The organism is Wohlfahrtiimonas sp. G9077 (assembly GCF_002252155.1).
Taxonomy (GTDB): domain Bacteria; phylum Pseudomonadota; class Gammaproteobacteria; order Cardiobacteriales; family Wohlfahrtiimonadaceae; genus Wohlfahrtiimonas.
Map to the genome: position 1 here is coordinate 1 of NZ_NEFD01000002.1, position 115,343 is coordinate 115,343.

Annotated in this window: 106 protein-coding genes, 5 tRNA genes, 1 pseudogene and 1 riboswitch (1 of these 113 running past the window's edge); of the genes and pseudogenes, 74 read left to right on the forward strand and 38 right to left on the reverse strand. The window is 43.6% G+C overall.

The window, feature by feature from the left end:
• The first annotated feature begins 281 nt into the window (after positions 1-281).
• From B9T20_RS03265 to yegQ, 4 genes are all read left to right on the forward strand, one after another.
• Positions 282-1,268: an HlyD family secretion protein gene (locus tag B9T20_RS03265; protein WP_094489811.1), complete on the forward strand. Its 987-nt coding sequence runs from the start codon at positions 282-284 to the stop codon at positions 1,266-1,268.
• Positions 1,269-1,278: 10 nt separating this feature from the next.
• Entirely contained in the window at positions 1,279-2,475 is a 1,197-nt protein-coding gene (locus tag B9T20_RS03270; RefSeq protein ID WP_094489812.1) for an ABC transporter permease, read from the forward strand.
• A complete protein-coding gene (locus B9T20_RS03275) occupies positions 2,468-3,652 on the forward strand; it encodes an ABC transporter permease (protein ID WP_094489813.1) in 1,185 nt (394 codons plus the stop codon). The genes B9T20_RS03270 and B9T20_RS03275 overlap by 8 nt, the downstream gene beginning before the upstream one ends.
• A gap of 121 nt (positions 3,653-3,773) precedes the next feature.
• Positions 3,774-5,201, forward strand: coding sequence for a tRNA 5-hydroxyuridine modification protein YegQ (gene yegQ, locus B9T20_RS03280; RefSeq protein ID WP_094489814.1), 1,428 nt, complete (start codon positions 3,774-3,776; stop codon positions 5,199-5,201).
• Positions 5,202-5,359: 158 nt separating this feature from the next.
• Here yegQ and B9T20_RS03285 read toward each other — a convergent pair whose 3' ends face one another.
• On the reverse strand, positions 5,360-6,070 hold the full coding sequence (locus B9T20_RS03285; protein WP_094489815.1) for a GntR family transcriptional regulator: 711 nt from the start codon (positions 6,068-6,070) through the stop codon (positions 5,360-5,362).
• A gap of 32 nt (positions 6,071-6,102) precedes the next feature.
• Between B9T20_RS03285 and lhgO the strand changes: the two genes are divergently transcribed.
• Positions 6,103-7,317, forward strand: coding sequence for an L-2-hydroxyglutarate oxidase (gene lhgO, locus B9T20_RS03290; protein ID WP_094489816.1), 1,215 nt, complete (start codon positions 6,103-6,105; stop codon positions 7,315-7,317).
• 175 nt (positions 7,318-7,492) lie between these two features.
• On the opposite strand, the gene B9T20_RS03295 is transcribed toward lhgO, so the two are convergent.
• The 6 genes from B9T20_RS03295 to B9T20_RS03320 form a co-directional block, all read right to left on the reverse strand.
• Positions 7,493-8,881 carry an NAD-dependent succinate-semialdehyde dehydrogenase gene (locus tag B9T20_RS03295; RefSeq protein WP_094489817.1) on the reverse strand — a complete coding sequence of 463 codons (1,389 nt, stop codon included), beginning with the start codon at positions 8,879-8,881 and terminating at the stop codon, positions 7,493-7,495.
• A 15-nt stretch (positions 8,882-8,896) separates the two neighbouring features.
• On the reverse strand, positions 8,897-10,201 hold the full coding sequence (gabT, locus tag B9T20_RS03300; protein ID WP_094489818.1) for a 4-aminobutyrate--2-oxoglutarate transaminase: 1,305 nt from the start codon (positions 10,199-10,201) through the stop codon (positions 8,897-8,899).
• A gap of 105 nt (positions 10,202-10,306) precedes the next feature.
• Positions 10,307-11,665, reverse strand: a complete 1,359-nt coding sequence (locus tag B9T20_RS03305; RefSeq protein WP_094489819.1) for an APC family permease — start codon at positions 11,663-11,665, stop codon at positions 10,307-10,309.
• Positions 11,666-12,018: 353 nt separating this feature from the next.
• Positions 12,019-13,659 (reverse strand): chaperonin GroEL, encoded by a 1,641-nt coding sequence (groL, locus tag B9T20_RS03310; protein WP_018122872.1) that lies wholly within the window; start codon positions 13,657-13,659, stop codon positions 12,019-12,021.
• Positions 13,660-13,711: 52 nt separating this feature from the next.
• On the reverse strand, positions 13,712-14,002 hold the full coding sequence (groES, locus tag B9T20_RS03315) for a co-chaperone GroES (protein WP_008316614.1): 291 nt from the start codon (positions 14,000-14,002) through the stop codon (positions 13,712-13,714).
• Positions 14,003-14,173: 171 nt separating this feature from the next.
• Positions 14,174-16,351: a cation-translocating P-type ATPase gene (locus B9T20_RS03320; RefSeq protein ID WP_094489820.1), complete on the reverse strand. Its 2,178-nt coding sequence runs from the start codon at positions 16,349-16,351 to the stop codon at positions 14,174-14,176.
• 86 nt (positions 16,352-16,437) lie between these two features.
• On the opposite strand from B9T20_RS03320, the gene B9T20_RS03325 reads away from it, so the two are divergent.
• On the forward strand, positions 16,438-16,914 hold the full coding sequence (locus tag B9T20_RS03325) for a Cd(II)/Pb(II)-responsive transcriptional regulator (RefSeq protein ID WP_094489821.1): 477 nt from the start codon (positions 16,438-16,440) through the stop codon (positions 16,912-16,914).
• 17 nt (positions 16,915-16,931) lie between these two features.
• Here B9T20_RS03325 and glaH read toward each other — a convergent pair whose 3' ends face one another.
• On the reverse strand, positions 16,932-17,849 hold the full coding sequence (gene glaH, locus B9T20_RS03330) for a glutarate dioxygenase GlaH (protein ID WP_094489822.1): 918 nt from the start codon (positions 17,847-17,849) through the stop codon (positions 16,932-16,934).
• 276 nt (positions 17,850-18,125) lie between these two features.
• On the reverse strand, positions 18,126-18,446 hold the full coding sequence (locus B9T20_RS03335) for a DUF3870 domain-containing protein (protein WP_094489823.1): 321 nt from the start codon (positions 18,444-18,446) through the stop codon (positions 18,126-18,128).
• A 146-nt stretch (positions 18,447-18,592) separates the two neighbouring features.
• Here B9T20_RS03335 and B9T20_RS03340 point away from each other — a divergent pair, with 146 nt between their 5' ends.
• The 9 genes from B9T20_RS03340 to B9T20_RS03380 all read left to right on the forward strand — a co-directional run bounded on the left by B9T20_RS03340 (position 18,593) and on the right by B9T20_RS03380 (position 27,679).
• Complete coding sequence (locus B9T20_RS03340) at positions 18,593-20,347, forward strand: ATP-binding protein (protein ID WP_158520523.1); 1,755 nt, start codon at positions 18,593-18,595, stop codon at positions 20,345-20,347.
• 9 nt (positions 20,348-20,356) lie between these two features.
• The gene (locus B9T20_RS03345; protein WP_094489825.1) at positions 20,357-21,268 is read left to right on the forward strand and encodes a response regulator; all 912 of its coding nucleotides are present in this window, start codon (positions 20,357-20,359) and stop codon (positions 21,266-21,268) included.
• A gap of 42 nt (positions 21,269-21,310) precedes the next feature.
• The gene (gene lolA, locus B9T20_RS03350) at positions 21,311-21,928 is read left to right on the forward strand and encodes an outer membrane lipoprotein chaperone LolA (RefSeq protein WP_094489826.1); all 618 of its coding nucleotides are present in this window, start codon (positions 21,311-21,313) and stop codon (positions 21,926-21,928) included.
• A complete protein-coding gene (locus B9T20_RS03355; RefSeq protein WP_094489827.1) occupies positions 21,915-23,231 on the forward strand; it encodes a replication-associated recombination protein A in 1,317 nt (438 codons plus the stop codon). The genes lolA and B9T20_RS03355 overlap by 14 nt, the downstream gene beginning before the upstream one ends.
• Before the next feature lie 40 nt (positions 23,232-23,271).
• A riboswitch (TPP riboswitch) is annotated at positions 23,272-23,379 on the forward strand.
• Between the two features lie 21 nt (positions 23,380-23,400).
• Positions 23,401-24,033 (forward strand): thiamine phosphate synthase, encoded by a 633-nt coding sequence (locus B9T20_RS03360; protein WP_094489828.1) that lies wholly within the window; start codon positions 23,401-23,403, stop codon positions 24,031-24,033.
• Positions 24,023-24,229, forward strand: a complete 207-nt coding sequence (gene thiS, locus B9T20_RS03365; RefSeq protein ID WP_094489829.1) for a sulfur carrier protein ThiS — start codon at positions 24,023-24,025, stop codon at positions 24,227-24,229. The genes B9T20_RS03360 and thiS overlap by 11 nt, the downstream gene beginning before the upstream one ends.
• Before the next feature lie 2 nt (positions 24,230-24,231).
• The gene (locus B9T20_RS03370; protein WP_094489830.1) at positions 24,232-24,999 is read left to right on the forward strand and encodes a thiazole synthase; all 768 of its coding nucleotides are present in this window, start codon (positions 24,232-24,234) and stop codon (positions 24,997-24,999) included.
• Complete coding sequence (locus B9T20_RS03375) at positions 24,999-26,027, forward strand: ThiF family adenylyltransferase (RefSeq protein WP_094489831.1); 1,029 nt, start codon at positions 24,999-25,001, stop codon at positions 26,025-26,027. Before B9T20_RS03370 ends, B9T20_RS03375 begins: the two co-directional genes overlap by 1 nt.
• A gap of 173 nt (positions 26,028-26,200) precedes the next feature.
• Complete coding sequence (locus B9T20_RS03380; RefSeq protein ID WP_094489832.1) at positions 26,201-27,679, forward strand: DASS family sodium-coupled anion symporter; 1,479 nt, start codon at positions 26,201-26,203, stop codon at positions 27,677-27,679.
• Between the two features lie 44 nt (positions 27,680-27,723).
• On the opposite strand, the gene prpR is transcribed toward B9T20_RS03380, so the two are convergent.
• Entirely contained in the window at positions 27,724-29,340 is a 1,617-nt protein-coding gene (prpR, locus tag B9T20_RS03385; protein ID WP_233491541.1) for a propionate catabolism operon regulatory protein PrpR, read from the reverse strand.
• A 241-nt stretch (positions 29,341-29,581) separates the two neighbouring features.
• Here prpR and prpB point away from each other — a divergent pair, with 241 nt between their 5' ends.
• The 5 genes from prpB to B9T20_RS03410 all read left to right on the forward strand — a co-directional run bounded on the left by prpB (position 29,582) and on the right by B9T20_RS03410 (position 35,446).
• On the forward strand, positions 29,582-30,469 hold the full coding sequence (gene prpB, locus B9T20_RS03390) for a methylisocitrate lyase (protein WP_094489833.1): 888 nt from the start codon (positions 29,582-29,584) through the stop codon (positions 30,467-30,469).
• Positions 30,470-30,503: 34 nt separating this feature from the next.
• The gene (gene prpC, locus B9T20_RS03395) at positions 30,504-31,664 is read left to right on the forward strand and encodes a 2-methylcitrate synthase (protein WP_094489834.1); all 1,161 of its coding nucleotides are present in this window, start codon (positions 30,504-30,506) and stop codon (positions 31,662-31,664) included.
• 51 nt (positions 31,665-31,715) lie between these two features.
• Positions 31,716-33,143 (forward strand): bifunctional 2-methylcitrate dehydratase/aconitate hydratase, encoded by a 1,428-nt coding sequence (locus B9T20_RS03400; protein ID WP_094489835.1) that lies wholly within the window; start codon positions 31,716-31,718, stop codon positions 33,141-33,143.
• A 100-nt stretch (positions 33,144-33,243) separates the two neighbouring features.
• Positions 33,244-34,260: a mechanosensitive ion channel family protein gene (locus B9T20_RS03405; RefSeq protein ID WP_094489836.1), complete on the forward strand. Its 1,017-nt coding sequence runs from the start codon at positions 33,244-33,246 to the stop codon at positions 34,258-34,260.
• Positions 34,261-34,429: 169 nt separating this feature from the next.
• Positions 34,430-35,446, forward strand: coding sequence for a PTS transporter subunit IIC (locus B9T20_RS03410; RefSeq protein WP_094489837.1), 1,017 nt, complete (start codon positions 34,430-34,432; stop codon positions 35,444-35,446).
• Here the strand turns inward: B9T20_RS03410 and B9T20_RS03415 are convergent.
• A complete protein-coding gene (locus tag B9T20_RS03415) occupies positions 35,426-36,097 on the reverse strand; it encodes an alpha/beta hydrolase (protein WP_094489838.1) in 672 nt (223 codons plus the stop codon). The two genes, B9T20_RS03410 and B9T20_RS03415, sit on opposite strands and share 21 nt — an antisense overlap.
• 75 nt (positions 36,098-36,172) lie before the next feature.
• On the reverse strand, positions 36,173-36,469 hold the full coding sequence (locus tag B9T20_RS03420) for a hypothetical protein (protein WP_094489839.1): 297 nt from the start codon (positions 36,467-36,469) through the stop codon (positions 36,173-36,175).
• A gap of 197 nt (positions 36,470-36,666) precedes the next feature.
• Between B9T20_RS03420 and B9T20_RS03425 the strand changes: the two genes are divergently transcribed.
• The gene (locus B9T20_RS03425; RefSeq protein WP_094489840.1) at positions 36,667-37,368 is read left to right on the forward strand and encodes a fumarylacetoacetate hydrolase family protein; all 702 of its coding nucleotides are present in this window, start codon (positions 36,667-36,669) and stop codon (positions 37,366-37,368) included.
• 63 nt (positions 37,369-37,431) lie between these two features.
• Here B9T20_RS03425 and B9T20_RS03430 read toward each other — a convergent pair whose 3' ends face one another.
• The 4 genes from B9T20_RS03430 to B9T20_RS03445 form a co-directional block, all read right to left on the reverse strand.
• Entirely contained in the window at positions 37,432-37,743 is a 312-nt protein-coding gene (locus B9T20_RS03430; RefSeq protein ID WP_008316645.1) for a hypothetical protein, read from the reverse strand.
• A 166-nt stretch (positions 37,744-37,909) separates the two neighbouring features.
• Positions 37,910-39,334, reverse strand: a complete 1,425-nt coding sequence (locus tag B9T20_RS03435; RefSeq protein ID WP_094489841.1) for a hypothetical protein — start codon at positions 39,332-39,334, stop codon at positions 37,910-37,912.
• Between the two features lie 28 nt (positions 39,335-39,362).
• The gene (locus B9T20_RS03440; RefSeq protein WP_094489842.1) at positions 39,363-40,217 is read right to left on the reverse strand and encodes a hypothetical protein; all 855 of its coding nucleotides are present in this window, start codon (positions 40,215-40,217) and stop codon (positions 39,363-39,365) included.
• Positions 40,218-40,435: 218 nt separating this feature from the next.
• A complete protein-coding gene (locus tag B9T20_RS03445; protein WP_094489843.1) occupies positions 40,436-41,017 on the reverse strand; it encodes a bifunctional 2-polyprenyl-6-hydroxyphenol methylase/3-demethylubiquinol 3-O-methyltransferase UbiG in 582 nt (193 codons plus the stop codon).
• A gap of 86 nt (positions 41,018-41,103) precedes the next feature.
• On the opposite strand from B9T20_RS03445, the gene B9T20_RS03450 reads away from it, so the two are divergent.
• A complete protein-coding gene (locus B9T20_RS03450; RefSeq protein WP_094489844.1) occupies positions 41,104-42,159 on the forward strand; it encodes an HNH endonuclease in 1,056 nt (351 codons plus the stop codon).
• Positions 42,160-42,946: 787 nt separating this feature from the next.
• Here B9T20_RS03450 and B9T20_RS10320 read toward each other — a convergent pair.
• From B9T20_RS10320 to B9T20_RS03490, 8 genes and pseudogenes are all read right to left on the reverse strand, one after another.
• Positions 42,947-43,222: a YkgJ family cysteine cluster protein gene (locus tag B9T20_RS10320; RefSeq protein WP_081600436.1), complete on the reverse strand. Its 276-nt coding sequence runs from the start codon at positions 43,220-43,222 to the stop codon at positions 42,947-42,949.
• A complete protein-coding gene (locus tag B9T20_RS03460; protein ID WP_094489845.1) occupies positions 43,222-44,865 on the reverse strand; it encodes a GTPase in 1,644 nt (547 codons plus the stop codon). The genes B9T20_RS10320 and B9T20_RS03460 overlap by 1 nt, the downstream gene beginning before the upstream one ends.
• 9 nt (positions 44,866-44,874) lie before the next feature.
• Complete coding sequence (locus B9T20_RS03465) at positions 44,875-46,710, reverse strand: dynamin family protein (protein ID WP_094489846.1); 1,836 nt, start codon at positions 46,708-46,710, stop codon at positions 44,875-44,877.
• Positions 46,711-46,741: 31 nt separating this feature from the next.
• Positions 46,742-47,266, reverse strand: coding sequence for a hypothetical protein (locus tag B9T20_RS03470; protein ID WP_063503166.1), 525 nt, complete (start codon positions 47,264-47,266; stop codon positions 46,742-46,744).
• Positions 47,267-47,286: 20 nt separating this feature from the next.
• The gene (locus tag B9T20_RS03475) at positions 47,287-48,117 is read right to left on the reverse strand and encodes a GTPase (protein ID WP_008316675.1); all 831 of its coding nucleotides are present in this window, start codon (positions 48,115-48,117) and stop codon (positions 47,287-47,289) included.
• Positions 48,118-48,325: 208 nt separating this feature from the next.
• Positions 48,326-49,331 (reverse strand): annotated as a pseudogene (locus B9T20_RS03480) (IS3 family transposase).
• 495 nt (positions 49,332-49,826) lie between these two features.
• Positions 49,827-49,912: transfer RNA gene (locus B9T20_RS03485), tRNA-Leu, on the reverse strand.
• A gap of 50 nt (positions 49,913-49,962) precedes the next feature.
• Positions 49,963-51,594 (reverse strand): amidohydrolase, encoded by a 1,632-nt coding sequence (locus tag B9T20_RS03490; protein ID WP_094489847.1) that lies wholly within the window; start codon positions 51,592-51,594, stop codon positions 49,963-49,965.
• 77 nt (positions 51,595-51,671) lie between these two features.
• On the opposite strand from B9T20_RS03490, the gene pdxY reads away from it, so the two are divergent.
• Positions 51,672-52,550 (forward strand): pyridoxal kinase PdxY, encoded by an 879-nt coding sequence (pdxY, locus tag B9T20_RS03495; RefSeq protein ID WP_094489848.1) that lies wholly within the window; start codon positions 51,672-51,674, stop codon positions 52,548-52,550.
• Here pdxY and B9T20_RS03500 read toward each other — a convergent pair.
• From B9T20_RS03500 to B9T20_RS03510, 3 genes are all read right to left on the reverse strand, one after another.
• A complete protein-coding gene (locus B9T20_RS03500) occupies positions 52,524-52,832 on the reverse strand; it encodes a hypothetical protein (RefSeq protein WP_094489849.1) in 309 nt (102 codons plus the stop codon). The genes pdxY and B9T20_RS03500 overlap by 27 nt on opposite strands.
• A gap of 123 nt (positions 52,833-52,955) precedes the next feature.
• Entirely contained in the window at positions 52,956-53,570 is a 615-nt protein-coding gene (locus tag B9T20_RS03505; protein ID WP_094489850.1) for a superoxide dismutase, read from the reverse strand.
• A gap of 101 nt (positions 53,571-53,671) precedes the next feature.
• On the reverse strand, positions 53,672-54,193 hold the full coding sequence (locus B9T20_RS03510; RefSeq protein ID WP_094489851.1) for an RDD family protein: 522 nt from the start codon (positions 54,191-54,193) through the stop codon (positions 53,672-53,674).
• An 87-nt stretch (positions 54,194-54,280) separates the two neighbouring features.
• Here B9T20_RS03510 and B9T20_RS03515 point away from each other — a divergent pair, with 87 nt between their 5' ends.
• From B9T20_RS03515 to B9T20_RS03595, 17 genes are all read left to right on the forward strand, one after another.
• On the forward strand, positions 54,281-55,915 hold the full coding sequence (locus tag B9T20_RS03515; RefSeq protein ID WP_094489852.1) for a murein L,D-transpeptidase: 1,635 nt from the start codon (positions 54,281-54,283) through the stop codon (positions 55,913-55,915).
• Between the two features lie 48 nt (positions 55,916-55,963).
• Positions 55,964-56,048 (forward strand) — tRNA-Tyr (locus B9T20_RS03520).
• Between the two features lie 19 nt (positions 56,049-56,067).
• Positions 56,068-56,141 (forward strand) — tRNA-Gly (locus B9T20_RS03525).
• Between the two features lie 11 nt (positions 56,142-56,152).
• Positions 56,153-56,228, forward strand: a tRNA-Thr gene (locus B9T20_RS03530).
• Between the two features lie 33 nt (positions 56,229-56,261).
• Positions 56,262-57,452, forward strand: a complete 1,191-nt coding sequence (tuf, locus tag B9T20_RS03535; protein ID WP_094489853.1) for an elongation factor Tu — start codon at positions 56,262-56,264, stop codon at positions 57,450-57,452.
• A gap of 12 nt (positions 57,453-57,464) precedes the next feature.
• Positions 57,465-57,540 (forward strand) — tRNA-Trp (locus B9T20_RS03540).
• Between the two features lie 82 nt (positions 57,541-57,622).
• Positions 57,623-58,015 carry a preprotein translocase subunit SecE gene (secE, locus tag B9T20_RS03545; RefSeq protein ID WP_008315634.1) on the forward strand — a complete coding sequence of 131 codons (393 nt, stop codon included), beginning with the start codon at positions 57,623-57,625 and terminating at the stop codon, positions 58,013-58,015.
• A 2-nt stretch (positions 58,016-58,017) separates the two neighbouring features.
• Positions 58,018-58,545, forward strand: coding sequence for a transcription termination/antitermination protein NusG (gene nusG / locus B9T20_RS03550; protein ID WP_008315633.1), 528 nt, complete (start codon positions 58,018-58,020; stop codon positions 58,543-58,545).
• Between the two features lie 105 nt (positions 58,546-58,650).
• Entirely contained in the window at positions 58,651-59,082 is a 432-nt protein-coding gene (gene rplK / locus B9T20_RS03555; RefSeq protein ID WP_008315632.1) for a 50S ribosomal protein L11, read from the forward strand.
• Entirely contained in the window at positions 59,082-59,774 is a 693-nt protein-coding gene (gene rplA / locus B9T20_RS03560) for a 50S ribosomal protein L1 (RefSeq protein WP_008315631.1), read from the forward strand. The genes rplK and rplA overlap by 1 nt, the downstream gene beginning before the upstream one ends.
• Positions 59,775-59,920: 146 nt before the next feature.
• Positions 59,921-60,424, forward strand: coding sequence for a 50S ribosomal protein L10 (gene rplJ, locus B9T20_RS03565; protein ID WP_094489854.1), 504 nt, complete (start codon positions 59,921-59,923; stop codon positions 60,422-60,424).
• Positions 60,425-60,481: 57 nt separating this feature from the next.
• On the forward strand, positions 60,482-60,850 hold the full coding sequence (rplL, locus tag B9T20_RS03570; protein ID WP_008315629.1) for a 50S ribosomal protein L7/L12: 369 nt from the start codon (positions 60,482-60,484) through the stop codon (positions 60,848-60,850).
• Between the two features lie 215 nt (positions 60,851-61,065).
• Positions 61,066-65,187 carry a DNA-directed RNA polymerase subunit beta gene (gene rpoB, locus B9T20_RS03575; RefSeq protein WP_199415220.1) on the forward strand — a complete coding sequence of 1,374 codons (4,122 nt, stop codon included), beginning with the start codon at positions 61,066-61,068 and terminating at the stop codon, positions 65,185-65,187.
• Positions 65,188-65,237: 50 nt separating this feature from the next.
• Positions 65,238-69,395, forward strand: a complete 4,158-nt coding sequence (rpoC, locus tag B9T20_RS03580; protein ID WP_094489856.1) for a DNA-directed RNA polymerase subunit beta' — start codon at positions 65,238-65,240, stop codon at positions 69,393-69,395.
• 69 nt (positions 69,396-69,464) lie between these two features.
• Positions 69,465-69,896 carry a transcription antitermination factor NusB gene (nusB, locus tag B9T20_RS03585; protein ID WP_094489857.1) on the forward strand — a complete coding sequence of 144 codons (432 nt, stop codon included), beginning with the start codon at positions 69,465-69,467 and terminating at the stop codon, positions 69,894-69,896.
• Between the two features lie 35 nt (positions 69,897-69,931).
• Positions 69,932-71,050 (forward strand): PilT/PilU family type 4a pilus ATPase, encoded by a 1,119-nt coding sequence (locus tag B9T20_RS03590; RefSeq protein WP_018122845.1) that lies wholly within the window; start codon positions 69,932-69,934, stop codon positions 71,048-71,050.
• A 62-nt stretch (positions 71,051-71,112) separates the two neighbouring features.
• The gene (locus B9T20_RS03595; RefSeq protein WP_094489858.1) at positions 71,113-71,853 is read left to right on the forward strand and encodes a ThiF family adenylyltransferase; all 741 of its coding nucleotides are present in this window, start codon (positions 71,113-71,115) and stop codon (positions 71,851-71,853) included.
• A gap of 46 nt (positions 71,854-71,899) precedes the next feature.
• Here B9T20_RS03595 and B9T20_RS03600 read toward each other — a convergent pair whose 3' ends face one another.
• On the reverse strand, positions 71,900-72,541 hold the full coding sequence (locus B9T20_RS03600; protein ID WP_094489859.1) for an invasion associated locus B family protein: 642 nt from the start codon (positions 72,539-72,541) through the stop codon (positions 71,900-71,902).
• Positions 72,542-72,722: 181 nt separating this feature from the next.
• Between B9T20_RS03600 and gmk the strand changes: the two genes are divergently transcribed.
• From gmk to B9T20_RS10175, 9 genes are all read left to right on the forward strand, one after another.
• The gene (gene gmk / locus B9T20_RS03605; protein WP_008315618.1) at positions 72,723-73,355 is read left to right on the forward strand and encodes a guanylate kinase; all 633 of its coding nucleotides are present in this window, start codon (positions 72,723-72,725) and stop codon (positions 73,353-73,355) included.
• A 77-nt stretch (positions 73,356-73,432) separates the two neighbouring features.
• Positions 73,433-73,693, forward strand: coding sequence for a DNA-directed RNA polymerase subunit omega (rpoZ, locus tag B9T20_RS03610; protein WP_008315617.1), 261 nt, complete (start codon positions 73,433-73,435; stop codon positions 73,691-73,693).
• Between the two features lie 18 nt (positions 73,694-73,711).
• Complete coding sequence (locus B9T20_RS03615; RefSeq protein WP_094489860.1) at positions 73,712-75,910, forward strand: bifunctional (p)ppGpp synthetase/guanosine-3',5'-bis(diphosphate) 3'-pyrophosphohydrolase; 2,199 nt, start codon at positions 73,712-73,714, stop codon at positions 75,908-75,910.
• Positions 75,885-78,242, forward strand: coding sequence for a CHASE2 domain-containing protein (locus B9T20_RS03620; RefSeq protein WP_233491545.1), 2,358 nt, complete (start codon positions 75,885-75,887; stop codon positions 78,240-78,242). Before B9T20_RS03615 ends, B9T20_RS03620 begins: the two co-directional genes overlap by 26 nt.
• A complete protein-coding gene (locus B9T20_RS03625) occupies positions 78,239-79,453 on the forward strand; it encodes a cupin domain-containing protein (RefSeq protein WP_094489862.1) in 1,215 nt (404 codons plus the stop codon). The genes B9T20_RS03620 and B9T20_RS03625 overlap by 4 nt, the downstream gene beginning before the upstream one ends.
• A complete protein-coding gene (locus B9T20_RS03630) occupies positions 79,446-79,928 on the forward strand; it encodes a DUF192 domain-containing protein (RefSeq protein WP_233491547.1) in 483 nt (160 codons plus the stop codon). Before B9T20_RS03625 ends, B9T20_RS03630 begins: the two co-directional genes overlap by 8 nt.
• Positions 79,929-80,022: 94 nt before the next feature.
• Positions 80,023-80,289, forward strand: a complete 267-nt coding sequence (gene rpsO / locus B9T20_RS03635; RefSeq protein WP_077925807.1) for a 30S ribosomal protein S15 — start codon at positions 80,023-80,025, stop codon at positions 80,287-80,289.
• A 181-nt stretch (positions 80,290-80,470) separates the two neighbouring features.
• Complete coding sequence (gene pnp, locus B9T20_RS03640; RefSeq protein ID WP_094489864.1) at positions 80,471-82,570, forward strand: polyribonucleotide nucleotidyltransferase; 2,100 nt, start codon at positions 80,471-80,473, stop codon at positions 82,568-82,570.
• A 120-nt stretch (positions 82,571-82,690) separates the two neighbouring features.
• Entirely contained in the window at positions 82,691-82,864 is a 174-nt protein-coding gene (locus B9T20_RS10175) for a hypothetical protein (RefSeq protein ID WP_008315608.1), read from the forward strand.
• A gap of 50 nt (positions 82,865-82,914) precedes the next feature.
• On the opposite strand, the gene B9T20_RS03645 is transcribed toward B9T20_RS10175, so the two are convergent.
• The 9 genes from B9T20_RS03645 to B9T20_RS03685 all read right to left on the reverse strand — a co-directional run bounded on the left by B9T20_RS03645 (position 82,915) and on the right by B9T20_RS03685 (position 91,043).
• Positions 82,915-83,898: an MDR family oxidoreductase gene (locus tag B9T20_RS03645; protein ID WP_094489865.1), complete on the reverse strand. Its 984-nt coding sequence runs from the start codon at positions 83,896-83,898 to the stop codon at positions 82,915-82,917.
• Between the two features lie 107 nt (positions 83,899-84,005).
• On the reverse strand, positions 84,006-84,581 hold the full coding sequence (locus tag B9T20_RS03650) for an RNA pyrophosphohydrolase (protein ID WP_018122837.1): 576 nt from the start codon (positions 84,579-84,581) through the stop codon (positions 84,006-84,008).
• A gap of 62 nt (positions 84,582-84,643) precedes the next feature.
• Positions 84,644-85,402: a sulfate transporter CysZ gene (gene cysZ / locus B9T20_RS03655; protein WP_094489866.1), complete on the reverse strand. Its 759-nt coding sequence runs from the start codon at positions 85,400-85,402 to the stop codon at positions 84,644-84,646.
• A 9-nt stretch (positions 85,403-85,411) separates the two neighbouring features.
• Complete coding sequence (locus tag B9T20_RS03660; protein WP_018122835.1) at positions 85,412-86,149, reverse strand: MipA/OmpV family protein; 738 nt, start codon at positions 86,147-86,149, stop codon at positions 85,412-85,414.
• 127 nt (positions 86,150-86,276) lie between these two features.
• Positions 86,277-86,741 carry a bacterioferritin gene (gene bfr, locus B9T20_RS03665; RefSeq protein WP_008315601.1) on the reverse strand — a complete coding sequence of 155 codons (465 nt, stop codon included), beginning with the start codon at positions 86,739-86,741 and terminating at the stop codon, positions 86,277-86,279.
• A gap of 9 nt (positions 86,742-86,750) precedes the next feature.
• A complete protein-coding gene (bfr, locus tag B9T20_RS03670; protein WP_063455337.1) occupies positions 86,751-87,221 on the reverse strand; it encodes a bacterioferritin in 471 nt (156 codons plus the stop codon).
• A gap of 596 nt (positions 87,222-87,817) precedes the next feature.
• Positions 87,818-88,684 (reverse strand): tetratricopeptide repeat protein, encoded by an 867-nt coding sequence (locus tag B9T20_RS03675; protein ID WP_094489867.1) that lies wholly within the window; start codon positions 88,682-88,684, stop codon positions 87,818-87,820.
• A gap of 95 nt (positions 88,685-88,779) precedes the next feature.
• Positions 88,780-89,682: a c-type cytochrome gene (locus B9T20_RS03680; protein WP_094489868.1), complete on the reverse strand. Its 903-nt coding sequence runs from the start codon at positions 89,680-89,682 to the stop codon at positions 88,780-88,782.
• Positions 89,682-91,043: a cytochrome c gene (locus tag B9T20_RS03685; protein ID WP_094489039.1), complete on the reverse strand. Its 1,362-nt coding sequence runs from the start codon at positions 91,041-91,043 to the stop codon at positions 89,682-89,684. Before B9T20_RS03685 ends, B9T20_RS03680 begins: the two co-directional genes overlap by 1 nt.
• A gap of 305 nt (positions 91,044-91,348) precedes the next feature.
• Here B9T20_RS03685 and B9T20_RS03690 point away from each other — a divergent pair, with 305 nt between their 5' ends.
• The 9 genes from B9T20_RS03690 to tsaE all read left to right on the forward strand — a co-directional run bounded on the left by B9T20_RS03690 (position 91,349) and on the right by tsaE (position 103,243).
• Complete coding sequence (locus B9T20_RS03690) at positions 91,349-93,592, forward strand: TonB-dependent hemoglobin/transferrin/lactoferrin family receptor (RefSeq protein ID WP_094489869.1); 2,244 nt, start codon at positions 91,349-91,351, stop codon at positions 93,590-93,592.
• 14 nt (positions 93,593-93,606) lie between these two features.
• A complete protein-coding gene (locus B9T20_RS03695; RefSeq protein WP_233491548.1) occupies positions 93,607-94,473 on the forward strand; it encodes a hemin ABC transporter substrate-binding protein in 867 nt (288 codons plus the stop codon).
• Positions 94,474-94,475: 2 nt separating this feature from the next.
• Positions 94,476-95,480, forward strand: coding sequence for an iron ABC transporter permease (locus tag B9T20_RS03700; RefSeq protein WP_233491550.1), 1,005 nt, complete (start codon positions 94,476-94,478; stop codon positions 95,478-95,480).
• Positions 95,477-96,289, forward strand: a complete 813-nt coding sequence (locus tag B9T20_RS03705; protein WP_094489871.1) for an ATP-binding cassette domain-containing protein — start codon at positions 95,477-95,479, stop codon at positions 96,287-96,289. The genes B9T20_RS03700 and B9T20_RS03705 overlap by 4 nt, the downstream gene beginning before the upstream one ends.
• Positions 96,290-96,397: 108 nt before the next feature.
• A complete protein-coding gene (gene gyrA, locus B9T20_RS03710) occupies positions 96,398-98,998 on the forward strand; it encodes a DNA gyrase subunit A (protein ID WP_094489872.1) in 2,601 nt (866 codons plus the stop codon).
• 67 nt (positions 98,999-99,065) lie between these two features.
• A complete protein-coding gene (locus B9T20_RS03715) occupies positions 99,066-99,731 on the forward strand; it encodes a MarC family NAAT transporter (RefSeq protein ID WP_094489873.1) in 666 nt (221 codons plus the stop codon).
• 27 nt (positions 99,732-99,758) lie between these two features.
• Positions 99,759-101,117, forward strand: a complete 1,359-nt coding sequence (locus B9T20_RS03720) for an MATE family efflux transporter (protein WP_094489874.1) — start codon at positions 99,759-99,761, stop codon at positions 101,115-101,117.
• Positions 101,118-101,275: 158 nt separating this feature from the next.
• Entirely contained in the window at positions 101,276-102,778 is a 1,503-nt protein-coding gene (locus B9T20_RS03725; protein ID WP_094489875.1) for an NAD(P)H-hydrate dehydratase, read from the forward strand.
• Between the two features lie 3 nt (positions 102,779-102,781).
• On the forward strand, positions 102,782-103,243 hold the full coding sequence (gene tsaE, locus B9T20_RS03730) for a tRNA (adenosine(37)-N6)-threonylcarbamoyltransferase complex ATPase subunit type 1 TsaE (RefSeq protein ID WP_094489876.1): 462 nt from the start codon (positions 102,782-102,784) through the stop codon (positions 103,241-103,243).
• On the opposite strand, the gene B9T20_RS03735 is transcribed toward tsaE, so the two are convergent.
• Positions 103,232-103,888 carry a hypothetical protein gene (locus B9T20_RS03735; RefSeq protein WP_233491552.1) on the reverse strand — a complete coding sequence of 219 codons (657 nt, stop codon included), beginning with the start codon at positions 103,886-103,888 and terminating at the stop codon, positions 103,232-103,234. The two genes, tsaE and B9T20_RS03735, sit on opposite strands and share 12 nt — an antisense overlap.
• Before the next feature lie 224 nt (positions 103,889-104,112).
• On the opposite strand from B9T20_RS03735, the gene apbC reads away from it, so the two are divergent.
• The 16 genes from apbC to fabD all read left to right on the forward strand — a co-directional run.
• Positions 104,113-105,195 carry an iron-sulfur cluster carrier protein ApbC gene (apbC, locus tag B9T20_RS03740; RefSeq protein ID WP_094489878.1) on the forward strand — a complete coding sequence of 361 codons (1,083 nt, stop codon included), beginning with the start codon at positions 104,113-104,115 and terminating at the stop codon, positions 105,193-105,195.
• A 3-nt stretch (positions 105,196-105,198) separates the two neighbouring features.
• Positions 105,199-105,768, forward strand: a complete 570-nt coding sequence (gene dcd / locus B9T20_RS03745; protein ID WP_008315579.1) for a dCTP deaminase — start codon at positions 105,199-105,201, stop codon at positions 105,766-105,768.
• Positions 105,769-105,782: 14 nt separating this feature from the next.
• Positions 105,783-106,550, forward strand: coding sequence for a type I methionyl aminopeptidase (map, locus tag B9T20_RS03750; protein WP_008315578.1), 768 nt, complete (start codon positions 105,783-105,785; stop codon positions 106,548-106,550).
• A gap of 2 nt (positions 106,551-106,552) precedes the next feature.
• Positions 106,553-107,722: an FAD-dependent monooxygenase gene (locus B9T20_RS03755; protein ID WP_094489879.1), complete on the forward strand. Its 1,170-nt coding sequence runs from the start codon at positions 106,553-106,555 to the stop codon at positions 107,720-107,722.
• A gap of 8 nt (positions 107,723-107,730) precedes the next feature.
• On the forward strand, positions 107,731-108,939 hold the full coding sequence (locus tag B9T20_RS03760; protein ID WP_094489880.1) for a UbiH/UbiF/VisC/COQ6 family ubiquinone biosynthesis hydroxylase: 1,209 nt from the start codon (positions 107,731-107,733) through the stop codon (positions 108,937-108,939).
• 17 nt (positions 108,940-108,956) lie between these two features.
• Positions 108,957-109,295 (forward strand): hypothetical protein, encoded by a 339-nt coding sequence (locus tag B9T20_RS03765; RefSeq protein WP_094489881.1) that lies wholly within the window; start codon positions 108,957-108,959, stop codon positions 109,293-109,295.
• 9 nt (positions 109,296-109,304) lie between these two features.
• A complete protein-coding gene (locus tag B9T20_RS03770; protein WP_094489882.1) occupies positions 109,305-109,598 on the forward strand; it encodes a cell division protein ZapA in 294 nt (97 codons plus the stop codon).
• Positions 109,595-110,005 (forward strand): HIT domain-containing protein, encoded by a 411-nt coding sequence (locus tag B9T20_RS03775; protein WP_094489883.1) that lies wholly within the window; start codon positions 109,595-109,597, stop codon positions 110,003-110,005. Before B9T20_RS03770 ends, B9T20_RS03775 begins: the two co-directional genes overlap by 4 nt.
• A complete protein-coding gene (locus B9T20_RS03780; RefSeq protein WP_094489884.1) occupies positions 110,002-110,991 on the forward strand; it encodes a YihY/virulence factor BrkB family protein in 990 nt (329 codons plus the stop codon). The genes B9T20_RS03775 and B9T20_RS03780 overlap by 4 nt, the downstream gene beginning before the upstream one ends.
• Positions 110,984-111,433 carry a YcgN family cysteine cluster protein gene (locus B9T20_RS03785; RefSeq protein ID WP_094489885.1) on the forward strand — a complete coding sequence of 150 codons (450 nt, stop codon included), beginning with the start codon at positions 110,984-110,986 and terminating at the stop codon, positions 111,431-111,433. Before B9T20_RS03780 ends, B9T20_RS03785 begins: the two co-directional genes overlap by 8 nt.
• Positions 111,423-111,908 (forward strand): cyclic pyranopterin monophosphate synthase MoaC, encoded by a 486-nt coding sequence (gene moaC, locus B9T20_RS03790; protein WP_094489886.1) that lies wholly within the window; start codon positions 111,423-111,425, stop codon positions 111,906-111,908. Before B9T20_RS03785 ends, moaC begins: the two co-directional genes overlap by 11 nt.
• 73 nt (positions 111,909-111,981) lie before the next feature.
• A complete protein-coding gene (locus B9T20_RS03795) occupies positions 111,982-112,482 on the forward strand; it encodes a DUF177 domain-containing protein (RefSeq protein ID WP_233491555.1) in 501 nt (166 codons plus the stop codon).
• A gap of 33 nt (positions 112,483-112,515) precedes the next feature.
• On the forward strand, positions 112,516-112,710 hold the full coding sequence (rpmF, locus tag B9T20_RS03800) for a 50S ribosomal protein L32 (protein WP_008315565.1): 195 nt from the start codon (positions 112,516-112,518) through the stop codon (positions 112,708-112,710).
• A gap of 86 nt (positions 112,711-112,796) precedes the next feature.
• Positions 112,797-113,852: a phosphate acyltransferase PlsX gene (gene plsX, locus B9T20_RS03805; RefSeq protein WP_008315563.1), complete on the forward strand. Its 1,056-nt coding sequence runs from the start codon at positions 112,797-112,799 to the stop codon at positions 113,850-113,852.
• 3 nt (positions 113,853-113,855) lie between these two features.
• Positions 113,856-114,809, forward strand: coding sequence for a beta-ketoacyl-ACP synthase III (locus B9T20_RS03810; protein WP_094489887.1), 954 nt, complete (start codon positions 113,856-113,858; stop codon positions 114,807-114,809).
• 14 nt (positions 114,810-114,823) lie between these two features.
• Positions 114,824-115,343 carry the 5' portion of an ACP S-malonyltransferase gene (gene fabD, locus B9T20_RS03815; protein WP_094489888.1) on the forward strand. 425 nt of this gene lie beyond the right edge of the window, so the window shows 520 of its 945 coding nt (coding positions 1-520); the start codon lies at positions 114,824-114,826; its stop codon lies off the right edge, out of view.

The following is a 115,343-nucleotide window of genomic DNA, read 5'->3' on the forward strand; positions in this document are numbered from 1 at the left end:
CCATTCCGAACTCAGAAGTGAAACGTAGCTGCGCCGATGATAGTGTGGGGCCTCCCCATGTGAAAGTAGGTCATCTCCAGGGCCTAACATGAATAGCCCTCTTCAAGCGAAGAGGGCTTTTTCATTTGTCTAAAAAAAATAACCATCATCCAATGCATTCACCGGATGCATGCTGCAATGCAGTGCAATTGCCTTGAAGTTAATAAATATCAGTCGATAACTTGTTCGGCTATACTATAATAACTAAATCAAACGATTAAATATAACTTTAGGAAAATACTATGCAGAAAATGACGCGTACATTATTGGGCTTAGGTGCACTGTTTATTGCCCTCATTGTGGTGCTATATTTAGTGGCCACACAACAAAAAGAGTTTGTGCTTCAAGGTGAGGTTGAGGCGAATCGTGTGGACATCTCCGTGCGTGTACAAGGGCGTGCGAAAGAGGTTTTTTATGATCTTGGGGATAATGTTAAAGAAGGCGATACGCTCGTCATTTTAGAAAATCCTGCAATGATTGCCCAGCAAATTACAGCCGAAGCACAATATAATGTGGCCAAAGCGAATCGTGATGTGGCCTACAGTACGCGTCCTGAACAAATTGAAATCCAAAAAGCATTACTTGCTTCTGCTGAAGATGGCGTGACATTGGCAAAACAGAGTTTTGACCGCGTACAAAAAGCCATTCAAAAGGGCGGTGTCTCTCAACAAGTGTTTGATGAAGCCAAAACCTCTTATGAAGTGGCATTGAAAGATAAATTGGCCGCTGAAGCCAGCTTGCAATTGGCAGAAAATGGCGCGAGCATTGAAACGAAGCATTTAGCGGATGCACAAGTGGCGCAAGCAAAAGCAGCTTTGAATCAAGTCAATACAGATGTGGATACGTTAATTGTTAAAGCCACCGCCAATGGTCAAGTGACAGCTAAAGTGGCAGAAGTGGGGCAGTTATACAATCCGGGTACGCCGCTGTATTCATTGATTGATTTAACAGACATGTGGGTGACGTTTAACATTCGTGAAGATTTTTTACGCGCTGCGAAAATTGGTGATGTGTTTGAGGTGGAAATTCCTGCCCTCAAAGAGACAGTGGAAGTGAAAATCACGGCATTGAATGCTTTAGGGCAATATGCCAACTGGCGTGCGACCAAAGCCACTGGTGAATTTGATTTACGTACGTTTGAAGTGCGTGCCAAACCCATTAAAAATATCGAGGCATTGCGCCCGGGTATGAGTGTGATTGCGAAGTGGAACACACGCAAAGCTCAATAGGGCGGTCATTATGAAAACTCCAATCACTAAAACACAGGCGCAAAACAGCTTTTTCTTTGGCTTTTGGCGAGAGTGGAAGATCATTGGCCGATCAAAACCGCTGTTTGCCTCTGTGTTTCTTTATCCGCTGATTGTCATTTTTGGCATGATGTACATGTTCAATGCCGAGGTCATTAATCGGGTGCCCATTACGGTGGTGGATCTTGACAATACATCAACCTCACGCAGTCTCATTCAACATGTGTCAGCATCTCCATCGATTTCGGTTGCGATGCGCAATGACAATTTAAGCGATGCAAAAACGGCACTTCTTAAAGGCGATATTTTTGGGATTTTATTGATCCCGAATGATTTTGAAAAACGCATGCTCGGCAACCTTCAGCCAGAGATTACGGGCTTTTCGAATCTGCAATATATGGCACTTGGCAATGTATTGAAGGTAGGATTCACACAAGCATTTGGCTCAAGTTTAATGGCAATGCAGGCTGAGCGCTTGACGACGCAAGGGGTGACTGCACAATTGGCGATGAAGGAATTATCACCTGTTGCCGCAGACATGCACCCTGTTTTTAACCCCACGCTCAACTATGTGTATACCTTAGTCAATGGCATCGTGCCGACGATCTTACAGATCATTGTGATGCTCTCCATTGCTTATACCACGGTGCAAGATAAATATGGGCAGCTCGGTGTACTTGGCATTTTACGCATGAACAACAATAGCGTATTTCAGTTTGTGGTCAATAAGATTGCGCCGTATACCTTGATCTTTTTGATGTCGCTGTTCACGCTCGACATAGGGTTGATGTTCTTTTTTCAATTGCCTCTTCGTGGTTCTTTGTTGTGGGAGATTTTGGCATCCTTTACTTTCATCACCAGCGCATCTTTGTGTGCCATTGTGCTGACTTTATGGTTGCCACAGCGCTCTTTAAACTATGGTTCGGTGAGTATTTTTGCGTCCCCAGCCTTCGGGTTTACAGGGTTATTTTATCCACGCATGTCGATGGATTTATTTGCCCAAATTTGGGGCTCAATTCTGCCAATCACTTGGTACATTGAGGCGCGCTTAGATCAAACATTGCGTGATGCAGGTTTGCTCACTTCTCTTAAATCCATCATTGCGATGATGCTGATTGGCATCGTGGCTTATGGTTTGATTGTGCTGCGTGTGGCATTACTGAAAAAAGCGGAGGCAAAACATGCTTAAGTTGATATTTGCCGTGATGATCAATGAGCTCAAGCGATTGCTGCGCGTCAAAGAGGTTTCCTCTGTTTTGATCATTGGCTTGGTGACCTATTTTTTCTTCTATCCATTGCCTTACAACAATGAAGAGGTGCGCGATGTGCCCATTGCAGTGATGGATCAGAACAAAACCACCATGAGCCGTGAATTGCTGCGCATGTTAGATGCCACCGATTCATTAAAAATTGTGGATCATGTGGAAAATTTAGGCGAGGCAAAAGAGCTTCTGAAACAACGTAAAATTTATGGGATTGTGGTGATTCCATTTGAGTTTGAGCAAAACATTCTCAAAGGCCGTAGAGATGCCGTCGTATTTTATGGGGATGCCAGTTATGTGATGATCTACAATGGCGCAGCCAATGCTGTGTCTTCTGTAGTGATGGCAACGAATAAAAAGATTCTCGTGGATAAGCAAATTGCCATGGGCGTTGATCCTGCCATTGCCCAAGGCAACAGCGCACCTTTTAATCCTGTGACGGTGGATCTGTTTAACCCGCAATCAGGTTATGCCACTTACATCATTCCGCCGGCGTATGTATTGATTTTGAATCAAAGCATGTGGATTGGGATTATGTTGGCATGTATTTTAAGCCGCCGTTCGGAGTTTGATCTGACATGGCTTGCAACGCCTGATCGCTCTACGGCACAATTGGCATTTGCAGCGCTGGCCGGCCGCTATTTAGCGTATCTATTTTACGCTTATTTTGGTTATTGGATCTTTATGCTCTTTGCGCCATATTGGTATCAATTGCCGCGTTTAAGTGACATTCTCTCATTGGCGATTTTTGGCATGTTTTTCTTAAGTGCCATCATTTTCTTAGCGCTTGCCATGTCGAGTATTTTTAAGAAAATGGACAATGTTTTCTTATTGATGTTGCCATTTAGTATGATTTTCTTCTTCTTTTCTGGAATTTCTTGGCCACAATATTTAATGCCGGATCTCTTTTTGGGCATCGCACGCATTTTACCTTCAACCTCTGCAATTGAAGGGTTGGTACATATGAATCAAATGGGCGCTTCCCTAAAAGAGGTGGAATTTCAGCTCATGAATTTGGCCATTTTGATTGTGATTTATGGTTTATTGGCATATGGCGTCTTTTATCGTTATGTTTTGAAGTTAAAAGCGCAGCCATCGGCATAATTTTGTCAAAAATTAAGAAAATATCGCGCTCTTTGCCATCGACAAAGAGCGTTTTTTATTTTTTCAGGTATAATATTTGCCCTTTGGCTATAAGCCGTGATCCCCTGTAAGGATGAGACAAATGACACAAAGACAAGTTGAATTATTAGCGCCTGCGGGCACCTTTGAGAATTTACGTTACGCCTTTGCCTTTGGCGCAGATGCTGTATATGCAGGTTTACCACGTTACAGCTTGCGTGTGCGCAACAATGACTTTAAAAATGAAGAACGCATGAAAATGGGGATTGATTATGCCCATGAACATGGCAAAAAATTGTTTGTGGCGTTAAATACAATGCCGCATGGCGCAAAACTCAAAACCTTCGTGGATGATTTAGCACCCATCATTGATTTAGGTCCCGATGCTTTGATCATGGCGGATCCAGGTTTAATCATGATGGTGCGTGAACGCTGGCCTGACATGGACATTCATTTGTCTGTACAATCGAATGCTGTGAACAGCGCAACGGTTAAATTTTGGCAAAAACAGGGTTTAACGCGCGTGATTTTGTCTCGTGAGCTCTCTTTAAATGAGATTCATGAAATCCGTCAAGAGTGCCCAGACATGGAATTAGAAGTGTTTGTGCATGGTGCATTGTGCATTGCCTATTCTGGCCGCTGCTTATTATCCGGTTACTTTAATCACCGTGATGCGAACCAAGGCACGTGTACAAATGCATGTCGTTGGAACTATGGTTTAACGGATGCCAAAGAAACACCTGAAGGTGAACTCATCCCAAAAAATGCAGATTTGGTGAACATTTACACATCCGCCAGTGGCCATGTGCAACCAAAAACTGATGATCCAATGAAATATCTTCAAGATGAATTGAACCGCTCTGCGTTTGATGCGCCGGAAGGTTACAATCCACATCCAGAAGCGGATCGCTCTTATCTCATTCAAGAGAACAATCAGCGCAAAGGCGAATGGATGGAGATCAGTGAAGATGAAAATGGCACTTACATCATGAACTCCCGTGATTTACGCGCGATTCATCATGTACAGCGTTTGATTGAAATCGGCGTGGACTCTTTGAAAATCGAAGGTCGCACCAAATCGCATTATTATGTGGCACGTACAGCGCAATTGTATCGCCAAGCCATTAACGATGCGATCGCAGGCCGTGAATTTAATCCAGAATTGTATGGCAAACTAGATGGCTTAGCGAACCGTGGTTACACGGAAGGTTTCTTGCAACGCCATATGCCGCATGCTTACCAAAACTATTTAACGGGCAACAGCATTCACTCTCGTCAGCAATATGTGGCAGAAGTGAAATCCTATGATCCTGAAACAGGCATTGCTGTGTTAGAAGCGAAGAACAAATTTGGTACAGGCGATCGCGTTGAGATCATCAATCAGCATGGCAACCGTGAAGTGGTGATCGGTGAGATGAAAAATGATAAAGGCGAAGTGATCGAAGTGGCCAAAGGTTCAGGTTACATTGTGCATGTGAACATTGGGCCAGTGGATGACATGACGATGATTGCCCGTTATTTGTATGAATAATTCATCTGATTGATGAGACAACAATGAAAAACCTTGGTGAAAACCAAGGTTTTTTTGTATCTGACGCAATAATGTATCGAATTTGTAGCTAAAGTGTTGCATGCAACATATCACTATGCTATAAATTATTGAAGAGAAAGCATGGGCGGTTAAATGACTTATTTATGAATCCATGAAAACTGACTCAAAAGATCAGGATCTAACCAATCATCTCTCTTTTTCGCTTCTTGTGTGATTAACATATTAGCGGTGTTGATAATGTGACGTTTCATCGCCCGTTCTGCGGCATCGGCATCTTGCTTTAAGATGGCTTGATGAATCTCTTCATGATCAGCGAATGCTTCCATACACGTGCGAGAATGAGGAATGGTGCTAGGGCCAGTCAAAAGAACAGAGTTGCGAGTATTTTCAATAATCATTAAAGCACGATCAATGTGCGCAGCTTCTAATAAGGCAGAGTGATAATCCTTATCTGCTTTCAATGTTTCTTTGGCATCATCTTTTTGAGCAGCAGCGGCGAAATTATCATACGCGGCGACGATCTGTTTAAGATCTTCATCTGTGCGTGATAAAGCAGCTTTACGAATGAGGGGCACTTCAAGCATCAAACGGATCTGGAAAGATTCAATGAGCTCTTGAAGTGAGGTTGGCAAAATGCGAATCCCACGATTGCGTTCAATGCGCACAAGGCCAATGGCGGCCAATTGTTGTGCAGCTTCACGCACAGGGGTTCGAGAGGCGCCAATCCATTCTCCAATTTCTGTTGCTGAATACAGTTTTCCGGGCTCAAGAACGCCATTGAGAATGGCGTCACGAAGAAGATCAAATGCTTGGTCAGAAAGATTCTCTATTTTTTTTAGTTTTTTCATGTTGTATAACGCATAGTAAAAAGGAGATTGATGTGTCTGTTGTCAAGTATACAGTAATTGGGGGGGGAATTAATGGATTGGCCGTTGCAAGACAATTATTGCTCGATCATCCGGATGCCAAAGTGACACTGTTTGAAAAAGAAGCGAGCGTGGCTCAGCATCAAACCAGCCATAATTCCGGTGTGGTACACGCAGGATTATACTATGCAAAGGGCAGTTTGAAGGCAAGATTATGCCGTCGCGGTGTGCATTTAATTCGCGAATACTGTCAAACACACAATTTACCTTACGATGAATGCGGCAAAGTTGTGGTTGCCCTCAATGCCGTTGAAGAAGAGCGTTTACAGCGTTTATACAAAATTGCGTTAGACAATGAAGTGCCGGATGTGCGCATGCTCTATGGCGATGAAATTAAAGAAGTGGAACCCAATTGCATTGGCGTGGCAGCGCTGCATTCCCCAACAACTGCCATTGTGAGCTATGAAGCGATTGCCAAAAAAATCGCCGAAGAGATTGAATCATTAGGTGGCACCATTCATTTAAGTTCAGAAGTGGAAGCCCTTAAAAATGAAGCAGGCGGCATTCGCGTCATTTTAAAAGACGGTAAAGCTTATGAAGAAACCTTTGATTATGCGGTGAGCTGTTCAGGTTTACAGTCGGATCGTTTAGCGATCAATTCAGGGGATGAGGCATCGCCTAAAATTGTGCCCTTCTTTGGGCAATACTTTGTGTTAGATGATGAGTTCACGCATGATGTGAAAGGCCTCATTTATCCAGTGCCAGATCCTAAATACCCATTTTTGGGCGTACATTTCACCAAGCGCATCGATGGCAAAATGACGATTGGCCCGAACGCGTTTTTATCCTTTGGCCGCGAAAATTACACCGGTAAAAACTTCAATGCCAAAGACATTTTTGATTATTTAACTTACCCAGGTTTTTGGAAATTTTCCCTTCGCAATTTACCTGCGGCGGTGCGTGAATCTAAAACTGTGCTCAGTAAACAAAGTTTTATTGATGAAGCCACAAAATATGTGCCATCCCTTTCTAAAATGACGGTGCAACCGGCTACGCGCGGCATTCGAGCCCAAGCCATGAACAAAGATGGCAGCTTAGTGGATGACTTTGTGGTGCGTAAAGAGGGCAACATTACGCACATTCGCAATGCACCATCACCGGGTGCAACATCATCAATGGCGATTGCTGAATACATCGTGCGCGAAGTGATGCCGCAGCCACAAGCTTAATCAATTTTATAGCATTACATTAAGGTTATACAAGAATCCATAGTCGTCGTGTTGCTGAATGCAGGGTTGGCACAATACAATCCTCATTCAGCTTTTTTTTGCGTGCTTTTTGTATCATTCATTCAGCGTCCATAAAAAAAGAGCGGCAGAGCCGCTCTTTTATCGTGATCCTCAATTATAGCTGACCAATGGAGAGATATTTGGTCTCTAAATAAGGTTCAATCCCTTCAATGCCGCCCTCACGACCAAGGCCGCTCTCTTTAAAGCCACCAAATGGCACTTGTGCCAATGTTGGTAAACCATCATTCCAACCCACAATACCAAAATCTAAATGATCTTGTAGATAGATACCGCGCTTATAATTGTCAGTAAAGAAGTAAGCCGCTAAGCCAAACGGCGTGCCATTGGCAATCTTAATGGCTTCATCTAAATCATTGTAAGCGATGATTGGTGCAACAGGGCCAAAGGTTTCTTCAGACATGATGTCCATCTCAAGGGTAACGTTGCCAAGTACCGTTGGCGTCACAAAGTATGTGCCTTTTGCTTCATCGGCCAAACCTTCGCCACCGGCGAGCACAGTTGCCCCTTTTGCTTTGGCATCATTGATTTGTTCGATCACCTTGTCATAACCTTTTTTATTGATCAAAGGCCCAACATCGGTTGTGGCATCCATGCCATTGCCCACTTTCAGCGCTTTGGCAGCCGCTGTGAATTTTTCTGTAAATTCAGCAATCACAGCTTCGTGCACGATGAAACGGTTGGCGCAAATGCATGTTTGTCCGGCATTACGGAATTTAGAGGCAATCGCTTGAGTGATCACAAAATCAATGTCAGCATCTTCACACACGATGAAAGGCGCATGACCGCCTAACTCCATTGACATGTGTTTGACGGTGGCGGCGCTTTCACTGATGAGGCGCTTACCAACAGGCGTTGAACCTGTGAAGGTGATTTTGCGCACATAGGGGCTTGCTGTAAATACAGGACCCACTGCGGAGCCTGCGCCAATCACACATTGTACAACATCTTGAGGGAAGCCTGCTTCGTGCGCAAGTTCCACCAAACGGATCATGGTCAATGGCGTATCTTCAGCGGGTTTAACGATGAAGGTGCAGCCTGCTGCGAGCGCAGGACCTGCTTTACGCGTCATCATGGCCGCAGGGAAGTTCCACGGCGTAATGGCTGCCACTTGGCCAATGGCTTGGCGCGTCACCAATAAACGTTTATTGGTGGTGGAAGCTGGAATGGTGCGACCATAAATGCGTTTGGCTTCTTCTGCATACCACGTTAAGTAGCTGACGGCATTGATCAATTCACCAATGGATTCACGCAACGGTTTACCATTTTCTTCCGTCATGATTTTTGCCACTTCATCTTGATGGGCTAAAATCAATTCCGCCCAGCGATTTAACAGGGCAGCACGCTCATACACAGAGGTGTTTTTCCATGTTTGAAAGGCGGCATGTCCTGCTTTTAATTTCGCTTCAATGGCATCTGTGGCATCCATCGCTAAAGTGGCCAATAGATCACCCGTTGCCGGGTTAAATACTTTTAATTCACTCATTGATCCCGATCCTTTTTATTGATTTGCAGCGCTTAATGCATCACTTAAAATGGCCAAACCTTTGTTTAACTCTTCATCTGTGATGGTTAATGGCGCTAAGAAACGCACAACGTTGCTATTGATGCCAGCAGAAATCAGGAGTAAACCGTGGCTGTTTGCATAATCTGTGATGGCAGAAGTTCTGGCAGCATCTGGTTCACGTGTGGCAGGATCTTTGACAATTTCAGCAGCAACCATGGCACCTAAACGACGAATGTCACCGATGAATGGATACTGTTTTTGTTGTTCTGTTAAATAAGCTTCTAATTTTGCGCCCATGATTTCTGCTTTTTCGTTGAGGTTTTCTTCTTCCACAACATCCATCACAGCAAGGGCTGCCGCACATGCCAATGGGCTGCCTGAGAATGTACCACCCAATTCACCAGGGCTTGGTGCATTGACGATTTCTGCACGGCCAACCACTGCACTTAAAGGCACACCAGCGGCTAAGGATTTAGATGTGGTCATCAAATCAGGTACGATGCCAAAGTGTTCCATGGCAAAGAGTTTACCCGTGCGAGAGAAACCGGCTTGGATTTCATCGGCCACAAACACGATGCCATATTTTTGACAGAAGTTATACACGTGCTCAACAAAGCGTTGTGGTGGCACAATGAAACCGCCTTCACCTTGAACAGGTTCCATCACTAAACAAGCAATGGTTTCAGGTGCTGCAGTTGCTTTAAAGAACTCATCAAAACGGCCAATGGTGTAATCGATGTATTCATCTTCTGTCATGTGTGCAGGGCGCTGATAAGCATATGGATACGGCGCTTGATAGATGTCTGAGGCAAATGGACCAAAACCCACTTTATAAGGTTTAACTTTACTCGTCATGCCCATCGTTAAGTTGGTGCGGCCGTGGAATGCGCGGTAGAAAGAGACAACGCCTGGGCGACCTGTGAATTTACGCGCGATTTTAACGGCATTTTCAACAGCTTCTGCCCCTGTGTTGAATAAGATGGCTTTTTTCTCATGATCACCATCGGTGATTTCACACAAACGCTTACACACTTGTAAATAGCTTTCATACATGATGACGTTAAAGCCAGGATGCGTGAAGTTGTCTAATTGTGCTTTGATGGCTGCAACCACTTTCGGGTGGCTATGACCCACGTTCATCACGCCAATGGCGCCTGCAAAGTCGATGAACTCTTCACCTTTCTCTGTGGTGATTGTTGCGTTCACAGCTTTTGTTGCAATGTTTAAGTTACCGTTACCTACGCCACGCGCCACATATTTTTGACGCATTGCTTGAAGTTGTTCAGTAGTGTATGACATGTCAATTCCTCTTTTTCAGTGACTATTATTTTGATGATTCGTAATACGTTTGTATTATCGCCGTTTGCCCATCGCTCATTTAAATTTGGCGATGGGCATTTAAAATTATTTTGTTTCTAAGCTAGCATTGTTTAACTCAAATGTCTTCACTGGGCTTTTGCTTTTGTGCATGAACAAGAAGTAAGCACCGATGAAGTACCAGCCAAACACTAAGCTCCATTCAATTGGGAAGCTCAATTCTGCTGGCATGCCTGGTAAATAGAGTGATAAGAAGCCGATGCTGAACAATACTGCCAACCAACCAATGGTTTTTGGCCATTTCACAGCATATGGGCGCTCTAAATCCGGCTCAATTTTGCGAAGTTGTAAGAAGGCCAATGTGACAATGAGGTAACCCAATACAACGCCGATGCTGCCGGCATTTACTAACCAGTTCAACGCTTGGCGACCCAATAATGGCGCTAAGAATGCCAATGCTGTTAAGAAAATGATGGCATTGGATGGGGTTTGATATTTTGGATGCAATTTGGCAAACCATGCTGGCAACATGCCGCGGATTGCCATTGCATACATGATGCGGCTGCCACCAATCACAAAAGCGTTCCAGCTTGTGATGATCCCAGCAATCCCGCCCACAACCAATACTTGGCCTAAGATTTTGCTGTCAAATAAGTTGGTCATGGCATCAGCTGTGGCCAATTTTGAGGTCAATAATTCTGAGTGCGGTAAACCAATCGATACGCCATAGATGATCAATACATAAAAGAGTAGGGCAGATAAAATGGAGATGACGAGCATTTTACCGATGGATTTTGTGGCTTTTACTTCAGATGCGATTTGTGGAATCACGTCAAAGCCCACGAACATAAAGGGCACCATGATGAGCACTTGCATCATGCCATCAAAGCCACCGCTGAAATAAGGTTTTAAGTTTTCGCTGTCGCCATAGTAACCGGCGCCGAAGATCAATAAAATGCCAACGCTCACAATGGCGATGGTGAAAACAGTTTGGAAAATGGTGGCAGAACGAATGCCGCGATAGTTCAAGGCACCCAAGAAAAGTGCGCCCACGGAACCAATCAATGCCCAAGTTAAATAAACATCAGAACCCGCCACATTCCATAAATGCACTTGATGTTGAAGTGGAGAGATGTAGTCAATGACCGTTGGCAATGCAACAGCCTCAAACGCGATTACAGACATATAGCCAAACAATACAGACCAACCAGCTAAGAATGCCAAAGGCGTGTTATAAGCGCGTTGTACAAAGGCAACGCCGCCGCCTGTTTCCGGAATGGCTGTGGCTAATTCCGCATAGGTTAAACCAATGAGAATAATCAACAATCCACCGCCGGCAAAGGCAATCGTTGCGCCTAAGAAGCCTGCGGTTGCCACCCATTCGCCGGAGAGAATGACCCAGCCCCAGCCAAGCATTGCCCCCATTGCTAAAAACAGTACATCCATCGATGATATCTTTTTATTCATAATTCCTCCTATACGGTTTGTAGTCATTGGCAAATTCATTGCGGCGTTTGCTACAAAGTGGTGATTAGGTTGTTCTGTGTTATATGAAGCCATTTCTATGAATAGCTAACATGTTGCATGCAACATAGCTCACCATATTTATACATAAGTAAAATGAATTTGCAACAAATTGACTACTTTATTGTGGTTAATTTTTTGAAGGAAAGGCCATTTTTCGGCCGCAGATGGGGCATAAAATTTTGTACTGTGTATGATTTTTGTAATTTATTCAGGCCATAAAAAAACCTTGGCCGATTGGCCAAGGCTTTGCGTTTAAGCGTTGTTGGGATGAATTACATCATGCCCATGCCGCCCATTCCACCCATGCCGCCCATGTCAGGCATTGCTGGTTCTGCTTTAGGAATCTCAGCAACCATGCATTCAGTGGTGATGATTAAAGAAGAAACAGATGCAGCGTGTTGCAATGCTGAACGTGTCACTTTAGTTGGATCAAGGATACCCATTTCAACCATGTCACCATATTCACCAGTGGCAGCGTTATAACCAAATGCGCCTTGGCCTTCACGCACTGCATTTAATACAACATCAGCAGGTTCGCCAGCATTGGTCACGATTTGACGTAATGGCTCTTCCATTGCGCGCAATGCAACACGGATACCAGCTTCTTGTTCTGCATTGTCACCTTTCAAATCTTTGATGGATGCCAATACGCGAACCAAAGCCACACCGCCGCCAGGGACAACGCCTTCTTCAACCGCTGCGCGTGTTGCATGTAATGCATCTTCTACGCGTGCTTTTTTCTCTTTCATTTCAACTTCAGTGGCTGCACCAACTTTGATCACAGCAACACCGCCAGCGAGTTTTGCAACGCGCTCTTGTAATTTTTCACGATCATAATCAGACGTTGCTTCGTCCATTTGGATGCGAATTTGATCAACGCGTGCTTTGATCGCATCAACAGCGCCAGCGCCATCGATGATGGTTGTGTCTTCTTTAGAAACCACAACGCGTTTTGCACTGCCTAAATCTTCTAAAGATGCTTTTTCAAGTGACATGCCGATTTCTTCAGAAATCACAGTACCACCTGTTAAGATTGCGATGTCTTGTAACATTGCTTTACGACGATCACCAAAGCCAGGTGCTTTCACCGCTGCAACTTTTACGATGCCGCGCATGTTGTTGATCACCAATGTTGCCAAGGCTTCGCCTTCAACATCTTCAGCCACGATCAATAAAGGACGACCTGTTTTAGCCACAGCTTCTAATACGCCCAACATTTCGCGGATGTTAGAGATTTTTTTGTCACACAACAAAATCAATGGATTGTCTAATTCAGCAGCCATTGATTGTTGGTTGTTGATGAAGTAAGGAGATAAGTAACCACGGTCAAACTGCATACCGTCAACTGTTGTTAAATCATTTTCTAAACCTGAACCTTCTTCAACAGTGATCACGCCTTCTTTGCCCACTTTAGCCATCGCGTCTGCGATGATGCGGCCGATGTCTTCATCAGAGTTGGCAGAAATTGTGCCCACTTGTGCAATGGATTTGTCATCAGAACAAGGTTTAGAGATGTTTTTGAGTTCAGCCACAGCAGCTGCAACGGCTTTATCGATACCACGTTTGATGTCCATTGGATTCATGCCGGCAGAAACAGCTTTCATACCTTCACGAACGATGGCTTGAGCCAATACAGTTGCCGTTGTTGTACCGTCACCTGCGATGTCAGAAGTTTTAGAAGAAACTTCTTTCACCATTTGTGCGCCCATGTTTTCGAATTTGTCTTCTAAGATGATCTCTTTTGCGACAGATACACCATCTTTAGTAATGGTTGGTGCGCCAAAGCTTTTTTCTAAAACAACGTTGCGACCTTTAGGGCCCAATGTAACTTTAACAGCGTTTGCTAATGTGTTAACGCCTTTAACCATACGTGAACGTGCATCATCGCCAAAACGTACTTCTTTTGCTGACATACTTAAATACCTCTAAAAGTTAAAATTCTGAATATTAATGAAGGGTGATTGATTATGCTTCAATCACAGCCATGATTTCGTCTTCGCGCATTACGATGAAATCTTCATCACCGAATTTGACTTCAGAACCGGAATATTTACCGAATAAGACTTCGTCGCCAACTTTAACATCAACCGCTTTAACTTGGCCGTTGTCTAAAGTTTTGCCTGTACCGACAGCAATCACTTTACCGCGAGAAGGTTTTTCAGTGGCAGAACCAGGTAATACGATACCGCCCGCAGATGTTGTTTCTTCTTCAACACGTTTGATGATTACGCGATCGTGTAATGGACGTAATTTCATAATGATTCCCTCTAAAAAATAAATTAACAATACGATTTCGATTCGCAAAGATGCAATATCTTAGAAAATGAATCGCACTAAAATCTTTGCAGCTTCAACTATGGGGATCCTGAATATCATTTCAAGACCCCGTGATGAATTTTTACACAAAAAAGTGTGATGCATCATAATTTATTGAATTTCTTTTATTTTCAGTAATCTCAATGCATTGAGCACCACCAAAAATGTGGTGCCCACATCGGCAATCACCGCCATCCACATTTCCGCCAAGCCAAAGAGCGCAAGGAAGAAGAAAAAGAGTTTGACCACAATGGCAAAGGCGATGTTTTGACGAATGATATTGAGGGTTCGATTGGCAATGTGAAAGAAATTTGGCACTTTCATTAAATCATCATCCATGATGGCCACATCCGCTGTTTCAATTGCAGTGTCGCTGCCAATGCCGCCCATGGCAAAACCAATGTTTGCCTGAGCAAGTGCTGGGGCATCATTGATGCCATCGCCAATCATGGCAATTGCCCCGTGATTTTTCTGAAAATCATCAATGAAGGCCAGTTTGTCTTCTGGCAGTTGTTCACCGTGTGCATCATCTAAATGCAAAGCTGCTGCAACATTTTGCACCGTGCGCTCACGATCGCCTGAGAGCATCGTTAAAGATAGCCCCATGTGATGAAGGGCATCAATGGCTTGGCGCGTGGTGGGCTTGATGGCATCTTCTAACACAAAAATTGCCAAAACGCGGGCATCGTCTGCCAAAAAGAGCAGGGAACCTGTGTGATCATTTAAGCGGGTTAAATGTGTATCGGCACCGCTGACATCAATGTGATAGGCATGCATCAATTTAAGATTGCCAAGATAGTAATGTGCGCCCTCAATGCTTGCACAAGTGCCTTGGCCTAAAATGGCGGTGAACGCATGAAGGGTCAGCGGTGCATTCAATGCAGATTGATAGTGTGCAGCCACTGCTTTTGACATCGGATGATCAGAGCGTGCCGCTAAATGGGCGGCAATGCTGGGAAGGTACGGTGAATTGATCAATGGGATCACTTCTGTCACTGTGGGCTGCCCTTGTGTGAGTGTGCCTGTTTTATCGAGGGCTAAAGCTTTAATGTGCCGCGCTGCCTCTAAATATTGACCACCTTTAATGAGAATGCCTTGGCGCGCGGCGGTCGTCAATCCACTGACAATGGCAACAGGCGTAGAGATCACAAGGGCGCAAGGGCAAGCGATGATGAGCATGACCAATGCATTGTAAATGCTTTGGATGATAGGCACACCAAAGAGCGGGGAGATCAGTGCAACCAAAATGGCAATGGCAAAGACAATCGGTGTATAGATGGCGGCAAATTGATCCACAAAGCGTTCAACAGGCGCGCGCTGACTTTGTGCCGCTTCAATCGTGCGGGCAATCTTGCTGAGTGTGGAATTTTCTGCTGTGGTGGTTGTGATGAACTCGATTTCACGTTCAAAGTTGATGCTGCCAGCATAGATGGCATCGCCCACTGTTTTATCAATGGGTAAGCTTTCGCCAGTGATGGGAGATTCATCAATGCTTGAGCTGCCTTTAGTGATGGTGCCATCTAACGCAATGCGTGCCCCTGGCATGACGCGAATGGTGCTGCCTTTGGCAATGGATTCAATGGGGCGAAGGATGAATTGGTTGCCCTCAAGGACAAGGGCTTCATCGGGCGCAAGGCTCATCAGGCCGGCAATGGCATTGCGTGCACGATCTAAAGAGCGCGCTTCCAACATTTCGGAGAGATTAAAGAGCACCATCACCATGGCAGCTTCAGGCAGCTCGCCAATCAAGACGGCACCAGTGACCGCAACGCTCATGAGTGCATTGATGTTGAGCTGACGATTTTTAAGGGCGATCCAACCTTTGATGTAAGTCTCTTTACCACACAAAACAATGGCAAGGATCGCAAAGAAAGCAACGATGATGACATGCACATCAAATAGGCTCAAAATTTCAGCCGCTGCCGCTGATAGCGCTGCAATGATGAATGATCCTGTAAAGGTTTTTTTGGGCGGTGTGGGTGCGGCTGTTGCCATTTCTGAGATTGCTTCCATGCCAAGCGTTGCAATGGCATCGATGATGTATTGTGTGGTGGCTCGATGGACCACGGTCAATTGGCGCTGAATCAGGTTAAAGGAGAGCTGATCAATCAGCGGATCATTGGCAAAATGGCGACGAATGAGCCCCTCTTCTGTGGGGCAATCCATCGCTTCAATGATGAAGACATCGCGATGATGGCCGTTTGGAATGTCGGTGATGGGCGCTTCTTGTGGCGCGGCATCATGACCGCATGAACATGCGCTGCAAGATTCTAAATGGTTTGAGCTCATAAAAACCCCTTGAAGTGAAAAATCAGATGGATATGTTATAGTAGACACCTTAAAGCGACTATAAGGTCAAGCCTTAGGAGGTTAAGATGAAGATCGGGCAACTGTCTGAATTGACAGGCGTATCCACAGAAACGATCCGCTATTATGAAAAACAAAAATTATTGCCAATGCCGGCTCGCCTTGCCAATAACTATCGTTCATATGATCAATCTCATGTTGAGCGTTTAACCTTTATCAAAAACTGTCGCGCCTTTGACATGACGCATGAGGAAATTCATCAATTGTTAGATGAAGTCAATTCGCCTTCCACAAAGGATTGCAGCCCCATCAATTACATCATTCAGCAACATGTGTTGCATTTAGAAGCGCGCATTGAAGAATTAATGGATCTAAAGGCGCGTTTAACGGCGATTGAACAGCGCTGTCGGCGAGTGCATGCCGCAGATCGTTGCACCATTATTGAAGACATTGCTAAATTAGAGGCCATTGTGCCGCGCACAACACATTTAAATTCAACCATGCATAAAAAAAAGGAGCCGAAGCTCCTCAAGGTTTTGGATTAGTTTAGTGACAGCAAAGCTTAGTGATAGAAGCGTCCACGTTGGCGGAGCAACTCACGATTTAAATCAGGATGTTTTTCAAAAGGTGCACGGCCATGGAGCCAGAATTCATTGTTCAATACCACTAAATTACCCACTGGCAATGCCAATTCAATGACGTGTTTGTCGCTTTCCATGGATTGAGAAAGGGCTTTTAAGAATTTGGCTTCTTCAATGCTTTCAGGATAGGCAAATTGATCAATGAAGCAGATGCATGGGCGATTGTTTTTCAAGAAGAACAATTGGCGATGCACGATTTCTTGAACGTTTTTGCTAGGCGGTGCAATGTATTGGAATTTATGTTGGCCTAAAGAGTTTGAACTGAATTTTTCCAACTCTTCCCAATCATCTAAGTGTAACAAACGACTTTCGCCGCCCTTGGCATTCTCTTCCACCATTTTCATCATGAGCAACCAATCTGTGGCTTCGCTGACAAATGTGCCGTCTGTGTGAAGGGTGAATAAACGATACGCTTGGCGTAAATAAGAGTCGCTGCTGTCTGTATCTTTAACCGTAAAGCGTGCATAGTATTTGCCCGTCATGGAGTCAAAGTTAGAGATGCCCACTAAATGCGCAATTGCAGTGGAGAAGATCACATATTCATCTGTGCATTCAGAAACGCCTTCTAAGCCAATCGTAAATCCGCCTGTGGCACGATCGTTGATGATGTTGCGCAAAATGTCACCAAAGTTATGACCAGCGATCTCTTCTAAATACGCGGCGATCACTTGGCGCTCATAAGGCGTGTATTCTAAATGTTGAATCGTGATGCCTTCATCTTTAATTTTTTTTAAAAATGCTTCAATCACCGTTTTAGACAAAGTGATTTTTAAAATGCGTTTTGATTGGGCATTTTCTTCAATGGAAAATTGATCGTTTTTTTGAATGAATTGTGACATGGTATCCTCCGGGATCAAACTTTGAATCGTTATAAAAAAATTTCAAAAAAAAACCAGCAACACCCTCTACACTCTAAAATAAAGCGCAAAAAGCATTACTGGTGTCATCTGTTCTCTTACGTCATCATGGGGGATGATCTCAAACAGATGGGCAGTTCATTAACGTGACTCATGTGAAAGAAAGGGTGTCAATCCTGTAGGTTGATTGTAGGCTCTCTTTTCTAACTTGAGTTTTGTAGAATGTAGCATGCAACTTTTGGAAAGGCAAATTTTTTATCATCCTTTGTGCATTGAATGATATTGGTGATCTAAATCTCGAAGTGCTGCAATTAAGGCACTTGTTGCTTTGCCTTTATAGCTTTGGTGCACCGCTTCAATCAGGCCTTCGATGCCATCATTGAGGCTATAGCCCCTTAACAGTTGGCGAATGAAATTTTTACCAAGCTCTGTGATCAATGTGCAATCGGCCGCTAAAATGACGCCATATTTTGGCTCAATTTCTGCGGTGATGGTCATTGATTCAAACATATGTTTTGCGGCCATGCCTTGAGGCAAACGCGCATAACCTGCAATAAAAACTGTTTTTGTGACGCCCATATTCTCTCCATACGCATTGATGCAAATCTGCATCAATGCCTATCAAAAGCCATTCTACAGGGATTGTCAAGCACTCAACTGTCGTCACAGTGTCACAATTGACCATTAAGATGAGCAACAAAAAAGCTATTTTTAGTGGAGAGTGCATGAAAATTATGATGCGGGTGACCCTCACTTTGATTTTTATCAGTGCAGCGGTGATGGGGCTCATCTATTTTTATTTAAACACGCATAAAGTCGATGTGCGCCAGAGCGCGCAAATCATTGATACCGTCAATGCGATTGTGCATGAGTCTTCGCGGTTAGATGTTGCCATTTTGCAGATCAATGCCGGCATTGACACAGATGAAGCCACCATTTTACAGATCCAAAAAAAGATGGCCATGTTGATTGATCAGTTAAGCCATGAACCGGTGATTCATGAGTCATTATCAACCTTAGCAAATACGATGGATCGTAAAGAAGAATGGATCAAACAGTTTCAGGCAGAAATTCCTGTCCTTGATGAGGCTTTGCAATCTTTACCGCAATTGTATGAGCAAATTCTTGCCAATGATGACATTGTCGCTTCTGAATTTGATGCGCTGTTTTTGCGACTGTTTACAACTGTCGTCAAATACAATCTCAACAGTACAGATGCCTTAAAAGCATCGATTCGTGCCCAAATGCGCATCATTGAAGCGCTGTTGATCACCACAGATTTACCCTTTGCAACGCAAGACATTTTGTATGATTTTTTGGGGCAAGTGGGCATTGTGATGGAAACGCGTCCGGACATTGATCATATCTTGCAATCCATGGCAGCGCTGCCTGTTGTCGCCAATGCTGATGCCATTAAAACTGAAGTGCGCCGTTCGGTCAGTGCGGCATTGGCCGCTCAAGGGCGTCATCAAACAGAGTTGATGATCTATGCCGCAGCTTTGCTTGGCATTTTGACGCTGTTGGCCATACGCTTATTCATCAATTATGTGCGGTTAGAGCAACGGGTGATGGCACGCACGCAAGATTTGCAAAAGGCGCTGCATGATCTACAGGAATCTGAAATGATCTTGGTGCAAAACGAGAAAATGAGCGCCCTTGGGCAGATGGTGGCGGGCGTTGTCCATGAAGTGAATACGCCGCTTGCATACACTAAAAATGCATTGGAGCTGACGGCGGCGAACTTAACGGCGTTTCATGTGCCGCGCCTTGTGGCATTGGCGGAATCTGTGATGACATTGATTCAGGATCCAAACGCCGATGATGTGGCAGCACGTAAAGCGCACATTGTGTACGAGGTCAAAGCGATCACCACAAATTTACAGGCCGCAGGCATCGATGATGTGCCATTCAGTGAGATGACATCCGAGATTGAATCGCTCATTGCCGATGGTTTAACAGGCATAGAACAGATCAGTGGGCTCATTCATAACCTTCGCAATTTTAGTCGGCTAGATCGCGGGCACATTGCTCGTCAATCCTTAAAAGATGCGGTGGAAAGCACCTTAATGCTGTTGAAGTATGAGCTTAAAAACAAGTATGTCACGGTGAAGATTGTGGAAGATTGCATCATCGAATGCATGCCATCGCACATCAATCAGGTGCTGCTGAACATCATTGGCAATGCCAATCAAGCGACCGATGATGATGGTTTGATTGAAATCACCGTAGCGCGTGCCGATGCAACATTTGCCAAAATCACCATTGCTGACAATGGCTCAGGCATTGAAGAGAGCACCTTGCAACAAATTTTCAATCCTTTTTTCACCACCAAAAAAGTGGGGCAAGGCACCGGCCTTGGCCTCTCGATCAGTCATAAAATCATGCAAGAACATGGTGGCACCATTGAGGTGACATCCACCGTGGGCCAAGGCACCACTTTTACCTTGTTATTGCCATTTGTGATTGAGTCACAATCTTAAGGAGCGCGTATGTTAACGTCTAAAATGACTGTGTTGTGTGTGGATGATGAACCGCTGATTTTAAATGCCCTCAAAGCATTGCTGCGCCTTCGTTATCATGTGATCACCACAACCGATCCCTTTGAAGCCCTCGACATTTTAAAAACCGGCAAAGTTGCTGTCATCATCAGTGATCAGCGCATGCCAGAGATGCTTGGCACTGAGTTATTGAGCCAAGCCAAGATCATCTCGCCGCGCACCACGCGCATTTTATTGACGGGATTTTCAGATTTGAGCGCCATCATCAGCACTGTCAATGACAGCGAGGTGTATCGATTTTTAACCAAGCCTTGGAGCAATCAAGAGGTGCTTGAGATTGTGGCCGATGCGGTCAATGTTTCAAAAGCGGTGGCCACTGTGCCCACAAAAGTGCCACTCAAAACATACGCACAGCCTCAAACGCCTTCTTACGTCATTTATAAAAGCAGCTTAACGGATCAACAAGGCTTTGACATTCATACTGAGTTGCCAGAGCACACGCACGCTTTACTCGCCGATACCAATGAAGCGGTGATTGCGTTGTTACAACAATATCCCGTTAAGCTCATCATTGTACATTTTCAATCTTCCAGTGAAGCGGACATTGAACTGTTGAAATATTTAAAGCGCGAATTGCCAGAGTTATTGAGCATAGGGCTCGTTAAACACGCCGATTATCAGGACATTATTTTGCTCATCAATGAGGCCAAGCTTTATCGTTATGTGATGATGCCATCGCGCCCGCGGCAGATTGCATTTTTTGTCAATTCCGCCATTGAGATGTTTCATCAATTACAAACAACGCCCAATCTTTTAACCACGCAGCAAGTGATGCGTCAAAGCCCCATCAAATCTTCGTTGTTAGGATTATTCAATGGCGTGAAGCGCTTTTTTACCAAATGAATCATTGCCCTGTATAATGAAGCCTCAATTGTAGGAGGCGGTATGTTAAAAACAGTGAGTCTATGGTCGATTTTAACGGCATCTTTTGTGGTGCCAAGCTTGGCAAATGAAGCTTTTGTGGTGAAATATTTTAATGATTTGACCACGTTGCAGGCGGATTTTGAACAGACGGTGACGCAACAAAAAAATAAAGAGATCTCCGATGGTGTGTTACAAATTCGCAAAAAAAATGGCCGCGATGCCACAGCAGGTTTTTACTTTAATTACACGTCACCTTTTGAGCAAAAGATCATCAGTAATGGTCAAAAGCTCTGGCATTACGATGTGGATTTAGAGCAGGTGGTGATTAAAAATCTGGCCATTTTTGAGCAAGATTCCCCGATGTTCATGATCTTTAATGATCAACCTTTAAATGCACAATTTGCCATCAAAACTTTGAAAAATGAGCAAAAATATCGCCTAACGCCGAAGAAAAAGGGCGATGTTGAATTCATTGAAATCGAATTTAAACGTGGTAACATTAGTAATGTGTATGCAAAGCAAGCCAATGGCACATTGAGTTTGACGCTCTCTGATGTAGTGATCAATCAGAACATCAATCCGAACGTGTTCACATTAAAAGTGCCCAAAGGCGTGGATGTGATCGATGAGACAAAATGATCTTTTTAGCGCCCAAGGCGATGATTTTGCACCATTAGCCGATCGCTTGCGTCCGCAATCTTTAGAAGATGTGGTGGGCCAACGCCATTTGATTGGGCAAGATAAGCCGCTGACTTTAGCCCTCAATGCCACAAAGCCCCATTCCATGATCTTTTGGGGGCCACCGGGCGTTGGGAAAACCACCTTGGCGCGTTTATTGGCCAATGCTTATGATTGTGAATTCATTGCGTTATCTGCAGTGTTTTCAGGCGTTAAAGAGATTCGCGAAGCCATTGAAACAGCAAAAAATTATCAATTGCAGGGCAGGCAAACCATTTTATTCATCGATGAAATTCATCGTTTTAATAAAAGTCAGCAAGATGCATTGCTGCCCTACATTGAATCAGGCTTGGTGGTGTTTGTGGGCGCAACCACAGAAAATCCCTCTTTTGAGATCAATCGCGCTTTATTGTCACGCGCAACGGTTTATCCCTTAAAGCCGATTGATGTGGCCGCGTTAACTCAATTGGTGGAGCGCGTTTTAACGCAACATTATCCGAGCATTCACTTGGCAGAGGATGCCATTTTGCAATTGGTAACGTATGCTGATGGCGATGCGCGCCGTTTGCTCAATCGTTTAGAACAGGTGCTTAACATTGCATCATCTGAAGGCGTCGAAACGGTGACCACAGAATTTTTGGGTAAAGTGCTCACCGCGCAACCAAAAGCGATGGACAAAGGCGGGGATCAGTTTTATGATTTGATTTCAGCGCTCCATAAATCTGTGCGTGGCTCTGATCCGGATGCCGCATTGTATTGGTTCATGCGCATGTTAGAAGGCGGCGCAGATCCGCGATATTTAGCGCGCAGGATTGTGCGCATTGCTTGGGAAGACATCGGCATTGCCGATCCGCGTGCGATGCAAATTGCCAATGATGCAGCCACAACATATGAGCGCTTAGGTTCGCCAGAAGGGGAGCTTGCCCTTGGCACGGCGCTTGTGTATTTAGCATGCGCTGCAAAATCAAATGCGGCGTACAATGCCTTTAATCAAGCGCGTGCCTTTGTTCGGCAAGATCAATCCCGCGAAGTGCCGCTGCATTTACGCAATGCACCCACACAATTAATGGCGGATATGGATTATGGCAAAGCGTATCGCTATGCGCACAATGAGCCGTATGCATATGCAGCGGGGGAGAAATATTTTCCCGATGATTTGCCTGATCAAACATGGTATCAACCCACAGATCGCGGTTTAGAGCGAAAAATCCAAGAGAAATTGGCATTTTTAGCGGCGCTTGATCAATCGGCGCGCTCTGAATAAACTAAATTTGCCAATTGAATTGGCATTCTCTATACTTTCTCCATTCCACTAGAGGTGCTGTTGTGAACAGCTGAGATTGAAGTAAACTTCGGGACTCTTATGACCTGATCTAGTTAGTACTAGCGGAGGCAAGTGATTTGGGCACAGCACAACTCCGCAATGGAGAAATATGTTTCAAATTCATGCTGTGACAGCGAACCAATCACAATCCATCGAGCAATTAAGTGAACACATTGTTGCACTGTTGCCACATGTGGATTATGTACAGATTCGCGAAAAATCTCGATCCCCAAAAGCGATTGCCGCTTTGATCGAGCAAGTGGCACAGTATGCCCCCATCCATCAACTCATTTTGAATGATCGCACAGACATTGCATTGGCAATGGGCATCGAGCGCGTGCATTTAACAGAATCTAGCTTGCCGCTAGCAGTGTTAAAACCGGCATTTTCGACGATGCAATTTGGGCGATCATTTCACAATGGCGCACAAATTCAGGCGCAATTGCCTGAGTATGCATATGGATACATTGGACACATTTTTCAAACGCGCTTAAAAACAGATCCGCCCCTTGGCTTGGACGGCTTAACCGCCATTGCAAAAGCAAAGCGCGCGGGCACATTGATCGCCATTGGCGGCATTGATGAGACAAACATTGCAAGCATCGCACCAATGGTGGATGGCGTTGCGGTGATGTCTGGTTTTTTTGAGCGTTCCATTGCAGAGAGCATCGCCCATGCAAAATCCCTCAAATTGTTGGCAGAGCAGGCCATTATTGACGCAAGGAGAACCTGTGGAAATTAGTGTGAATGGTGAAGTGATGACAGTGCCCGCGGACGTGACAACAGTGGCTGAGTTGATCGATCGATTGGACATTGCACATCGTAAATATTTTATTATAGAAAAAAATCGCGAAGTGGTGATGAAAGAGGACTATGCCACAGAAAAAGTCCGCGCAAATGACTGCTTTGAGATTGTCCATTTTGTTGGTGGAGGCTAACGATGACATTAAAAATTGGGGATTTTGAATTCCAATCACGCCTATTTTTAGGCACAGGTAAATATCGCACCTTTGAAGAACAAAAAGGCGCCGTTGAAGCCAGTGACACAGAAGTGTTGACCTTTGCGGTGCGCCGCATGGACATTTTTGATGCCAATCAGCCCAATTTATTGGAGCAATTGGATTTGTCTAAATATAAATTGTTGCCAAATACGGCAGGTGCGAGCACAGCTGAAGAAGCGGTACGCACCGCAAAATTGGCCAAAGCCTCTGGCTTGTGCGACATGATCAAAGTTGAGATCATCGGTTGCCCGAAAACGCTATTGCCGGATCCTGTGGAAACATTGAAAGCGACAGAAATGTTGTTGGAAGAAGGCATGACAGTATTGGTGTACACATCCGATGATGTGGTGCTTGCCCGTAAACTTCAAGAGCTCGGTTGTCATGCCATCATGCCGGGCGCATCGCCAATTGGCACAGGTTTGGGCATTGTGAATCCATATAATTTAAGCTACATCATTGAGGATGCGAAAGTGCCCGTGATTGTGGATGCAGGTTTAGGTTCACCGCGTGATGTGGCCATGGCGATGGAACTTGGTGCAGATGGCGTATTGCTCAACAGCGCCGTTGCGTATGCACAAGATCCCATTAAAATGAGCCGTGCGATGAGCATGGCGTGTGTGGCCGGTCGTTTGGGTTTTGAAGCAAAACGCATGCCGAAAAAACTCACCGCCACAGCAAGCAGCCCATTGACAGGATTGATCGGTTAATGAGCATTGATCCCCGATATCATCGCTTAGCCCGCTTTGCTCGCATTCAAACAGCGGGCGTTGAGCGCCTCAATCAAGCCACAGTTGTCATCATCGGTTGCGGCGCTTTAGGCGCGCAGCATGCTGAAACCTTAACGCGAAGTGGCATTGGGCATGTGATATTGGTGGATCGCGATTTTGTGGAATTGAGTAATTTGCAGCGTCAAACCCTTTTTACGGAGGCCGACGCTGCCGCATCGTTACCAAAAGTGGTGGCCTTAAAACAGCATTTAACGGCCATCAATCACACAACGCGCATCACCACGCATTTGGTGGATGTCTCTAGTGACAACATTGTCGATCTGATTAAAGGTGCTGATTTGGTGCTCGATGGCACGGATAATTTGGCGCTTCGCATGATCATCAATGATGCCTGTTATCAGCAAAACATTCCGTGGATTTTTGGTTCAGCGCTCGAAAGTTACGGCATGAGCCACAATTTTAATGTACCGCATCGTAAAGATTTACCATGTCTTCGTTGTATTTTAGGGGCAGTGCCTTTAGAAAGCGGTGATACATGTAGTTCTGTTGGCGTCATTCAGCCAATCTTACAATTGATCTCTAGCATTCAAACCACAGAAGCCCTGAAGTTTTTTGTGGAGCCGGCTGCAATGCGCGATACCTTGTGGACGATGGATGTATGGTCATCTCATGCGCAAGCCGTGAATCTGACAAAATTTAAACGAAACAATTGCCCAACATGCGGCGACAATCCAACGTATCCTGCGTTAATGCAGGCGCAACGTGAGGCTCAACGCTTATGTGGTGATGGCTCTGTGATGATTCGTGAAATGCAGCCGTTAGATCTAGCGGCGCTTGAAAAAATATTAATCACGCGGGGGATTGCACATCGATTTAATGAATATTTTTTAAACATCGAAGGGGCACATCGCATCATTCTCTTTAAAGATGGCCGCGCAATTGTCTATGGTACGCACGATGTGGATGAAGCATTAGCGCTCTATCAAAATATCATTAATTTAATCTAGTCATTTATTCATTTCATCAACCCTTTACAAGCTGATTGTATCTGTTATGGTGATGCCTATTCAGGCGGCATTTGGCCCTTTCTTGAGGCGGATCATTCCATGAGTGATCCCATTTGTATCAAGGGCTGCGCCATGATATGAATACTCTATAATCAAAAAAAGAAGGGATGACTATGAAGAATACTCAGCTAGCCCCCATTAAACCGATACCTGCTCTGGTGGCGGTTGCATTAACATTAATCATTTGGTTCATCATTCCGACGCCTGAAGGCGTCAGCGACAATGCATGGCAATTGTTGGCGCTTTTTGTGGGCACCATTGCCGCCATCATTGGTAAAGCATTGCCAATTGGTGCCATCTCGATCATCTCCATCAGCTTAGTGGCCATTACGGGTGTGACCAATCCTGGCAATCCAAAGGCAGCGCTTGGGGATGCATTAAGCGGCTTTTCTAATGAGCTCATTTGGTTGATCGGGATTTCCATCATGATCTCCATGAGCTTAACGAAAACGGGCTTAGGTGCACGCATTGGCTACTTTTTAATCTCATTGTTTGGTAAACGCACGGTGGGCATTGCTTATGCGCTAGCATTTGCAGAGACCATTTTAGCGCCCGTGACACCAAGTAACACGGCGCGTGGTGGCGGCATCATTCATCCCATCATGCGTTCGATTGCCACCAGTTTTGGCAGTCAACCTGAACGAGGTTCCACTGAAAAAATCGGTCGTTATTTAGCGCTCGTGAACTATAACACCAACCCCATTACATCTGCGATGTTCATCACCGCAACGGCACCGAACCCATTAATTGTGGCTTTGATTTATGAGGGCACAGATCCAAGCTTTCATTTAACGTGGGGCATGTGGGCGGTGGCGGCATTTGTGCCGGGCATCATCTCCCTTTTGGTGATGCCGTGGGTTGTGTATCTCATTTGCCCGCCAGAAATTAAGAAAACACCGGATGCCCCAAACTTTGCCAAAGAACAGCTGAAAGAATTGGGACCATTGTCGTTGCCTGAAAAAATCACGTTGTGCGTGTTTGGTCTGTTGCTCTTTATGTGGGCAGGCGTTCCTGCGATGATTTTTGGCCCTGCGTTTACCATCAGCCCAACCACGGCAGCATTCATTGGTTTATCCATTTTATTGATCACAGGCGTTTTGGAATGGAACGAAGTGCTCGGCAATAAAGGCGCATGGGATACCGTTGTTTGGTTCTCTGCATTGGTGATGATGGCGGGCTTTTTAGGTAAATTGGGCTTAGTCTCTTGGTTGGCGGTGACGGTTGGTCATGGCATTGATGACTTTGGCTTTAACTGGATTCTTGGCATGCTGATTTTAGTGTTGGTCTATGTTTATTCACACTACTTTTTTGCAAGTACAACGGCGCACATTACAGCCATGTTTGCCGCCTTCTTAGCAGCTGGTATTGCCCTTGGTGCACCGCAAATGTTACTGGCATTAACATTGGCATTTTCATCTTCGCTCATGATGTCATTAACCCATTATGGTACAGGGACAGCGCCCATCATTTATGGCTCAGGTTATACAACTTTGGGCGAATGGTGGAAAGTGGGCTTTGCCACAAGCGTTGTGAACTTAGCCATTTGGTTTTACATCGGTGGCCTTTGGTGGAAAATGTTGGGTTATTGGTAACAAGCACCTTCAAGAAAGCAGCCTGCGGGCTGCTTTTTTTATCCTTAAGATTTCAGGGCTTTCATTTTACGCCACAACGTGGTGCGGCTGATGCCAAGATAATTGGCCACCGCCTGTTTATCCCCTTTAAAATATTTTAATAAGGCGGCAAGATCCGGCTCTTCGCTGATTAAAGGCGGATCTGTCAAAATACTTGGTTCATCATAATGAATGTGGCGCTCATCTGAAAGATCAAGAATCATCCGATTATTGGGCACTTGGTTCGGATTTGCTTTGAGATACAGCGCAATGCGCTCTGTGATGTTGCGAAGCTCGCGGATGTTGCCCGGCCAATGATAATTGAGGAGCGCTTCGTCACACTTTGGCAATGCGGCTAAATATTCATGACGAATGGGTAAATTCAATGACGTGAGCGCCTGTTTTAATAAGGTTTCTGCCAATAAAATGATGTCGCGCCCACGTTTACGAAGGGGCGGATTGAAGATTCTCAGCACGCTTAAACGATAAAAGAGATCGAGCCTAAATTTGCCAGCTTTGACCCATTCATCCAGCTTTGCATGCGTTGCGGCAATGATTTTAACATCTACGGGAATCGGGTGATAACCGCCGACGCGCACAATGCTTTTTTCTTCCAAAACCCGTAACAGACGATTTTGTAGCGATAATGGCATCTCCCCAATTTCATCTAAAAAGAGCGTGCCATTGTTGGCCACTTCAAACACGCCCGCTTTACCGCCGCGAAGTGAACCGGTAAACGCGCCTTCCTCATAGCCAAAGAGTTCCGATTCCAACAGGGATTCAGGAATGGCGCTACAGTTAATGGCCACAAAGGGGCGCTTTTGTTGACCAGTTTTATGCTGAAAATGCGCCGTATATTCATGATGAATGGCGTGTGCAATGAGCTCTTTACCGGTGCCGCTCTCGCCTTGAATCAAAGTTGGGGCTTTGGTTTTGGAGTAGAGTAAAACCGCTGCGCGCACGCGTTCAATTTCAGGTGAAAACCCTTTGATGTCGCCCACATGATATTTGGCATCTAACGATAATTTGGTTTCGTTGAGCTTATTTTTACGCAGATGAATCGACTGCTTGGCAATCTTAATGGCATGACGAAAGGCTTCACGGATGGTGTCTGTTGAATAGAGAAAAACGGAAGGAATGCCCGCGGCATTGGCCATTTCTGTGATGAGACCTGCGCCCACAATGACGCCAATGCCTTTGCGTTTAAGCTCATTGATGGCAGCTTTGGCATCATCCCGCGTGATGTAAATGCGCTCTTCGATCGAAATGCCAAATGCTTGCTTGAATTTTTCTAAAGCAGGCAATGATTTACGGTAATTGATGATGCCAATCTTCGGGCTGATTTCACGGGCGCTTGCTAGGGCGTGCATCACATCAAAGCCGCTTTCACGCACATTGATGACGGGAATCGAGAGGCGATCTTTTAAATAGGCACCATTGGAACCTGCGGAAATGATGGCATCGCAGTGATGCTCTTTTGTAGCGGATCTGATGTATTGTACAGCCTCTTCAAAGCTTTGTTTTATCGGTGTTATTTCGGCAATTTCAGAAAATTCATTGCTCATTTCTTGGAAAGTTTCATACAAATGTGTGATGGAAACGGTCCAAATGATGGGTTTTTCAGATGTGTTTTTGGTGGTCATAATGATTTGTTCCAATATTATTTCATTTTGTTCATTTGTTGCACAGAAATGATAAAAATGCAACATTTTGAAATGCATGAATTATTTTCATGAACCCTGTTTTGAAAATTTAACCGTAACATAAACAGATAGATAGAAAAAATAATTACAAAAAGACTACAAAAAATAAAAGTTGGCACGCCAATTGCTCTATCACTGATAACGGTTGCATCAATACAGTTATCAAATAAAGGAGTGAAGTATGGCAGTCAATTCTCAAGGCAAACGTTTTAAAGAGGCGTTAGCGGTGGAATCACCATTACAGTTGGTGGGCGTGATCAATGCGAATCATGCACTATTGGCACAGCAATCTGGCTTTAAAAGCATTTATTTATCCGGCGGCGGCGTATCAGCAGGTTCGCTTGGCGTCCCGGATTTAGGGATTGCCACTTTGCATGATTTTTTAGTGGACATCGAGCGCATCACAAATGTGTGTGATCTCCCTTTGATTGCCGATGCTGACAGCGGCCTTGGCACCACAGCATTGAACATTGCACGCACGGTGAAATCATTCATTAAAGCGGGCGCAGCTGGTCTTCATTTAGAAGATCAAGTGACAGCAAAGCGCTGTGGCCATCGTCCGAATAAAGAGATCGTATCAACGGCTGAAATGGTCGATCGCATTAAAGCTGCGGTGGATGCGAAAACAGATCCTGATTTTGTGATCATCGCAAGAACGGATGCTTTGGCTGTGGAAGGTTTAGAGAAAACCTTAGAGCGCGCGCATGCTTACATTGAAGCGGGCGCAGATGTGCTCTTTCCAGAGGCTGTGACGGAATTATCAATGTATAAGCAATTTGTGGATAAAACCCGTGTGCCTGTGCTTGCAAACTTAACTGAGTTCGGTAAAACGCCGCTGTTCACTTTAGATGAATTACGCAGTGTAGACGTTGCGATTGCCCTTTATCCATTGTCCGCATTTCGCGCCATGAATAAGGCTGCATTGAACGTTTATCAAACACTTCGTGAGAAGGGCACGCAACAAAGCGTGGTGGATACCATGCAAACGCGTGAAGAGTTATATCAGAGCATTAATTATTACCAATATGAAGATTATTTAGATTCATTGTTCTCATCGCAGAAAAAATAAAAAGCGCGATGTTCAATCTTAGGAGGAGAAGATCATGAGTAAAGTATTAGAGGTTATTGCACCAAGTTTTAGGCCCAAAAAATCCGTTGCCTTATCTGGCATGATCGCCGGTTCCACAGGTTTATGCACCGTCGGCATCAATGGTAATGAATTGCATTACCGCGGATATGACATTTTGGATTTAGCCGAACATTGTGAGTTTGAAGAGGTCGCTTATCTTCTCATTCATGGTAAGTTGCCCACACAAAATGAACTCAATTTATATAAAAAGAAATTGAAGGCGTTGCGTGGTTTACCAAAGGCTGTGCAAAAAGCCTTAGAAACTTTACCTGCCTCCTCCCATCCGATGGATGTGTTAAGAACGGGCGTCTCTTTGATGGGCTGTATTTTGCCAGAAAAGGACAATCAAGATTGTGCAGCAGCGAAAGACATTGCCGATCGCTTAATGGCATCATTGGGTTCAATGTTGGTTTACTGGTATCACTACAGCCACAATGGCGTTCGCATTGAGCTTGAAACCGAAGAAGATTCATTGGGTGGCCATTTCTTGTATTTATTACATGGCCACAAGCCTTCGCCAGAACATGTCAAAGCAATGCACATTTCATTGATTTTGTATGCAGAGCATGAATTTAATGCCTCAACCTTCACAAGCCGCGTGATCGCAGGAACGGGATCGGATATGTATTCTGCCATCTCTGGCGCGATTGGTGCATTGCGTGGCCCGAAACATGGCGGCGCAAACGAAGTCTCTTTTGAAATTCAACAGCGTTATGATTCTCCGGATGAGGCAGAAGCGGACATTGCAGCACGCGTGGCGCGTAAAGAGATCATCATTGGCTTTGGTCATCCTGTGTATACGATTGCAGATCCGCGCAACATCGTGATCAAAAAAGTGGCGCATGATTTATCGATGGAAGCCGGTTCCATGAAAATGTTCAACATTGCTGAGCGCTTAGAAGAGTTCATGCAACGTGAGAAAAACATGTTCCCGAACTTAGATTGGTTCTCTGCGGTGTCGTATCACATGATGGGCGTACCAACGGCGATGTTTACACCTTTGTTTGCCATTGCGCGTTCTGCAGGCTGGGCAGCACACATCATTGAGCAACGCAAAGATAACAAAATCATCCGCCCATCTGCCCATTACGATGGCCCTGAGCCCATGGCATTTGTGTTCATTCAAGATCGTTAATGGCACATCAACATTCATTCACACATAAAATTTAGAAAATAGGGAAGTACAATGCAAAAATTTGATCAAGTTTTAGTGGACATCGTCGATTACGTCACCAACTATGAAATTCAATCACCATTGGCGTATCAAACGGCGCATTACTGTTTGTTGGACACATTGGGTTGTGGTTTAGAAGCCTTAGATTATCCGGCATGCACTAAGTTGATGGGGCCGATTGTTCCAGGCACCATGGTGCCAAATGGTGCAAAAGTGCCAGGCACACAATTTCAGTTAGATCCTGTGCAAGCGGCGTTTAACATCGGTGCAATGATTCGCTGGCTCGATTTTAACGACACATGGTTGGCAGCAGAATGGGGCCATCCATCGGATAACTTAGGCGGCATTTTAGCAGTGGCCGATTGGCTCTCTCGCGTGGCCATTGCCAATGGTAAGGCGCCTTTAACCATGAAAGCGGTTTTAACGGGCATGATCAAGGCCCATGAAATTCAAGGCTGTATTGCCCTTGAAAACTCCTTTAACAAAGTGGGTTTAGATCACGTGATTTTGGTCAAAGTGGCATCCACAGCAGTTGTGGCTCAAATGCTTGGTTTGACGCGTGAAGAGATTTTAAATGCCGTCTCATTAGCGTGGGTTGATGGTCAATCTTTAAGAACGTATCGCCATGCACCGAACACAGGTTCACGTAAATCATGGGCAGCAGGGGATGCCACCTCGCGCGCCGTTCGCTTAGCTTTGATGGCCAAAAAAGGTGAAATGGGCTATCCCTCAGTGCTCACAGCCAAAACTTGGGGCTTTTATGATGTCTCCTTTAAAGGCCAAGAATTTAAATTCCAGCGCCCTTATGGCAGCTATGTGATGGAAAATGTACTCTTTAAGATCTCCTTCCCAGCTGAGTTCCACTCACAAACAGCAGTTGAAGCTGCGATGACTTTAAAAGGCACATTAGATGCCATGGGTAAAACCTATGAGGACATCGAGAGAATTACCATTCGTACGCACGAAGCATGCATTCGCATCATCGACAAGAAAGGGCCATTGAATAACCCTGCCGATCGCGATCACTGTATTCAGTACATGGTGGCGGTGCCATTGATTTATGGTCGCTTAACGGCTGCTGATTATGAAGATACGATTGCAAAAAATCCAGCCATTGATGCTTTACGTGACAAAATGGAATGTGTGGAAGATCCGCAATTTACGGCAGATTATCACGATCCTGAAAAACGCTCGATCGCCAATGCTTTAACGGTGACATTCAAAGATGGCACGGTGTTAGATGAAGTGGTGGTTGAATATCCAATTGGCCACAAGCGCCGCAGAACCGATGGCATTCCATTGCTCATCGAAAAATTCAAAGTGAACTTAGCGCGCCGCTTCCCTGAGAAACAACAAAACACGATTCTCGATGCCAGCCTTAATTTGGATAAAATCTTAGAGATTCCTGTCAATGAATATGTGGATCTTTATGTAATCTAATCTCTCCATAATAATAAATTTGATTCCAGTCCTTTGCCCGCGCTATGCGGGCTTTTTTTCTGTAAAATGGCGAGATAATTTCATAACAGAAGGACAAAATATGATCACCGAAACATTATTAATGAAATATGCTGTGGGCGGCGGGGTCATTTGTGTGGGTTTAGTGGCCTATTTGATCAGCGCATTTTGTGGCCGCCGTTTTAAGGACAGCAAAAAAGGCATCATCTCCCGTTTATTACAGTCGGCGCTATTGTGTGGCGTTGTGCTCGTGCTCTCGCAATATGTGCAACTGGCGCTTGTGGACTTTAAGCTGCACTTCATTGCCGCCTCAACTGTGCAGCTCATTTCAGTCTTTTGGATTGTGTTGATCATCACCAATCGCCTTTTTAAAGTGATGAACCGCTTAGAGAAAGCTCAAGTGCGTAAACATGGCGATCCAACTTCTGCCCGCATCATTAATCGCGTGTTAAAAATCATCATTTTCGGCATCATCGTGTTGATGTTTGGTGAGCATTTTGGCTTAAGTTTATCGGGTTTATTGGCCTTTGGTGGGATCGGCGGCATCGCCATTGGTATGGCGGGTAAAGACATTTTAAGCAACTTCTTTTCAGGCATTATGCTCTATTTTGATCGCCCATTTAACATTGGTGATTGGGTGAGCTCGCCGGATCGTCAGATTGAAGGCACCGTGGTGGAAGTGGGTTGGCGCATCACCAAAATCATGACGTTTGATCATCGTCCATTGTATGTGCCTAACTCCGTGTTCTCCTCCATCAGCGTTGAAAACCCAGGGCGCATGACCAATCGACGCATCAAAACAGAATTGGGCTTGCGTTATGATGATGCTGATAAAGTGGGCGACATTGTCAATGACATCCGCACCATGTTGCAGCAGCATCCAAAGATCGATGCCACGCAAACATTGCTCGTTTATTTCAATGAATTTGCCGATTCTTCTTTAAACATCATGATCTATTGCTTCACTAAAACCACCGTTTGGGCAGAATGGTTAGAGGCGCAGCAAGAAGTCTATTTAGAGATGATCAACATCGTGCATCAACATGGCGCAGATTTTGCCTTCCCAACGCAAACTTTGTACATGCAAAAATCAGCATAATCGCGATGATTGTATGGTCAATCCTGCCTTCGGGCGGGATTTTTTAGGCATGCATTGTTTTATGTATTAAACAATTTTTAATAAATTATTCACTTGAATTTTATATATTAAATGCTAGAGTAGTTTTCCAAGCGATTTTGCTTATATTTTATGCATTTTGGAGGAGATCATGTTGGAGTGGATGAAGCGAAAAGGGGTGCAATGGTCAGCGCGCACTTATTTCGTGGATGCCTTGAGTTATATGGCGCTTGGGCTGTTTTCATCATTGTTAATCGGGCTCATCATCAAAACGATTGGCACGCAGCTTGGCATTGGGCTATTTGTGGAGCTTGGCACCTTTGCGATGGATGGCAAAGTGGTGGGCGCGGCCATTGGCGTTGCGGTGGCATATGCCTTGAAAGCACCGCCATTATTGTTGTTCAGTGCCATTTTTGTGGGCGCGATGGGCAATCAAGTCGGCGGCGTGGCGGGCAGCTATTTTGCTGTTTTAGTGACTGTTGAACTCGTCAAGCTTCTCTATCAAACCACCAAACTCGACATTTTAGTGGTGCCATTTAGCATGATTTTGATCGGTTATGGCAGCGCACAATTGATTGGCGTGCCGATTCAAGAATTGATGAATTATTTAGGCGGCACCATCAATTGGGCCACCACACAACATCCACTTATGATGTCCATGATTGTGGCCACCATTATGGGGCTGGCGCTGACCGCACCGATTTCAAGCGCAGCATTGTCATTCATGTTGGGATTAGATGGCGTGGCAGCAGGTGCCGCCGTGATTGGTTGCTCTGCACAAATGGTGGGCTTTGCAGTCATCAGTTATCGAGAAAATGGGTTTTCGGGTGTCATTGCACAAGGGATTGGCACATCGATGCTGCAAATTGGCAATATTGTGAAAAACCCATGGATTTTATTGCCGCCCACGCTCGCTGGTCTCATCTGCGCACCGATTGCGATTGTGGGCTTTGAGATGATCAACAACAAAGCCGGCGCCGGCATGGGCACAAGCGGCTTTGTGGGGCAGTTTATGGCATTTGAAACCATGGGATTTTCTGTGCACACCGCAAGTTTAGTCTTGGTGTTTCACATCATTTTGCCTGTTGTATTGAGCCTTGGTATTGCGATGGTGATGCGTCAAAAAGGGCTGATCAACACAGGCGATTTAACCCTCACTTTGCGTTAATTGTTCCGCGAGCCATTGGCCAATTTGTTGGACTTCAGCTTCTGAAGCTTCATGGCGCATTGGATAGGTATGCCATGCAGCATTGACACCATGATTTTCCAAGGCATCTTTGGCCGCCTTTCCATATTCAATTGGCACCACAGGATCAAGCGTGCCATGCAGATGAATGCTTGGGATGCTTTGCTGAATCTTGGTTAAGGGTTCATCAGAACTGGTGGGGAAGTAGGTTGATAAGGCCAAAACGCCGCCAAGGGGCAAATCTTCATGCACATAAGCGGTGTGCAGTACAACGGCACCACCTTGAGAAAAGCCAGCCAAAAAGATGCGATCGATGGCAATGCCTTTGTTGACTTCATCATCAATCAATGCACGAATGGTGCGGGCAGCGGCATCGAGCTCTTCGACTTTCACAGTGCGCGGATGGGTTAAATCAATCAAATCATACCAAGCCGGCATCACATAGCCGCCATTGAGCGTCACCGATAAATCGGGCGCTTGGGGCAAAATATAACGGGTGGATGGTGTATTGAGTTGTTGCAAATAATGGGCAACCGGCGCAAAATCCTGCTGAGAGGCACCAAGGCCGTGGAGCCAGATCACTGCTGAATCAGCAGTGATGGGCGAATCGATGATTAATGGAGATTTTGCCATGGTGAAGGCTCCTAGGGGAATCATACAAAAAAAGAGTGCGATGATGCGGCGATGGAATCTCATGGCATCACACCATTAGTCAACGCGCATGCTCATTTGTGTTAAAACGATGTTCATGCGGCGAATGTTTTCTGCCGTGGGCTCTGCGCCATATTGTGTGCGCCATGAGTTGACAATGCTTGGAAGGGACAATAAATACTGTACGCGACCTGAAAATGGCAATGCCATTGAGCCGTGAGCTTGTTCAGAGGTCAACTTAATGTTAAAGGCTTCGAAGAGTTCAACGAGGATGTTCATCATTTCAGTGTATTTATGGTTCACATGTTCACCTTGATGGTTGATGGCAGTTGTGCTGCTAAGAGTGTGTTGCATTGAGGCTTCCTGAGTAATCTCGCATAGATGATAGAGTGTGTTGATAATAAGATCAAAGGGTTGAATTGACCGTCAACGGATATAATGATAGTACAAAAATGAAAAAGTGGCGATTTTTTATCAAAAAATGATGGGGGGTGCTAAATTTTCAGCATCATTATATGATGGAGATTCATCATAAAAATTAGGAGGATTCTATGTTTGCTGAATACATTTTCCCGCCCCACAGCGTGGTGGCTTTACCCATTAAAAAATATCAATTAACGATGCCGATTCATCGCATTTTTTGCGTTGGGCGCAATTACCTTGCTCATGCCAACGAAATGGGCAGCTCTGTGGATAAAGCGACGCAAGAGCCGTTTTATTTTCTAAAACATCCAAGCCATTATGCGCCAAGTGGCAGCACGATTGCCTATCCATCGCGCACGCAAAATCTACACCATGAAATGGAGCTTGCGGTCATCATCGGGAAAGAGGGTGCGAACATTCCTGTCGCAGAAGCAAAACACTACATTTTTGGTTATGCATGTGCGCTAGATATGACGCGTCGTGATCTACAAGCACAAATGAAAGAGCGCCGCCTCTCTTGGGACATTGCCAAGGATTTTGAAAATGGCGCCATTATCTCAGAAGTGGTGCCAATTGCTGAGTGCGGTGAATTGACAAGCGGCAAGATTGAGTTGTCCGTCAATGGTGAGGTGAAGCAATCCTCTGATTTGGCACAAATGATCTGGTCAGTGGATGAGATCATTGCCCATTTATCCACGCTTTATACGTTAATGCCGGGCGATGTTATTATGACCGGCACGCCAGAAGGCGTCGGCGCTGTGGTGGCGGGGGATGAATTGACCGGTCACATTGAAGGCGTGGGCGACATTACGCTGAAAATTGCGGAATAATATTTGCGTGATGAGTAAAAAGGCAGAACATTTGTTCTGCCTTTTCTTTTGATGAGGGTGAGATTAATCTGCCGAATGCATCGCGCGTAGATACTCTTCTTCATTGAGGCAGCCTTTTTTCGTCACGGCAAAACGATCAAAGTTTAAAATGCCCATGTCTTTTGCCTCAGCACGATCTAAACAGCCATCGCCGTTTTTATCTGCTTGAGCAAAAGTGTCGATTTGAAAATTTGGCTCCACTGTTCTGTACTGTACATCAATCACTTCTGTGCCGTCTTTGGTGTCTTTGACGGTAAAAATGGTTTCCACAGATTGGGCGTGCGCAATTGCAGATGCCATCAATAAGGTTAAGCTCAATAGGATGGTTTTTTTCATTCAATGCCTCCTTAAAATTTTCTAATGGATCTTTAATGTAAATGATTTTTGGGTGTAAACCAAGATGGGCATGAGTACAAGTTTTGCCGAACCATCTATTTAGCTTCTGTCATATCACTTTCCATACTCATCCTTGGTTATACATATCCCCTTAATAAATAAAATTTTAATCAAAAATAAAAGCTTTTAAATCCTCTTCATTTTTTAAAATTTTGTGTTCTTTGACGCCATGCGCTCTCGCAAGATTAATACTGCTCTCCACTAAATTGATATTACTGCGTAAATCAAATGCGATTTTTCTTAAATCTTTAATATGATCAAACTCTGCTGTTATCTTACTAACCAGTGCATGATATTTTTGATCAATATCTGACAGAAACACCTGCATTGATTCCTCCATCTGTTTTGCTAATTTCGGATCTTCCCCTAACAAGATGTTACAAACCAATTTTCCTGCCAGAGAGCCAATCACGGCACCCACAACAGGGATAGGTATGAAAGTTTGTCCCATTAATGCTGCGAGTCCAACACCTGCACTATCAGCACATAAATAGATTGCATTCATCTGAAACTCAGCAAAAGTAAGATGACCATGATGTAAATCTTGTACTAAAGAACTGACACCTTTCACAGCTGTAACAAAAGCACCTGCAATGGGCGCAGATAAACCAACACAATTAGTTAAAGCATAAACAGCAGATCCAGTAATCCCAGCGGCGATGGCTGTTTGTCCTGTATTTAAGCCAATCTCTTGCCAATCTTCAGCGGATAACTCACCTTTAAAAATATTCTTTCCATCTTTATATTTGAGATATAAAGATGTGCCTAGCGCGAGTGCGCCTCCTACAGCTGCGGCCACACCTGCTGCTTTTAAGCCTTCACTTAAACTCGCTGAATGGTTCTCATGTATCTTTTGTTTGAGCTCTTCATTTTGTTGTTTAAGTTCTTGCTCATGTCGATCTAATGTTTGTGTGACAGTGCCTTGTTGAACTTCAGCATATTTAGAAATGCCAGGTTGCACAACATCAGTAAAAGATCGCCCACTTTGAGTCTCGATTTCACTAATTTTATGGTGAATTGCGTTGATTGTTTTTTGGCTCAATCCCTCAACATTTTCACCGTGATAAATTTTAAGAATGGTTTCAAAATGGTCTTTAGGTATGTGATAAAAACTGCCATCTCGACCAAAATGACTATATTTATTCATATGCTCAAGCACATGATTTAAGTTATTGTTTAAACCATTAATAAATTTTGATTGTACAGCGATGTCATTGATTAAATAATCTTCTGGTGCCGTTCTTCCAACACCCTCAAAAGTTGCACTAAAATCTCTATTGTGAAGCGCATCTTGCGCCCTTCTAATGCCAACTTCAACTTGTTCTGCGATTTCGCCATGTTTTGTTGCAGGACTACCTAGAATTTTTGATGGATCACCAATAAAATCACGAACCTTATCAACTTCACTGATGGCCTTGATATAAGATGTATCTTGCAGATTCAATTGAGAGATTTCATCTTGTATCCGTGTCACATTAAAATTATGAACGATCGCACTGCTGATTTGGTCTTGGATGGATGTTGTTTTCATGCTTTAGCCTTAATCATCGCATTTTGACCTATAGTTCTACTTTCTTTTTTAATAACATGGCTAAGCTTTCAACATGATTTTTAATTGCGATCATCAGGTTTTTCTGTTGATGATTAAATTGCTCATAATCTAAAGTGTTTAATGATGTATCTAAAACATCCATGAAATTTTTAATACCAATAATATGCGCTTGAGTTTCATCGCTCAAATGGGATATTTCTTTTAATGCAGCAGAAAATTGTCTATTTAATACTTCGATTTCTTGACGTTTTTCATCTGCTTCTCGTGCAATTTTCGCATTTTTACTACGCGCAAATAATCCACTGCCCACTAATGCAAGACCACCAATCGTCCAACCAATTGGGCCTGACAATGCTAATAATGCACTGCCGCCAGCCATCCCGCTGCCACCCGCTGCGAGAGCACCGCCACCTAGCCAAGCCAATGCTGCATTTGTCGCAGCGGCACCACTCAAAGCTGAGATTGCTGTGCCCGTAGATGCTGTCCCAAAGGTTGTGGCGATCGCCATTGCTGCTGTGGGTGCAAATGCAGCGATTCCCGCACCCGCTGCGATGCCAGCGCCTGCTGTGCCGCCTGCTTGTAGATCTATTTTGCGAGCATTATCTTGTATTTCATTCAAGACATTGTTGAAAACTTTATATTCTGTTTTATAGATTGAAAAGGTTTTATCAAATTCTTTGGGTTTATTGGCAATCGCACTGAACAAACCTTCTGCGCGTTTAATGATAGAATTGGCCTTTTCTTTACGTAGATCCATCAAAACAGTCGATGCATCACGCACCTCTTGCCCAAGCTTTTCATATTGTTGTTTTGCATTTTTAAAATTAGCAATTGCTTGTTTTTTGAGATCGCCATTTAACATAGAATCATCCTTATTATGCGTTATTAAAATTTTTTCGAAGTATAGCTTTTATTCTTAGGATGTATCAAGGCTTATCCCTATTTTACCACAACAGAAGTCAATGAATGCTTAGGTTAAAATTGGCATGAGCAGATTAATCAATTGATCAACATTTTCTTTTGTATTAAATCGCCCAAAACAGATGCGCACGGCGCTTTTGAGATTAACCATTAGATTATCTATTTTTTAATAAATAAAATATTGATCCATTGTTCTTGGCTTGTTGGGCGATTATCTTTTGTGATCCACATATTGAGTAATACAATATTTTCATATGATAATAATTTCAAAATTTGTGTTTCATTCATATCAATAAATAATCTTTCCCCCTGAATGCGATCTTGATGCCCATATTTAAATGACAGATAACAAGCGCCATTATTTTTTAATGCTTTGATGATTTTCTCGATCACTTCAGGTAAACGATTGCGTTCACAATGTAGTAAAGAAGCGCATGCCCAAATGCCATCATATTTATCTGTGGCATTTAAATCATAAAAACTTTGATGTTGAATATTCAGCCCGGTTTTGAGCTTGGCTAATGTGACGAGATTTTTAGAATAATCAAATGCATTAACATTAAAGCCTAGATTTTTAAAATACAACGCATCGCGACCTGAGCCGCAACCAATATCTAAAATCTTTCCATGTTTTGGTATGAGTTTTAAAAAAGGCTCATACAGATTATGCATGTCGATATGAAAGGTATTTTCTGCGAATGTCTTTGCATTTTGATCATAAAAATCTTGCGTTTTGCTCATAGAAATCGCCAATATTAGATTGATAAAAATATTTTTAATATTTAAAGTATTATCGGAATGAAAATAAATTATAGGATAATAATTACATGTTACCAAGCGCAGAAGAACAATTAGATTTTTTGCAAAAGATACATTTGATTCTAGAAACAGGCAATACGACGTCGACATATAAATTCGCACTATTATTGGCCATCACCAATCTTGCAATTACGCAGGGTGAGGACAGTAATCAAACGTTGACATTGAGTTATAAAGACATTGCCGAGCAATTTATTATCCAATATTGGAAACAAAGTTTGCCTTTTGAATACGTTGAAAAAAAAGGTTTTGTTTTACAGCAAAATACTGGAGAACAAATCGTGATTATTCAGGATATTCAAAAATTAATGGATCGATATCCCACATTATCAAAAGCGATGAAAAGTATTGAGTGGCATCCGTTGATTCAAAAGGCAGCCAAAACCATTAAAGCTTATCCGGCGCGGTTTTTACAAAATATAGAAGGGCAAAGTTTTAATTTTTTATATACTTGGCAAGCGGCGGGGACACATTTACAGTTAAATAAAAATGTTATGTATTGTCTGCGTCAATTTAATTATATTATTCGGCAATTGGTTCAAAAAAAATGGGCGGATTTTGTCCGTAAGTTACCAAAAAATAAAGAGATTTTAAAAGATCAGCATGATATCCAAGTATTTTTATTTGATGAGCAACGCGCATCTTTGAAAAAAGTTGCCGATATTTATCGGGAATTACAAGATAATCGCTGTTTTTATTGCCAACAAAAAATTAATGGCACCGCTGAAGTGGATCATTTTATTCCGTGGTCATATTATCAACAAGACACATTGCATAATTTTGTGATCGCAGATAAAAAATGTAATGGTGCAAAAAGTAATTTTTTAGCGGATCCGCAATTATTGGGCCGATGGTTAGACAGAAATAAAAAATATGGTGATGAGATCCATGCAGCCTCCGAAAATATTGGTATTTTAAGTCATTTAGAATCGACCAAAAATATTGCACAATGGGCTTATCAGCGAGCTTTGCATAATGAAGCATTGGTTTGGACACCACCAAAAGAATTGGTTCGATTAAATCATCATAATGGCGCAGATGTGCTTCAGGAGTATTTTAAATAAATCGCGATGATTGATTATATAAAAATATTATGTTTTAGTATTTTTGAATGGTTGGATTATGTTGATTTTAATGTTTTTGTTGAAAATCAAATGCTTATAAATAATTTTTTGTTAAATTAATGACATATAATGGAAAAGGCATGCAATATTTAAAAAAGCCACATGAGAATTATATTTTGCAAAAATAAACCATTAAAAAAATATGGGTGATCAATAATTAGACAATTTTCTGTACTGTTTATTGAACAACTGAACTTACAGACACAAAAAAGCCTGCTGTTTAGCAGGCTTTCAAGTTTTTGTTTGGTACCGAAGGAGAGTTTATAGGCTGTATTTCAGATAACTCTACAATATCAAATCCATTGATATGGCTATATTTAAAGTAATTTAAAATATAGCCAAATAAGAATCAATTGGTACTATTTTTGAACATATCAGCCTAAACAATAATCGTCACTATCTATATCTACTAGATTTTGTCTTAAATTCAACTTGTCGTATTTTTAACTTCTTCAATATATAAGAAATATCTAATATTTCTTCGATGATGCCCTTACAACTCAATATATTATTTTGCTAACTATTTAGGATATCTAAACTATCTTGTGCTTTTATACAACATTCTGAAAAATTCGATAAATTTTGTTCCATGATATCCAAAGCGTTGAGCATCGCTAGGGTTGCAAATAAATGCATTTCGGTTATTTGTAGATTTTTCTGGATAACTGCCGATATTACGAAACTTAACGCTTGGGATGAATCACTATTTTCACCTATAAAACACTCCTTACGACTGTAATTTCTGACAAATTTTCACATTAACTTCAATAAAATCATCCCAAGAAATAGTTTGTGACAAATGTTTTTGGTAATATTCTTCCACTCGACATTCTAAAGGACGATTTTCATAAATAGAACACAATAGAGTTTCATCCACAAAATGATGGCAAGTGCCATCTCCTCTATCTAAGTACATAGTTTGAGAGCTATTTCTGATGCTCTGACAACATTTACCGCAAGATGTGCAAGGAAATGGTTTGTTTAATTGGGGCTGATGACTCATTATTTAGCATCAACTTTTGTAATTAAATGAGTTAATGTGAATAGCTGTTCCTGATGAAGAGTTTTACAACTATCTTCTAACACGATTGTCTCTTTAATTTTGTCCGTTAAATTCTTCACCCACGGGTCAAAATTTTCTTGAATATAACTAGTTATCTTTTGTGCAAATTGATCCGCAAAATCATGAGCACTATCTTCAACTTGTTGATGAAAACGTTCTCTTGCTTGGTTTTGCTGTTCTGCTTGCTGCATCATGAGCTTATCGCCTTTATCATCAGAGAATAAGTCACGCAAAGAGGTTAGAACTGTCAACGTTGTGCCAACATATGGAATCCATTTACCTACAACCGTCTGAGCCCATTTTTCCATCGTTTTAGCACCAATGCCGGTCATCAGGGATGGTACCCAATCCTTAACAACCTGAAGCCCTTTGATAATATGATCAGGTTTGATCATCTTTGCCGCAGACTGATATGACAAAGTAACAGCATCCAGATCAAGGCTTTTATCGCTAGCCTCAAGGTTATCTGTCGCGTTATCCTCTAGCTCAATGACGGGATTCAAAGCTGCGCGTTGCACTTGTGATTGAAGAACTAAATGTTCTATTTCTGCAATTTCATTTTGGAAACACAATGACAAGTACTTCGCTTCTTCAGCAATCATCTCAGTCATTTGTTGTGTAGATTGCTCATACACAGAGTTAATGACAGATTCAGATTGATTGGGATCTCTGAGCATTGCCGCTTTACTTTTTTGATAAATATTCTGTTGATTTTGAATGATGCTATTCATCAAACGTCTTTTAGATTCAAAATATTGAATTTCAATTTTTTGAACTAGATTTTGATAGTGTGTGAGCAGCTCATCATTATTCACACTCTGAATATCCATTTGGCAATCGAGTAGAAAATGTTGTAATGCAGAGGATAAACGTTTGATCACATCTTGATCCGATATGCTTAATAAAAATTTATTCAATTCTGCTTCAAACTCGATATAACCACTGGCTGCTAAGAAGGCAGGTTCTTGTCTTAAGTGGCCAGATAATGCACGTTTTGCATTGATTCTTAAAATAGGAATATCTTTTAAGATATCGTGTAAGCCACGCTGTGAGGCAATGGACTGAATACGTTCACGCACACTATTTTTAAGGTACAGAAAGTTTTCTATTGATTGTTCATGCTTTTCATTTAACACAAGAAATACACGTTTATGAGCGGCTAATAAATCCACTAATTTCACTAATGTATCCATCTCTTCGATGGCACCTGATGGATTCACAACAAAGACAACGCCATCGACAGATAATAAATGTTCTTTTGTGATTGCCTCATGATCCTTTGGCGCATCGATACCGGGCGTGTCATAAATAATGAAGTTTTTCCACTTGTACTCCTGGATAACGCTGGTGGTTGGCACATCATTCATTTCGGCTTTTTCTTGGCCCAATAACGCATTGATTAATGTACTTTTACCTGCATTGTAAACGCCATACATCATCACAGTAATGTCTAGATTGTTCTTTTTATCGTCAAATTGCTTTTGAATTGGTTCGAACTTCTTTTGCAAACTCGGATAATTAGTTGCTTCAAGCCAATCTTTAACTTCCGTATAAAGATTAAATAATTTATTTGTAGATAGCATGCCTAGTACCTATTTCAATTCAAGCGCATGTTGAGATTTCATATGCAATTGTTCTAATTTCGCATTGGTATCTTTCACGCTGGCTTCAATTGCTGACATAAAGATTCGAGCTTTATCCACCACACCAGTTTTAAGCGCTTTGGCCTGTTCATCGAGCACTTTCTGTAATTCATTGCCATATAGGGCAGTGGTGCTGTTACATAAATCCTGAAGATTATCGCCCACAGTCAAGGTGATGGTTTTTGTTTCTATAGAGCTGCTTGATCCAAGAGCACCTCCAAGACCAGAACCAAGGGTTGCACCAATGGCTGCACCTGCAAAACCACCCACTAAGAAGCCACTAACACCACCAATAAGGCCGCCTAAACCACCACGTTTTGTGCGATTTCCCTTATGCATAACGGTATAGCTATCTTCAACTTGTTCTAAATTAAATTCAGGGATATCAAAGGATGATGTTTGTACAGTTGCCACCAATGCACCATCAAGTTCTTCTGTAATGCTTGAGAAAACCTCATGAATGGCATCTTGCAGCAACGTATTGAGTTGGTTATTCCACTCGAATTTTTTAGTAGCTAATGCAGCATTCATTTGTTCCACATCATCTCTATAAGAGGCTAAAGTAGAGAAATCTTGTTCAATGGTTGCCTTAATAGAATTCTGCGCTTTTTGAATGGCTTGCGCTGAGCGACTATCAAGCGACAATGATAAACTTCGAATTGTGTGAGAGAACTCAGACAACAATGCTTGATAAGGTGATAAATCCTTCAAGCAACTATTTAAAAAGTAATTGAAGTTTTTCAATGGCGTTTGGCGTTTTAACTGCACACCCTCTTCTTGAGAGATCTGATTTAATCGAACAAATAAATCTGACATTCCACTGTTCTTTAAGTTACTGGCATTATCTGCATGTAACTCAGCATACTTTGTAGAAACGGACAAAATCTGTAGATTATTGTGTTGAGAAGATAAGCCAATTTCAGCCAATTCCTTCAAAACAAATTGTTGCTGTTCTTTTTGTCGCTCTGGGGATTTCATGACAATCTCCGTCACGATCTCACCATCTACAATGTTTTCCTCAGTATCATCACTGCCAGTGATCAATAACACTACTTTCTTTTGCTGGTTACAGAGATCGCATATTTCTGCTAAATCCGTCGCACGACCAGGCGCATCTGATTTCATGGTGTAAACGATCAAGTCCGCATGTTGAACATAGTCTTTAGAAAGATCGCCATTTTCACCATTAAATGAATGTAGCCCAGGCGAATCAACCCAGGTTAACCCAGGTAATTTAAATCCTTGGATAGAGCTGGTTGCCTCAATGGCACCCACTCTAAATTGTTTAGTTTTTTCAGCTTCTTTTTCAGCATCGCCACTGGCCACATCTGTTCTTGCATGAGAAAAATACTCAGGATGTTCTGCTTTAGGGATTTGTTGCTGTATTTGTGATGAATTATCTGATTGTCCCCAGGCCATATAATTTCCCAAAGAGCTTTTACCAGATTTGACCTTACCATATACAAATACCAACAATGAGTCTTCAAAGTCTTTTCTAAAATGAATACCTTTTTCTTTAGAATTCAATTTAGTACGCCATTCTTCGTCAATGTTTTGCAAAGCATGGAAAAAAGCTTGTACTTTCTGACGCAAAGGATTCTCGTCTGTTTTTGCTAAACTTTTCTCTGCATTTTGAATATGACTCGTAACATCTTTTGTGAAATTACGATAAATCGTTTCAAATTGGCTATCTAGCTGCTGAGCTTCTTGAAGCGAGGATTCAAAAGAATTCTGCAATTGGCGGAATGATGATAAAAACTCATTGCGGGTCATTTCTTGTGTCATGGTATTTCCTATCTTTTGATGTTGCCAATGCTTAAACGTTGAGCACTTTATCCATTAACTGACTATGATATTCTTGCAGTTCTTGCAGTTTTTGTTGTTTATCCGCTAACTCTTTTTGTATATCGGTCAAGTGGGAAGAAGGCGCAACATCGACGTTATAATACATTTTGAAACGCTGTAGATTTTTCAATGTTGAACTATCTAAACCTTCTAATTTCAATGGGGCAACAGTGTTAATGCGTAAGTTTCCATCATCTTCTAAAATGGCCTGAAATTTACGATCAGAGTTGTAAGTCACATGGAACATTTCGATTAACATCGCTTGGAGAGCGAGGCTTGAGATTTCACCGTGCGATTTCACAGAAGATTGAATGGAAGACAATTGTTCCTCTTTCTCCTGTGCACGACGTTGTTCTTCTGCGCGACGACGACGGCGACGGCGTTCTTCATCATCATCGTCACCACCATCATTATCATCACCATCATTTGAGAATGCTTTAGCTGCCAATGCAGCGCCACCAACGATTAAACCACCAATTAGCCACGGAAGAGCCATAATTTCACCTTTATCTTTAATTACAATTGTCTATATTGATTAGCACGAGTATTTAACCAGTTATGTAAGGTTTCCATTTCAGAATTGAATGGTGCCAAACTTGTGGTTAGCTGATTCTTAAGATCTTTAATATCACATGTTAATTCTGTTTCGAGTGCATTGATCATTGCAGTCACTTCTTCGATTTTCTGAGTTTCTCTCGCGCGACGAATTTCCGAAACTTCTACACCTAATTGTTCTAAATGATTGCTCAATTGTTTAACTTGGCTTAAATCAACCATTTGGTCTTGGTCTTTTAAGATGCCATCTTTAAATCTTTTACCAGAGACTTGGAAGATTTTAGGTTGAAAACCCAAGATGTGTTCGCATTGTTCTTGAATGCTTGACTGAATGCTTTCAATATTTTTTGTATTATCTTTATCGATTTTACTCAAAACAATGATGATGTTTTCTTCAGCATGTTCACCGAAAGATTTCTTAATTGTTGTTAAAAATTCGATTTCCTTTTGCTCAAGTTCACCTTGTAGTTGATGAACGAATAAAATAATATCAGCTTGATCAGCACCCGCATTCGCAATCACATCATCTGCTTGTGATGCGTCTAATCCTGGAGTATCAAGGAAACAAAATTTATCTGTTTCAAAACGTTTTAACTCGGCTGTTTCACGGACATCATTCGTCTTAAAGCATTCTGTTTCGATATGATTTGTTAGCATATTTAACAAATAACTTTTACCGACGTTCATTAATCCCCAAGCAGCCACTACAGGCTTTGCTGATTGTGTTTGTGGAGCCTTAATAATTTTTTGTGCTTGTGCACATACATCTTCAAACATAAGTTTTTTGCTCATAATTTTATTCTTTCACTTATAACTTGTTATCATTGATTAGTATACTATCATATCTTTTTGACAGGTTGTGTCATACAACGAAACAATATAATATTTATTGAAACATATTTAGTATAAAGGAAGTTTTCCAAATTATCGTTTGATGATTCTTAATCATTGGCAATATTAAGGTAATCCTCCCATTAATAACCGAAGTTAAAAGTAGAGGTTAAGCAACCATTAAAGGTGGCTTTCCTTGGTTAGCTTGATGTGGTCTTTCATGATTATAATGCCAAAGCCACTTGGTGGCATAATTTTGTACTTCTTCAAGCGTATCAAACAGATTTTGGCTCAACCAACTATAACGTACAGTTCTATTGTAACGCTCGATATAAGCATTTTGCTGAGGATTACCTCTGAATATATTCAATGCGTATTCCTTTGTCTTTAGCCCAATCTGTCATTTGATGGCGAATAAACTCAGGGCCATTATCACATCGAATCACAGAAAGCTTTTCTCTCCATTCTAGTAGTTGATCCAATGCTCGGTGTTGGCAGTGAAAAATCAGCTTCAATCGCTAAGCCTTCACGACGATAATCATCAATGATGTTCAACAATCTGATTTTTCGACCATCAGATAATTGATCATGCATAAAATCTAAAGACCAAACTTGATTGGCTTTAATGGGCTCTTTCAAGGGCTCAGGTTTATTTCTTTTTAATCTCCTTTTAGGTTTAATTCGTAGATTCAAAGCAAGCTCACAATAAATTCTATAAACACGTTTATGATTCCAACGATATTGAGCAACATGGCGTAGATAAGCAAAACATATTCCAAATCCCCAATCTCTATTTTCATCAGTTAATTCAACTAGTTTTGCAGCAATTAGAGCATTCTCATCTTTAAGCTTCGATTGATATCGATAACATTTTTCACTGATATTAAATGCGATACAAGTTAGGCGAATGCTCGCTGAGCTTTGTGATACAACATCCTGAGCCATCTTTCGACGACAAGATGGCTTTACCACTTTTTTGCCATGGCTTCTTGGATAATTTCAGCTTTTAATCTTGCCATTAATGCTGTATCCATACCGCCATATTTTGCACGCCATTTATAAAATGTCGCGTTACTCATGCTATGCTCACGACAAAGAGCTGTCACAGGTATGCCAGCTTCAGCTTGTTTTAAAATTGCCATAATTTGGCTATCAGTAAATTTAGATGTTTTCATTGAGAATCTCCTAACTTATTTAAATTAATATTAAGCGAAAATTCTACTTTTGAATTAGGTTATTTTTAGGGGGGATTACCTATATAACTAATTGTAATTTATAAATATATCTTGTTATAAAAATCTATTATATGGCGTTACAAATATTACATATTTTATTACATCATTGATTTTAAATCAAAAATAATCAGTTTTGTGTTATCTCAATTTCATTACAATGTAACGAGTTGTAACAAAATTTTATAACAGAAAAAAATTATAATAATTAATAGGTTATATAGTAAAAACCATCTTTGTAACGATGTAATGACTTTCCGAAGCATATTAGATATTTTTCAATTGATTTCTTTGGTTTAAAAACGGTTTTAAATCAGAAACAAACCATCAAAATCAGAGAATGATCAAAAAGTAGTCATTTTATTGAACAGTTTATTGAACAACTGAACTTCCAGATGCAAAAAAGCCCGCTGTTTAGCGGGCTCTAGAGCTTTTATTTGGTACCGAAGGAGAGACTCGAACTCTCACGCTTTTAAAGGCAGAGGATTTTGAATCCTCCGTGTCTACCATTCCACCACTCCGGCAAGTGAGAAGCTATTTTAAGATCTTCTCAGAGATTGTCAATGATTTTTTATCAAATTGCGATATTTTTTCCACCAATGTACACGGCTATGGGCTTAATTGTATGAATTTCTTTAGGTTCTAGGGTCAATGGATTTTGATTCAGGATGACAAAATCAGCAAATTTATCCACCTCTAATGAACCAATCATGGACTCACTACCGAGCATGTATGCCGCATCGATCGTGACAGAGCGCAAAACCTCAAGAATGGAGAGATCACGATCATTGTCATGTTTAAAGTCATCGTCTAATAAAGTGCGTGTCATCCCCACTTGAAAATGTCCCCATAAATCGAGTGGATCAATCGGCCAATCGCTGCCATATGCCACCCGAATGCCATGATCATACAATTGACCGGCGCATTCAAAGCCTTGCATGCGCGTAGCGCCAAGGAGCTCAGTAAAGCTCTCATGCGTTGCTTGATCCATACCCGCCCATTGTAGCGATTGCGCCGCGATGACATTTAAGTCACGGTAGCGCGCATATTGATCGGGTGCAGTTAATTCATTGTGTGCAAAGGCAGGGCGCACAGTAGGATTTGGTGCTTTGGTGTGCGCGCTTTCGATGGCATCTAAAGCAAAATCAATCCCTGCATCGCCCACTGTATGCATGTGCGGATGCCAACCGAGCGGATAAGTGGCCGTTAATAATGCGCTGAGCAGTGTTTTGTCATAATAACAATCGCCATGATGATCATTGGCATCAATGTGATAAGGCGCACGCAATAACGCTGTGTGCAGTGGCGCTTGCATCACGCCATCGATGAAAAACTTAATGTGTTGAACCGTTGTGGTGGGCGCCGTTGGCGTTTGTGGGAGAGAAAAGGTGGCCATAAAGTCAGCCACTTCGGAAATGGCCTTTGGGATGTCATCCACTGTTGGAAACTCTTTGGCCGGGATTTCGCGGGCGCCAAAAACTCGTAGCGTCAATTCATGGGCGTGCATCAATGCCTTAAAAGCTTTGAGAGAAACTTCATCGACGCGTGCATCCATCACCGTGGTGACGCCTTGCGCATTTAATAATTTTTGGGCGCGCCTTGCCACCGTGATGGCGTAATCTTCAGAATAGCGCGTCACTTCATCAAATGCCTGCATGGCAGGGCCATCTTCTAAAATGCCTTGATCATAGGCATTTTCTGGCAATGTGACGGTTTGAAAGGCATTGAGCGCGCAGCCATTGCACACTAAAATGTGGCAATCATTGGAAAAGACGATGATGGGAACATCGCTGGCAATGGCATCTAAATCCGCCCGCGTCAGCTCACTGCCAATGGGCAGCATATCTGGCTGCATCCAACCGCGCACGATGATCCAACCGTGGCCATGTTCAGCAAGATAATCTTGCGCATATGTTTTGATGCGTGTGAGGACGTCATCTTTCGTTAAAATCAGATGTTTTAAGTCGCAGCTCAAAGATTGCGACGCGCCCCAAAAAGGATGCAGATGCGCATCAATGAGCCCCGGCATCACAAATTGCCCATGTAGATTGATGATGTCTGTTTCTTGGCCGGCTAAGGCAAGGATTGAGGCATCATCACCTAAAGCGACAATGCAGCCTTCGCGGATGGCCATCGCGCTATGGATGGCATTGTCAGCATCAGCGCTGAAAATGGTGCCGTTGTGGACAATCAAGTCTGCAATCATAGAAGGCTCCTCTTGGTTTTAATAATGGGCTAAATTTGGTTAGTATATAGCGATGATGACAATAACGGAATTCAACCATGGCCAGATCAGCTCCTCAACGGGTATTAACCATTCAATCGCATGTCACGTTTGGGCATGTGGGCAATGATGCCGCCGTCTTTACTTTGCAGCGTCTTGGCATTGAAGCGATGCCCATTCATACGGTGCAGTTTTCCAACCATACAGGTTATGAGATTTTTACCGGTGAAGTGTTTGGTGCCGATCACATCGAGTCAGTGATTGATGGCTTGGTGAAAAATGATTTATTGCGCCATGTCGATGCTGTATTGTCCGGCTATTTAGGCAGCGTTGCCATCGGGCAAGTGATCCATCGGGCGCTTGACATTGTGCGCAGCCACAATCCGCATGCCATTTATGTGTGTGATCCTGTGATGGGGGATAAAGATGATGTGGGCGGCTTTTTTGTGGATGAGAGCATTCCGCCATTTATGCAAAAAACATTGGCCAAAGCATCGATCATCACGCCGAATCATTTTGAATTTGAAGTGTTGTGTGGCCGCTTAATCCATTCATTATCAGAAGCGGTGAGCGCGGCCCGCGCTTTGATGGCCACAAGCGAAGCATTGCGCACTGTGCTCATCACAAGCTTTCGGGAGGATGAAGCGGCCGATGAGTTGATGACCTTGGCCATCACGCCATCAGAAGCTTGGTGCGTCACAACGCCGCGCTGTGATTATCTACCGATGCCAAGCGGCATGGGCGATACTTTTTCTGCATTGTATTTAGGGCACATTTTAAATGGGCGCTCGATCGAACATGCCATTCGTTATACGACTTCAGCCTTGTATGCTTTTGTGATGGATACGGACAATGGCGCGCGTGATCTCTCGATTATTCGTGAGCAAGCACAAATGATAGAGCCGTTATTGTTATTTGAGGCTTGCCCCATTGTATAAACAGTGAATCAAGTCGTGCAATGTTGTGACATCATCATGGGTGGGCACAAAGCCATATTCTGCCTGCCATGCTTGTTTGATCATCGGTGAGAATAGCAATGCCTCGATGTGTGCACGTGAGCCTAAGGGCAGGGCAGTGTCATACAATGTGGATAAGTTTAAAGGCAGATTAAAGGTGATGAAGGTTTTCATCACAGCATTGGTCACCTGGCAAAAGTTGTGATGGCGCATGGCATCATTCCAATGGGTCAATTGTGTGGTGATGTGGGTTGAGCGTTCCATAATAATCCTTTGGTATTGTCATCATTGTGAAACACTATAAAAAAGGAATGTGACAACGATATGAAAGCGCACATTAAAAAAGCCCTCGAAGAGGGCTTTATTGATCATAGAACGTAAGCTGAATTATTTAGCAGCTAAGAAACGACGGTTCACTTCGTCCCAGTTGACAACGTTCCAGAATGCTTTGATGTAGTCAGGGCGCACGTTGCTGAATTTTTTATAGTAAGCGTGTTCCCAAACGTCGATCGTCAATACAGGTGTTTTACCAATTGTTAATGGAGAATCTTGGTTAGATGTTGCCATCACTTCTAATTCGCCATCTTGGTTCACAACCAACCAAGCCCAACCTGAACCGAATTGGCCAGTGGCAGCGGCTGCAAATTTTTCTTTGAATGCATCAAAGCTGCCGAATGCTTTTTCGATCGCTGCTTTGATTTCGCCTGTGGGTTCGCCACCTGCGTTAGGGCCCATGATTTCCCAGAACAATGTGTGGTTTGCGTGACCGCCACCGTTGTTACGCACAGCATTACGGATCTCTTCAGGCACAACATCGTTTAATTTTGCGATTAATTCATCGATGGGTAATTTTGCCAATTCAGGATGGTTTGCAATGGCATTGTTTAAGTTGTTCACGTAAGTATTGTGATGCTTATCGTGATGCAAATGCATGGTTTCTGTATCGATGTGTGGTTCTAAAGCATCGTGTGCATAAGGTAAATCAGGTAATGTATAAGCCATAATTAATCTCCGTTTAATGAATGAATTGATGGTCATTTCAACCGCTCTAGTGTATCAGTTTCTAGAGCAGATACAAAATCACGCATGGCGTGCATCCGTGATTATTTTTTGGTTTTTGGCAACTGCACCACACGTGTTTGTGTCCATAGATCATAGAACGTGGTGCGATTTTTAAAAAATGCCATACCTAAGCCATAAAGGGCCAATAGGGCAGAGGCCATAGGAATCATGGCTGCCGTTGTCCATTGTACGCCGATGGCATAATTGATGCCAAAAAAGGCAATGGCAATGGCAAGCACAAATAAAACAGCGCGCGTTGCACTGGTTTTTGGGGAGAGTGCTTCACCGTTTGTGGTCACCACGCGTAAACGCCAGCTGCGCATGCCTAGGGTTTGTCCACCTTTGTGCCAAAAATAAGTATAGAAAACAATCGGTGTAAAAATGGTGCACGTTGTGATCATCAATGGATACAATGGATGACCCGGTTCAATGGCCACACCTTGATTCAATGGCAGCCAAATTAAGGTCATCAGCATCATTAATGGAATGATCAAAAACAGATCGTAGACAAAGGCCAACATTCTTTTGAGCGCAGTTGCTTTTGGTATCGATTGTGGTGACATTGTAAATAACCGCTATACTATAAAATAAAATGGATCGTATAATAACATGCTTCTTTGTGGGGCTAACTTTTTAGATTGTGGACAGTTATGAAAAAAACAATATTATTCTGTGTATTAGCTTTAACATCACCCATTGTGCTTGCCAACTCAAACCTTGGGCAAGAGCCTGTGTTGTCACAATCTGTGGTCAAAAGTTTAACACAACAAAATAAGGCGCAATTGCGCGCAAGTAAAGGCGCTGTGGAGACGTTTTATAAAGACTTTTACGCGGCCAATCCTGATGTTGCATTTGTCTGGTTAGATCAAGGTAAAATGACGCCGCGCGCTGAGAAAGCGTTAGAGATGCTCCGTGCAAGCAACCATAAAGGCCTATTTCCGGCCCGTTATCATGTCGCGGCGATTGATGCGCTTCGCAATGCGGATTTAACGGATGCAAACAATCAACAAACTTTAGATTTACTCATGACAGATGCCATGCTCAGTTATTTGCGTGACATCTCTGTGGGGCAACCTGAGCTCATCGCCATTGAAACCAAAAATTGGTTATTGCCCCGCGATCCATTTGATGCGGTTGCGGCATTAAAATTGGTGTTGGCATCCGATGATATGGCATCAGAAGTGGCGCTCTTTGAGCCAAGCCACGCACAATATCAGCAATTGGTGAAAAGTTTAGGGCAATTGCTCGACAATACTGATTTTTCTGCGCCAGAAACACAAGTTAAAGTGGGCGGTAAGCTCTCTTTAAATGACAGCGGCGCAAATGTTGTGGCGCTCAATAATCGTTTGATTGAGCTTGGCTTTTTAGAAGCAAAACATCACGATCAAAAAACATTTGATGCCGCAACAAAATCGGCAGTGCAAGCCTTTCAGCGTGCCCATTTATTAGAGCCCGATGGCGTGGTTGGCCGCAGAACGCAGCTTGAACTCAATAAAACGAATCGTGATCGCGTCACACAATTGATGGCAAACATTGAAAGATGGCGCTGGATGCCAAAAGATTTGGGGCAGCACTATTTGGTGGTGGACATTCCAAGCTTTGAATATTATGTGGTCAAAGATGGTCAAGAGACTGTGCGTGCGAAAACCATCGTGGGTAAAGCGCAGCGCTCAACGCCAGTCTTTATGGCGCCGATGAATCACATTGTTTTTGCCCCTTATTGGCACGTGCCACGTTCAATGGCAGTGAAAGATCAATTGCCGAAGTTAAAGCAAGATCCTGAGCGTTTAGCGCGCTCTAAAATCCGCATTTATGACAAAGCCGGTAATGAGATTGATCCAACCATGGTGGATTGGTCACAATACAATACCAGCAACTTCCCCTATCAATTGCGCCAAGATCCAGGCAATTACAATGCATTGGGCAAAGTGAAGTTTATGTTCCCGAATAAGCACGCCATTTATTTGCACGATACGCCACAAAAAAGCCTCTTTGGCAAAACAGAGCGCACCTTTAGTTCAGGGTGTATCCGCATTGAAAATCCGGTGGAGCTTGCAGAATACTTCTTAAAAGATCAAGATTGGAAAATTGATCAGGTGAAAAAAGCGTACGATGGCGATAAAGAGCGCACGGTGCGTTTAAAAGAAGACATGCGTTTTCCGGTCTATACGATTTATATGACAGCTGCGGTTAATCCCGATGGACAGACGGTTTACCGCTCAGACATTTATGATCGTGACCCGGCAATGCAAAAGGCGATTGATAAATTAATAGGCAATCTCTAAAAAAAAATTGACATAAAAGAAATGTTGCCTATAATGGCAACTCTCTCGGGTGGGATACTCAAGCGGTCAACGAGGGCAGACTGTAAATCTGCTGGCTAAGCCTTCGAAGGTTCGAATCCTTCTCCCACCACCAAATTATAAGATTGAAAAAAGCGGGTGTAGTTCAATGGTAGAACCTCAGCCTTCCAAGCTGATTGTGAGGGTTCGATTCCCTTCACCCGCTCCATTCGTTTAAGCGCTCATATAGCTCAGTTGGTAGAGCACACCCTTGGTAAGGGTGAGGTCGCCAGTTCGATTCCGGCTATGAGCACCATTACTTCCCTTTTTAACATAGAGTGATTTGAGTATGTCAAAGGAAAAATTTAGTCGTAGTAAACCACACGTAAACGTGGGTACAATTGGTCACGTTGATCACGGTAAAACAACCTTAACAGCTGCGTTGACTAAAGTAGGTGCTGACCGTTTCGGTGGCGCTTCTCAAGCTTATGACCAAATCGACAAGGCTCCAGAAGAAAGAGCACGTGGTATCACGATCTCTACTTCTCACGTTGAGTACGAATCAGAAGGTCGTCACTACGCGCACGTTGACTGCCCAGGACATGCCGACTATGTTAAAAACATGATCACAGGTGCTGCCCAAATGGACGGCGCTATCTTAGTATGTTCTGCAGCGGATGGTCCTATGCCACAAACGCGCGAACACATCTTATTGTCTCGTCAAGTAGGTGTACCTTACATCGTTGTATTCTTGAACAAAGCAGACATGGTTGATGATGCTGAGTTGATCGAATTGGTTGAAATGGAAGTTCGCGACTTATTGAGCACTTATGATTTCCCAGGTGATGATACTCCAATCATCGTTGGTTCTGCATTGAAAGCTTTAGAAGGCGATGAATCAGAAATCGGCGTACCTGCAATCATTAAATTAGTAGAAGCATTAGATACTTACATCCCAGAACCACAACGTGATATCGATAAGCCATTCATCATGCCTATCGAAGACGTATTCTCCATCTCTGGTCGCGGTACAGTTGTAACTGGCCGTATCGAAGCTGGTATCGTTAAAGTGGGTGAAGAGTTGGAAATCGTTGGTATTACACCAACAATGAAAACAACTTGTACTGGTGTTGAAATGTTCCGTAAATTATTGGATCAAGGTCAAGCTGGTGATAACGTGGGTGTTCTTTTACGTGGTACAAAACGTGAAGAAGTACAACGTGGTCAAGTATTAGCAAAACCAGGTTCAATCAAACCTCACACTAAATTCGAAGCTGAAGTATACGTATTGTCTAAAGATGAAGGCGGTCGTCATACTCCATTCTTCAAAGGTTACCGTCCACAGTTCTACTTCCGTACAACTGACGTAACTGGTGCTGTTGAATTACCAGAAGGCGTAGAAATGGTTATGCCTGGTGACAACATCAAGATGGTTGTTGAGTTGATCAACCCAATCGCAATGGATGAAGGTTTACGTTTCGCAATTCGCGAAGGTGGCCGTACTGTTGGTGCTGGTGTTGTAGCTAAGATCATCGCGTAAGAAAAAGATTAAGGGTTGGTAGTTCAATTGGTAGAGCAACGGTTTCCAAAACCGTAAGTTGAGGGTTCGAGTCCTTCCCAGCCCGCCATCATTTAAGAAAGCAGCACTACGCTGCTTTTTTAATTTGAGAAAAATATGTATAATGGGTAATTTGTTTCCGAGAAATGACTATGAGTAAAAAAGAAAATCAGGTTGTGGCCAAGGAAAAGGCTGAGAAAGGCAAGTTGCAGGTATGGTTGTCTGTCATTCTGTTATTGGCTGGCATTTTTGGATACTATTACTTGATGGATACGAAGTTGGCATTGGCCTTTGTGTCATTAGGTGCTGGCGTCGTACTTTTTTTAGCAACTTTTTTAACATCAGTGACCGGGAAGAATTTGATCCTATTCTTTAAAGAGTCTCGCATTGAGCTTCGTCGTGTTGTATGGCCAAGCTGGGATGAGACCAAAAAGATGACATTGATGGTTTTAGTTGTGATGGCGCTTTTCTTGATTTTCTTACTCCTATCCGACTGGATTTTAGGTGGAATCGTGTCATTCTTGTTAGCGCGCTTTGGGGGTTAATCATGCGTTGGTATGTTATTCAGGCTTACTCTGGTTATGAAAATCAGGTAATGAAAGCGCTGAAGGAATACGTTGCTCGTGCAGGTTTGGATGAGTTTTTTGGCGAAATCATTGTTCCTTCAGAAGAAGTGGTCGATGTTCGCGACGGTAAAAAACGTAAAAGTGAGCGTAAATTCTTCCCAGGTTATGTATTGGTTCAAATGGATATGAACGATGATACATGGCATTTGGTGAAAAATACGCCAAAAGTGATCGGTTTCATTGGTGGCACAGGCGATCGTCCAATGCCCATCACTGAAAAAGAAGCCAGCCACATTCTCAACAGAATGGCAGAGGCTGAAGAAGGTCCTAAATTAAAAGTATTGTTTGAAGTGGGTGAATCTGTTCGTGTGACGGATGGTCCATTTGCAGAATTCAATGGTGTTGTGGAAGAAGTCTTGGCAGATAAAGGTCGCTTGATCGTATCTGTGATGATCTTTGGTCGTGCAACGCCAGTGGAATTAGAATTTTTCCAAGTTGAAAAAAGCTAATTCATAAAATATCTATTGTGGTTTGGGATTATATTATGTATAATTTCAAACCTTTTGTTATTGGGGAGCAAATTTTTTGCGCTAACCCATTTTTAGGAGATAATCATGGCCAAGAAAGTAACGGCTTATATCAAATTGCAGGTTCCAGCTGGTAAAGCTAACCCTGCGCCACCAATTGGTCCAGCATTGGGTCAACACGGTGTAAACATCATGGAATTCTGTAAAGCTTTCAATGCTGAAACTCAGCAAATGGAAGTTGGCATGCCATTGCCAGTTGTAATCACAGTTTACAACGACCGTTCATTCACTTTCATCAAGAAAACCCCACCAGCGGCATACTTGTTGAAAAAAGCTGCAGGTTTAAAATCTGGTAGCTCAAACCCTAACACTAAGAAAGTGGGTAAAGTGACTCGTCAGCAATTAGAAGAAATCGCTGAAACTAAAGGCGCTGACCTTTCTGGTGCAACAATGGAAGCGAAAGTACGCACATTAGCAGGTAGTGCTCGCTCAATGGGTATTGAAGTGGAGGGTCTATAATGGCTAAGCAATTAACTAAACGCGCAAAAGCAATCAACGAAATGGTTGATGCACAGAAAATCTATTCTGCAGACGAAGCGTTCAAATTATTGTCTGAAATTCCACGTGCAAAATTCTTAGAATCAGTAGACGTTGCGTTGAACTTAGGCGTTGATCCACGTAAAAGTGATCAAGTTGTCCGCGGTGCAACAGTAATGCCAAACGGTACAGGTAAAACTGTACGCGTTGCAGTATTCGCACAAGGCGCAAACGCAGAAGCAGCTAAAGCAGCTGGCGCTGACGTTGTGGGCTTTGAAGATTTAGCAGAAAGCATCAAAGCAGGTAACTTAGACTTTGACGTTGTGATCGCATCTCCTGATGCAATGCGCATTGTAGGTCAATTGGGTCAAGTATTGGGCCCACGTGGTTTAATGCCTAACCCTAAAGTGGGTACAGTAACACCTGATGTTGCTGGCGCTGTGAACAATGCTAAATCTGGTCAAGTTCGTTTCAGAACTGACAAAAACGGTATCATCCATTGCTCAATCGGTAAAGTAGATTTCGACGCAGCTAAATTGCAAGAAAACTTAAAAGCATTGATCACTGAAGTGAATCGTTTGAAGCCTTCTTCAGCGAAAGGTATCTATTTGAAGCGTGTGACTGTATCTTCAACGATGGGTCCAGGCTTATTGGTTGACGTAGCGTCAATCTAATCAGATTAGAACTTCCCGCTTAGGCGGGAAGTGTCTGAGACCGTAGAGGCCGCAAGGCTTAATATTCTACGTAGACGGTGACCTAACTATAGTGATCCGTAAGGCCCCTTGAAAAAGGGATGTTTAATAACTACTTATGGTGACGTATGTTAACTTTACAAGAGAAACAAGCAGTTGTTGCTGAAGTTTCTGAAATTGCAAGTCGTGCGCATTCATTAGTTGCAGCTGAATACCGTGGTTTGACAGTATCTCAATTGACAGCTTTACGTGAAAAAGCTCGTCAAGGTGATGTATACTTACGCGTTGTAAAAAACAGCTTAGCTAAGCGTGCGTTAGCAAATAGCAATTTTGAAAGCATTAATGATCATCTTGTTGGCCCGATTATTCTTGCATTCTCTATGGATGAAGAAGATCCAGTTTCAGGCGTTCGTGCAATTCACGAATTCTTGAAAGACAAAGCTAATGAGAAAATGGCTGTTAAAGCAATCGTTCATGATGGTGCCCTCTATGAAGGCAGCGAATTAGAACGCATCGCTTCACTACCAACAAAAGACCAAGCCATCTCTATGTTCTTGGCTGTGCTCAAAGCGCCTGTACAAAAATTGGCAGCAACTTTGGCAGCAGTTCGCGATCAGAAAGAAGCGGCTTAAGCTTAACGCTATTTGTTTTATATAGAAGATTATTTATAAATTTTTTAGGAGTCTAAAATGTCTGTTTCTAAAGATGATATTTTAAATGCAATTGAAGAAATGAAAACTGCTGAAATCATGGAATTGATCTCTGCAATCGAAGAAAAATTCGGCGTAACTGCTGCTGTTGCTGTAGCGGCTGGTCCTGCTGCTGGCGCTGCTGCTGCTGAAGAAAAAACTGACTTTGACGTTGTAATGACAAGCTTTGGTTCTAACAAAGTAAACGTAATCAAAGTTGTTCGCGCAATCACTGGCTTAGGCTTAGGTGAAGCGAAAGCAATGGTTGAAGGCGTACCTGCAACTGTTAAAGAAGGCGTTGAAAAAGCTGAAGCTGAAGAAGTTAAGAAACAACTTGAAGAAGCTGGTGCAACAGTTGAATTGAAATAATTACAATTTCTTTGAACGAGCTGAATTATTCAGTCCACCTGTTTAGGAAATTTGTAATTTGAAGATCTATATTTAGATATAATTTTTAACCAAAGGCTAGTGGTGAACCACTGGCCTTTAGTAGCTTGTTGATCTGTAAGCTAGAAAAAGTGGATTATGGTCAATGATTTTCTTTTTCTAGTTTGCCTTTTAACTAAGTAAGCCTTGAGGATTTGATAATGTATTCTTTTACAGAAAAAAAGCGTATCCGTAAAGATTTTGGGAAGCAATCGAGCGTTTTAGACGTCCCATATCTTTTATCGATTCAATTAGATTCATACGAAAACTTCCTACAACAAGGTGAAAATCGTAAGAAGCGTAAAAACCAAGGCTTACAAGCTGCCTTTGAATCTATTTTCCCCATCACAACAACGAAGGCAAAAACGCCAACGTCTCCTGGCTACACTTTGAGCCTTGAGTACATGGATTATCACTTAGGTGAGCCTGAATTTGATGTGCGTGAGTGTCAGTTACGTGGTGTAACGTATTCTGCGCCTTTACGTGTGGGTATGCGCTTACGCATTTCTGATGCTGATACAAACGCGATCAAAGAAGTTCGCGAAGCAGCCATCGACCGTTTTGGCCGTGGTGGTGTGTATTTAGGTGAGTTACCCCTCATGACTGAAAATGGTACATTCGTCATCAACGGGACTGAGCGCGTTGTCGTATCTCAGTTGCACCGTTCTCCGGGTGTATTTTTTGATCATGACAAAGGTAAAAGCCACTCTTCAGGCAAATTATTATTCTCAGCACGTGTGATTCCTTACCGTGGCTCTTGGTTAGACTTTGAATTTGACGTGAAAGATTTATTGTACGTACGTATTGACCGTCGTCGTAAATTACACGCAACTGTATTGCTACGCGCATTAGGCTTGAGCGATACAGAAATCTTAGATACTTTCTTCGATAAAAATACATTCCTCTTCGAAGATGGCAAAATTTACTTAGAATTAATCGCAGATCGTTTACGTGGTGAAATCGCTGCCTTTGATATTGTGGTGAATGATCAGTTAATCGCTGAACGTGGCCGCCGTATCACAGCAAAACACATCCGTGAATTGACCAAAGCGGGCGTTGAAAAATTAGAAGTACCTGTTGAATACTTAATTGGCAAAGTGATCGCTGAAGACATCTTTGATGAAGATACAGGCGAAGTATTGTTGCTTGCGAACGAAGTATTGACGTATGACTTAATTGTTGAACGTTTAGCACAGAAAAACATTAAACGCATCAATGTATTGTATACCAACGACGTGGATCGTGGTTCTTACATCTCTGATACGTTGCGTGCAGACTTGACGAAAACTCAATTAGAAGCACAAGTCGAAATCTATCGCATGATGCGTCCTGGTGAACCACCTGCGAAAGAAGTGGCAGAAACATTGTTCCACAGCTTGTTCTTTGACATTGATCGTTATGACTTATCTGCCGTTGGTCGCATGAAGTTTAACCGCCGTTTAAATCGCGGTACGGATGTGGGCGAAGGCACATTATCTAACCAAGACATCATCGATGTGATCAAAACATTGGTGGACATTCGTAACGGTAATGGCAATGTCGATGACGTGGATCACTTAGGTAACCGTCGTGTGCGTTGTGTGGGCGAAATGGCTGAAAACGTATTTCGTATCGGTTTAGTGCGCATCGAGCGTGCTGTAAAAGAGCGCTTATTGCTTGCAGAAGCAGAAGGCTTAACACCACACGAACTCATCAATGCCAAGCCTGTGGCAGCGGCTATGAAAGAATTCTTTGGTTCTTCTCAGTTGTCTCAGTTCATGGATCAGAACAACCCATTGTCAGAAATTACGCATAAACGTCGTATCTCTGCATTAGGTCCTGGTGGTTTGACGCGCGAACGCGCAGGCTTCGAAGTTCGAGACGTTCACACCACTCACTATGGTCGTGTGTGCCCAATCGAAACACCTGAAGGTCCAAACATCGGTTTGATCAACTCATTGGCATGTTATGCGCGCACCAACGAATATGGCTTCTTAGAAACGCCTTATCGTAAAGTGATCGATGGCCGCGTGACCAATGAAATCGAATACTTATCTGCTTATGAAGAGATGGAATTCGGTATCGCTCAGGCGAACGCACGTTTGACTGAAAACGGCGAATTCAGAGATGATTTAATTGCTTCTCACGTTAACGGTGAATTCATCCTTTTAACGCGTGATCAAATCCAATACATGGACGTATCACCTCGCCAAATCGTATCGGTTGCTGCAGCCTTGATTCCATTCCTTGAGCACGACGATGCTAACCGTGCCTTGATGGGATCGAACATGCAACGACAAGCCGTTCCAACTTTGCGTTCAGACAAACCTTTAGTGGGTACAGGGATTGAAAGCACAGTGGCACGTGACTCTGGTGTGTGTATCGTTGCTAAACGTGGTGGTATTGTGGATTATGTGGATGCAACGCGCATCGTTGTTCGTGTGAACGAAGACGAAACCAAGCCAGGTGAAGCGGGTGTTGACATTTATAACTTAACCAAATACATGCGTTCTAACCAAAGTACATGTATCAACCAACGTACATTGGTGCGTGTGGGTGATCGCGTATCTGCAAAAGACGTGATGGCCGATGGTCCTTCCACTGACTTAGGTGAGTTGGCATTGGGTCAAAACATCTTAGTGGCGTTCATGCCATGGAATGGTTATAACTACGAAGACTCCATCTTAATTTCTGAGCGTGTGGTGCGTGAAGATCGTTTCACAACCATCCACATTGAAGAACTAACATGTGTGGCACGTGATACGAAGTTAGGACCTGAAGAGATCACCTCTGACATTCCAAACGTATCAGAAGCTGCATTAACAAAATTAGATGAAGCGGGTATGGCATTCATTGGTGCTGAAGTGAAAGCCGGTGACATCTTAGTGGGTAAAGTATCGCCAAAAGGTGAAACACAATTGACCCCTGAAGAAAAATTATTGCGCGCAATCTTTGGTGATAAAGCCTCTGATGTGAAAGATACGTCTTTACGTGTACCAACAGGTATGGATGGTACCGTGATTGACGTTCGCGTGTTCACGCGTGATGGCATCGAAAAAGATAGCCGTACACGTGAAATCGAAGCGGCTGAATTAAAACGCATCCGTAAAGATTTGAACGATCAATTGCGCATCTTGGAAGATGACTTATTTGACCGTGCACAGCGCTTATTGATGGCCAATGCTGCCGCATCTGGCAACAAAGGTTTCAAAGCCGGTGCAAACTTCACAGAAGACTACTTAATGAGTTTAGATCGTGAAGATTGGTTGAACTTAGCATTGAAAGAAGAAGATGCTGCCAATGATTTAGCACAGTTGAAAGAATTGTTGTCACAACAACGTAAAGAGTTTGATCAGCAGTTTGAAGAAAAACGCGAAAAATTAACGCAAAGCGATGAATTAGCGCCAGGCGTATTGAAAATGGTTAAAGTTTACTTAGCCGTTAAACGTCGCATCCAACCAGGTGATAAAATGGCCGGCCGACATGGTAACAAAGGTGTTGTGTCCATGATCGTTCCTGAAGAAGACATGCCATACATGGAAGATGGTACCCCTGTGGACATCTGTTTGAACCCGCTCGGCGTTCCATCACGTATGAACATCGGTCAGATTTTGGAAACCCATTTAGGTTGGGCAGCAAAAGGTTTAGGTAACAAAATTCAACGCATGTTGGAAGAAAAATCAGCAATGAGTGATCTGCGTAATTTTGTGGATGAAATCTATAACAAAGATGACAGTGCACAAAAAGTGGATTTAGCTGAATTCTCTGACGATGAGTTCTTAGAGTTGTGTCACAACTTGAAGAAAGGTGTGCCAATGGCAACGCCAGTATTTGATGGTGCATCAGAAGAAGAGATGCGTCGCATGCTTCGTTTAGCAGATTTACCAGAATCTGGTCAAATCACGCTTTACGATGGTCGCACAGGTGATGCATTTGACCGTCCTGTAACCATCGGTTACATGTACATGCTCAAATTGAACCACTTAGTGGATGACAAAATGCATGCGCGTTCGACAGGTCCTTACTCATTAGTGACGCAACAACCATTGGGTGGTAAAGCACAATTCGGTGGTCAGCGTTTCGGTGAGATGGAGGTGTGGGCACTTGAAGCTTATGGTGCATCCTATACACTTCAAGAAATGTTGACAGTGAAGTCGGATGACGTTGTGGGTCGTACGGAAGTTTATAAGAGTATTGTGAATGGAGAGCATCGAATGGATACAGGAATGCCAGAATCATTCAACGTTCTCGTGAAAGAGATCCGTTCTCTTGGTATCAATGTAGAGTTAGATGGTGAGTAATTGTCGATTACTAACAACTACTTCTCTCTAAACATAGGAACTATTGAACAATGAAAGATTTAATGAATTTATTTAAAAATTCGGACAATGTTAAGAACTTTGATGCGATCAAAATCGGCTTAGCGTCTCCTGAAATGATCCGTTCATGGTCATTTGGTGAAGTTAAAAAGCCAGAGACCATCAACTACCGTACATTCAGACCAGAACGTGATGGTCTGTTCTGTGCTCGTATCTTCGGGCCAGTGAAGGATTATGAATGCTTATGCGGTAAGTATAAGCGTTTGAAACACCGTGGCGTTGTGTGTGAAAAGTGTGGCGTTGAAGTGACTGTGGCCAAAGTGCGTCGTGAGCGCATGGGTCACATCGAGTTGGCATCACCTGTGGCACACATTTGGTATTTGAAATCATTGCCAAGCCGCATCGGTTTGTTATTAGACATGACATTGCGTGACATCGAAAAGATCCTCTATTTTGAATCTTTCGTTGTGACCGATCCTGGGATGACACCTTTAGAACAAGGTCAAATCTTAACGGATGAAGAATACTTAGACATCATCGAAGAACACGGTGATGAATTCGACGCTAAAATGGGTGCAGAAGCCATTTTAGAGTTGTTAAGAGCCCTTGATTTAGAACAAGAAGTATCACGTTTACGTGAAGAATTGGCAGAAACAGGTTCTGAGACGAAATTTAAACGTTTATCTAAGCGTTTAAAATTGATCGAATCTTTCATTCAATCTGGCAACAAACCAGAGTGGATGATCCTCACAGTATTGCCTGTGTTACCACCTGATTTACGTCCATTGGTTGCACTTGATGGCGGTCGCTTTGCAACGTCTGACTTAAATGACTTGTATCGTCGCGTCATTAACCGTAACAACCGTTTAAGACGTTTGTTAGAGTTAAGCGCACCTGACATCATCGTACGTAACGAAAAACGTATGTTGCAAGAAGCTGTGGATTCATTGTTAGACAACGGTCGTCGCGGTCGCGCGATCACTGGTACAAACAAGCGTCCATTGAAATCCTTAGCAGACATGATCAAAGGTAAACAAGGTCGTTTCCGTCAGAACTTGTTAGGTAAGCGTGTTGACTACTCTGGTCGTTCGGTTATCGTGGTTGGTCCAACATTGCGTTTGCACCAATGTGGTTTACCGAAGAAAATGGCTTTAGAGCTCTTCAAACCATTCATTTTCTCTAAATTGATCTCTCGCGGCATCGCTGTGAAAATCAAAGCAGCGAAGAAAATGGTTGAGCGTGAAGCGCCTGAAGTTTGGGACGTTTTAGAAGAGGTCATCTCTGAGCATCCAGTATTATTGAACCGTGCACCGACATTGCATAGATTGGGTATTCAAGCGTTTGAACCAATCTTGATTGAAGGTAAAGCGATTCAGTTGCATCCACTCGTATGTACCGCGTTCAACGCCGACTTCGATGGTGACCAAATGGCGGTACACGTACCATTGTCCATCGAAGCTCAATTAGAAGCGCGTGCATTGATGATGTCTTCAAACAACATCTTGTCTCCTGCAAATGGTGAGCCAATCATCGTTCCATCTCAGGACGTTGTTTTAGGCTTGTACTACATGACGCGTGATCGTGCACGTGCGAAAGGTGAAGGCATGATCTTCGCTGATTACGCCGAAGTGCTTCGTGCCTATTTGAACAAAGAAGTGGGCGTACATGCGCGCATTCAAGTGCGTTTACCTGCGCACATGTTCGAAGACATGAAAGAAGGCGAAGTATTACGCCGTGTAGAAACCACTGTGGGCCGTGTGTTGTTGTCTGACATCTTGCCAAAAGGTTTCCCATTTGCGTTCATTGATCGTGCCTTGACGAAAAAAGCGATCTCTAACTTGATCAACCAATCCTATCGTCGTTTAGGCTTGAAAGACACTGTGATCTTTGCCGATCGCTTGATGTACACAGGCTTCTACTACGCGATGCGCTCTGGTTCTTCTGTAGGTTATGAAGACATGGTGATTCCTGCGGAAAAAGCGGGCATCATTCATGCAGCAGAAGCTGAAGTGAAAGAAGTTCAAGAACAATACGCACAAGGTTTGGTGACAAACGGTGAGCGTTACAACAAAGTCATCGATATTTGGTCTCGTACGAACGAAGAAGTGGCCAAAGTGATGATGAAAAACTTGAGTAAAGATCGTCACATCGATGAGAATGGCAATGAAATCTTAGAAGATTCATTCAACTCAATTTTTATGATGGCCGACTCCGGTGCTCGTGGTAGTGCCGCACAGATTCGTCAGTTAGCGGGTATGCGTGGTTTGATGGCAAAACCAGATGGTTCGATCATCGAAACACCAATCACAGCAAACTTCCGCGAAGGTCTAGACGTTCTTCAATACTTCGTATCAACGCATGGTGCTCGTAAAGGTTTGGCGGATACGGCGTTGAAAACAGCGAACTCAGGTTACTTAACGCGTCGTTTAGTAGACGTTGCTCAAGACTTAGTGGTCATCAATGAAGATTGTGGCACAACTGACGGCTTACTCATGACACCAACCGTTGAAGGCGGTGATGTGATCGAGCGTTTAAGTGAGCGCGTATTAGGTTTAGTGACAGCACAAGATGTATTCATTCCGGGCAGCGATGAAGTATTATTCCCTGCAGGTACATTGATCGATGAAGCCGCCGCTGAAATCCTCGATGAAAAAGGTGTGGATGAAATGATCGTTCGCTCAGCCATCACATGTGAAAACTTACATGGCTTGTGTGCGAAATGTTATGGTCGCGATCTTGGCCGTGGTCACTTGGTCAATCCTGGTGAATCAGTGGGCGTTATCGCAGCACAATCGATCGGTGAACCGGGTACACAGTTAACAATGCGTACGTTCCACATCGGTGGTACAGCATCTAGTACAGCAGCAGTTTCAAGCGTACAAGTGAAAACCAAAGGTTTGCTCAAACTTGTGAAAATGAAAACTGTGAAGAACAAGGACAACCAATTGGTATCAACGTCACGTTCTGGTGAAATCATCATCACGGATGAATTCGGCCGTAACCGTGAACGCTATAAAGTGCCATATGGTGCCATCTTGTCTGTGGGTGAAGGCGAGCAAGTGAACGTGGGTGACATCGTTGCCACATGGGATCCGCATACTTACCCTGTCATCGTTGAGGTGACTGGTTTTGCGAAATTTGAAGACTTCGATGAAGGCATCAACGTTCAGAAACAAACGGATGAGATCACAGGTTTAACGCACTTGATCGTGTTAGATTCTAAATCTCGTGGTTCTTCAGGTAAGGATAAACGTCCTGCGATTCATATTGTGGATGCCAATGGTGATCCATTAACATTGCCAGGTACAGACATCGCTGCCATCTACACATTGCCAGCCGGTGCGATCATCTCCTTGTCTGACAATGCGCCAGTATCATTAGGTGACGTATTAGCACGTATTCCACAAGAATCTTCAAAAACACGCGACATCACGGGTGGTTTGCCACGCGTTGCCGATTTATTTGAAGCACGTCGTCCAAAAGAAGCTGCAATCCTTGCAGAAATCTCTGGTATCGTGAGCTTTGGTAAGGAAACCAAAGGTAAACAGCGTTTAATCATCACAGATCGTGAAGGTCAAACGTATGAAGCATTGATTCCTAAATGGCGTCACATCAACGTATTCGAAGGTGAAAGCGTTGAGAAAGGTGAAATCATTGTGGATGGTGAAATGAGTTCGCACGACATTTTACGCCTCTTAGGTGTGAAAGAGTTAGCAGCGTACTTAGTGAAAGAAATCCAAGACGTTTACCGCTTACAAGGTGTTAAGATCTCTGATAAACACATTGAAGTGATCGTGCGTCAAATGCTTCGTAAAGTGGAAATCGTGGAAGCGAATGATTCTGAGTTCATCAAAGGTGAACAAGTTGAGAAAACTCAATTGCTTCGTGAAAATGCACGCTTGATGAAAGAAGGCAAAGTGCCTGCGACTTATGAACCTGTTTTATTGGGTATCACAAAAGCATCGCTTGCGACTGAAAGCTTCATTTCAGCGGCATCGTTCCAAGAAACCACGCGCGTATTGACAGAAGCATCTGTTCGTGGTTTACGTGATGAATTACGTGGCTTGAAAGAGAACGTTATTGTGGGTCGTTTGATCCCTGCTGGTACAGGTTTAGCCTATCATGATGAGCGTCGCTTAGAGAAAGAACGCGAACATGAAGGCACCGAACTCTTCATCAGTGCAGAGTAATTCTTAAATTAATAATGTTTAATAAAAGCATCTATTCATAGATGCTTTTATTGTTTATGAGGAAATAGTATGTCAAATAAACGTGAATTTGAGCGCATGATGTGGGCAAGACGCTTTGCATTACAAGGCTTATATGAATGGCAAGTCTCTCAAACGCAGGTTGATCAAATCGAGCGTGGCTTTGCGGAAAACCCTGAATTTATCAAAGCAAATACAGAAGCATTCTCTAACTTGTTGCGTGGATCCATTCGCACACAAGGCCAAGTGAATGAGCTCATCACGCCATTGCTTGATCGCCCGATTGAGCAATTAGATTTAGTCGAGCGCGCGGTGTTATGGTTAGGCGGCTTTGAATTGTTAGAGCACCCTGAAATTCCTTACAAAGTGGTGATCAATGAATCGGTGAATTTAGCGAAAAAATTTGGTGCAAACCAAAGCTATAAATTCATCAATGGCATCTTAGATAAAGTCGCTGAAAAAGTGAGAATCGATTATCATTAATCGATCATAACAACATAAGAGATGAGAGAGTAATCATGGATATTTCGCCTTTTCTGCGCTTTATGGTGCAAAAGAATGGTTCGGATTTATTTATGTATCCGAATGCCCCAGTGTGCGTCAAACTCAGTGGAGTGGTGCACCCGTTAAGCCGTGATGTGTTGTCGGCTGAAACGGTTAAAGCAGCCATTTTTGGTCTGCTCAGTGAGGCACAAGCTGAAGAGTTTGTACATCAATTAGAGTTGAACTTTGCCATTAAGTTAGAAGATGGGTCACGTTTTCGTGTCAATATCTTCAAGCAGCGCGGCGAATATGGCATGGTGATTCGTTACATCAAATCTGTGATTCCGAAAATGGAAGATCTGCGTGTGCCTGAGGTCTTTAAACAGATCATCATGGAAAAACGCGGTTTGGTGTTGGTGGTGGGTTCAACCGGTAGTGGTAAATCCACAAGCTTAGCCTCCATGATTGATTATCGTGCGTCTCATTCACCCGGGCACATCTTAACGGTGGAAGATCCGATTGAATTTGTGTATCAACACAAAAAATCCATCATTGGGCAGCGTGAAGTGGGCTTAGATACCCATAGCTACGAAAATGCGTTGCAATCTGCGATGCGTGAAGCGCCTGATGTGATTTTAGTGGGGGAAGTGCGCAGCACTGAGATCATGAAAGCGGTGATCAACTTCTCCATCACCGGTCACTTATGTTTAACCACCTTGCATGCGAACAATGCTGTGGGCGCGCTTGACCGTATTGTGAACTTTTTCCCTGAATCTGCCCGCGCGCAGTTATTGGTGGATCTGTCGTTAAACATTAAAGCGATTGTTTCTCAGCGCTTAGTGAAAGGTTTAGATGGCAAATTGGTGCCCGCCGTTGAAGTGATGCTCAATACGCCTTATGTGCAAGAGCTCATCATGAAAGGGAAGTTAGACACTGTGCCAGAGGCCATGGAAAATGGCGGTACAACGGGCATGCGTACTTTTGATCAGGCATTGTATGAGTTGTATCGTGAGGGGTTGATCTCAGCTGAAGAGGCGATCAACAACGCTGATTCGAAAAATAACGTTTCTCTTCGCATTCGTATGGGTGAAAATCGAGCGGTGACGCGCGATGACATTCGCGGCGAGGCGAAGTTTGAGTTAAAACAGTATTAGTGCAAATTAATGAATCAAAGCACTAATTGAGTTAGTGCTTTTTTTATGGGGACAATTTAACCGTGGATTTAGAGCGTCGTTTTTCAGGATTAGATCGTTTATATCAAACCGATGCGATGGCACAATTGGCCAAATGCCATGTGGTGGTCATTGGTGTGGGCGGTGTCGGCTCTTGGTGCGTGGAAGCTTTGGCGCGTTCTGGCATTGGGCATTTGACGTTGATTGATTTAGATGTGGTGGCAGAAAGCAACATCAATCGACAATTGCCAGCGATGAGTTCAACCCTTGGCGAGTCAAAAATTGGCGTGATGGCCGCGCGCATTTTGGAGATCAATCCTCACTGTCAGGTGACATTGATCGATGATTTTTTATCTGAAGAGAATATGGCGCAACTGCTTGGTCATTTGACGGCAGAGCATACATGGATTGTCGATGCCATTGACAGCGTGAAGGTCAAAGCATCTCTCATTGCTTGGGCAAAACGCCACAAATTGAAGATCATTGTCAGCGGGGCTGCGGGCGGTAAAATCGATGCCCAATCGTTTATGATTGATGATCTCTCGAAAACCTATCATGATCCTTTGTGTGCCAGCTTAAAGGCGAACCTTAAAAAGCAACATGGTCTTGGTAAAAATGGCGCAAAATTTGGTGTGCCTGTGGTGTTTTCCACAGAAAATATGCAAGGCAGTCACAAAGGCAGCGGCGGTTTAAATTGTGCCGGTTACGGATCGATTGTGACGATGACAGCCACAATGGGCATGATGATGGCCGGTTACGTCATCAATAAATTATTAAAGGCATAAAAAAACCTGATCAAAGTTGATCAGGTTTGTGCAGCATGAGTTGCATTTATTTAGATTGTTCTAATAAATCATCATAAGCGGCTGTAAAACCTTTTAATGGCACTTGTGCTTTGATGTGTGCAGGGCTGTTTTTGTCAGCGTTAGAATCAAATGTGAAATTAACAAAAAGGTTGCTGCCTTTTTGGAATTTACCCATCAATTTACCGCTCACATCCACATCCATTGGCAATGCTGCGATACAACCAAAAGTAGAGCAGCGCTCAAAGTTGATTTGTGCGATGTCTGTATCGATGTCTTTTGGTTTGCCTGCTTCATCTTGACCTTTAACAGTGATGAAGATTTTGCCATCGTTGTTGTTGCTGTTTAAACGCAATTGTAAACCTTCGCTCAATTGAACGTCTAAAGGTGCAGCAAAGATCATCACAGGTTGTTTGTCAAACAATGTCACAGATGTTCTTAAAATCGGCACTTGGCGTTGTTGATCTTTTGGTAATTTTGCGTCCGCAGGTGCCACCATGGTGATTTGTTGAAACATTTGGCACTCTTTTGCATTGTTAGGTGCCGCAAAGCATTCAACTGTCCAATCTTGATGTTTCTTTTTATAGATGGAATCGGGACCTTGTTGAGCATTTGCTGCCACTAGAAGTGATGATGTTAATAATGATGCAGCCAGTACTTTTTTAAACATAAAATCCTCATTGAATATGAAGTTGACAATATTGTGCTTTGTTTATTTTACGCAGATTTAGGCCGAAATCAAGGTGAATCCGTGGCAACTTGTATGTATAACAGTGTTTTAATCAGACAAAGGAAAGGTAAATTTTGTATAATGACACCCCCTTAAAAGACAAATAAAAGTGAGTGAAAAAATGTGTGAGCGCGAAAAGTTTTTGGGCAATCTCTATGTTATTTCGTCGCCATCGGGTGGCGGTAAAACAACATTGGTGAGCCAATTACTTGAATGTACACCTGATATTTGTCGTGTTGTGACCCATACCACTCGTGCAGCAAGACCGAACGAAAAAGATGGGATGCATTACCACTTTGTGACCGATGAAGCCTTTGAAGCCTTAAAAGCAGAAGGCGGCTTTGTGGAAACAGCGCGTGTGTTCAATGCACAATACGGCACTTCTTGGAAAGAGGTGAAAAGCAAACTCAGACACGGTATGGATGTGGTGCTCGTGATCGATTGGCAAGGCGCTGAGCAAGTGCGCATTAGCCATCCGGAAGCAATCAGCATTTTCATTTTGCCGCCGTCTTTAGAAACGCTGCGCGCCCGTTTATTTGCTCGCAATGAAGACAGCATTGCAGTGGTGGAAAATCGCATGAAAGATGCGAGCAATCAGATCAGTCACTATAAAGATTTTGATTATTTAGTGGTGAATGATGACTTTGATCTCGCATTGGCAAATTTACGTTCTATCATTATGGCAGAGCGTTTAAAAACAGCCCCACAAAAAGAGCGTCACAAATTATTGATTAGCTCTTTGCTTGAGCAATAAGATTTCAGTACGCTGAACCGATATTTTGGTTATTATTGATGTAGTTATTTTTGTAAGAATATTAGGAGTTTTAGTTTATGGCACGTGTGACCGTAGAAGATTGTTTAGACAAAGTAGAAAACCGTTTCCAATTGGTGTTGTTGGCTTCTCGCCGTGCGCATCAGTTAGCGTTGGGTGCAGAAACAAAATTGCCACCTTCCACTGAAAAAGTAACGGTTCAAGCGTTGCGTGAAATTGCCGAAGAACTCATTACGATTGATGAGATTAAAAAATTGAATGTGAAGCCAAAACCCGTCATCGTTGAAAGCTTCAAACCAGAAACAGCATTCGAATTTTAATTGAATGTGGATGTGAACATGGAACCGATTAAGCTACCTGAAGAAATGGCACTTTGGAACGAGGCATTTTTTGCCAAAGTTGCAGAGTTAGAGTTATGCGTTAGCCGTTATATGACTAAAGCAGAAGTCGCTTTGGTTAAAGAGGCTTGCTTTTTCGGTGCGTGGGCGCATCAAGGACAATCGAGGAGTTCTGGCGAACCCTATATTTTCCATCCCATCGAAGTTGCACTGATCTTAACATTGGTGCAACTTGATGTGGACTCCATCGTGGGCGCTGTGCTGCACGATGTGATTGAAGATACGGACATCACCTTTGAGGAGATTGCGGAAAAATTTGGCCGCGAAACCGCCATCATTGTCGATGGTGTCAGTAAACTCACCAAGATTCGATTCAGCTCAAAATTAGAAGCAAAAGCTGAAAACTTTCGCAAAATGATCCTAGCGATGACCAAAGACCTTCGCGTCATTATGGTTAAATTGGCCGATCGCTTGCACAATATGCGCACCCTTGGGGCGTTAGCGCCTTACAAAAAACGCCGCATTGCTAAAGATACATTGGACATTTATACGCCGATTGCCGCGCGTTTAGGGATGTTTGCTTTACAAACAGAGCTTGAAAACCTCTGCTTTGAGAACATTTATCCCATGCGTTATCGTGTGTTGTTAGAGTTTGTGAATAAAAAACGCATCTCTCAAGGACCCACTTTACAAGCCATTCGTGATGCCATTCAGGCAAAAGTCTCAAGCGTTGGTATTTCTGCACGCATTGCAATCCGTGAAAAGCACGCATGGAGCTTGTATCGTAAACTTAAAAAACGCGGCTCATTGTCGCAATTATCGGACATTTTCTCCATTCGTGTCATTGTCAACAGTGTTGATGAGTGTTATCGCGTATTAGGGATTGTCCACAGCCTCAATAAACCCATCATTGGCCGCTTTAAAGATTTCATTGCCATTCCAAAAGTCAATGGTTATCAAAGCTTACACACCGTGGTGTTTGGGGCAAACATGTTACCGGTTGAAGTACAGATTCGCACCAAAGAGATGCACATCATCGCAGAAGCAGGCGCTGCCGCTCACTGGCGTTATGGTGAAGTGTATCGCGAGCAAAATTACACGAAAAATAAAACGCGCGAATGGTTAGATTCTGTCACAGAATTACAAAACAGCATGCTCTCTTCTGAAGAGTTCATGGCATCAATGAAGGAAGATCTCTTCCCATCAGAAATTTATGTCTTCACACCAAATGGTCGCATCATTGAGTTGCCAAAAGGCAGCACAGCCGTTGACTTTGCTTATGCCATTCACTCAGACATTGGCAATCACTGCATCTCCACAAAAATTGATGCAAAATTTGCACCGGTGGCACAAGTGTTGGTCACAGGACAAACGGTGGAGATCCAAACTTCCCAAAGTGCACAGCCCAATCCTTTATGGCTAGAGTTTGTACGTACGGCGAAAGCGCGCTCAGCCATTCGCAGTTACTTAAGTAAATTGAGCTATGAAGATGCGGTGGTGATTGGGGAAAATCTCCTTGAAAATGCCATGAAGCAGAAAAACATTCCGGTGGCAAAACTCTCTGAAGAGATTCTCAATAAATTGGCCAAAGAGCTGCGCATTGAGTCGGTGGAAGATATGTATGCAGAGATTGGTTCTGGAAAGCGTCCTGCATCCTTCATCATCAATCGTTTAGAAGCTCATGGTTTAGATGTGACGCAAGAGTATCGACACTCGCATCACACCACAGATAATGCACAAACCATTGAAGGGGCACAAGGGAAGAAAACCGTATTTGCAGAGTGTTGTTACCCCATTCCGGGCGATAATATTGTGGGCTATTGGCAGCCACGCTTAGGGGAATTAGAAGTGCATCGCATTGAGTGCCGTAACGCCATTGAAGCGGCCACGAAACATCCTGAGCGCTGTTATCCGTTGGCATGGAAGCATCAAGAAAAAGGTATTTTCCCTGTACAACTCTCCTTCATCATTCGTAACCGCCGCGGTGTCATCGCCCAAATCACTAATGAATTGATGAACATGGAGATCAATATTAATGATCTGCGTTCACAAACCATCAATGAAGGTTACAGCCGCTTATGGATGGTGATTCATGTGTCAGATCGTCAATTTTTAGCCAATGTTTTCCGTAATTTGAAAAAACTTGAAAACGTTGTACGCATCGGTCGACAAAATGATGAGGCCCAAATCGTTGGTTAATGGCCAGCATGGCCAAACCACGGGGCGATTTAGACTGATCATCATCGCCGTCATTTTGATACTTTCAATGACGGGGATGTTCTTCTTTTTCAAATCCTCCGCTGTCACCAGTAATTTATCGTATTCACTGTACGACTATTTCATCGATAAAAAATCTCAAGCGCTGAGCAATGAAAGCGACATTGTGATGATCGTCATTGATGATAAAAGCATTCGCACGCTTGAAAAAATCTGGCCTTGGCCACGGGCATATCATGCCGGGCTCATTCGCGAACTCACCAAAATGGGAGCAAAAGTGATTGCCTATGACATTTTGTTCACAGAAAGCAGCTCTGGGGATGCATTGTTGTCAAAAGCCATTGAGCAACATGGGTCTGTTGTGTTGCCAAAACCGCTTTTTTTGTCCTCAGATGGCGTGATTCCTTTTAATGATGTGGCGCACTTTGGGCATGTGGATGTGAACATTGATGGAGATGGCATTGTGCGCTCGATCGATCCCTATTTAGATGGCATGCGAAGCTTTTCATTTGCCATTTTGGATGTGTTGGCACAAAAAGATGCGCATTTACCGGATGCCGCAAGCCTGTATCGTGATGAGTTGGAAGATCCCATTCGTTTTGTCTATTCATTGGATCGCAATTATCCGATCTACTCATTTTCTGATGTATTTATGGGGAAAATTGCCCCATCAGAATTTAAAGATAAAGTGGTGTTTGTGGGCGTCAGTGCCTCCGGCATTGGCGAGCGCATGCGCAGTTCATCTTTAAAAAACAGTACGTTTAAAACAGGGGTTGAGATTCAGGCCTCAATTTTTGAGGCACTTCGCACCCATGCGGTGACGGAATATGCTGGCACAGCGTTTAATACCTTGGCAATGGTGAGTTCTGTTGTGGGTATGACGATTGTGGCGATTTTTGCAACGCCCGTGATGACGGTGGCCATTTTACTTCTGTACATTGGTTTTTTAACCGCTGTAACTTTCTTGCTCTTTTATTTTTATGATTATTGGTATTCGCCGATTGCGCTCTCATTTGCCATGATCAGTGTGATTTTTGTCTACACCATTGTGCGCATTCATTTGAGCTTAAAAGAGGCAAACCGTACGCTGAACTTAAACGTTGCTGACCGCACCAAAAAATTGGTGATCTCAAACCTACGTTTAGCCCAAGAGATGAATGAGAAAGAGAAAATTTGGGCGGATTTGCGTAACAGTGAAGAGCAGCTCAAAGCTTTACTCGATGGTTTACAAATTGGTATTGTTTCCACAGATCAACATGGTGAACTCATCACTGCGAATGTGACGGCGCTGGATTTTTTTGATTTAGACAGCGTTGAGAATGCCAAAAGCTTGGATCAATACTTTCAGTTCGACATTGCCCATGGTGGCGGCAAGATCAGCACGCGCGAGCTGTTTAAAACCTTAATGGATGTCAATGATTCGACGCAGGTGGAATGCGTGTTGGCCTCCAGTAATCCACGTTTTAATGGCATTCCCACATCGCTTTTATTGTCCCGTTTGAGCGCATCTTCTGAGCGTGAGGTGAATTTTGCATGCATCATTCGTGACATCAGCGATCAAAAGCGTGCAGAGTTCATCACCCAAGAATTTGTGGCAACGGTGTCTCATGAGCTTCGCACACCGATCACCTCCATCAAAGGTTCATTAGGTTTAATGAACAGTGGGATTGCCGGTGAGATTCCGCAAAAGGCACAAAAGTTATTGGAATTGGCATCGCGCAACAGTGACCGCTTATTGAGTCTGGTCAATGATATCTTAGACATTCAGAAGATTCAGCTTGGCACCCTTGATTTTCACCTCAAAACCATCGATATTGTGAGCGTAGTGCGCCAATCGATAGAGGTCAATGAATTGTATGCACAAAATTTAGGGGTGACGATTGTGGGGCATTTGCCCTCATATCCCATTTATGTGATGGGCGATTCTGATCGCTTAGCGCAGATCATGAGTAACCTTTTATCCAATGCTGCTAAATTCTCAAAACCGGACAGTCGCGTTGATGTGCGCGTGATGTTAGATGGGAAATGCGTGCGCGTTGACGTTGAGGATTATGGCGTTGGGATTCCTGAAAGTTTTTCAGACAAAGTCTTTATGAAGTTTGCCCAAGCCGATGATGCAAAGCATCGTTCAAAAGGAACCGGGCTAGGCTTAAGCATTTCTAAAGCATTCATTGAGCGCATGCGCGGCACGATTCATTATGAGTCGCAAGAGAATGTCGGCACGCTCTTTTATTTCTATTTGCCACTTGCTTCGATGGAAGAGGTGAACAATTATATTTCGGATCAGAAAGCGAAAAAGGATATGTTTTTATGATGAAGGCAAATAAGCCCGTCCGTTTTTTAGGCGGACTCACGATTGAACAATTTTTAGCAGAATATTGGCAAAAAAAACCACTGTTTGTGAAAAACGCGTTCCAAGATTTTATGGACCCGATGACGGCCGATGAAGTGGCTGGTTTGAGTTGTGAAGAGGGCGTGCCCTCGCGCTTTGTGTTTGAAGAGCGCAATTGGGAATTAAAATGTGGCCCGTTTGCAGAAAAAGATTTTGCCAATTTACCGGATACAAAATGGGTATTGCTCGTCAATGATGTGGAAAAATTCATGCCACAAATGCGCGTATTGAGTGATCCATTTAAATTCATTCCTGAATGGCGTTTAGATGACGTTCAAGTGAGCTATGCGGTGGATCAAGGCACGGTGGGCGCGCATTGGGATGATTATGATGTGTTTTTAATCCAAGGGATGGGTAAAAAGCGCTGGCAGATCAGTTATGATGAAGTCTCTGAAAACGACTTTGTAGAAGGCTTGCCAATTCGCTTGATTGAAAACTTTAACGTCAGCGAAGAGTGGATCGTTGAACCTGGGGATTTATTGTATTTGCCACCACGCATTGGCCATTTTGGTGTGGCCATTGGCGAGAGCATGACTTGGTCTGTGGGTTTTCGTGCCCCTAAACATCGTGAAATGATCCATGATTTTGTGGAAGACATTGTGCAATTCACAGCGCCCGATGCCCGTTATGCAGATCCTGATTTAGCACCGCGTGAATTCTCAACAGAACTCAATGATGATGACATTGACCGTGTGATGAAAGTGATCGAAGAGGGCTTACATCACAATCGTGATCTAGTGGCTGATTGGTTTGGGCGCTTTATGAGCGAGAGCAAAGAAGGGCAAGAGCCTGAAATGCTTGAAGAGGCATTCAGTGCTGATGAAGTATTGGGCTTGTTAGAAGATGGCGCAGACATTGAGCGTGTGCCAAGCGTTGCCTTTTATTTCCGTGAAACATTGGATGATGTGGTGCTCTATGCCAATGGTGAGTGCTTTGCATTGGATAAAAAACACACCAAATTGGTGCAATTCTTATGTGAAAATCGCCAATACAGCCCTGGTAAAATGAAGCAATTTTTACGCGATGAAGTGGCGTCTGAATTCATTGTGGATCTGGTCAATCAAGGTTTCCTTGCCTTCTTTGATGGTGATGACCATGATCACGATTGTGATGATGAGTGCGATCATGACTAAACGCATCCTGAAAACGGTTTTGCCATTGCTTGGGGCAATGGCGTTACTGCCAAGCGCAATGGCGCAAAGTTTTTGGCAGCCGCTTGATGAAGTTCATCCGCAATCGCATTTAGCATTGGCAACTGTTACCATCAATGATCAACCGATTCGCGTGGAATTGGCAACAAAACCGCGTGCTCAAGCGTATGGTTTGATGCATCGCTATATTCTTCCGGAAAATCAAGGCATGCTGTTTGTGTTTGATAAAATGCAGCCTTTGAGCTTTTGGATGAAGAACACAAAAATCCCATTAGACATTCTCTATTTTGACAATGAAGGCGTGCTGGTTGATTATGCTGAAGCCATTCCGTGTCTTGAGGATCCTTGTCCCTCTTATCCATCAAAAGCCCCTGGGCAGTATGTATTAGAGATCGGTCAAGGCGAGCGTGCACGATTGGGAATTAACATCGGGGATCGCCTGAAAAAAGTAGATTAAACTTTTGTTTTAGTAAATTTCTCGGTATAATCACCCACAATTATGCTGTCATCGCCATTGACAACAATTAATTTTATTTGGAGTTTTATTTTTTATGTTAACAACTGAAAAAAAAGCAGCCATTGTTGCTGAATTTGCTCGCGGCGAAAACGATACAGGTTCTCCTGAAGTACAAGTTGCACTTTTAACAAACAACATCAATGCGCTTCGTGCTCACTTTGATGCACACAAAAAAGATCATCACTCACGTCGTGGTTTATTACAAATGGTTAACCAACGTCGTAAGTTGTTAGACTACTTAAAACGTAAAGATTTAGCGCGTTATCAAACTTTGATTGAGCGTTTACAATTACGTCGTTAATCAGCACACACATGATGCAGATGATTATGTAGTTTAGCGAGCCCTTGCAGTTGTGCTGTGAGGGCTTTTGTCATTGGTAAAAGTGTTTTGAAGGGTTCTGATAAAGCGTTTTAGTGAGAATGTTTTGTCAGCTCCCTTGGATCAAAAGCTTTTACCGCAAATGTTTAATTTTGAGGTAATTATGGAATTAAAAGCAATTCAAAAAGAATTTATGTATGGCAACCAAAAGGTTGTATTAGAAGTGGGTGAAATGGCACGTCAAGCGAATGCTGCCGTTAAAGTGGACGTGGATGGCACTGTGGTATTTGTCACTTGTGTGGCATCGACTAAATTTGATCCATCACGTGACTTTTTCCCACTCACTGTGAACTATCAAGAACGCACATATGCAGCGGGTAAAATCCCTGGTGGTTTCTTCCGCCGCGAAGGTCGTCCTTCTGAAGGTGAAACATTGATCGCCCGTTTGATCGACCGTCCACTTCGTCCTTTATTTGCAGAAGGCTTTACCAACGAAACACAAGTGATCGCAACAGTTGTGTCCATTAACCCTGAAGTGAATCCTGACATTCCTGCGATGATCGGTGCTTCTGCGGCTGTTTCTTTGGCTGGTTTACCATTTGCAGGTCCATTGGGTGCAGCACGCGTTGGTTATGAAAATGGCGAATATCTTTTAAACCCATCTAAAGAACAATTGGCAACTTCTCAATTAGATTTAGTGGTTGCAGGTACAAAAGATGCCGTATTGATGGTTGAATCAGAAGCAGAATTGTTAAGCGAAGAAGTGATGCTTGGCGCTGTGATGTTCGGTCATGATGCAATGCAAGTGGTGATTGAAAATATCAACGCATTGTGTGCAGAAGTTGGCGTGACAACATTTGAATATCAAACGGTTGAAAAAGACGCTGAATTAGAAGCAGCTGTGAAAGCATTTGCGGCTGAAAAATTAGAAGCAGCTTACAGCATCTCTGTGAAAGCAGATCGCTATGCCGCAATTGATGCATTGAAAACAGAAGCTTTGGAAGCATTGGCGACTGAAGACAATGGCTATACAAAAGATGCCATCAATGCGGTGATTGATGAAATGAGCTATCGTTTAGTGCGTGATCACATCTTAGATGGTAAACCACGCATTGACGGCCGTGATACGACAACGGTTCGCCCAATCCATTCACGCGTTGGTGTTTTACCACGTACGCACGGTTCTGCATTGTTCACACGCGGTGAAACGCAAGCTTTGGTTGTGACCACATTGGGTACAGACCGCGATGCACAAATCATCGATGCATTAGATGGTGAATACAAAGATAAATTCTTATTCCATTACAACTTCCCTCCATATTCTGTGGGTGAAACTGGCATGGTGGGTTCACCTAAGCGCCGTGAAATTGGTCATGGTCGTTTGGCTAAACGTGGTGTACAAGCTGTATTGCCAAGCATGGAAGAGTATCCATACACAGTGCGCGTTGTGTCAGAAATCACTGAATCTAACGGATCAAGCTCAATGGCATCTGTGTGCGGTGCATCTTTATCCTTGATGGATGCAGGCGTACCTTTAAAAGCACCTGTGGCCGGTATCGCAATGGGCTTAATCAAAGAAGGTGATCGTTTTGCTGTTTTAACAGACATCTTAGGTGATGAAGATCACTTAGGTGATATGGACTTTAAAGTGGCAGGTACAACGGATGGTATTTCTGCGCTTCAAATGGACATCAAAATCACCGGCATCACTAAAGAAATCATGGAACAAGCTTTAGCACAAGCAAAAGTGGCTCGTTTACACATCATTGATGAAATGAGTGCAACGTTGAACACTGCGCGTCCTGAAATTTCTGAATTTGCACCACGCTTTACAGTGTTCCGCATCAACCCTGATAAAATCCGTGATGTGATTGGTAAGGGCGGCGTAACAATTCGTGGCATCACTGAAGAAACAGGTGCTGTGATTGAAATTGAAGATGATGGCACCATCAAAATCGCAGCCTCTAATGCAGATCAAGCAGCTGAAGCGAAAAAACGCATTGAAGAAATCACAGCAGACATCGAAGTGGGCAAAATCTACGAAGCGCCAGTTGTGCGCATCATGGACTTTGGTGCATTTGTTAACTTGATGCCAGGCCGCGATGGTATGGTTCACGTTTCACAAATTCCATCTGAAGAGCGCATTCAAAACGTTTCTGACTACGTTCAAGTGGGTCAAGTGGTTCGCGTTAAAGTCTTGGAAATTGATAAACAAGGCCGCATTCGTTTAACCATGAAAGATGTGGATGCCGCTGCAGAATAATCCATTGAATTAAATGAGTTAAAAAAGCCAAAATGATTTTTGGCTTTTTTATTGCGTGCCGAAAATTTCAGAGCGCGTATAATCTACTTTTTCTAATCATTTGAGTGATCGAGGCAAGCGATGAAAAAATGTCATACGTGTGAGAAAGAGTTAATGGAAGCTTACTTTAATGCGCAATCTGGTGAGGATTGTATTTTTTGTGCCAATGATCGCATCACGATCGAAAGCACAAAAAAACATGCATACGAAGAAGTGGAAGATAAAGGCTGCGCAGGCGGCGCTTGCACATTGTAAGCTTGATCAAACGATGTCAAAAAGCCCTGATGACTCAGGGCTTTTTTGTGTTAAAGGGATAAATCCACCACAAGGCGGCCGGTGATTTTCCCATCAATGAGCTCATGTGCCGCATCCATCACATCATCAAGGCTGATGAGGGTGCGAATGTGCTCAAGGGCACCGGGCTGAATCAATGTCGCTAAGTGATCCCAGGCTTCAATGCGATCGGGTAATGGGCGCATCACACTGTCAATGCCGCGAAGGGTGACATTGCGAAGGATAAAGGGCATCACGGTGCCTGGTAGATCATAGCCTTGTGCTAAACCGCATGCTGCAACGCATCCGCCATATTCTGTACCGGCAAGTACATTGACCAATGTATGGCTGCCCACGGTATCAATCGCCCCCATCCAACGCATTTTTTGAAGGGGTTTACCGGGCTCACTGAGCTCTGAACGCGCAATCATTTCTTTTGCACCAAGGGCACGTAAATACTCATGCGCACTCTCTTTACCCGTCACTGCAATGACGTGATAACCCAATTGTGCCAACAGATAGACGGCAAAACTACCTACACCACCGGTTGCACCGGTTACCAATATTTTACCCGATTCAGGTTGAATGCCATGTTGTTCAAGTGCAATGATGGAGAGCATGGCAGTATAGCCTGCGGTTCCAATGGTCATGGCATCAATGGCGCTAAATTGAGTGGGTAAGGGAATGAGCCATTCAGACTTTAAGACGGCTTTTTCTGAAAGTCCACCTGAATACAACTCACCCACGCCAAAGCCATTGAGCAGAACCAAATCGCCTGTTTTAAAACGGCTGGAATGGCTAGCGGTCACTTTTCCCACCAGATCAATGCCGGGCGTAAGGGGGAATGTACGCACTACAGGACTACGATTGGTGATGGCTAGGGCATCTTTATAATTGAGGGTCGATGCCAATACATCCACTGCCACATCGCCTTCAGGTAAGGCATCTTCCTCTAATGTCATGAGTGTGGCGGTATAATCAGGGTTTTTATCAATCACAATGGCGCGATGAGTCATGGTCACTCCTTATGTTTTATGGTTGAAGCTGAATGGATACAGTGTAGCAATATTGCGGGCAAGGGCATATAAAAAAACCCATGCATTGCATAGGTTTAGTGATCAAATTAGCTTCTGCTTCTCATGCGAAAGAGAGAGCGGCGCACACGTTGCTTTGGTCGAAACTCTGAACGCTTCTCATACAGAGGCTTTTCAGGAATCGGCATGCCTTTAAAGAGCGCGGGTGCTAACTCAACGAGGGCACGATTGTACACTTTGCGCTTAAAATAAATGACTTCATTGATGGGATGCCAATATTCCACCCATTTCCAATGGTCAAACTCTGGCGTGTCAAAAAATGCCAAATCAATGGCATCTTCATCCGCCGTCAGTTCTAACAGAAACCAAATCTGTTTTTGTCCAATACAGCGCGGAGAGTTATTTTTGCGAATCAGTCGTTGTGGTAAACGGTACCTTAACCAGCTTTTAGTTTTTCCTAAAATTTTTACATCATCAGAAGAGAGACCTACCTCTTCCTTCAATTCTCGATACATTGCCTCTTCGGGAGTTTCGTTATCATCGATCCCACCTTGAGGAAATTGCCATGAATCTAAATGCCCTATTCTATGACCCCAAAAAAGTTTTTTGTCCCGATTACACAAGATGATGCCAACGTTCGCGCGGTAGCCGTCATTGTCAATCATAATGTAAACCTTGAATAAATTTAATGGCTCTATTGTTCCACAAAGGCTAATTAAAACCAAATTTATTTGACGAAATCGCGGCGATATTTTTCAACCCATTGTAGGGTGCCACCACAAACCGCAGCCGGCATGATGAAGAGATTGATGATGGGAATCATGGTCACTAAATTCACCAACGCGCCAAAGATGAAATTATCCGTGCGATCCTGTATTAAGCGGGCGCGCATGTTGGGAAAGCTCACTTTGTTATTGTCAAAACTGTAATCATTATACTGAATCGCCATCATCCATGCGTTAAAGGCAAACAGCACAATCGGCGCAATGAAGGTGCCAATCACAGGCACTAAAAAGAGCAGTAAAATGCCAATCAGGCGCGGCAGATAATAAGCCAAGTTTTGCATCTCGCGCTGAAGTGAGCGCCCGATATCTTTAGCTAAACTCATCCATGAATCATCGCTTGGCGTATGTCCTGTGAGCATGATCTCAACTTTTGCCGCAAGCATCGAGTTAAAGGGCGCAGCAATGATGTTCGCTAGGGTGCTAAAGAAGTAACCAAAAAACACCACAATCGACAATAAAGCAAGCGGCCAAATGAGGTAGCTCAGCCATTGTAGCCAACCTGGGACATAACTCATGATCCCGTTCATCCAGCTGCTTAATTGCGTATAGATGCCATAGAATGCACCGCCAATGATGAGGATATTCACCAAAATGGGCAAAAAGACATAGCGCTTTAATCCAGGATGGAGCGTTAAGCGCCAACCTTCCGTAAAGTAGTGTAAACCGCCGCGATTGTGTGTGTTGTTTTGATTTGCGTTCATGATCAACAATTAAAAGTTATAGTTAATGCCAAGGGCGAAGCTAGAGAGGGCAGAGCGATTGGTCATGGGGCTATTTTTGACTTCACTGGGTAAGAATTTCACCTGCACGCCACCAAAAAGATGGAGATTGTCTGTCGCATCAATCACCGTGCCAACGCCCACATAAGGTGTAAAGCTGCTGTCAGGATTGTATTCAGTGACGCCCGAGCGCGCGGATTCCTCACGAGAGACGCCATAATAATAATCATTGTGCTTTTTACTTGACCAAATGCCACCCACTTTTGGAATCACTTTAAAGTGATCATTAAAATTGTGGATGATCCCGCCGCCAGCATCAATATTGACGCCTTTGCTGCGCCCTAAAATATCTGCATCAATGTCTGCACTCACGAAAAATTGGCTGGGGAAAATGTGCATCGCGCCCACACCGAGCTCAATGGTGGATTTACGGCGATTGAGATCACGCAGCGCACCTTCTGAATCTTTTGGCTTAAAATTAAGGGATTGATAACGTAAATGGGTGTCCACTTTCGTTGTGGGCGTATCCACAATGAATAAACCTGCTTTTAATCCTTTGATGAAAAAGCGGCCGTTTTGATATTCAAAGTGGGGCACAGGCACCCAGCTTGAATTGTCACCCACATACGGTTTTTGTTGATAGCCCACACCTAAGCCAAGGCTGTATTGTTCTTGCGCCATCGCGCTCATTGGCGTTAGAAATAAAAGGGCGAGTGCAATTTTCTTCATGGATCAATCCTCAAAATAATGTGATGTTGATCCCGTTATTGTAGCGTAATTGCGCAAGTTTGTGTCTTGATCGATGTGTTTTTGAAGGCAAAAAAAACGCCGCAGTGCGGCGCTTTTAGACTCATCATTAAATGATGGATTGATGATATTTCTCTGAGCCTAATTCAGCGAGGAGCTCTTGTTGTGTTTCAAGATAATCGATGTACTCTTCACTCTCTTCAAGCAAATGCTCTAACAAATCACGAGAGACATAATCCTCTTTCTCTTCACACAATTTGATGGCATCGACAAGCACAGTGCGCTTATTGTATTCACAGGCTAAGTCGCTGTTTAACACTTCTGGCACATCTTCGCCGATGAGAATTTTGCCAAGATCTTGAAGATTTGGTAAACCTTCAAGGAGCAAAATGCGCTCGATCAAATCATCCGACTCTTTCATGTCTTCGATGGATTTTTTATAGATGGTTTTGCCCAATGACTCAAAACCCCAATTCTTTAAAATGCGACCATGCAAAAAGTATTGGTTGATGGAAATTAAGTATTGGCCAAGCACTTTGTTTAAGTGTTGAATCACCACGCGGTCAACTTTCATAGCGCCTCCTTAACCGTTCAATTGATCTTGAAGATAGTTCGGTAAAGAGATCGTTTTAATGAGGCGAAGTTGTTTTTCAAGCCAATGAGCATGATCTTCTTCGGTGTCTTTCAATTGCACCACAAGCATGTCACGCGTTACGTAATCTTGCTCTTCTTCGCACAATTTGATGCCTTTTTTGAGGGCTTCACGCACGCTGAGTTCAAGATCTAAATCGCTTTGTAACATGGTTTCAACGGTGGAGCCAATGTTGATTTTTTCAGGCACCATGTTTGGCGTGGCTTCTAACAACAATAAGCGTGCAATGATCAATTGCGCATGTTCGGTTTCATCTTGCATTTCGTGATGAATGCGCTCATACAATTTTTTATAACCCCATTCTTCATACATCGATGAGTGAATAAAGTATTGATCACGCGCGGCCAATTCACCAGCTAATAATACGTTTAAGTAATCAATGACTTTTTGGCTTCCTTTCATGAGTATTCTCCTTAGGTTTTATTTAATTCACACAATAATTATACATGATTGCAGGAAAATTGATAGCGTACTTTTTGTATAAGTAATTGATAATATTATTACTTATTTGCGTATGATTATCGTCTAATAATGATGATTAATTGCATTTTATGTTTGATTCCGCCAAATCGCTTGCCCATTCTTAATGGCATCAATGAGAAACAACTCTCATTCTCAAATTGATGTGGCGCATGGTGGGTAAATTTTGGGCAAAAAAAAGCCGAAAACTGAATTTCGGCAAAATAACCACCAAAGGAGGATATGGAGGAGAACATCCAGAATTTCTAGATGTCGAGTGATATATTATCAGGATATGCATAAATGTCAATTTTTTATTGTGAGAAATGTTAATAAATGTATTTTTTTAAACATTTTCTGAGGTCAAATCACACATAATTGTTCTGTTAAATTTATTAAACATTTGAAATTAAATAAAATTGCCGCCTTTACTTAAAAACTTGACCATAATTTTGTATTTAAAATGTAGTCAATTAATGGGTAATCATGACGGCAATCATTTTAGAGTAATACCCATAAAAATAATAAATATCAATGATTTATTTTTTATTTTGTAAAGAGAGCATCACAAGTTTAGCTTGCTCATCCCCGCGATCTGCTGCAATTTTGAACAATTTTGCGGCTTTTTCGAGGTCAATTTCAGTACCTTCGCCCTTCACATGCATGATCGCTAAGTTTACTAGCGCCTTCGTATGCCCAAGCTCGGCAGCTTTCTCAAAATACTTCAATGCCTTAGCGGGATTTTTTGGTGCGCCATCACCATATAAATACATGGAGCCTAAAATGAAGGCAGCATCCGGCTGACCGAGCTCTATCGCTTGCATTAAATGATGGCGTGCCGCTGCTGAATCTTTAGGCGTGCCTTTGCCTTCTTTGTTCATCATCGCGATCAGCATTAAAGCATCCGGTTGCTCTTGGGCAGCGGCTTTAGAGAGATTGCGATAGGCTTTTTTATCTTCGCCTTGCTCAAGCTGAATTTGACCTAAAAAGAGTTGTGCACTACTGTTATTTTGTTTCAATGCTTCATTGAGGTAATACATGAGCGCAGGATTTTTGGGATCATTTTCATAATAATGTACCGCAAGATTGTATTGGGCCGCGGCCAATCCCATGTCGGCGGCGGCTTTGTAATAATTCAATGCGCGCTTTTTATCCTGCTTTACAGCAATGCCTTGATCATACATCACCCCAAGGGCATTATTTGCCTCAGCTGAACCTTTCTCGCTGGCGGCTTCAAAATAGGCTTTAGCACGTTTTGGATTCACATCACGATTGATGGGAGAAAGCGCTTGCATCCCTTTATGATAGAGGCTATCTGCGGTTTCATCGGTCAGTTTGTGGCTGGGAATGGATTGGCAGCCCGCGAGGAGCACTGCGCAAACAATCGGTAAAAGTAATTTTTTCATGGATGTGACCCGTCTTGGTGAGTTGTCCCTAGTATTATAGATGATCTCCAAAAAATAAAGCCATTCAGAGAATGGCTTAGCAATTAAATTAAAGATTAATAACGGGCATCTTTGGGTTTTTTACCATTTGGCCAGTCATTGACCTTGCCCGCAAAATCGGGGCGCGGTTGATGGGTGAAAAATTCAGCCACATCCACAGCTTCTTGATCGGTCAATGTACCGCCATTGCCTTGTCCCCAATCACCGTGTGTGCTCACGCCCATTGGCATATTGTATTTCACAAAAGCGGCGGCCTTATAAGTACGTGCCATGCCTGCACCGATGTTGAAGGATTCATCGCCCCAAAGTGGTGGGAAAATGATGTTGCCGCGTTGATCTTTTAAGCCTTCGCCATCATTGCCATGACAAGAAGCACAATGTTCAGCATAGATGCGTGCGCCATTGACAGGATCAGGCACTAAAGATTCATCAATTGGGCCTGCATTCATGATTTTAACTTTAGCACCTTCTGGTTGAGAAGCGCTGAGCCATGTCATGTAAGCCACCATGGCTTTCATCTCTTTTGATTCAGGATCTAACGGTTTACCATTCATAGAGCGCTGGAAACAACCATTGATGCGCCCTTCGATGGTGACCAATTTGCCCGCACGCGGCATCACTTTAGGATACTGATGCACTGTGGTTAAGTAAGGTGCGCCATATTCTGCTTTACCTTCGTCAATGTGGCAGCTGTTACAGTTCATCATCGCGCCAACATTGTCAGGCAATAAGCGTTTTGTGGCGTTTAAGAGCTCTTTACCATAAAAGATTTGATCAGCATTTGGCTCTTTTTCAATGTCTAAATCGGATGGCACCACATAATCGGGTAAAGGTTGACCTTCTGCATTCACCATTGGATATTTTTGTGGATCAGCGGGGGTTAATGTATACGCAGACGCTGAAGCAGTCGCAACGAAGAGGGCAAGGGTGCTGAATGATAAAATGAGTTGTTTTTTCATTATTTATCCTCCTTCACTGAGGAAATGTTTGGGGCTTTATTGGCAAGGAAATGACGAATCTCAGCAACATCTTGTGGACTCACTTCAGGGGATACGTTGTTCCATGAGTTGCGGATGAAGTTGATGACCGTGGCCACTTCTTCATCGCTTAAGTGTGCAAATGAGGGCATGCCAAATGCCATGCGATCTGCCGGTGTTGCTGGCATCACGCCGCCTTCTAAGGTGATTTGAATGACCGATTGTGCATTTTGTGCCGTGATGGCAGTGTTTTGGTTCAACGCAGGGAAAATGCGTGGCACACCTTCACCATCAACGCGGTGACAAATTGTACAATGTTCCATATACAATACGGCACCCGGCGCTCTGAATGTATCGGTTAAGAGAAGGTCAGTGGTGGTATCGGGTTGAGTTTTTAACTCTAAGGATTTACCCGGCGCTGGGGACAATGTTTTTAAGTAGCTGGCCACAGCATTTAAATCTTGTTCTGTCCAATATTGCGAGCTGTGTTCAACCACATCGCCCATTGCACCAAAGGCAGCCACTTTATCTGTGCGCCCTGTTTTTAAGAATTCTACGATTTCATCTTCAGACCAAGTTTTTAAGCCTTGACCTTCACCGCGTAAACTTTTTGCACGCCAACCATCAATGAGTGCACCGGATAAGAAGAGATCACTTGAATCATTCGTGAGGGCTTTTTCTTGGTACGCAATGCCGCGTGGCGTATGACAAGCGCCGCAGTGACCCGGACCTTCAACAATGTATGCCCCATGATTTTCAATGCCACTTAATGCGCTGTTGCCTTTAAATTCACGGATGGGTGCAAAAAGCATCTGCCAATAAGCCACCGGCCAACGCATGCTCATGATGGCAGGGAAAGTTGTGGGTGCATTTTCTTGCTTCACAGCAGGCACCGCATTCATAAAGTATTCATACATCGCCACCATGTCAGAGTCGGGCATGATGGTGTAAGAGGCATAAGGCATCGCAGGATAGAGCGGCGCACCATCTTTACGCACACCATGTTTGACAGCATTGGCGAACTCTTGCAATGTGTAATTGCCAATCCCTGTCTCTTTATCTGGTGTGATATTGGTGGAATAGATGGCGCCAAATGGCGTTTGCATCGCTAAACCACCGGCATATTCCGTGCCACCTGGCACAGTATGACACGCCGCGCAGTCGGATAACCGTGCAATGTATTCACCCTGAGCGATTAAAGCTTGTTGTTGTTCTGGGCTCGTGGCTTGTGTGGATGTGTCAATGTCATGGGTGCGGCTTTTAATGATCATAAAAGAGCCAGCCACCGCAGCGGTGACGCCGACAGCACCAAGAATCGCCAATCGGATGAGTAATTTTTTCATAGTTATCCTCATGTTTTTTGTTATCGAAATCAGCTATATGTATACCTTAATTTACAAAATTAATGGCAAATATTTACAACTTTTGACCTTTTATCCATCAAAAGTTGATGCTTGTCAAAATCCATTGCTATTACCGGGCTCGTGCGGTGTTGGGGACCATTTTTGTCCCCTTTGAAACAATGCTTAATAAATAATTTAAAAGAGAATCATAAAATATTATTGACAATCAGTGATAAATACTAATAATAAGCAAATAGGAATTAATATCATTTGGTATTCACTTTTAGTTACATTGAAGGAAAGTCATGCATCAGCGCACCATTTTGTTCACTGTTTTAATGTCATTGATCGGCACTGCCGCCGCAGAATCCTCAACCCCAAAAGATGTGGGTACCACGCGTGTTGTGGTGGCTGCACTGAAAGATGAGCGCGTTGCCGAAGAAGCCGCAACGAGTTTATCTCAGGTAGACAGTGAAACAATGGAGCGTGTTGGGGCAACGAATTTAAGCAATGCATTGCGTTATGAAGCAGGCGTGAATGTGGACATGACGTCTACAGGGCGCATGGATAATGTGCGCATTCGTGGCGTGGGTGATGATCGCGTGATGATTGCCATTGACGGCGCACCAATCCCGATGGCATTTAAATTTGGTGGCGGTTATACCGACATGGGACAAGGCTATTTTGATGTGGATGCCATGAAGCGCATTGACATCATCAAAGGCCCTGTTTCGATGTTGTACGGCAGCAGCGCTTTAGCGGGCGGTATTTTCATGGAAACGAAAGATCCAAGTGATTTTATCCGTGCGGGCAAGCGTTATGGCGGCGAAGTGAAATTTGGCTATGGCACGGCAGATCGTGATCAATTGGTGACGGCAACGGCCGCGGCAAAAATCACCGATACTTTATCTGCATTCGTGCGCGCTTCATTTCGTAAACATTACGAGCGCCGTAACTATGAAGGCAAAGCTTATAGCGAAAATTTATTAGGCGCAGGGCGCACGCATCCAAATCCTGCAGAAGCGAATGTAAAAAATATTTTATCTAAAGTGGTGTTTGAGCCAAGTGATGAACATCGTTTTGCTTTAAGTTATGAGTATTTTAATAGTCACGCTTGGGATGATGCTGCCAATAGAATAGGTGAAAAGCCTATGGCATTTCCTGGTATGCCAACGTTTTCGGCGCACCATACAAATATGCTCAACATTCGTCAGCAAATGAATGTACGTTATGACTTTAATGTAGAAACACCAATGTTTGATCGTGGGCATGTGATGGGGTATTACCAATCTACCAAAGCGCGTCAATCGGTGACGGAAGCGCGTGAACATACAGCGCGCGGCGTTTTTACCGAAGATCGCTTCAGACAATCTCACTTTAAAAATGAACAAGTGGGCTTTAATACAGAGTTCTATAAAGCCTTGGAAACGGGTTCAATCTCCCATGAATTGAGCTATGGTGCAAATTATAAACACACGAAAGTGAAGACTTTGCGTTTAGGTCACTCTTTTAATCGTCAAACAGGTGCATCCACAGAAACGCAAACCTTCCCGAATAAAAGCTTCCCAGATTCTAAAATTCATGAATATGGTTTATTTGCACAAGATCGCATCGGCTTTTTAGACAATCGTTTAGAGGTGATTTTAGGGTTGCGTTATGATCATTACTCCTTAAAAGTTCAGCAGGGCGGACCATTCTTAGAGGCCAATCCGGGTGTATTGGCACCTGTTGGCTTAAATAAAGGGCATTTATCGAAGCGTTTAGCGGTGCTGTATTATCCCCATGATCATCACACCATCTATGCAAACTATGCAGAAGGCTTTAAAGCCCCGAGTTTTAATGCGGTCAATGTTGGATTCTCGAACCTTGCCCACGGTTATACAGCGATCTCGAATCCTGATTTAAAGCCAGAAACCAGCAAAACTTTTGAGCTCGGTTGGAACTTTAATGATGAGATCAATTCAGCGTCTATTGCGGCGTTTTATACCAAATATGACAACTTCATTGAAGAGCTTAAAGTGGTGGGGCATAGAAATGGCGTGCGTTTACATCAATCCGTGAATTTAGATAAAAGTCATATTTATGGCTTAGAAGGTAAAGCGAGCATTCGTGTGCTTGAATTGCAGAACAATGATGCTCAGTTGCGCTTAAATCTCAATGCCGCTTATGCAAAAGGCAAAGACAATCAAACCAAAGAGCCCATTGACAGCGTTGAACCGTTAACCGGCATCATCGGTATGAGTTATGGCTACAGCGATACGGCATTTGTGGGGCTGAATCTGAAGCTTGTGGCACCGAAAAAGGCTAAAGAGATTTCAACTGCGTTGCGTAAAAATGGCATCACCAAAATGCCAGGTTACGGCACGCTTGATTTAGTGGGCGAGTATCGCCCGAATGATAACATCCGCATCAATGCGGGGATTTATAACTTATTGGATAAGAAACATTGGAACTGGGGCAATCGCATGAATCAAACCACACTGCGTGATGTGGTGCGTGGGACTGAGCCTGGCATCAATGCAGGATTATCCGTCACCATCAGTTTTTAAGTGCAGAGATATCCATGATTAAAAAAATGACCCTTGCGGCTGCCTGTGTTGCGGCAATGCTCACCCCAAGTTTTGCCAATGAACGCATCATCACAACCTCTGCTTACATCACACAAGTGGTGGAAGCGTTAGGCAAAGCATCCGAATTGGTGGGCGCAGATACTACAAGCCGTTATAACGATGATTTAAGGGCTTTACCGGATGTGGGTTATCGCATTGCCCTTTCCACAGAAGGGATGCTCTCTTTAAAACCCACGCTGGTGTTGTGGTCATCGGATTCAGGACCACAAACCACCATTGATCAAGTCAATGGCGCCGGCATTAAGAATCTCACTGTAAAAAAACCGGTGAACATGGCTGAATTAAAAACCATGGTCAGTCAAATCGGTGAAGCATTAGACGCCGCTTCACAAAGTGAAGTGATCAATGCCGAGTTAGAAGAAAAGCATCAAACTTTGCAAAAAGCGATTGCCGCGCGCGGTGGAAAAAAAGCCCTCTTTATTATGAATGAAATGGGGCAAGGCAAAAATGGCAGCAGTCAAAACTTTGCTGGCAATGACACAAGTGCGAATGCTTTAATTGAGCTCTTGGGCATGGACAATCCCTTTGCAAAACAATTCAGCGCTTATAAGGCGGTGAATGTGGAAACACAAATTCAGCAAGGGGCGGACATTGTCTTCATTGGTAAGCGCTATGATGGCAAAACAGAAGCACCGCCCATTGTGCGTTTAGACAGCGCTGCTTTAGGTTGGCCGGCGCCCGTTGCCCCTAAATGCGTCTATGAAGTGGACATCAGCCACATGCTCGTCTATGGCATCCATTTATATGATGATGCGCTCGCCCTCAATGGCCTTGTCAATGAGTGCCTAGGGGAAGAGTAGTTGTGGGAGATCGATCATTATCATTGAGCCTACTGACAATGGTGGGCTTGATCATCTGTACGGTTGTGATCTCAAGTTATGTAGGTGCGCTTAGCATCTCATGGGCAGAGATTTTTAACACAGGCAGTTTAGACAATTACATCTTCTGGCAGATTCGTCTGCCAAGGATTCTCGCAGCACTTTTAGTCGGTGGCGCATTTGCCATCTCAGGTGCTGTGATGCAAGGTTTATTTCGCAATCCCTTGGTGGAGCCCGGCATTATTGGGGTCTCAAGTGGTGCGGCGTTTTTTGTAGCGTTAACAATTGTTTTGGGTGGCAAGCTATTTCCTGCACTAATAGATTACTTAAACGATTATACGCTGCCTGTCGCAGCCTGCATTGGTGGGTGGGCTGTGACAGCTTTTTTATACTATGTCTCAAGACACAATCAAAATGTAAGCGTCAGTTCGATGTTATTGGTGGGGATCGCCATCAACGCCTTCATTGGCGCGCTCTTGGGGTTATTGAGCTTTGTGGCAACCGATGATCAATTGCGCTCTTTGACCTTTTGGTCATTGGGCAGCTTAGGTGGATTTGATTACTCAAAGCTGCTCGTATTATTAATGATTCAGCTTGTGGTCGTGCCTTTTTTCCTTTTGAGAATTCGCGCGATGAATGCGATGCTCTTAGGTGAACGAGAAGCGCGCCATTTAGGCATCAATGTGGAGCGCTTAAAGAAACAGCAAATTTGGGGCGTTGCGATTCTAACGGGCAGTGCGGTGGCATTTTCAGGCGGCATTGGCTTTGTGGGTTTGGTGATTCCGCATTTGGTGCGCATGATCTTTGGTTCTGATCATCGATTTGTGTTACCGATCTCCTTTTTAATGGGCGGATTGTTGCTGCTCATTGCCGACAGTTTATCACGCGTATTGGCCGCGCCAGCTGAAGTGCCGATTGGTATTTTCACTGCCTTCATTGGCGCACCATTTTTGGGCTATTTAGTCTATCGACAAGCGGGGCTCAGATGATGTTAGAGATTTATGATTTAACCCATGACATTAAAACGCGTCACGGCGTGCGGACTTTGGTGAACATTCCGCACCTGAGCATTCAAAAGCATCGATTGACCGCACTCATTGGCCCAAATGGTGCGGGCAAAACGACATTGTTGCATTTGTTGTCCGGCGATACTGTGCCAACCACAGGGCGCATCGAATTAGATGGCCGCGATTTACACAACTATCCCATTGAGCATTTGGCCAAAAAACGTGCGGTGTTGCCACAATTGCAGCACATTCCTTTTGCCATCAGCGTGATGGCGATTTTGTCGATGGGTTTGATGCCCTATGGTATCAATGAGCAGCATCTCCAAGGCAAAGTGCTCATTGCTGAAGTGGCAGAGAGTTTGCAGCTCAGCCATTTATTAGATCGCACCTATCAAGCATTGTCGGGCGGTGAGCAGCATCGCGTGCAAATTGGCCGCGTGTTGGTGCAATCGCTCTTTGAGCTTGAAACAGCCGGCGAGGATCGCTTGTTGCTGTTAGATGAGCCGTTTAACCATTTAGATTTGTATCATCAAAAGCATTTACTCAACTATTTCGATGATTTGCGGGCGCGCAAAATGACGATTGTGTGCGTGATGCATGATCTCAATCAAGCGCTGCATGTGGCGGATGATTGCATCATTTTGGCAAAAGGTGAATTGCAAGGCGTGTATCCTGCTGCATCCTTAAAAGATGGGGCGATTTTAGGGCAAGTTTTTCAAATTCCCTTCATACAATTGAACAATGCAAATCATCCTAATGCGCACGCATTATCCATTTTTGGCGGTGAGTGAGCCACTCATTGAAATTGTCATGGTACCTATGTGAATTACAGGCAGAAAATCCTATTTTGTGATATGATTTTGTAGTTTTATGGTTAATTATTACACAAAGGAAATTCAATGAGTGAGTTTGCCAAAGAGATAGTTTCGGTTAACTTAGAAGAAGAGATGAGAAAATCCTATCTCGACTATGCCATGAGCGTCATTATCGGACGTGCATTGCCGGATGTGCGAGATGGTTTGAAACCCGTTCATCGTCGAATTTTACACTCGATGAACCAAACTCATAACGATTGGAATAAGCCTTATAAAAAATCTGCGCGCATCGTGGGTGATGTGATGGGTAAATACCATCCACACGGTGACAGTGCAATTTATGATTCCATTGTGCGCATGGCACAACCCTTCTCAATGCGTTATATGTTGGTTGATGGTCAAGGTAACTTCGGTTCGGTCGATGGGGATTCCCCCGCTGCGATGCGTTATACAGAAGTGAGAATGAGCCGCATTGCCCATACATTATTACAAGACATCGACAAAGAAACCGTTGATTTCATCCCAAACTATGATGGATCAGAGGTTGAGCCTTCTGTATTGCCCACACAAATCCCGAATTTATTGGTCAATGGCTCATCCGGTATTGCCGTGGGGATGGCGACGAATATTCCGCCACACAACTTAACAGAAACCATCAATGCATGTGTTGCCCTCATTCAAAATCCTGAGGTGACGATTGATGAGTTGATGGAACACATTCCGGCGCCAGACTTCCCAACTGCGGGCATCATCAATGGCACAAAAGGTGTGCGTGAAGCGTATCACACAGGTCGTGGCCGCGTTGTGATGCGTGCCCGTTGTGACATTGAAATTGATGAAAAACGCAATCGCGAAGTGATTGTGGTTTCAGAATTACCTTATCAAGTGAACAAAGCGCGCCTCATTGAGAAAATTGTGGAATTGCACCGCGATAAAATCATTGAAGGCATTGCGCCTGATGGTTTGCGTGATGAGTCCGATAAAGACGGCATGCGCATTGTCATCGAATTAAAACGCGGTGAATCTGGCATGGTGGTGCTCAATCAATTGTATAAGCACACAGCGTTACAAAGCAGCTTTAGCATCAACATGGTGGCGATCGACCAAGGTCAGCCAAAATTGTTGAACTTAAAGCAAGTGCTAGAAGCGTTCATTGCCCATCGCCGCGAAGTGATCACACGTCGCACCATCTATGATTTACGTAAAGCCCGTGAACGCGCCCATTTGTTAGAAGGTTTGACAGTGGCACTTGTGAACATCGATGAGATGATCGAATTGATCCGTTCTTCAAAAGATGGTGCGACAGCTAAAGTCAAAATGCTTGAGAAAATCTGGACAGCAGGTGATGTCATTCCGATGCTTGAGCGCGCAGCACAGCTCAATGAAGCCGCGGCTCTTGATCAAAATGGTGATTATGGTTTAGTGGCAGGTGGCTATCGCCTCACTGAAGTACAAGCCCAAGCCATTTTAGACATGCGTTTACAGCGCTTAACGGGTTTAGAGCAAGATAAGATTCATGATGAATACCAAATCTTATTAGAAGCGATTGCCGCATTCATTGAAATTTTAGTGAATCCTGATCGCTTAAAAGAAGTGGTGTTAGAAGAGTTAGAAAAAGTGCGTGCTGATTTCCATGATGCGCGTCGCACAGAGATTCGCCCATCGGCTGAAGACATTGATATTTTAGATCTCATTGCCGATGAACAAGTGGTGGTGACATTGTCTCACCGCGGATACATTAAGTATCAACAATTGGGTGAATATCAAGCGCAAAGACGTGGTGGCCGCGGTAAATCAGCAGCAAAAGTGAAAGATGAAGATCACGTGGTGAATCTCATCACCACAAGTACGCATGCACAATTGATGTGTTTCTCATCCATTGGCCGCGTGTATTGGCTTCGCACTTATGAATTGCCAGAAGCCGGTCGCGGTTCCCCAGGGCGCCCGATTGTGAACATGTTGCCGTTGTCTGAAGGTGAACGCATCACATCTATTTTACCGGTGGAAGAGTACAGCGCTGAATTGTTCATTGTGATGGCAACGCGTCATGGTGTGATTAAGAAAACAAGCTTAGATAAGTTTGCAAGTCAGCGTTCAACGGGTGTGATTGCCTTAACGTTAGATGAAGGCGATGAGCTTATTGGCACTGCGATCACAGATGGTGAGAAAGACATCATGCTCTTTACCTCTGATGGTAAAGTCAATCGCTTCAGTGAAGCGGATGTGCGTGATACCGGTCGTGGTGCACGCGGCGTTAAATCCATGAATTTAACGGATGCACAAACCATCATTTCCATGATCATTCCTGAAGCGGACAGCGTGATTTTGATCGCCACAGAAAATGGTTATGGTAAACGCACGCGCGCTGAAGAGTTCACGCGTCACCGTCGCGGCGGTAAAGGGATGATCGGCATTCAAACGTCAGAGCGTAATGGTTCTGTGATCAGTGCCTGTTTAGTGAAAGAAGACGAGGAAGTGATCCTCATTTCAAGTAACGGCGTATTGGTGCGCACGCGCGTTTCTGAGATCTCCATTTTAGGTCGCAACACGCAAGGGGTTCGTTTGATTCGCTTAGATGAATCGGATCAATTGGTGGGCTTAACGGCGGTTGAAGCTGAAGAAGAGATGCCAGAAGATGCAGCAGAAACACCGGATGCTGAAGAAGTGGTGACAACGAACGAATAAGATCGTGTCACAATTCATTTCCATAAGGCAGGGCAATCCCTGCCTTATCTAATTTTGAGGAGGTGACATGTTAGATTTTGTCAAAATGATTGCGATGGTTTTCTTGATGCTGATTCCATTGGCGAACCCTTTGGTGGCGGTCACGTTGATGATGAGCCTTGGGGCACGACTCTCAACCGAAGAAAAACATAAGCAGGCAAAGGATGCTGCTAAATACTCATTGATTGTGATGCTCATCAGTTTTTATTGTGGGCAATTGGTGATGCAGATTTTTGGCATCTCGATTCCGGGATTGCGCATTGCTGGCGGTTTAATTGTGATGGTGATTGGCTTTCAGATGCTCTTTCCGCCACAAAATTATGGCTCAACGCCTGAGCTTGAAAGTAAAAAAGATGAATTGAAAAACAGAGCCGCCATGAATCTTGCATTTATCCCATTAACCATGCCGGGATTTGCAGGGCCAGGGACGATCGCAATGGTGATCTCCATTGCCTCAACATTGCCAAATTTTGGTGCGCCAACGTGGGTAACACTGACCGCGCCTGTGTTTTCCTTCATCGCATTGTGCCTATTTTTGTGGTTTTGTTTAAGAAGTTCAGAATTCATCATCCGTAAATTAGGACAAAGCGGCATCGAAGTGATCTCACGCGTAATGGGTTTTTTACTCGTTTGCATGGGCGTACAATTTTGCATCAATGGTGTGGTGGAATTACTGCATCACACACAACCTTAAATCACCTCTTTTTGACGAGGACACTGCATGAAAAAAGTTTTTGTGGGCGCTGAATTTAAAGCGCTCATCTTCTTAGCGCTGCCCATTTTATGTACTCAGCTGTTGCAAGTGGGCATGGGCACCACAGACATTGCGATTACTGGGCACTTTGATCCCCTTGTGCAATCAGGTGTTGCGATGGGTGTATTTGTGTGGAACCCTATTTTACTTTTCTCATCGGGCACTTTGATGAGCATCACCATTTTGACAGCGCACTTTTTTGGGGCAAATCGCGTTAAACGCATCCCGACAGTGTTTCAAGGCGGCACGATGATGGCGATGGTGTTTGCCGTAATTGCGATGTTCATCATGTGGCATTCAGAAGGCATTTTGCGCCTCTTTGAAGTGCAAGAAGCGGTGATTCCTTTAACGGTGGATTATTTGCGGGCGCTCTCTTTAGGTGTGCCCGCAATATTTTTATTCAATACATTGCGCTGTGTGTGTGAAGGTGTTGCTCGTGCGGTGCCTGTAACATTGGTTACATGCGTGGGCTTTGTGGTCAATGGCGTGATGAACTACTTTTTGGTCAATGGTTATGCACCCATTGGGTTGCCAAGCTTGGGTGTGATTGGCTCAGGCATGGGGACAGCCAGCGCGATGTGGTGCATGTTGATCTGTATGCTGCTCTTTTTTAGGGTGGAACCTCGATTAAAAGCATTGCAACTTTTTAAATATCGTGCGCGCATTCTGAAGCAAATTCGCGCTTTATTGAAAGTGGGTTTGCCAAATGGTGCCTCGATCTTTGCAGAAGTGGCGATGTTCTCTGTGTCAGGTTTGATCTTAGGGCGCTTTGGTGAGCTTGTGATCAATAGCCATCAAATCGCGCTGAACATCACAAGTTTATCGTTCATGATTCCCCTTAGCACCTCATTTGCTTTAACGGCTTTAGTGGGGCAACGCATGGGGCGTAAAGATTATGAAGGCGCAATACGCATTGCACGCATGGGCCGCAGAACCTGTTTTGCCATCATGATTTGTACGGGCATCTATTTATACACCGCTCGTTTTTATCTACCAATGGTGTTCTCAGATGATCCAAGCATTTTGGCATTGAGTGCGCACCTATTGATTTATTCCATTATTTTCCAATTGCCGGATGGGTTACAAATTGCCGCAGCTGGCGGGCTTCGTGGCATGAAGGATACCAAAGCGCCAATGATGATTGGCATTGTTGCGTATTGGTGCATTGCGTTGCCCACAGGTTATTATTTGGCGGTTGTGAAAAATATGCAGGCTGAAGGGGTCTGGATTGGTTTGATTGTAGGCTTGACCTGTTCTGCGATTCTCTCGAATTTGCGCTTAGAATGGCAGTTTAAGCAATTGACCAAAAAACTCCCTTTGATTTAAATCAACGAGCACTTTGATTTTCCTGTGCGATGCAATTCATTTGTTACATTGATCATCTGTATGAATAATGATCGACAGCTATACAGCAGGTAAGCTTAGGACTATTTTAGTACCGTTTCGGATCACTCAATTATTTTTTTGTAGGATTGTTCAACATTATGAATAGCACTTCAACACCTCTATATGATATTAAAGCCATCAAAGAGATCGAACAGGCAGCGCTAGAGACCTTAAACATTGCATCAATTACGTTGATGCAGCGCGCGGCGCTCTTTATTTTAGGATATCTCTATAAGTCTTATCCGGATGTGAAAAAAATCGCCGTCATTGTCGGCGCCGGGCGTAACGGTGGGGATGGCTATTTCTTTGCACAGCAGGCATTGAGCGCTGGCTTTGATGTGAAGGTGTACTATCTTGCAGAGCCGAATAACTTAGTGGACGATGTGCGTAAAGCTTACTTAGCTGCAAAAGGCATGGGTGTGCCTTGCGAATCCTTTTCATCATCAAGTTTAGATGATGCAGATCTCATCATCGATGCCATGATGGGCACCGGCGTAAACCGCGCATTGTCTGGTGAATGGTTAGGGGCAGCAATGCTCATCAATAGAAGCGGCAAACCTGTGATCTCCATCGATGTGCCATCAGGTATGAACGCAAATACGGGCGCGATTTTAAGCGAAGCGGTCAAAGCCACAGAAACCATCACATTCATTGCCCAAAAACCAGGTTTATACACTGGTAAAGGTCCTGAATATGTGGGTAAGGTGATCTGTTCAGATTTAGGGATCCCGCAAGCGTGCTTTGAATCTGTGCGCGCGGCGTCCTGCTGTTTTAATTTACCTGCAATGGCGGAATGGTTTCCGGATCGTAAAAAGTTCAACCATAAGGGCAATTTTGGACATGTATTGGTGGTGGGCGGTTACATTGGCATGGCGGGCGCAGCATTGCTCGCGGGGCATGCGGCACTGCGCATCGGTGCAGGGCGCGTATCAATTGCCACGCATCCACATCATGCTACGGCCATGATTCCGTATCATCCTGAATTGATGGTGCATGGCGTACACAACAGTGAAGAGATGGCGCATCTTTTAGACATTGCCACGTGTATTGTGGTGGGCTGTGGTCTTGGCACCAATGAATGGTCCATTGATTTGATGAATGCTGTTTTGGCATCCGGCAAGCCACTTGTGATTGATGCCGATGGTTTAAACTTGATCGCCAAAGGCGCTGTGTCAAAAGAGTTATTGGATGAAAACATCGACAATATGGTGATCACGCCGCATCCTGTCGAGGCTGCGCGCTTGTTGCATGGCACAGTCAATGATGTGGAAGCCGATCGCTTAGTGACGGCGAATCAACTCTCTTCACGTTTTGGCATTACGGTGCTCAAAGGTGCTGGTTCATTGGTGTGCGATTCTGACTTTTTAAGCATCAATACGACGGGCAATCCTGCCATGGCAAGCTCCGGTATGGGCGATGCGTTAAGCGGCATCATTGGCGGTTTGATTGTGCAAGGCGTGTCCATTCGTCGTGCCACGCGTTTGGGTGTGTGGCTCCATGGTTTATCGGGCGATTTATGTGCAAAAGATGGTTATCGCTCTGTGATTGCAACGGATGTCATTGAGTTTTTACCTGAAGCGATTGCGAAATTAAAGGAGTAGATCATGGAACCAAAAATGATTGAATTACACTCTGAAGCGGACACTGCGGAAATTGCGCGTTCGCTTGCAGCGCTCATTCAGGAGTTTCGTCACAACAGCATCAAAATTTATCTCTCCGGTGATTTAGGTGCAGGTAAAACCACCTTTTCCAAATACTTTTTAACGGCGCTTGGGGTGACAGAAACCATCAAAAGTCCAACCTATACCATCATTGAAAGCTATCAAGCCGGTGACATTGCGGTGGATCACATCGATCTGTATCGCATTCATGAAGAGGATTTGTATGATCTTGGCTTTTTAGAAGATGATCATAAAGTGTGGCTGATTGAGTGGCCAGAAAAGGGCGGCGATTCATTGCCTGCGCCTGATTTATTGTTATCCCTTGAGCGCGATGAGTTTTTGACGATGCATCTATTGCCCGAAACAGAGCTCGGGCAACAGGTGCTCAGCGCATTAAATGTCTAAGGCAAATTTAGACACTTTACGATCTAATGGAATGCTCACAAAACCTTCGCCTAAATAGGCGCGGGTTTTGGCATCATAAAATGCATAACGAAGATTTAAATCTTCGTTTTGTACCTTATAAACACCCATCACAATCACTTCTGAGTTAAAAATCTCAGCCGCTTTCGTGGCTTGAACTGTTGGGGCAACCATATGGTTGGCAACGGTGATCATGTCACGCTTGTAGCGAATGTATTTAGCTTGCGCTGTTTTACCAATCACATTTGTTAAGCCCATCGCAGAGATGCGGCCAGCTTTATCGCTTTTATTTAAATCATTCACATCCACAAAGGCGCCGATTAAGAAAGTATTGTAATCATTGAAAATACGGGGATATTTTTGCTTCACTTCAATGATGGATTGACGCATGGCTTCTTGCATGTTGTAAGAGGCTTGTGTTTGATACGCGAGCGCATCGCCGCCCATTGGCGTCACTTCTACGGCTTCGATGTTAAAGTTTTGATAATGCTCATAGTCATATTTAGGTTGCGCTGCGATCGGTTGATCATATGGCACACCAAACACCGGCGCACCCTCCACAGCCGGCCAAATACAACCTGTAAGCACAACCATGCTCGCAGCACATATGGGGATTATTTTTTTCATCATTATCCTGTCTCTATTCAATTATTAGATTGATCAATTACACTGTTTTGAGAAGTCTTCAGCGCAAAAGTATATCACGGAAATTTATGAAATAACCGTCTCACATTTGACCGAGAATCAAGAGACACTAAGGTTTATTTGAATTTCTCGTTCGAATTGGTTCTATTCATATTTGTTGCGCGTGGTAGAATGTTGCAATTGATAGAATGAACATTGAGGGTTGTATGAAAGAAAAGATCATTAATGCTTTAAATGACGTTAAAGTGATTTATGACAACAAGCGTTTAGGTGAGCTTTTGCGCATCAAGTCTGTGGAGTGGCAAGAGAGTGATCAATCTTATACCGTGACGATCGCCCTCAACTTTGAAAGCAAAACCTATAACGATGCCTTGGTCAAAGCGTGTAGCGAAGCCATTGAGCCATTACTACAACGCGGTCAAAGCGCGCGCTTTGTGATCAATGCAAAAAACGTTGCCCACAAAGTGCAAAACGGTTTAAAACCGATGGATAACATCAAAAACATCATTGCAGTGGGTTCCGGTAAAGGCGGCGTGGGTAAATCCACAACTTCCATCAATTTAGCCCATGCATTAAAAAATGAAGGCTTTACCGTGGGCATTTTAGATGCGGACATCTACGGGCCAAGCATGCCAAAAATGTTGGGCACCAACGAGCGCCCGCGTTCACGTGATAATAAAAGCATGCAACCGATTGATGTCGATGGTTTACAAACGATGTCCATCGGCTTTTTAGTGGATGAAGAAAACGCCATGATTTGGCGTGCACCCATGGCTGTTGGTGCATTGACGCAGTTATTAAACGACACCATGTGGCGCGATCTTGATTATTTAATCATCGACATGCCGCCAGGAACCGGTGACATTCAATTGACATTGTCCCAAAAAATTCCAGTGGCGGGCAGTGTGATTGTCACAACGCCACAAGACATTGCCTTGATTGATGCGCGCAAAGGCATCGACATGTTCAACAAAGTGGATGTACCGATTTTAGGCGTGGTGGAAAACATGAGCACGCATGTTTGTTCTCATTGTGGCCATGAAGAAGCAATCTTTGGCACCGATGGCGGTAAAGCCTTAGCCGAAGACAGCCATGTGCCATTATTGGGGCAATTGCCATTAGACATTCGTGTGCGTCAAGCCCTTGATCAAGGCCAAGTACATGCATTAGATGCCTCGGATATCGCTTTGCGTTATCAAGAAATTGCACTTAAAATGGTGTCACATTTGTCTCAGCGTCCGAAGGATGTTGCCGGCAAATTTCCTAAAATTGTTGTAGAGAATCGCTAAATTATGAGCATTAAATCAGATCGTTGGATCCGCGAACAGGCCGAAAAATATGGCATGATTGAACCATTTGCCCCAGGGCAAGTGCGCTATGATGACAATGACAATCGCATCATCAGCTATGGTACCTCAAGCTATGGTTATGACGTCCGTTGTAGCAATGAGTTCAAAGTTTTTACCAACATCAACTCTACGATTGTAGATCCGAAAAATTTTGAAGCGGGCACGTTTGTCGATGTCGAGTCCGATGTGTGCATCATTCCGCCAAACTCTTTTGCCTTAGCGAGAACCATTGAATATTTTCGCATTCCGCGCAATGTTTTGACGGTGTGTTTAGGTAAATCCACCTATGCACGTTGTGGCATCATTGTGAACGTCACGCCTTTAGAACCCGAATGGGAAGGGCATGTGACGCTTGAGTTTTCAAACACAACACCATTACCTGCAAAAATCTATGCAGGCGAAGGTGTTGCACAGATGCTCTTTTTTGAATCCGATGAAGTGTGTGAAACCTCTTATAAAGACCGCGGTGGTAAATACCAAGGCCAAACCGGCGTCACACTTCCTAGAACCTAAAAATAAGGATTGTAATGTCTAACATTAGAATTAAAACCGCAGAAGAGATCGCAGGCATTCGTAAAGCTTGCCGTTTAGCTGCGGATGTTTTGGATATGATTGGTGATTATGTCAAAGTCGGGGTCACAACCCTTGAGCTTGATAACATCATGAATCAATACATTTTGGATAATGGCGGCATCTCTGCTTGCTACGGTTATGGTGATCCAGGTTTTCCAAAATATACATGTATCTCCGTCAATCACGTGGTGTGCCACGGGATTCCAAGCGACAAAAAACTCAAAAAAGGCGACATCCTGAACATCGATGTGACGGTGATTTTAGATGGTTACTTTGGGGACAATAGCCGCATGTATACAGCAGGTGAAGTCTCAACATTGGCGCGCCGCTTAATTGACACAACGTATGAATGCATGATGCTTGGCATCGAGACTGTAAAGCCTGGCGCATCGTTTCGTGAAATTGGTCAAGCGATTGAAAAACATGCCCATGCCAACCATTTTTCTGTGGTGGAAGATTTTTGTGGCCATGGCGTTGGCATTGAATTCCATGAAGCGCCCTTGGTGCTCCATTATGATTCGCCAAAAGTCACCGATGTGATGGCTGAAGGTATGATTTTCACCATTGAGCCCATGCTCAATGTAGGCAAACACACGTGTAAAGTGTTGTCCGATGGTTGGACTGTTGTGACGCGTGACCGCTCATTATCTGCACAGTGGGAACATCAAATTTTGGTCACAGCAACGGGTCATGAAATTTTAACTCTACCGAAAAAAGCATAATTATGAACGATCATTCTAAAGTGTCATTTTGTGTATCAGGCGCAGGGCCCATTGGCCTTGCATTGGCGTTAGGATTGGGGCAAGCAGGTTTTAATGTGACGCTGCTTGATCAAAAAACGCACATTGATCCAAAGATATTATTAGATGATCGTCGCATGTTGGCTTTGTCCCATCGCACCGTGGCCTTTTTTAAGCGCCTTGGTGTTTGGGATCAATTATCGATGCATGCAACGCCCATTGATGCGGTGCATGTGTCGCAAAAACATTGCAAAGTGGAAGTGTTGATGAAGGCAGATGCCCATGATATCGATCACTTCGGCTTTTTAGTGCCTCAAGGGCGCATTATTTTGGCGTTGTATGAACAGGTGACGCAAATTCCTGCGATTACGTTGGCTTTTGCCACTGCGATTGTGCCAACGGCCGGTTTAGCTGAGGGTCAGGTGACCCTTAAACACAATGGACAAACGCGCACGGCACATTTTGATTGGCTCGTTGCAGCTGAAGGTGTCCATTCTGCACTGCGCCAACATTTTGGCATTGAAACGTTCATGCGTGATTATGATCAAATGGCCGTCATTGCGCGGGTGCGCTTTGAGAAAAAACATCAAAACATTGCTTATGAGCGCTTCACGCAAGAAGGCGCTTTGGCATTATTGCCCGTCAATGAACAAGAGATGGCGGTGGTATTGATGACGGATCGTCAAGAGCGCGATCGTTGGCAGCGGGCGTCTGATTTGACTTATGCCGCTGAAGTACTTTCCCGCATTGGGGCAAGATTGGGCGACATTACAGAAGTCAGTGAACGTCAGGTTTGGTCGCTCACGTTAATGGTGCCCAAAAAAGTGGTTTCAGGGCGTTTATTATTGGCGGGCAACAGCGCGCATGGATTACATCCCATCGCAGGACAAGGGCTCAATTTAGGGATTCGTGATTGCGAGGCAATTGTAGATCTTTTTACAAAAAATCATCACCCAAATGCCCATGATTTGGCGGCATTTAATGCAGTACGACATAAAGACATTATTAAAACAGTGGGAGCCACGGACTTTTTGGTCAATGCTTTTGGCATCGAAGGACGTGCGGCGCAAACGGCTCGATCTTTGGGATTGCTTGGCGTCAAACTCCTCCCATTTGTGAAAAAGAAAATTGCCACAGTCGGCATGGGCTACTAGGAGATGCTATGCAAAAATTTGATGTCATCATTAATGGTGCAGGTTTAGTTGGTTCAAGCATTGGGTTAGCGCTCGCATCGGCGGGTTTACAGGTGTTGATTGTAGAATATGCACCCATTGAAAAATTATACCCAAAAGATGATTACGGTTTACGCGTATCGGCATTTACACCATCGAGCCGCAAATGGTTAGAACATGTGGGCGTATGGGATCAATTGCTTCACAGTGGCCGCATGACACCATTTTTGCACATGTATGTGTGGGATGGCTCAGGCAATGGGGCATTGCAGTTTGATGCCGATGGCACAGGCTCAGATGCCTTAGGTTGGATTTTAGACAATGAAGCCACTCAAGGTGCATTGATTGATCGCGTGAAAATGCATCAAAACATCGTCTTGATGGATCAAAGCAAGTTGGTGCGCTTTGAGAATTTTGCGGATCATGTTGTCGTCTATACAGAAAAGGGCGAAGCCTTTCAGGCGGAACTGGTGGTGGGCGCCGATGGTGGACGTTCCCTCATTCGTGATTGGGCAGGCATTGCGTGTACCGGTTGGAGTTATGGGCAAAAAACCATCGTGGGGCAGGTGAAGCCAGAGCGCGGTCATGACAACACATGTTGGCAAAAATTCACCACCAATGGCCCTGTGGCGCTCCTGCCTTTAAATGATGGGCGCTGCTCCTTGGCATGGCACACCACGCATCAAGAGGCTGATGAATTGTTGGCGCTGGATCGTGAAACATTGAGTCGCCGTTTAACGGATGCTTTCGATGGCCGCTTTGGTCACATTGAGGCCAGTTGGTCACTGGGTGCATTTCCCCTTCGTTTGAATCATGCGCGCAATTATTATCGTGACCATTTTGTCTTAGCGGGCGATGCGGCACACAATATTCATCCATTGGCAGGTCTTGGCGTCAATATCGGCTTTTTAGATGCCGCAACATTGGTTGAGGAACTCATCAATGCGCGCACAGCAGGCATGGCACTGTATGATGAGTCAGTTTTAAAACGTTATGAGAAGCGCCGCAAAAAACATAATTTATTGGTGATGGGGGCGATGGATGCCTTCAAACGCAGCGGTGGGTCGGATCACTTTTTGGTGAACAAAATTCGCAACATTGGTTTGAGCCTTGCGGACAAAGTGCCTTTTGGGAAACGTGAATTGGCACGATTTGCAATGGGCTATTACGGCGATGTCCCTAAATTTGTCAAACCTTAATCCATAAGGACATGAGAATGATCGAAGAGAAATTCAAGTTATTAGAATCAAAAGTGTTTAAATTATTGGGTGAAAATCAAACCCTACGTGCTGAACTCTTAGTGCTCAATACAACATTGAATGAGCATAAATCGGAAGCAGTGGCCACCATTGAGTCATTAAAACATGATGCAGCGGCAAAATTGGCAGCCTTTGAACATGAATCGGCTGAAAAACTCTCCGCTTTAGAAACCTCAACGAGTGAGAAAATTGCTGCATTAGAAGCGGAAAATGAAAAAATTCAATCCCGCAATGTTGAGCTTAGCAACCATTTGAAAAAAATCATGAGCCGTTTAGAGTCTTTAGGCATTCAATAGGAGAAGAACGTGGAACCGATTACCATTACCATTTTAGGCATCGACTATAAAATCTCTTGTCCGCCTGGCAAAGAGGATTCTTTAAAACGCTCAGCCGCTGCTTTAGACAGCCGTTTAGCAGCCATGCGCGCCAGTGGCAAAATGTCCCCTGAGCAAGCGGCAATCATGGTGGGTTTGCATTTATCGGATGAATTATTACAAGCCCAAGCGGATTTAGAAAACATTCGCTCAAGTTGGGTGGGTCATTTAGATTCCCTTAATGAGAAATTAGATGCCGCTTTAGTGACAAAGGATGGGCAATGATTTTAGATGCCCGCATCGAGCAAAGCACGTTTTTTGTGGCCGAATTGCCCCTTTGTAATGTCTATTTACAAAATGAGTCACGTTTTGCGTGGCTCGTTTTGGTGCCGCGTCGTGAGAATGTCTCTGAGCTCATTGATTTATCCGAAGCAGATCAGCAGCAAGCCATGCGTGAGATGGCTTTAACCTCTCGCGTGATGCAAGGCTTATTCAGCCCAGATAAACTCAATGTGGCCAATTTAGGCAATGTGGTTAAACAGTTGCACATTCATGTGGTGGCACGCTTTGCGACCGATGTCGCATGGCCAGATCCCATTTGGGGCAAATTCAGTGCACCGATTGTGTATCGTGAAGCAGAGGCAGCAGCCTTAGTGAAAAAATTACAAGCGGCATTGATTGAGGGGTTATGAAGTTAGTTGAACGCGCCAATGCATGGCTATGGGAAGGTGAGCATACGCCGCTCAAATGGAGTTGCCGTTTACTGTATCGCTTGCTAGAGAGCGTCTCAAAAGAGGGCATTCGCACGCAAGCCCAAGCTTTAGCCTACACCACAATTTTATCCATCGTCCCTTTTATGGCAGTGAGTTTCTCCATTTTAAAGAGCTTTGGCGTGTATCAAACGTTTGTGCCAATGCTTCATAAAGGCTTTGATGCCATTGGCTTACACGATGCGCAATTGATGGATACATTGATTGGCTTTGTGGACAATGTGCAAGTGGGGCTCCTTGGCAGTATTGGTTTTGTGGTGCTGTTTTATACCGTGGTGAGTTTGATGAGCACCATTGAAAGCGCCTTTAACTCAGCGTGGGGTGTTGAGAAAAATCGTGCCTTTGCGCAGCGTTTTGCCTATTATTTGGTGGCGGTGCTCTTTGGTCCTGTGTTGATTTTTTCGCTCATCTCATTGATTTCAAGTGCAGTCATTGTGCAAGCTTTTCAAGTGCCGGTGCCTGTGTGGCTTACTAAATATGCCAGTGAAGGGCTCACCATTGGACTGTTGACATTGGTGATCTCAGCGGTCTATTTTTTACTGACAAATGCGAAGGTGAAGATCATACCAGCTTTAATTGGCGGATTGGTGGCTGCGATTGCTTGGCACTTTATGGGCAAGATTTTTGCAGATTTTATTGCCACATCCAGTAAATATTCTGGCATTTACTCAGGTTTTGCCAGCGTGATTTTATTTTTCATTTGGATGGATTTGACGTGGCTTGTGATTTTGCTCGGTAACCGTTTGACATGTTTGTTGCAATACCCGCAGCAATTGATGAAGCAAGCGGGCACAGAAACCTCAAGCGTGCCAGAGAGCATCACCTTGACCATTTCACCTAAAGATAAATATGGCAAAGAATGGGTGGTCGAATCGATCGTCACAAAGAAGGAGACATCCCTTGGATAAGCAAACCCCATTTTGGGAAGCCCCTTTAGAAACATTGAGCAGTGATGAGTGGGAGCAATTGTGTGATGGTTGCGGCTTGTGCTGTTTAAACAAGATTGAAGACATTGATACTGGCGATATTTACACAACCCGAGTGGCGTGTGATTTACTCGATTTAAAAAGCTGTCAATGCACCAATTATGCCAATCGTAAACGCTTTGTGCCCGATTGCATTAAACTCACGTATGAGATGATTCAAGAGATTGAATGGTTGCCAGAAAGCTGCGCATACATTCGCCGCTATCACAATCAGCCGTTGCCAAAATGGCATCATCTTTTAACCGGCAGCCGTGACACTGTGCGTGAATATGTGGATTGTGGGCAGCGCCTTATCCACGAAAAGTCGGCGAAAAAGCCATTGTATTACTATGTGATTGAAGGAGATTTAGTCCGTGAGTCATAATGAATTAACACACTTTAATCAAGCGGGCGAAGCCCATATGGTTAATGTTGCTGAAAAAAGTGACACCAAGCGCATTGCCATTGCCCATGGCAAAATCACCATGAATGATGTGGCGTTTAAAGCTTTAACGCAAGGTGAAAGCAAAAAAGGGGATGTGCTTGGCATCGCGCGCATTGCTGCGATTCAAGCAACAAAACAGACATCATTGTTGATTCCGCTATGTCATCCACTACCTTTAACGCACGTGTCTGTTGAGTTTAAATTGTGTGAAGGCAATACCTTAGAGATCATCGTGCAAACTGAAACAGTGGGCAAAACAGGTGTAGAGATGGAAGCGATTACAGGTGTTTCTGTGGGTTTAATGACCGTTTATGATATGCTAAAGGCTGTGGATAAATCCATGGTGTTGAGTCAAATCGAGCTCCTAGAAAAAATGGGTGGCAAGAGCGGACACTATAAACTCACTGAAAAGTGAAGAATTTTTGACAAAAAAATCAGCAAAGATTAGAATAGCAATCTTTTTTGAGAATATTAGCAGGGTATTTTAAGTGAAATACGCAGAGTTTCCCCTCAGAAAAACTGTCAATGAAGGACGGGTTTACGATGATGCGCTCGACGTCGAGCTTTTTCCTCGATTGAGAGATGCAGTGCATTCGGTCGATTCGCCCATTCGTTTTCGAATTCAAGGTGAAACCAATGCATTAGGGCAAAAAGAGATCAATGGTAATGTGGAAGTGACCCTTTCACAAATTTGCCAACGATGTTTAGAACCTTTCGAGACAAAGTTTGATTTGCCCATTCACTGGATTCCTGTCAAAGATGAGTCTGAGCAAGAGTTCATTGGCGATGACGAGGCCATTTTAGTAGTTGACGAAGATGATGTGAATCTCTTAGAACTATTAGAGGACGAGCTATTATTAGCTTTACCTTTAGTGCCAAAGCATGACCTAAATGAGGATTGCGAAGGAAAGGATTATTTAGAAAAGCTCCAACCGCAAGAGGAAACAAGACAACCTTTTGCAGAGCTTGCTGAATTACTAAAAAAATAGTTTTTCTTTAGTAAATTTTAAGAGGAAATAGACATGGCTGTTCAGAAATCAAAAGTAACACGTTCAAAGCGTAATATGCGTCGTGCACACGACTTCTTAACAAGTGCACAATTAAGCACTGATGCGACAAGCGGTGAATTACATCGTCGTCACCACATCACTGCTAACGGCTTTTACCGTGGTCGCCAAGTATTAAATTTTGATAAAAATGTACCAACTGTAGAGTAATTACGCTCAATTGTTGATAAAGTAAAACCTACGTAAATGTACATTTGCGTGGGTTTTTTTATTAAATAATTCTATTGGATAGTACGGTGCTTAATCAAAAAATTACGATTGCAGTGGATGTAATGAGTGGCGATAAAGGCTTAGCTGAGTTATTGCCGGCTGTTATTTCGACTGTTAAAGAACATGATCAATTGACTGTGATTGCCGTTGGGCAACAAGAGCAGTTAAAAGCGCACATTGGCAATCATCCTATGGTGACCTCAGGTCGCATCATCATCCATCATGCAAGTGAAGTGGTGGCGATGGATGAACAACCCCAAAGTGCACTGAAGAACAAAAAAGATTCCTCCATGCGTGTGGCCATCAACTTAGTGAAAAATGGTCAAGCGATGGCGTGTGTCTCTGCGGGTAATACGGGGGCTTTAATGGCCACGGCACGCTTTGTGCTCAAAACAATGCCTGGGATTGATCGCCCGGCAATCTGTACGGTGTTGCCGTCGATTCGCTCGCCTTATAAACATGTACACATGCTCGATTTAGGGGCAAATGTGGATGAAGAGCCAAAACATTTACAGCAATTTGCCATGATGGGTTCCCTCATTGCAACGGCTGTGGATAAAAACGAAAATCCTAAAGTGGCGCTCCTTAACATTGGCTCAGAAGCCATTAAGGGCAACAGTTTAGTGCGTGAGACTGCGAAATTATTACAAAATACAGATGTGAACTACATTGGTTTTGTGGAAGGTGATGGCATCTTCTTTGATGATGTAGACGTTGTCGTTTGTGATGGTTTTTCGGGCAATGTGGCATTGAAAACATTGGAAGGCTCATGCAAATTGGTGGCGAAGTATTTAGAAGCCTCCTACAAACAGAACATTTTCACAAAAATGGCGGCTTTGATCTCAAAGCCAGTGTTGCGCTCCTTAAAGAGCAAAGTGGATCCACGCAACTACAATGGCGCAAGTTTACTTGGGCTGCGCGGCATTGTGGTCAAATCTCATGGAAATGCCGATCGCATTTCATTTGCCAATGCCATCAACATTGCCATTAAGCTCGCAGATCAAGACGTTGTGGGCAAGATCGAGAAGCAATTTTCAGTGGAAGATGGTATAACATCCGATTCGGAACAAGTTAAAGGTTAAAGCATGTACTCTAAGATTATTGGAACAGGTCACTACTTGCCAAACAACGTGGTCACCAATCATGACTTAGCAAAAAAGATTGAAACAAGTCATGACTGGATTGTGGAGCGTACAGGGATTCATCAGCGCTACATCGCAGAGGAAGGCGAAACAGCGACAAGTTTTGGTGCCAATGCGGCGCGTTCTGCATTAGAAAATGCAGGTTTGAGCGCAGAGGACATTGATTTAATCGTTGTGGCAACCTCCACACCCGATAAAGTGTATCCATCGACTGCCACATTGATCCAAGCAGAGTTAGGCAACCATTTTGCCCCTGCATTTGATGTCACCGCAGCATGTTCAGGCTTTATTTATGCCTTGAGCGTTGCGGATAATTTCATCAAAGCCGGTTCAGCAACACGTGCCTTAGTGATCGGAACAGAGGTGTATTCACGCCTATTGAACTGGGATGATCGCTCAACATGTGTATTGTTTGGCGATGGGGCAGCGGCCATTATCTTAGAGGCGAGCGAAACCGCTGGCGTATTGTCTACACACATCCATTCCGATGGTCGCCATGCAGATTTATTGATGGTGGATCGTCCGTATGTGGATGATGTGGATGGTAATCCGTATGTACAAATGAAGGGCAGCGAAGTGTTTAAGCACGCGGTCTCTAAATTGCATCAAATTGTCTCCGAAACATTGACGCACAACAATATTGACCCAAGCGAAGTGGATTGGTTGATTCCGCATCAAGCCAACCTTCGCATCATCAATGCGACGGCGAAAAAAATGGGCTTAGATTCCAGTAAAATCGTCATCACTGTAGATCAGCATGCGAACACATCCGCAGCGAGCATTCCATTGGCATTAGATGCGGCGCGCCGTGATGGTCGCGTCAAAGAAGGACAATTGATTTTATTAGAAGCATTTGGCGGCGGATTCACTTGGGGTTCTGCGCTCATTCGCATGTAATACAAGAGGTTTTTATGATTCAAAATGATTTGGCTTTTATTTTTCCAGGACAAGGCTCACAAACAGAAGGCATGCTCAGTGATGTGAAAGATCATCCTGTGGTGGCAGCAACGTTGGCAGAAGCAAACGAAGCATTGGGCTTTGACTTAAGCACCATTATTTTGGAAGGCTCAAAAGAAGAATTGAACAAAACTGTGATCACACAACCTGCCATTTTAACGGTGAGCATTGCGTTGTGGCGTTTATGGTGTGAATCCACAGACGTTCGCCCACAATTTTTAGCCGGTCACAGCTTAGGTGAATACTCAGCGATGGTGGCTTCAGGCGTTTTATCGTTTAAAGATGCTGTGCAATTGGTTGCGAAGCGTGCAGCATACATGCAAGATGCAGTCAAACCTGGTGAAGGCGCAATGGCAGCCATTTTAGGCATGGATGATGCCGCTGTGGTTGCATTGTGTGAAGAGGCAGCAAATGGCGAAGTGTTATCTGCTGTGAATTTTAACTCACCAGGTCAAGTGGTGATTGCAGGGACAA

What these genes read in the sequence shown, in the direction of transcription:
- B9T20_RS03265 (WP_094489811.1), top strand. Translation starts at nt 282, where the DNA reads ATGCAGAAAATGACGCGTACATTATTGGGCTTAGGTGCACTGTTTATT.
- B9T20_RS03270 (WP_094489812.1), top strand. Translation starts at nt 1,279, where the DNA reads ATGAAAACTCCAATCACTAAAACACAGGCGCAAAACAGCTTTTTCTTT.
- B9T20_RS03275 (WP_094489813.1), top strand. Translation starts at nt 2,468, where the DNA reads ATGCTTAAGTTGATATTTGCCGTGATGATCAATGAGCTCAAGCGATTG.
- yegQ (WP_094489814.1), top strand. Translation starts at nt 3,774, where the DNA reads ATGACACAAAGACAAGTTGAATTATTAGCGCCTGCGGGCACCTTTGAG.
- B9T20_RS03285 (WP_094489815.1), bottom strand. Translation starts at nt 6,070, where the DNA reads ATGAAAAAACTAAAAAAAATAGAGAATCTTTCTGACCAAGCATTTGAT.
- B9T20_RS03295 (WP_094489817.1), bottom strand. Translation starts at nt 8,881, where the DNA reads ATGAGTGAATTAAAAGTATTTAACCCGGCAACGGGTGATCTATTGGCC.
- gabT (WP_094489818.1), bottom strand. Translation starts at nt 10,201, where the DNA reads ATGTCATACACTACTGAACAACTTCAAGCAATGCGTCAAAAATATGTG.
- B9T20_RS03305 (WP_094489819.1), bottom strand. Translation starts at nt 11,665, where the DNA reads ATGGATGTACTGTTTTTAGCAATGGGGGCAATGCTTGGCTGGGGCTGG.
- groL (WP_018122872.1), bottom strand. Translation starts at nt 13,659, where the DNA reads ATGTCAGCAAAAGAAGTACGTTTTGGCGATGATGCACGTTCACGTATG.
- groES (WP_008316614.1), bottom strand. Translation starts at nt 14,002, where the DNA reads ATGAAATTACGTCCATTACACGATCGCGTAATCATCAAACGTGTTGAA.
- B9T20_RS03320 (WP_094489820.1), bottom strand. Translation starts at nt 16,351, where the DNA reads ATGAGCTCAAACCATTTAGAATCTTGCAGCGCATGTTCATGCGGTCAT.
- B9T20_RS03325 (WP_094489821.1), top strand. Translation starts at nt 16,438, where the DNA reads ATGAAGATCGGGCAACTGTCTGAATTGACAGGCGTATCCACAGAAACG.
- glaH (WP_094489822.1), bottom strand. Translation starts at nt 17,849, where the DNA reads ATGTCACAATTCATTCAAAAAAACGATCAATTTTCCATTGAAGAAAAT.
- B9T20_RS03335 (WP_094489823.1), bottom strand. Translation starts at nt 18,446, where the DNA reads ATGGGCGTCACAAAAACAGTTTTTATTGCAGGTTATGCGCGTTTGCCT.
- B9T20_RS03340 (WP_158520523.1), top strand. Translation starts at nt 18,593, where the DNA reads ATGAAAATTATGATGCGGGTGACCCTCACTTTGATTTTTATCAGTGCA.
- B9T20_RS03345 (WP_094489825.1), top strand. Translation starts at nt 20,357, where the DNA reads ATGTTAACGTCTAAAATGACTGTGTTGTGTGTGGATGATGAACCGCTG.
- lolA (WP_094489826.1), top strand. Translation starts at nt 21,311, where the DNA reads ATGTTAAAAACAGTGAGTCTATGGTCGATTTTAACGGCATCTTTTGTG.
- B9T20_RS03355 (WP_094489827.1), top strand. Translation starts at nt 21,915, where the DNA reads ATGAGACAAAATGATCTTTTTAGCGCCCAAGGCGATGATTTTGCACCA.
- B9T20_RS03360 (WP_094489828.1), top strand. Translation starts at nt 23,401, where the DNA reads ATGTTTCAAATTCATGCTGTGACAGCGAACCAATCACAATCCATCGAG.
- B9T20_RS03370 (WP_094489830.1), top strand. Translation starts at nt 24,232, where the DNA reads ATGACATTAAAAATTGGGGATTTTGAATTCCAATCACGCCTATTTTTA.
- B9T20_RS03375 (WP_094489831.1), top strand. Translation starts at nt 24,999, where the DNA reads ATGAGCATTGATCCCCGATATCATCGCTTAGCCCGCTTTGCTCGCATT.
- B9T20_RS03380 (WP_094489832.1), top strand. Translation starts at nt 26,201, where the DNA reads ATGAAGAATACTCAGCTAGCCCCCATTAAACCGATACCTGCTCTGGTG.
- prpR (WP_233491541.1), bottom strand. Translation starts at nt 29,340, where the DNA reads ATGACCACCAAAAACACATCTGAAAAACCCATCATTTGGACCGTTTCC.
- prpB (WP_094489833.1), top strand. Translation starts at nt 29,582, where the DNA reads ATGGCAGTCAATTCTCAAGGCAAACGTTTTAAAGAGGCGTTAGCGGTG.
- prpC (WP_094489834.1), top strand. Translation starts at nt 30,504, where the DNA reads ATGAGTAAAGTATTAGAGGTTATTGCACCAAGTTTTAGGCCCAAAAAA.
- B9T20_RS03400 (WP_094489835.1), top strand. Translation starts at nt 31,716, where the DNA reads ATGCAAAAATTTGATCAAGTTTTAGTGGACATCGTCGATTACGTCACC.
- B9T20_RS03405 (WP_094489836.1), top strand. Translation starts at nt 33,244, where the DNA reads ATGATCACCGAAACATTATTAATGAAATATGCTGTGGGCGGCGGGGTC.
- B9T20_RS03410 (WP_094489837.1), top strand. Translation starts at nt 34,430, where the DNA reads ATGTTGGAGTGGATGAAGCGAAAAGGGGTGCAATGGTCAGCGCGCACT.
- B9T20_RS03415 (WP_094489838.1), bottom strand. Translation starts at nt 36,097, where the DNA reads ATGGCAAAATCTCCATTAATCATCGATTCGCCCATCACTGCTGATTCA.
- B9T20_RS03420 (WP_094489839.1), bottom strand. Translation starts at nt 36,469, where the DNA reads ATGCAACACACTCTTAGCAGCACAACTGCCATCAACCATCAAGGTGAA.
- B9T20_RS03425 (WP_094489840.1), top strand. Translation starts at nt 36,667, where the DNA reads ATGTTTGCTGAATACATTTTCCCGCCCCACAGCGTGGTGGCTTTACCC.
- B9T20_RS03430 (WP_008316645.1), bottom strand. Translation starts at nt 37,743, where the DNA reads ATGAAAAAAACCATCCTATTGAGCTTAACCTTATTGATGGCATCTGCA.
- B9T20_RS03435 (WP_094489841.1), bottom strand. Translation starts at nt 39,334, where the DNA reads ATGAAAACAACATCCATCCAAGACCAAATCAGCAGTGCGATCGTTCAT.
- B9T20_RS03440 (WP_094489842.1), bottom strand. Translation starts at nt 40,217, where the DNA reads ATGTTAAATGGCGATCTCAAAAAACAAGCAATTGCTAATTTTAAAAAT.
- B9T20_RS03445 (WP_094489843.1), bottom strand. Translation starts at nt 41,017, where the DNA reads ATGAGCAAAACGCAAGATTTTTATGATCAAAATGCAAAGACATTCGCA.
- B9T20_RS03450 (WP_094489844.1), top strand. Translation starts at nt 41,104, where the DNA reads ATGTTACCAAGCGCAGAAGAACAATTAGATTTTTTGCAAAAGATACAT.
- B9T20_RS10320 (WP_081600436.1), bottom strand. Translation starts at nt 43,222, where the DNA reads ATGAGTCATCAGCCCCAATTAAACAAACCATTTCCTTGCACATCTTGC.
- B9T20_RS03460 (WP_094489845.1), bottom strand. Translation starts at nt 44,865, where the DNA reads ATGCTATCTACAAATAAATTATTTAATCTTTATACGGAAGTTAAAGAT.
- B9T20_RS03465 (WP_094489846.1), bottom strand. Translation starts at nt 46,710, where the DNA reads ATGACACAAGAAATGACCCGCAATGAGTTTTTATCATCATTCCGCCAA.
- B9T20_RS03470 (WP_063503166.1), bottom strand. Translation starts at nt 47,266, where the DNA reads ATGGCTCTTCCGTGGCTAATTGGTGGTTTAATCGTTGGTGGCGCTGCA.
- B9T20_RS03475 (WP_008316675.1), bottom strand. Translation starts at nt 48,117, where the DNA reads ATGAGCAAAAAACTTATGTTTGAAGATGTATGTGCACAAGCACAAAAA.
- B9T20_RS03490 (WP_094489847.1), bottom strand. Translation starts at nt 51,594, where the DNA reads ATGATTGCAGACTTGATTGTCCACAACGGCACCATTTTCAGCGCTGAT.
- pdxY (WP_094489848.1), top strand. Translation starts at nt 51,672, where the DNA reads ATGGCCAGATCAGCTCCTCAACGGGTATTAACCATTCAATCGCATGTC.
- B9T20_RS03500 (WP_094489849.1), bottom strand. Translation starts at nt 52,832, where the DNA reads ATGGAACGCTCAACCCACATCACCACACAATTGACCCATTGGAATGAT.
- B9T20_RS03505 (WP_094489850.1), bottom strand. Translation starts at nt 53,570, where the DNA reads ATGGCTTATACATTACCTGATTTACCTTATGCACACGATGCTTTAGAA.
- B9T20_RS03510 (WP_094489851.1), bottom strand. Translation starts at nt 54,193, where the DNA reads ATGTCACCACAATCGATACCAAAAGCAACTGCGCTCAAAAGAATGTTG.
- B9T20_RS03515 (WP_094489852.1), top strand. Translation starts at nt 54,281, where the DNA reads ATGAAAAAAACAATATTATTCTGTGTATTAGCTTTAACATCACCCATT.
- tuf (WP_094489853.1), top strand. Translation starts at nt 56,262, where the DNA reads ATGTCAAAGGAAAAATTTAGTCGTAGTAAACCACACGTAAACGTGGGT.
- secE (WP_008315634.1), top strand. Translation starts at nt 57,623, where the DNA reads ATGAGTAAAAAAGAAAATCAGGTTGTGGCCAAGGAAAAGGCTGAGAAA.
- nusG (WP_008315633.1), top strand. Translation starts at nt 58,018, where the DNA reads ATGCGTTGGTATGTTATTCAGGCTTACTCTGGTTATGAAAATCAGGTA.
- rplK (WP_008315632.1), top strand. Translation starts at nt 58,651, where the DNA reads ATGGCCAAGAAAGTAACGGCTTATATCAAATTGCAGGTTCCAGCTGGT.
- rplA (WP_008315631.1), top strand. Translation starts at nt 59,082, where the DNA reads ATGGCTAAGCAATTAACTAAACGCGCAAAAGCAATCAACGAAATGGTT.
- rplJ (WP_094489854.1), top strand. Translation starts at nt 59,921, where the DNA reads ATGTTAACTTTACAAGAGAAACAAGCAGTTGTTGCTGAAGTTTCTGAA.
- rplL (WP_008315629.1), top strand. Translation starts at nt 60,482, where the DNA reads ATGTCTGTTTCTAAAGATGATATTTTAAATGCAATTGAAGAAATGAAA.
- rpoC (WP_094489856.1), top strand. Translation starts at nt 65,238, where the DNA reads ATGAAAGATTTAATGAATTTATTTAAAAATTCGGACAATGTTAAGAAC.
- nusB (WP_094489857.1), top strand. Translation starts at nt 69,465, where the DNA reads ATGTCAAATAAACGTGAATTTGAGCGCATGATGTGGGCAAGACGCTTT.
- B9T20_RS03590 (WP_018122845.1), top strand. Translation starts at nt 69,932, where the DNA reads ATGGATATTTCGCCTTTTCTGCGCTTTATGGTGCAAAAGAATGGTTCG.
- B9T20_RS03600 (WP_094489859.1), bottom strand. Translation starts at nt 72,541, where the DNA reads ATGTTTAAAAAAGTACTGGCTGCATCATTATTAACATCATCACTTCTA.
- gmk (WP_008315618.1), top strand. Translation starts at nt 72,723, where the DNA reads ATGTGTGAGCGCGAAAAGTTTTTGGGCAATCTCTATGTTATTTCGTCG.
- rpoZ (WP_008315617.1), top strand. Translation starts at nt 73,433, where the DNA reads ATGGCACGTGTGACCGTAGAAGATTGTTTAGACAAAGTAGAAAACCGT.
- B9T20_RS03615 (WP_094489860.1), top strand. Translation starts at nt 73,712, where the DNA reads ATGGAACCGATTAAGCTACCTGAAGAAATGGCACTTTGGAACGAGGCA.
- B9T20_RS03620 (WP_233491545.1), top strand. Translation starts at nt 75,885, where the DNA reads ATGATGAGGCCCAAATCGTTGGTTAATGGCCAGCATGGCCAAACCACG.
- B9T20_RS03625 (WP_094489862.1), top strand. Translation starts at nt 78,239, where the DNA reads ATGATGAAGGCAAATAAGCCCGTCCGTTTTTTAGGCGGACTCACGATT.
- B9T20_RS03630 (WP_233491547.1), top strand. Translation starts at nt 79,446, where the DNA reads ATGACTAAACGCATCCTGAAAACGGTTTTGCCATTGCTTGGGGCAATG.
- rpsO (WP_077925807.1), top strand. Translation starts at nt 80,023, where the DNA reads ATGTTAACAACTGAAAAAAAAGCAGCCATTGTTGCTGAATTTGCTCGC.
- pnp (WP_094489864.1), top strand. Translation starts at nt 80,471, where the DNA reads ATGGAATTAAAAGCAATTCAAAAAGAATTTATGTATGGCAACCAAAAG.
- B9T20_RS10175 (WP_008315608.1), top strand. Translation starts at nt 82,691, where the DNA reads ATGAAAAAATGTCATACGTGTGAGAAAGAGTTAATGGAAGCTTACTTT.
- B9T20_RS03645 (WP_094489865.1), bottom strand. Translation starts at nt 83,898, where the DNA reads ATGACTCATCGCGCCATTGTGATTGATAAAAACCCTGATTATACCGCC.
- B9T20_RS03650 (WP_018122837.1), bottom strand. Translation starts at nt 84,581, where the DNA reads ATGATTGACAATGACGGCTACCGCGCGAACGTTGGCATCATCTTGTGT.
- cysZ (WP_094489866.1), bottom strand. Translation starts at nt 85,402, where the DNA reads ATGAACGCAAATCAAAACAACACACACAATCGCGGCGGTTTACACTAC.
- B9T20_RS03660 (WP_018122835.1), bottom strand. Translation starts at nt 86,149, where the DNA reads ATGAAGAAAATTGCACTCGCCCTTTTATTTCTAACGCCAATGAGCGCG.
- bfr (WP_008315601.1), bottom strand. Translation starts at nt 86,741, where the DNA reads ATGAAAGTTGACCGCGTGGTGATTCAACACTTAAACAAAGTGCTTGGC.
- bfr (WP_063455337.1), bottom strand. Translation starts at nt 87,221, where the DNA reads ATGAAAGGAAGCCAAAAAGTCATTGATTACTTAAACGTATTATTAGCT.
- B9T20_RS03675 (WP_094489867.1), bottom strand. Translation starts at nt 88,684, where the DNA reads ATGAAAAAATTACTTTTACCGATTGTTTGCGCAGTGCTCCTCGCGGGC.
- B9T20_RS03680 (WP_094489868.1), bottom strand. Translation starts at nt 89,682, where the DNA reads ATGAAAAAACAACTCATTTTATCATTCAGCACCCTTGCCCTCTTCGTT.
- B9T20_RS03685 (WP_094489039.1), bottom strand. Translation starts at nt 91,043, where the DNA reads ATGAAAAAATTACTCATCCGATTGGCGATTCTTGGTGCTGTCGGCGTC.
- B9T20_RS03690 (WP_094489869.1), top strand. Translation starts at nt 91,349, where the DNA reads ATGCATCAGCGCACCATTTTGTTCACTGTTTTAATGTCATTGATCGGC.
- B9T20_RS03695 (WP_233491548.1), top strand. Translation starts at nt 93,607, where the DNA reads ATGATTAAAAAAATGACCCTTGCGGCTGCCTGTGTTGCGGCAATGCTC.
- B9T20_RS03705 (WP_094489871.1), top strand. Translation starts at nt 95,477, where the DNA reads ATGATGTTAGAGATTTATGATTTAACCCATGACATTAAAACGCGTCAC.
- gyrA (WP_094489872.1), top strand. Translation starts at nt 96,398, where the DNA reads ATGAGTGAGTTTGCCAAAGAGATAGTTTCGGTTAACTTAGAAGAAGAG.
- B9T20_RS03715 (WP_094489873.1), top strand. Translation starts at nt 99,066, where the DNA reads ATGTTAGATTTTGTCAAAATGATTGCGATGGTTTTCTTGATGCTGATT.
- B9T20_RS03720 (WP_094489874.1), top strand. Translation starts at nt 99,759, where the DNA reads ATGAAAAAAGTTTTTGTGGGCGCTGAATTTAAAGCGCTCATCTTCTTA.
- B9T20_RS03725 (WP_094489875.1), top strand. Translation starts at nt 101,276, where the DNA reads ATGAATAGCACTTCAACACCTCTATATGATATTAAAGCCATCAAAGAG.
- tsaE (WP_094489876.1), top strand. Translation starts at nt 102,782, where the DNA reads ATGGAACCAAAAATGATTGAATTACACTCTGAAGCGGACACTGCGGAA.
- B9T20_RS03735 (WP_233491552.1), bottom strand. Translation starts at nt 103,888, where the DNA reads ATGAAAAAAATAATCCCCATATGTGCTGCGAGCATGGTTGTGCTTACA.
- apbC (WP_094489878.1), top strand. Translation starts at nt 104,113, where the DNA reads ATGAAAGAAAAGATCATTAATGCTTTAAATGACGTTAAAGTGATTTAT.
- dcd (WP_008315579.1), top strand. Translation starts at nt 105,199, where the DNA reads ATGAGCATTAAATCAGATCGTTGGATCCGCGAACAGGCCGAAAAATAT.
- map (WP_008315578.1), top strand. Translation starts at nt 105,783, where the DNA reads ATGTCTAACATTAGAATTAAAACCGCAGAAGAGATCGCAGGCATTCGT.
- B9T20_RS03755 (WP_094489879.1), top strand. Translation starts at nt 106,553, where the DNA reads ATGAACGATCATTCTAAAGTGTCATTTTGTGTATCAGGCGCAGGGCCC.
- B9T20_RS03760 (WP_094489880.1), top strand. Translation starts at nt 107,731, where the DNA reads ATGCAAAAATTTGATGTCATCATTAATGGTGCAGGTTTAGTTGGTTCA.
- B9T20_RS03765 (WP_094489881.1), top strand. Translation starts at nt 108,957, where the DNA reads ATGATCGAAGAGAAATTCAAGTTATTAGAATCAAAAGTGTTTAAATTA.
- B9T20_RS03775 (WP_094489883.1), top strand. Translation starts at nt 109,595, where the DNA reads ATGATTTTAGATGCCCGCATCGAGCAAAGCACGTTTTTTGTGGCCGAA.
- B9T20_RS03780 (WP_094489884.1), top strand. Translation starts at nt 110,002, where the DNA reads ATGAAGTTAGTTGAACGCGCCAATGCATGGCTATGGGAAGGTGAGCAT.
- rpmF (WP_008315565.1), top strand. Translation starts at nt 112,516, where the DNA reads ATGGCTGTTCAGAAATCAAAAGTAACACGTTCAAAGCGTAATATGCGT.
- B9T20_RS03810 (WP_094489887.1), top strand. Translation starts at nt 113,856, where the DNA reads ATGTACTCTAAGATTATTGGAACAGGTCACTACTTGCCAAACAACGTG.